This window comes from Flavicella sediminum (genome assembly GCF_006381105.1).
Lineage (GTDB): Bacteria > Bacteroidota > Bacteroidia > Flavobacteriales > Flavobacteriaceae > Flavicella > Flavicella sediminum.
In genome coordinates this window covers 1-115,343 of record NZ_VDET01000014.1, presented here as the reverse complement: position 1 = coordinate 115,343, position 115,343 = coordinate 1, and the positions used below count along the sequence as shown (strand labels likewise).

Here is a 115,343-nt window from a genome sequence, read left to right as displayed (position 1 = left end):
CAATAATTTTCATATAATATTCAATAAAGCGTTTAGAAACCCCCATTTCTGTTGTGGTAACTCTGTACAAGGCATTTATTTGATGTTTTTTCCTTAGCGATGATTTTTTCAAGTTTTTAATTGCTCTCAATGCATAATCATCGGCACTTATAATTTCTACCTCATCTAAAGAAGCCACATTTTCTTCTAAAATAATTTTCTTTTCATTTAGAGCTAGGAATTCCTTTACACTGATCGATTTCTTTTTAAACCCTATAGAGCTAATATCAATAATATCTGAAAAATCATTTTTTGTGATGGTTAGTAAAAATTCTCCATCTTCTGTACTATAGGCTCCTGTTTTTTTAGTACGTAAGTACACCGCAGCATACGGGACTTCGTAATTGTTTTCGTCATAAATTATTCCTTTAAGGTCTATTTCGGTTTGCGAATGCACCGTTATGGGCGCAAAAAAAAGCAGTAGCATTCCTACTACTAATACATGTTTTAAATTCATCTAGTTTTCAATATTGGTTTAGCCATGAAATTTAATAAAAACTCAAAAAGCCTCCTTTCTAAAATTTACCCATTTTAAGTCCATATTTATCTTATTAAAAAACCATTTAAGCATTCCAAAAGGACGCATTAGATGGTATTATTAAGTTAAGAAATTAGTTAGACTCCATTTTCTTTAAAAAGAAACTGATTCTTATTAAAAACACTTTAGACAAATTGTTACAGTGATTGTACCGCCCGCTTTACGAGTTATAAATAAAAAACTATTTAAAATCGTTTTCCAAAAAGAATCCCCAATCTAGGATATCCGTTTAAGGTATTCCCTCCAAAACCAAGTAAAAATTCCCAAACAAAATTTTTACTTGTTAAAGATTTGTAACCAATTCCCAATCCCGCTCCTCTATGAAAGGCATCTTTCCCTTTTGTTTTATCAAATGTTTCTCCAAACATATTTTGAGAGGTATGAGGAAAATAACTGAAAAACAAATTTCCTTCCACAAAAAATCCAGTAGCTGGTTTAGCTATCTTGCTAAAAGGATAGTATCTATAATAGGGCACTAAAACAATATCATGGAATACACCTATAAAGCCTAACTCTGTACCAACTTCTGAATTAAATTTAAAAGCTCCGCCAAACGAAACTCCCACTGCATGATTCAAATGCAATATTCTCTGGTAATCAATATTATAAAATTTATTAAAAGCTGATAAGGGAACGTAAGCTAAATTTAGTTTAATTTCATTTTTTGTTTTTTGGGCTTCAATATTATTTATGAATAAAATAAAAAGAAGAAAAACCATAGAGACTATTTTTATTTTCATGCTGTTTTTTTTATGTCCATTTAATCGGCTAAAGTACCTTCCCATTCAACAGAAGCAGAAGCTCTAAAGAAACCTAGTCCTCCATTATTAATATTTGATTTAGGAGAGCTAGGTGTCGGTTTATAAGCCCCTCCATCTTGTTCGAATTGAGCCAGGATTCCTTTATAGAAATCATAAGATTGATTTGATAAACTACTCATTTTTAAATAAAACTTATCATTCTTACTAAGCCAAATGAAAGAACTAAATGGTCTAATAGAAGCTCCGTCATCAATTTCCAAACCATCTACATAAGGTTCTAAATACTTATCTGACAAGATTGAGAATTCCCAAAATTCATAAGCACCACGTGTCCTGGCAACTTCTTCTTTGCTTAACTGAAATAAATAATAATTTAAAGCAGTTTCTTGCTGGTCATGAAAATAAATTAAAGGCACATAATATTTTGCACCATCTTTATCGGAAATTTCCTTTTGAAATTATTTTCTCTTCACTTTTATTTTGCAGAAATAACCTAAGTAAAACGGTTAAAACTCCTTATAATTAGGGAGATTTAAATCCCCTTGTATCTGAGTAGGTATTTATCTCATCTCAATTATTTCCACAAAAAAAAGCCTAACAAATCTAAAAGATTTGTTAGGCTTTTTACTTTATTAAAAGGAGCTAATTTTTACATTCCTTTTAATTCACTTACTAATTCTGTTAAGGCTGCTTTTGCATCACCAAACAACATCGATGTTTTTGAATTGTAAAACAACTCATTTTCAATACCTGCGTACCCTGCTTTCATACTACGTTTGTTTACAATAATATGTTTTGCATTTTCAACATCTAAAATAGGCATTCCGTAAATTGGACTTGAAGGATCGTTATGAGCCGCTGGATTTACAACATCGTTTGCTCCTACCACCAACACTACATCAGTATTGTTAAATTGAGGATTTATATCAGACATTTCTACCAACAAATCATAATCTACATTCGATTCTGCCAACAATACATTCATATGTCCTGGCATACGACCAGCAACTGGGTGAATGGCATACTTTACATTGACACCTTTAGAAACTAATAATTCTTCCAATTCATGAATTACATGCTGCGCTTGCGCTACTGCCAAACCGTACCCTGGAACAATAATTACATTGGTTGCATAATTCATCATAATAGCAGAATCACTAGCGTTTGTTTTTTTAATAGAACCCAAAGCTTTGTTTCCGCTTTCTCCCGCCGCAGCTGCTTCTCCAAAAGAACCAAAAATAACAGAACCTAAAGTTCTATTCATAGCCTTACACATGGCTACGGTTAAAATAATTCCGGCAGAACCTACCAAAATACCACCTACTAGCATAACCATATTGTCGTACAGAATACCTGTAATTGCTGCTGCAATTCCTGTTAACGAGTTCAATAAAGAAATTACCACGGGCATATCTGCACCACCAATTGGCAACACAAATAAAACTCCATAGGCCAAACCTGCTAGCAACAAAGCATACAACACAATTTGACTATTGGCTCCTGTATATACTATAAAAATAGAAAAGACAATGATTCCAACTATAAACAAATTATTGATAATGTTATACATTGGAATTTTTACCACACTTTTTAAAGATCCATTCAATTTTCCCCAAGCAATTAAACTTCCTGAAAAAGTAATAGCTCCAATGGCAACACCCGATAAAACAGTAGCAAAAATAGTTGTTTCTGTTGCACTTGTAATATTTCCAAATTCAACCAAACCAATTAAAGCAGCACTGGCACCACCAAATCCATTAAACAACGAAACCAATTCTGGCATTTTGGTCATTTCCACTTTAATGGCAATCAACCAACCTATAATTCCACCCACTAACAAAGCGGCACCAATTAAAACATAAATAATGGTAGGCACTTGTGTATCTGTTAAAAATATAGCACCAGCAATTGCCAATCCCATACCTACAGCAGCGGTCATATTTCCTTTCTTTGCCGTTTCAGGATGCCCCAACATTTTTAAACCTACCACAAAAGTTACTGTGGCAATTAGATAAATAATACTTAATATAATATTCATTTTTTTTAATTTTAAGTGAATAAGCCTGCAACCTTACTTTAAAAGTAGGATTACATTCCTATTGCTTTATTTTTTCTTTTTAAACATTTGTAACATTCTATCTGTCACTGCAAAACCACCAACAACATTGATAATTCCTAAGACAACCGCCACAAAACCTAAAGCCAATGCTACATAGTCTTCTGGACTCGATTTTAACATCACCAAGATTGCTCCAACAATAACCACCCCACTCAAAGCATTTGCACCAGACATTAACGGTGTGTGCAATACGGCCGGAATACTTTTAATAACTTCAATACCTACAAAAGTTGCTAAAATTAAAATGTACGTAATCTGAAGATTATTGCTAATAAATTCAATTAATTCATTCATAATGATTCTTTTTTATTTTTGAAGAATTTCTCCTTCTTTAACGATTAATGTACCTGCTGTAATTTCTTCTTCTAACTCCCATTTAAACTTGTTGTCTTCTGTTAAATGATTGATGAAGTTGAACATGTTTTTTGCATACAATTCACTTGCATTGGTTGAAACACTTTCAGGTGCAATGGTGGTTCCTATTACTTTTACACCATTTTTTACAACCGTTTTACTCATGACACTTACTTCACAGTTTCCTCCTTGAGCAGCCGCCAAATCAATAATTACAGCACCATTTTTCATTTGAGAAACTTGCTCTTCCGTAATTAATACAGGAGCTTTACGTCCTGGTATATTTGCCGTTGTAATGACTAAATCTGCTTGAAATAAGGATTTATTTACCGCTTCTTTTTGACGTTTTGCATAATCTTCTGAAGCTTCTTTTGCGTAACCTCCTTCAGATTCTTCTCCTTTATTATCTACCGAAATAAATTTGGCTCCTAAAGATTCTGCTTGTTCTTTTGTCTCTGTTCTAATATCTGTTGCTTCTACTACAGCTCCTAACCTTTTGGCGGTTGCAATGGCTTGTAATCCTGCAACTCCTACTCCATAAATCAACACTCTTGAAGGAGTAATTGTTCCTGCAGCAGTCATCATTAATGGAAAAATTTTAGTCATTTCATAAGCTCCTAAAATAACGGCTTTGTAACCCGCCAAGTTGCTTTGAGAACTCAATACATCCATATCTTGTGCTCTAGAAATTCTAGGCACAGCGTCCATAGAAAAAGCGGTTGCTCCTGTAGCTGCAATTGCTGCTATCAATTCAGGATTTGATTTATGGTACAACTGACTCATTAATATTTGTCCTTTGTCTACCAATTTTAAATCCTCTTCATCAAAAGGATTTATTTTTATAAGTATATCAGCTTCTTTAAAAACGACACCTCTTTTTTCAACAGATGCATTGACGTCTCTAAAGTCTGAATTTTTGTAAGATGAATTTTTTCCTGCGTTTTCTTCTACAAGAACTTCAAATCCTTTGGCTATTAATTGCTTTGCAATATTCGGTGACATAGCCACGCGATTTTCACCTTTTTGAGTTTCCTTCAATATGCCTATTTTCATATTTTCTGGTTTTTGTTAGTTAAATTTCGAGTAATCTTACTCCTTAGTAATACGTATAAAAAAAAGCAAAAACCTTGGCACTTGGTTTTTACTTAAAATTCAGATTTGCTAAAAAAACGATTTGTTTTTATAAAAAATAGCACGATTTCAAAAACAAAACTGAAATTTTTCAAGGGCTAATATAGGTAATGGCTTATATAAAACTATCCTGTGTTTTTACTTTTGAAGATAGTTTACTCATACTTAGATTTCATTGAAATTTTTTCAGTAAACCATTGTATTATGAAATTATTTATAATAATCTTAAAATTTTAAGCAAAAAATAACAGTATCCATAATGAAAATTCAAAAACGAACAGGATACTATATCGTTTTCGTAAAAACGAGAACGGCATATTTTACCATATACCAAATAAAAATTACCCTTTTTCAAGAACATATGATTAAAATAGTAGCACAGATATCTATTCTATGAAAAATAAATCTTCCCTAAAAAATGACCGAAATGAGCATTAATCGATGTAGATGATTTTTGTTTCAATCCCCGAATTCATCGTCAACTTTACAATATAAAAGCCAGAAACTAATTTGGATACATTATAAGAATGTACTTGTCCGCCTTCATTTTCTTTTTCAGAAAAAATCAAAGAGGAAGTCGTCGAATAAATATCCAATTTATAGGAGTTTGCTGCCGTTACAAACAATGCTCCTTTTATCGGATTTGGATATATTTTAATAAGTTCCTTTTCTGAAGTAATTCCAAGAACTAAAGACTCACAGGTATTTACATTTTCTTCAGGAATAATAGGTTCTTGGTATTCAAAGTCGGTTTGACTTACATTTTCGATGCTGACATTCACTTTTCCGTCTTCGGTACATAAATAATTTCCATCTTTTAAATTTCTATGTGCGACTTCCGTATAAAAATTGGATCTGCATCTACTTGGAAAATTGCCTAGGTTAATGGCGTACATACTAAAAGTATGAGTAAGAAATTTTTCATCTACGGTAAACTAATTTTGGTTAACACAAATAAAGTCGCTTTGCATCAAGCTGATGTTGGTGTGAATACGTTAATTGTATTTAGAAGTTCATTTATCTCCTTACTCGCAAATACAAAATTATACACCAAAAGCTATTAGGAGAGCAATTGATTTTTTTTGGAATTCATTTTCAACTTGGTCATACTGGCGTTCAACTCAAATCCTAAAAGTAGGATAATTGAATTCAGCCAAATAAACAACATCAATACCAACAAGGTTCCAATAGACCCATACAGCTCATTGTATTTTGCGAATTTTAATACATAAATACTAAAACCGTAAAAAGTAAGCACGGATAGGATGGTAGTTAAAATAGCCCCGGCAGAAAAGAAAGAAGAGAATTTCCCTTCTTTGGTTCCAAAATAATACAATAAAGAAACGGTGGTAAAAATCATAAAGACAAAGAAAATATACCGTGTATTTTCCAACCATAAAAATTCATCTGACAACCAACCTTTGCTCTTTAAAAAATCCAATCCAAATTGAAATAAAATGGTAACGGCTACCGTTAAAATTAAAAAGAAAGACATTAATAAAGAAGTTCCTAAAGAAATAATATAAGCTCTGATCACCCCTCTAACTTCTGTTACATGGTACGAATATTCGAAACCACCAAAAACGGCATTTACCCCATTGGTCATTAAAAATATAGACACCAAAAAACCAAAAGACAACAATCCACCATATTTATTATTAGCAATATCATTGATGATTGGATTTACGGCCTCAAAAGTTTTAGGCGGCAAAGCTTCAGAAATTAAAGACATAAACCCTTCTTGAAATCCTTCAATAGGGATGTAAGGTATTAAAGTCAGCATAAACAGCATAAACGGAAAAACCGCCATAAAAAAACTATAGGAAATACCTCCTGCTCTAGAGGTTAAGGCGCCACGAATAATTCCAACCATGTACATGTGAAGTAGATCATACAATGACATACCTTCTAATCCTGGGATTTTTATTTGTTTCCCTAATTTTACAATGCTCTTTAACATGATCTTTTTGTAATGAATTTACTGAATTTATGTTTAAACAGCTTTTAAGCTCAAATCCATATTGTATACAGAATGTGTCAATGCTCCTGCTGAAATAAAATCGACTCCACATTCGGCATAAGCACGCAAAGTTTCTTCATTAATTCCTCCTGAAGATTCTGTTTGACATTTTCCATTGATCATGGCTACCGCTTTACGTGTGTCTTCGTACGAAAAGTTGTCAATTAAAATTCTATGAATTCCATCAGAACGTAATATCTCTCGAATTTCTTCTAAATCTCTGGCTTCAATAATAATTTTTAAATCTTTACCGGTATTTACTAAATATTCTTGCGTTTTGGCAATGGCTTTGGTAATTCCTCCAGCAAAATCAATATGATTGTCTTTTAACATAATCATGTCATACAAAGCAAATCGATGATTGACACCGCCCCCTATTTTCACTGCCCATTTTTCAATAGCACGAATTCCAGGTGTTGTTTTACGCGTATCTAATATTTTTGTTTTTGTTCCTGCTAACAGGTCGGTGTAATATTTTGTTTTGGTTGCAATTGCACTCATACGTTGCATGGCATTTAGTACCAATCTTTCCGATTTAAGAATGGCATGTGAACTACCAGAAACCGTTAAAACCACATCTCCAAAAGCTACCTCAGCACCGTCTTCTAAAAAGCTTTCTATCACAAGGTTTTCATCTACATATTTAAAAATTCGCTTGGCAAAATCGACTCCTGCAATAATTCCTTTGTCTTTTACTAGAAGTTTTGCTTTTCCTTGTGTTTCAGCAGGTATACAGCTCAATGAGCTATGATCACCATCTCCTACATCTTCACGAATTGCATTTGCAATTATTAAATCTAACTCCGTTTCGAACTGCGTAACTGATATCATTATTTTCCTATTTAAAGCAATACAAAAATACTTTTTTATCTTTAATTGAAGCTAGGATTTTTGGGATTTGTTAGCGCTAAAATACAAACTCGTAAAAACCACAAAATATGTATATTTGCCGCATGAAAATAAAACTTCTTGCCATAGGAAAGACAGACGATAAGAATTTACTTTCTTTAATTCAAACCTATGAAAACAGGCTAAAACATTATATCAAATTTGAATTGGAAATTATTCCCGATATCAAAAATGTAAAAAATCTTTCCGAAGCGCAGCAAAAAGAAAAAGAAGGCGATTTGTTACTTTCTAAACTGCAAGCCACAGATCAATTGATTTTGTTAGACGAAAAAGGAAAAGATTTTCGTTCAGTAGATTTTGCCAATTTCTTACAAAAGAAAATGAATGCTGGTATCAAGCAATTGGTATTTGTAATTGGAGGTCCTTATGGTTTTTCTGAAAAAGTATATAAAAAAGCGCAAGGAAAAGTCTCTTTTTCAAAAATGACCTTCTCTCATCAAATGATCCGATTGTTTGTTGTTGAACAAATTTATAGAGGTTTTACTATTTTAAAAAACGAACCCTATCACCACGAATAGCATCTGTTTTTCAATTTTTTATAGTACATTTGAAAGAACTTTAAAAACTTAATAGTATGATTTTAGGAGTATGTGGATGGCTTGGAAACAAAACAGGTCTTGAAGAAAAACATGTCAGAATAATTTTTCTTTTATCAGCCTTATTAGCGGGTGTTGGTGTAGGACTTTACTTAATTCTTTGGATCGTAAAAATTGTCACCAAATAAACGGATTTACAAAGCTCCTTTGTTTAGGAATTGGACAAAGGACTTTTATTTTTTTCAGCAATCCATTTCGACATAAATTCGGTGCTTTTCATGGTATGATGCAAAAGCATGGCTCCAATAAAATTTAACTGTCGGTGCTTTTCCAAATTACTGGATACCTTTTCAATAAGCGCTAAAAATTCTTCTCCCAAACGCTCTTTTGGAAATACTTGATTTACAATAGCCATTCCATTTTTTTGCGATTGCAACCATAATTCTTTGTCGGTATACAATTGTATTGCCGCATCTACAATTTCAGGCACCGTATTTTTTATCAAACCATTCCAAGGCAAATTGGCATGCATAGACTCTGCTCCTATATCTGTAGTTACACTTGGCGTTCCGTTATACATCGCCTCAATTAATTTCCCTTTCATACCAGCGCCAAAACGCAATGGTGCCAAACAAACTCGGGCTTTACTTACCACTTCATTGGCATCATCTGCCCAACCTTTGATAAAAAAACGTTCTTTTGGATTGTGTAATTGCAACGCTTTTTGTTGTGGGTACGAACCATACACATGCATTTCTGCCTTTGGCAATTTTGTTTTTAAAATGGGCCAAATTTCTTGTTTTATATAACGAACACAATCTAGATTTGGGGCATGAATAAAATTACCTATCGTTACAAAATGTTGGCGTTCTTCAAAACTAGGCAAGGCTAAAATTTGTTCCTCAGAAATAGGATCCAACATAAAAGGCAAATAACATAAAATGTCTTTCGGAACTTTAAAATGGTCTTGCAATAGTTCCATTTCATAGGCGGAAATCAAAATCGAAATGTCGCATCTAAAAATACTTGCCACCTCTCTTTTCGCTAAATCAGAATTTAATTGACTGAGCTCAAAAACGGTGTTGTTTTTCAAACACAATTCTCTTGTTTTCCGTAAAGTATGTAAATCTACTGTTTCTAAAACTTTGAGTGCATTGGGTGCAAATTTAGAAACCCTCCAACCAAATTGTTCTTCCATCATAAAACGATCAAACAGCACCATGGTAGGTTGTAAGTCTTCTATAAAAGTATCAAAACTATCACAGTTCAATTTTATGGGACAGACTTGAACGCCTAATTCTTCAATAGGATACCGATGACCACTTTCTTGAGCCGGTGTAGAAAAAGTAACCGACCAATTTTGCGCCAAAAACAATTCTATCAATTGCAGCATTCTACTTCCTGCAGCAGAAGAATTTGGCTCGGGCCATACATAACCAATAATTAAAATTGTCTGCAAATTTCCCTTAGCCATTTTGTAATATTTTGGTCACCAATTCTTTGGTTAAGGTCTGACCTGAAGCTTTTTCACGAATCAAATCGAAAGGAAAACGAAAATCACAGCCTTCTTTATAAGCAGAACAGCCATAAGCTGTGCTTCCTTTCATTATTTTTCCTTTTTTACATTTCGGACAGGTCATCTCATCTGATGTACTTTTTGTCGTTGTCGGTTTTTCTGGGTTTAATTTCAATTGAAAATCTGCATCAAAAACCACAATGCCATTTAATTTTTCTTTTCCTTCTTTAAAACCTTTTAGAACAACCGTTGCTTTTTTAGTCAAAAGACGTTTGAACTGACTTACAGATATTTTTTTACCCATAAATTCAAAAGGCAATCTAAAATTACAACCTTCTTTATAAGAAGAACAGCCATAGGCCGAACTTCCTTTTAATAAATTTCCTTTGTTGCATTTAGGACAAGTAGCCGTTTCTAAGCCTGTAGGTTTCTTTTTAGCTGCTACTGGTTTTTCTACTTTTTCTTCATAGCCAAAACGTCGAATATTTTTTTCCATTCGTACCTCAACCACCAAATCATCCACCATTTTTTTCATGTTGCGAATAAACTGCGACGCACTATAATTGCCTTCTTCAATTTCTTTCAACTGTTTTTCCCATTGTCCTGTAAGGGTAGCCGATTTTAATAATTTATTCTGAATGGTATCAATCAATCGAATTCCCATATCGGTAGGCAAAATTAATTTTTTGCTTCGCTCTACATATTTTCTTCTAAAAAGTGTTTCTATAATATTTGCTCTGGTAGAAGGTCTTCCAATACCATTGGCTTTCATTAAATCCCGTAGCTCATCGTCATTAATTTGCTTACCGGCCGTTTCCATAGCTCTTAGCAAAGTCGCTTCCGTATAATTTTTTGGAGGTTTGGTTTCTTTTTCTAAAAACGAAGGTTCATGAGGTCCATTTTCACCTTTGACAAAAGTGGGCATTAACTTTTCTGCCGCAGTATCTTTTTTAGTCGATTTCGCCTTGGCAAAAACAGCGCGCCATCCTTCTTCTAAAATTTCTTTTCCTGTGGCTTTAAAACTTATTTCCGCTACTTCACCAATTACGGCCGTATTGGAAACAATACATTCTGGATAAAACACCGCAATAAAACGTCGGGTAATAATATCGTACACATTTTTATCATACTCGGCCATATACCCCTGTTCTCCTGTTGGAATTATGGCATGGTGATCTGTAACTTTTTTATTGTCGAAAACACGTTTTGTTTTCTTTAACTTCCCTCCTCTTAAGGCCTGAGTTAAATCGGCATAATCCGTTAATTTAGCCAATATTCCTGGTACCTTAGGAAATAGATCATCTGGTAAAAAAGTAGTATCTACCCTTGGATAGGTCACTAATTTTTGTTCGTATAATTTTTGAACTATTTTTAAAGTTTGATCCGCAGTATAACCAAATTTGGTGTTGCAATAGACCTGCAATCCTGTTAAATCAAAAAGCTTAGGCGCATATTCCTTTCCTTTTTTCTTGCTAACAGAAACAATTTCAAAAGGCTGTCCTTTTACTTTGTTCAGGGTACTTTCACCGTCCTCTTTTTTCAGAAAACGTCCTTGTTCATTATTAAAAACGGTATCTCTATAAACGGTCTGCAACTCCCAATAAGGTTGCGGTTTAAAATTGGCTATTTCTTTATGTCTATTTACCAACATTGCCAAAGTTGGCGTTTGCACTCTACCTACCGATAAAACTTGCTTTGCGGCACCATATCGTAAGGTATACAGTCGTGTTGCATTCATACCCAATAACCAGTCGCCTATGGCTCTAGAGCTACCAGCATAGTACAAGTTATCGTAATCTGCAGCATCTTTTAAATTGTTAAAACCTTCTTTTATAGCTTCAGACGTCAAGGAAGAAATCCATAAACGTTCTACTTTCCCTGTATAATTGGCTTGTTTAATAACCCAACGTTGTATCAATTCTCCTTCTTGCCCAGCATCCCCGCAATTGATCACTACATCAGCTTTGTCGAATAATTTTTTAATGGTATTGAATTGCTTTTGAACACCTGTATTCCCTACCAATTTGGTTTCAAATTTATCGGGTAACATGGGCAAGGTATTCAAATCCCAACGTTTCCAATGGGGTTTGTAATCATCGGGTGTGTTTAGCGTACACAAATGACCAAAGGTCCAAGTAATTTGGTAGCCATTGCCTTCAAAATAGCCATCATGTCTTTGATTTGCTCCTAAAATAGTAGCTATTTCTCTAGCAACACTCGGCTTTTCTGCAATACATACCTTCATTTAAATTCGATCCTTATTTAGAAAAACAAACTTACACAAGTTATTTAAGAATTCACATTTTTGTTATTAACAGTCCCTATTGTGTTAAATAATTTAAGCAAAGCTCTTTGTCAATTTATTTTCTTCCAAATAAATTTTTCTCCACTTAAACAAACCTATAAAAGAAGCAGCGGTGTATATAAAGGTAAGTCCCGCATACCAATCTAACGATTTTTGAGAATACAAATAAATAGTAACACCATTAATAACAATCCAGAACAACCAAGCGCTCAATATTTTTTGAGCTTCTAAATAACTGGCTAAAAAACTAAAAATAGTAGTTCCAGCATCTAAATAGGCATTTTCTGCATCGGTATAGTTTTCAAAACAAAACCCTAAAATGGCTCCTAAAAATATTGCTGTTAAAATGATATACGTATGGAAAGAAATACCTCGTGTGGTAATTTTCAATTTTTCATTGTCCTTTTCACTTTTATCCCACAAGCGATAACCATAAATTCCGATAAATACATAATAGCTATATAAAATAGCTTCTGAATACAAATGGATTCTGTAAAACAAAAAGATACTCAACAAAGATCCGGCGATACCGTAAAACCAACAGGCTTTTTTTTCTTGAATTAATAGCACCAAATAAATTAGTCCCAATAGGACACTTGCTATTTCTAAAAAAGTATTAATTTCGAACATTGAATAAAAAATTAGCGTCAAAAATAGTGTTTAAAAACGGATATGTAAAAAGTGATGTCAAATCATTTTCCAACAAAAAACTAAAAACAGCTTTTCAAGATTTCTTGAAGAAAGATAAGAGCTACAAGAAAAATTATTTGCAAAAAGAATTTTCTTATGGATTTGATGGCTATAGCTATTTAGGACAAGAAGATAGTTCCAATCAATATGCATCGGATTTACTGCATTCGTTTGTGCTTTCTGATTTTTGTGATCCAAATAATTTTCCAAAAGAGTTTTGCGATTTCTATGCAAAGCAATGGCAAGAACTACAAGCAGAAATTAGAAAACTAGAAACTCAAATTATTCAGCAATTAGCGCTTCCAGGTTTATCCGAATTCTATACCGAACATATAGGTCATATGATTTCATGTAATTTTTATCCCAAAACAAACGGTTTTTCTACAACAGCAAAAAACAAAACACGGTTGTCGGAACATACAGATGTTTCCCTATTTACGATTTTCCCTTTTGGTTTTGATCGTGACTTTTTTTATCAAAATTCAAAACAAGAATGGGTTCAAATTGATGCCACCGACCAAGTCGTTATTTTTCCAGGTTATTTATTGCAGTATTATACACAAGGAAAAATAAAAGCCCTCAACCATTGTGTTCGATTGCCAGAAAACAAAAATGAAGATCGATTTTCATTTGCTTATTTTTCATTGCCTTACCCAAAGCATCAATTTAAAATAGGAAAAGAGGTACTAAGCAGTGAGCGCTATTTTGAAAACTATCTATCCTTATTTTAGATCTCCATCACCTTTTTAAAATTCTAAAGAAAGACTTATAATTTTTATTTTTCTTAACAGGTCTTTACCGATGAATCCTTAATTTTGTTTTTTAATTTTTTATGAAACACATTTCATTTTTTAGCGTCGTTTTTTTTATTGCCTTTGGGAGTGCAAACTTGCATGCCCAATTTGACAATCCACAAACTTCTATAAAAAATTCAAATTTCTCCAAACTAAATGTGGCTCCTTCTGATACTGGAGGTTTAAAACAAATCGACTTTATCAATCCGGAACAGGAGGAAAAAAAATACAAAAAGAATTTAGAAAAAGCCATTAACGACCAACTAAAAGCTCAAGAGTTGGCCGACCTTAAAGAAAAAGGTGTTTTGACAGCCGCACAACTTTTTGAAAAACGTTTGAAACAAGAACAAGCAGGTAATAACCGCCAGTTAGCGGCAATTGATAAAAATTTAGGGGTCTTAGAAAGTGATACCGAATACGTTACCATTATTTGCAAGGACTTTGGAAATGAAGACGGAGATAAAATTCGTTTGAATGCCAATGATGTTCCCGCTGTAAATAATATTTACTTGACAAGACAGTATCAAACTTTTAAAATTCACTTAAAAGTTGGAGAAAACAATATTGAATTTTTGGCCTTAAATGAAGGTCTCTATTCTCCAAATACTGCAGGCTTTATGATTTTTGATGATGCGGGAAAAGTTTTGTTACAAAACGATTGGTTTTTAGCAACCAATGCAAAAGCCTATTTCAACATTATTAGAATTGCTAAATAATAGCACATCCCATTCTTTTTTTAAGTATTTTTATTCTTTATTTTTCACTCAATTTAAACTGAACAGGAATCTCTCCGAGAATTCGAGCACATTTATTTTTAATTGGCTGGTAGTTTTATCCTCAACTAATTTTTGTTGCTTCAATGTAAACTATGAAAACTGACTTAGAAGAATTGTTTTTAACCCGAAGATCTAAAGAATCTTTACTTGAATTTGCAAATGCAAACCCTCATACTTTTGACGAATTACTATTATATGGTTTAAAAGTTGATGCACCAAACGCTTGGAGGTCTGCTTGGCTCATTTGCCATTTAATGAAAAAAAACGACAAAAGAATTCGCCCCCATCTTTCTATACTTACGGAAACTCTACTCTTAAAAAAAGACGGGCACCAGCGGCAATTGCTCCTTATTTTATTGCAAATGGAATTGGATGAAGAAACAGAAGGACTGGTTTTTGACCTTTCCATGACTATTTGGGAGGATGTTCAAAAAATTCCTTCCACCAGAATAACAGCTTTTAAATTAGTTTACAAAATAGCTGAAAAATATCCAGAACTTGCCGCTGAAGTTGAATTATGGACCGATACTTATTATACCAAAACCTTATCTCCCGGTATCAAAAAATCATTGATAACAATGAAAACTTCACTTCTTAAATCCATCCCTACGCGATTATGAAAAAAATAAAATTTCCAACTGCGCCAACCGTTTTATTTATCATTGCGGGTTTGGTTACCTTATTAACATGGATTGTTCCTGCAGGGAAATACAACACCCTACGTTACGACAAAACCGAGAATGTATTTGTCCAAAAAAACAACAAAAAAAACATTCAACACAAAGCCAATCAGGAAACCTTAAATAAGTTGGGAATTAAAATTCCTTTAGAAAAATTTAGCTCGGGCGCTATTTGGAAACCCATTAATATTCCAAACACCTATGAAACTGTTGCAGCGAAACCGCAAAGCATCTTAGATTTTTTTAAATCGCCTATAAAAGGAATCATTCAGGCTGCCGACATTATTTTTTTAGTTTTAATTATTGGGGGGCTTATAGGTATTATGAATGCCTCAGGTGCTTTTGACGCGGGTATTGCATGGTTGGCAAAAAATTTAAACGGGCGAGAATATTTATTGATTGTTTTTGTAACTTTATTTATTGCCATTGGCGGTACTACTTTTGGTTTAGCAGAAGAAACCATCGCCTTTTACCCCATTCTAATTCCTGTTTTTCTAGCGGCAAAATACGATGCCATTGTTGCCTTAGCTTCCATTTATATTGGTTCATCTATTGGCACTATGTGCTCTACCGTAAATCCGTTTAGTACCATTATTGCTTCTGATGCGGCTGGCCTAAATTGGACTACCGGAATAACGAGTCGTTTGGTGGTTTTAACACTCGGTACGCTTATTTGTATACTCTATATTTTACGATATGCACAGCGAATAAAAAAAGATCCTTCCAAATCTATTATTTACGACCAAAAAGAAGCTATTGAAAAAATGTTTTTAGTTTCTACAGAAACACAGCACAGCTTAACGACAAGAATGAAAATTATACTCCTTTTATTTATTCTTTGTTTTGCTATTATGATTTATGGGGTAATTTCTTTAGAATGGTGGTTTTTAGAAATGACCACGGTATTTTTAGTCGGCGCTATAAGCATTGGTTTTATTGCTAAAATAAAAGAAACCGTTTTTGTAGATACCTTTGTAAAAGGTGCTAGCGATTTATTAGGTGTTGCTATTATTATTGGAATTGCGAGAGGTATTTCTGTTCTTATGGATGAAGGAATGATTAGTGACACCATGTTGTACTATGCCAGTCAGACTACAGAAAGTATGAACAAAGGTGTTTTTGCCAATGCACTAGTATTTGTTTATGGCGGACTTTCCTTTTTTATTCCATCCTCATCGGGTATGGCAGTTTTAACCATGCCTATTATTGCTCCTTTGGCAGATACCGTAAGTGTGGGAAGAGAAGTGGTTGTAAATTCCTATAATTATGGAATGGGCTTGTTTGCTTTTATAAATCCAACCGGATTGATCTTAGCTTCCTTAGCCATTGTAAAAGTAGGTTACAACAAATGGTTACAATTTGTCATGCCTTTGGTATATATATTACTTGCTATGGTTCTCGTAAGCACCACTATCTCTGTTTATTGTTAATGAAATCTGAAAATTATGGAAACTAATTTTAATCCCTTTGAAAACAAGCAAACAGCCGTAACAACCTATTTAAAATTAAGAAGGTTTATTGGTTATTTGGGATTTTTGCTCCCTATTGTTTGCATCGCTAGTTCTTATCTGATTCCTAATTGTGGAGAGGCCATCCATAAATCAATTAGTGATTATTATTTTACACCCATTCGAGATCTTTTTGTGGGAATTTTATGTGCCGTCGCATTTTTCTTATTTGCCTATAAAGGTTCCCTTCCCTACGATACTATTTTTGCCAGTATTGGAGGTTTATGTGCTTTGGGAATTGCGTTTTTTCCTACTAGCGTGCAATGTGAATTAGACTGTAATGCTAGCTATGATTTGTTATTTCCAAACGCTAGTATGGTTCATTTTATCAGTGCTTTGTTGTTTTTTGGCATTCTAGTCTATTTTTCATTGTGGTCATTTGTCAAAGATCCAGATGAAAAAGCAAATTCCAATTGGAAGCAGAAAAAAATACTCTATAAAATTTGTGGGTTCACCATGTTGTTTTGTGTATTAGCCATTGCTGCCTATTTTTTATTTTACTTAAATGATGTAGACTACACGGATAAAAACATTTGTAAGGAATCTCCTTTAAAATATAATCTTATTTTTTGGTTGGAAACACTTGCCTTATTTGCCTTTGGAATATCGTGGATTGCGAAAGGACAATTTAAGTTCAAAAACATAAATCCTTTGACATTTTTCAAATAACGAAACCTTTTTTTGTCTTTTTCAGAATAAAAGCAACGAAAATGAAAATATTACAGTGAAAACCTTAAATTCGCAAATAAAAAAAATCGTTTCGAAAGAAATAAAAATCAACCTATTTTCTTAGGATAAAATCAAAAATAAAATGAGTATTAAAGCCGAATTAGAAGCAAGAAGTGGTAATGCATGCGAATTATGTGCCGCTACAAAAGATTTAAACGTATACCAAGTAAAACCTGTTGATGTTGGTGGACTGGACGAAAGTCTTTTGGCTTGCGAAACGTGTAGTTCGCAAATTGACAACCCAGAAACTACAGATTCTAATCATTGGCGTTGTTTAAACGATAGTATGTGGTCAGAATTCGACTCCGTAAAAGTAATTGCTTGGCGTATGTTACACCGTTTGAAAAAAGAAGGTTGGCCTCAAGATTTACTAGACATGATGTATTTAGAAGAAGCTACTGAAAAATGGGCTGCTGCAACTGGAGAACATTTAAGCGAGGATGAAAAGATCATTCATAAAGATGCCAACGGAGCACTACTTTCTGCGGGAGATACAATTACCTTAACACAAGATTTAGATGTAAAAGGTGGTGGAAACTTTACGGCAAAAAGAGGAACTGCTGTTCGAAATATTTCTTTAAGTCACGACAATGCTGAGCATATTGAAGGTAGAATTAACGGTGTTCATATTGTTATTTTAACCAAATTCGTTAAAAAATCTTTTCCAAAGGAATAGTTTTGAAACATATTTAAAATACAGAAGGGCTATCAAATTAATGATAGCCCTTTTGTTTTTACAGTATACGAATACCCACTCCCAATGAAATATTCGGTACAACTGCTCTTGAATTAAGTATATGAAAGTGACTCATACACTACTAAAACAAGTTATACCTACTTTACCCTACCTTAGCGAGTGAAAAATTATAGTTTTTTATACATTACTGAATGAAGCCCAGCGTAGGGAATATCAAACAAGTCGCCCACAAGCCTAAATCCTTGTTTTTTATAAAACTCCAAAGCCACTTCACGGGCATTACACCATAGAATTTCAATATTTTTTTCTTTCAGAATAATTTCTGCTTTTTGAAGCATTTCTTTACCCAAACCTTTTCCTTGAAAACTTTCTTGAGTTGCCATTCCTCTCAACTGGTATTGTGTTCCTTCAAAATTTTTAAAAGAAGACTTCATATAACTAGAAACAGCGACTAAGTTCTCATCAACAAAAACACCTAAATGAAAACTATCTACATCTTCATCACCTTGAAAAACATGTGAAATAGGACTATTTTCACGAAGTAATTCTAATCGAATGGGATAGGTTTCTTTGGCTGCTATTTGTCGAACCTCTACCATTATTCTGCTTTTTGTAAATTCTTCCAAACAGAAATCAATACATACAATAAAATAACCAAAGGAATGGCTACAAATTTTAGAACTATCAGTAAAACTACAGATAGCAACAAGAAAATAAATTTGTAATTATTGTCGGCCCAACCAAAGTTTTTAAATTTTAAAGCGAACAAAGGAATTTCGGCATTTAACAAATACGTACATAAAATACTAATTCCAATAAGCACATACGGATTTTGAACCAAATCTACATAAAAACCAGCACTGCTAAAACTAATAATTAAAGGCAACGAAACAATTAACAAAGTGTTGGCCGGAGTCGGCAAACCTATAAATGAAGTACTTTGACGTGTATCTATATTAAAATTGGCCAATCGGTAGGCAGAACCTAAAGTGACTAGCAAGCCTATAAAAGGTAAAAACTCAAAAGTTTGCCATGTAAATACGCTTGCTAAACTGCTGTTGCTACTTCCTCTTAAAATTAATTGAAACAAAACAATTCCTGGTACCACTCCTGAAGTAACCATATCAGCCATAGAATCTAATTGTTTTCCAAGTTCTCCTTGCACTTTTAAAATTCTTGCTGCAAAACCATCAAAAAAATCAAGAACAATTCCAATGATCACAAACAAAGCGGCAAATTCCAATTGGCCTAAAACCGCATAAAACACAGCGATGGTACCTGCTAATAAATTTCCTAAGGTAATTAGATTGGGAATGTGTTTTTTCATGTGCTTCGATTTACTTTTTTGTAAAAGTAAGAAAAGTGACGAGAAGTTTCAGTACAAAAAAACGACCAAGTCGCCCCCATATAAATACCTACACTTTAAGTACCATTTTGCTTTTAATGAATTGAATACTATACGACGCTAAAAAACTGAATTTCAATAAAAAAAGCTTCGTAATTTCTTACGAAGCTTTGCACTCACTAATTCAAAATATATTTAATCTAAATAACTTTCAACAGCTGCTTTTCTAGAAGTCACATGCGATTTTAATGCATTAACGCCCGATTGGAAAGCAGAACTACTGCTTAAGAAAGTATAACCAGAAACTTCTGTCGTAGCATACGGTTCAATCAATGCCGCATAGCTTGTATACAAAGCTTGCATCGTAGTTTCATTAAAAGCACCATCTATTACTTCTTGTAAATATGCGCCATACTTTGCTTTGTACACGGCATCTTGGTACATATTTCCAATAATTGGCCATTGAGAAGCACTTAATCCTGAAAAATTTAAAGCGTATGAACCTCCTTGTTTCCCTGTTTGTAAAGCTTCGTTATTATCCCACGCTATCCATGTCAATTTACTCGTATCCGGATTGTTGTAAAGAAAATAATTATGGGTCATTCTTCCGTAGGTATCCCAGTTTTGGATTACGGTATTTACCGCTAAATATTTTAAGAAAATATCTGTATCAAAAACGGCCTCTAAACTAGCTCTCCAAGCAGCAGCATCTGTAGTTCTCGTTCCATCATTAATAATGGTCAACAAACTTTGCACGTCTGAAAAATCAGCTTCGTCTTCATTTGTTTTCTTTTCATACTCATCCTGATCAAAAGTTCCGCTTGCAAAAGAAGCCGCATCTCCGTCTGGCTTGTACAAGTTTCCATCATCACTAGAAAATTGTGCGTCAATTACCGTATCATCAACTTCTTCGACTAAAGTATACAATCCAAAATATTGAGGACCATTTCCATGATCTACATAAACGGTACAAAATGAAGTATGAGACATGGCCAAACCTGCATTTTTAAATACATCGGCAGCTACTTTTTCTCGCATTAATGAAGCGTCATCATAATTGTTTTTAAGACTTAATTTTTTAAATCCGTAAAAACGTTGATTTTTTATTTGTGGGTAGTCATCTTCGTATTCGTCAAAATCTAATTTAAAAGATAATTTTAAAATACCTGCTTTCCAACTTGATTGCAAACTAGAATTCCCTTTAAATCGAACCCCTACTCGGTACCATTCTTTGTCTTCATAAAAAACTTCCGCAGGTACAAAAATAGGATTTTCATCTACTTCTGTTAAGCCACCACCACCTTGACCACCTGGTCCTCCTTGGCCTCCAGGACCACCGCCCGTACTTGTACCTCCAAAGGCACCATAATTACTGGTCATGTCTGCTAACATACTTTCCCATCGCTCTTCAGTAATCACAATGTCAATTCTTTTGACTTCATCATCTGGAAAAATTTCATCAAAATTAGGAGCTCCATCTTTACTATGCGTATCAGTAGTCCAATCTGTAGCCACAAAATCGGCATCATCAACTACGGTTTCTTCTCCTTCCTCTTCTTCTTGTTCGTCTATAATTTCCTCATCTGTAATTGCAGTTACATCCTCACTAGCGCAAGAAAATAGCAACAGGAACATACATATTGAAAATAGTAGGGTTTTTAAATTTCTCATCTTACTTAATTTTAGTGGTATTCTAGCTGTTATTGTTTTCATTATTTTTTATTTTTAAACGTGTAGGTATAATTCAATCCTATAATATTTGTTGTTTTGGGTAGACTTTCATTCAATTCTTTTTCCATTCTGTAATACAGTCCAATTTCTCCTGCCGATTTCAGTTTGTAACTTGTTCCTAAAGTCAGTCTGTATTTATTAAAACCATTTTCTTCGCCTTCTTCAGAACGGTTAAATATTTCTGCAGAAAATTTTGGGTCTAGTTTCCAATTATTGAAATTGTAATTGACAGAAGATTTAAATCGCAGGTTCTTTTTTGCATAATCGCCTTCTGCTTCAGAAACACCGAGTTCGTTTTTATTCTGATATCTCAATCGATGTTTTAAGGTAAAATCATTGATTTTATGTTTGAAGCTTACATCAAAATGATAGCGAAAATGTTGCTCATATCCTTGAATATTTCCTTTGTTATCATTTGAGTTTATATACCGTAATCCGGCGCCTAAGCTTAGGTTTTTAGTTACTTTATAGCTACCATCCAATTGGGTAAAATATTGATCTGTCACAGAAATATTTTCTTTCAAACGAAATTGCTCTTGCAATTCTACCTCCCATTTTTTATTGATTTTATATTTCAAGGCTATGCTTGTCCAACTTTCTAAATCTTGTTGATCGTCGCTACTTTGCGCCGAAGAAATGCCAAAGCTAAAAACACACAGCAGCAAAATTATTTTTAATTTCTTCATGGTATACATTTTAGGAGTTTCCATTCTGATAAAAAATGGTAATAACTGCGGTGTCTTTTAAAAAATCGACATCGCCAATTTTAAGTTTTTCAATTTTCACCCCCACACGCTCTTCCAAATCTTCAATTAATAAATTTCGATTGCTCGGTTTGATGTTTTCAATAATCTCATACACCACTGTTTTACTCACCTGATGTTTTAGAGTCCAGAACCATTCGGTATAGTACAAAATAGCTACTACAATACTATTGGCGGTCAACAATTCGGCATAGCTCATTTTCTTATTCGCCAAGGAATTGATAACGGACACGCCAATAACGACAAACAAATAGGTCATTTCCTTTATTTCTACAGGATTGGTTCTGTAGCGAATAATTCCGAAAATGGCAAAAAGTCCAAGTGCCATTCCAATATCCAATTCAAACTTCTTTAAGGTGAAGCATAAGAAAAACACAATGACACTGATCATATAATAGGTGAAAAAATATTCCTTATTTCTTGAATTTTTATAATATAAAAAACGAATGATTATGGTTAGAAAAAATAGATTTAATGCAAAACGAAAAAGCATTTTAAAAAAATCATTGTCAAAAATTGGGACTCCAAATATTTCCATTGTTACGCTGTTAATTTGTTAATTTTAATTAATTTTTGTTTGAATCTGTTGTACTTTATTCCTTTGTACAAGCCTAACATACCAATACAATATTTGCTCATACTGTACGAATTGTAGTGTAACGATTTCAGTGCTTTTATAATTTCAGAAGTTCGGTCTACCCCTTCTTGTTTTACTTCTATAATGACTAAATTTTCAACTTTTTTTACTTTATCCCATTGCGAAAAGGTCAAATTTAAATCGATCGTAACCCGCTCATTGGATTGGGTATTTGCCAACGTAATTCTGTCAAAATTATTGGTTAGGGTTGGGTGTAAATCCAATTCATTACCCGTTACTTTTTTTATAAATGAATTAGACTCCTCAGAAAGTTTTTCTTCAAAGCCATCAATAGCAATTCTCGATTTATTGGTCCTTCCTTTACCGTCTTTTTCCTTTATTTCAAGAAAGCTAATGTTAGAATCTACATATTTACGAATGCGAACTTTTACTCGGTTGATTTTTCCATTATGGTGTTCTGTATAAAAATCTTTATTTGCTGTGTCATAATACATCGACGAATACTGCATAATTCTATTGTCATCAATTTGCAGCACTTTGTAATACTTCCCTATACTTTCTAAGACTTGCGCTAGCTTTTGCATAGGAATGACAAATTTTGTGTCGGTTCTTTTCATTAAAGAAACAGCAGCAATTTCTTTTAGAGAAATAGGCGTAAATTCCTTTATTTTATTTTTTATTGCTATCATCATTTTTGTCGCTTTATATAACTAAAACAAGTGCCTTCCTTTTAACCCTACCCTTAAAAAATAAAAACTTTACAATTTCGAAACAATCCCTTCATACTCAGTTACAAAATCATTCTCTTTTTTTTCACAATGTTTCTTGTAATTTTTCTTACTATTGCAGCATGCCACTACTAAAATCAGATTTTAAAGCTGCTCATGTGTTCAGAAACAAACATGTCAATACCGTGTTTCGAACTTTGTTTACCAAACCAACCGTTAGTTATACCAGAACTCGAATTACGACAAGCGATCAGGATTTTATAGATTTAGATTTTTCTACGGTTAATGCTAGCCGTTTGGCTATTTTAATTCATGGTTTGGAAGGAAGCTCAAATTCAAAATACGTGCTTTCTACCACAAAACATTTGAATGAACATCATTTTGATGTCGTTGTTTTTAACCTAAGAGGTTGCAGTGGTGAACTCAATAAAAAATTCAAAGCCTATCATAGTGGCGAAACTGGAGATTTAGATTTTGTCATAACTCACCTATCTAAAAACTACCACTATACCGAACTCAACCTGATCGGTTTTTCTTTAGGTGGAAATATGACCTTAAAATACCTTGGCGAAAAAGGCACACAGTACCCTAGTCTATTAAAAAAGGCCGTAGCTGTTTCAGCACCAATCGATTTAAAAGGTTCTTCTGTTGAATTGTCTAAAAAAAGCAATCGTATATATATGAAACGCTTTTTAAATACGTTAGTAGAAAAAGCCCTTCAAAAAGATGCGCTTTTTCCGAATACAATTGAAAATATGGATAAAATTAGGGCTGCTAAAAACTTTTACGATTTTGATCATCATTTTACGGCGCCATCATTTGGCTTTAAAAGCGCGGAAGATTATTGGGCAAAAGCAAGTGCCAACAAGGATTTAAAAAACATTGCCTTGCCTACCTATTTTATCACAGCCAAAGACGATCCTTTTTTATCAGCATCATGTTTTCCTATAGCCACTGCCAAAAGTCATAAACACTTGTTTTTAGAACTGACAAACACCGGCGGTCATATTGGATTTATAGAAAATTTCAGAAAAAGAGACTGGCTAGAAAAAAAAATCACAAACTTCGTAAGCAAATCTGCTTGTGAGCCACTAAAACCTTAAAATAAGATTATATTTGCAATCATATACCGCTAAAAAAAACAATTTGAAAAAAATCATTTTTATCTTATTTATCGCTTTTCAAATGGCACATGGTCAGACGGCACGTAAATACTCAAATGAATTTTTAAATATAGGAGTGGATGCTGCTGCTTTGGGAATGAGTAAATCCGTAACAGCAACTACAGACGATGTCAATTCAATTTATTGGAACCCTGCAGGTTTGGCAGCGGTAAAAGTAAATGAAGGTGCTTTAATGCACACCACACAATTTGCAGGAATAGGAAATTACGATTATGCGGCAGCCGCTTTTGTACCTGAAGGAGCTAAAGATTTAGTATTGGCCGTTGCCTTAATTCGTTTTGGGGTAGATGATATTTTAAATACCACTGCTTTAATAGATAGCGATGGAAGAATTGATTACAATAGAATTTCCCTCTTTTCTGCTGCCGATTATGCCTTGAATTTTGCGGTTGCAAAAAAAATAAAAACTATTAAAAATTTACAAGTCGGGATCAATGCCAAAATTGTGAGACGAACGATTGGTGATTTTGCTTCTTCTTGGGGATTTGGATTAGATATTGGTGCGCAATACAAATTAGGGGCCTGGAAATTGGGTTTGATGTTGAGAGATATTACCACAACTTTTAATTATTGGACCATTGATTCAGAAGGTTTGGAAGCCATTCAAAATGCCATTCCCGGACAAAACCAAGAAACACCTAGCACACAAGAAATAACCTTGCCTAAATTACATTTTGGAATTGCTCGAAATTTTGTGCTAAAAAACAAAAAATTTAATTTGTTGTCGGAACTCGACTTGCACGTGCGTTTTGCAGAAACCAATGATGTGTTTGCTTCGTCAAATATGAGTGCAACTCCTTCCTTAGGTTTTCAATTGGATTATTCAAAATTTGTTTTTTTAAGAGCAGGTGTGGGTAATTTTCAATATAAAAACCCTTTTAACGACAGTTCTAGTTCGTTAACCTTAGAGCCTAATTTAGGTTTAGGATTTGCTTACAAGGGCATACAAATTGATTATGCTTTGTCAAATATTGCCAGTTCTGGTAATGCCTTATACTCGAATACTTTTTCACTAAAATTTGATTTTAATTTTTTTAAGAAATGATGAAACCTTTCTTGTTGGCTGTTCTTAGCGGTCTGATTCTTTCTATTGCATGGCCTACTTATGGTTTTCCTTTGTTTCTATTTATTGGCTTTGTTCCCTTATTATTAGCCGAACATTTTATTCGAACTTCAGAATCCAAGCATAAAAAAAAGTTGGTGTTCTTTAGCGCCTATGCATGTTTTCTACTCTTTAACCTTTCTACCACTTGGTGGTTGTATTTTGCAACGCCTTTTGGAATGTTGTTTGCCAATTTTGCCAATGCCTTCTTAATGACTTTGGTCTTTTTTGCCTATCATTTAATAGCTTCAAAAATGGCCACCAAACTAAGTCTTATTTCACTGGTTTGTTTGTGGATTGGTTTTGAGAAATTTCATTTAAACTGGGAACTATCTTGGCCTTGGTTGAATTTAGGAAACGGTTTTGCCAACAATTACAAATGGGTACAATGGTATGAATATACGGGTGTTTTTGGAGGAACTTTATGGGTATGGCTTGTCAACTGCTTGCTTTATAAAAGTTTTTTAAATTTCTATACGAATAAAAATAGCAAACTTTTTATAAAAGGAATACTAGGAGCGGTAACCATTATTATTATTGGTGTTTTTTCATCTTTATACCTTTATGAAACAACTGAAACGCCAAAAGAAAAAGTGCGTGTTTTAGTTTTACAACCCAATGTAGACCCGTATACCGAAAAATACAATGTGTCAAATATAAGCATGGCGCAAAATTTAATTAACCTTGCTTCTGAAAAATTAGACAGCACAGTAGCCTTTATTATTGCACCAGAAACAACATTGCCAAAACCTAGGTTGCTAAAAACTTTTGAAAAAACACAAGAGTATTTATTGCTACACAATTTTATTCAAAAAAATCCTTCAGCCACATTTTTAAGCGGAATTACTTTTGTGAATAGTTTTACAGAAAAAGACACGCCCAATGCCACCGCTAATTTTTATAGAAACAGCAAAGAGTGGTACAATAGCTTTAACTCTTCCTTTTTTATTCAGAATAACAAAAAAACGGAAACCTATCACAAATCGAAATTAGTGGTTGGTGTAGAGCATATTCCTTATAGAGCGGTGTTAAATCCCTTATTAGGAAATTCTATGATTGACTTAGGAGGTTCAGTTTCCACCCTAACTACTCAAAAATACAGAAAGGTATTTAGCAACGGCAGCAACACCATGGCGCCTATTATTTGCTACGAATCTATTTATGGGGAATATGTTACGGACTACACACATAAAGGTGCTGATTTTTTCGCTATTATTACCAATGATGGTTGGTGGAACAACAGTCAGGGGCACAAGCAGCATTTAAGCATGGCTCGATTAAGAGCTATTGAAAACAGAAGAAGTATTGCCCGCTCGGCAAATACAGGAATTTCTGCTTTGATCAACACCAAAGGAGATATTATGGACTCTTTGGCTTACGAAGAAAAAGGAGTTTTAAAAGGAGCTATTTCCACCAATAAAGAAATTACTTTTTACGCACAACACGGCGATTATATTTTTAGAATTGCCATGCTCACCTTGGTTATTATTTTATTAGGATCATTTACTCGAAGAAGAGGATCAGCCAACTAATGCAATTTCAAGGCCTCATACAACACCTCTCTAGTTTTCAAAAACTAAATGAAACGGAAATCAATAGCTTATTAGCTTTTGTAAAAGAAAGAAAAATAAAGAGACGGCAGTTTTTATTAACCGAAGGAGAAATTTGCAAGCAGTATACATTTATTATAGAAGGCTGTTTTAAAATGTATAAAATTGACAACAAAGGTCAGGAGCACAATTTACAGTTTTCGATAGAAAATGAATGGATTTCAGATATTGGAAGTTTTCATGACAATACGCCCAGTGGACTGTATATAGAAGCCTTAGAAAAAGGAACTATTTTACAAATTGAAAAAAATGATCTCCTTTATTTATACACTCATTTCCCTAAGTTTGACCGTTATTTTAGAGTCCTTGTAGAAAATGCCTTTATAAATCTTCAAAAAAGAGTTTTACAGAATATTAGTGATACTGCAGAAGAACGATATCTAAAATTTACGGAAGAAAACCCTGCTTTATTGAATAGAATCTCCAATGTTCAAATAGCTTCTTATATTGGTATTACACCAGAATTTTTAAGTAAAATTCGAAAAAACATCCTTCACAAATAAGCCCAATTTTCTTCATTCTTAATCTATCTTAAGTTTTTTTCTTGTTCTAGTATATAGGCTAACGTTCTTGTTGCATCGCATCTTTGCATTGTACAAAAAACGCATTCATATGAAAATAAAAAAAACACTTGGACTTATTCTTTTGACCATAAGTTTATTCAGCTGTCAACAAGAAAAACAACAAAACAATTCTACCTTAAAAAATAAAGAAATTATGGAAAACCAAGCAAAACAAGAAATTGAAAATTTATTAAACACCTATAAAGAGACATTAAATGCTTCTGATGCAGTAAAGGCCACTTCCCTATACACTAAAGACGGTGCTTTTATGCCTAGCAACGCACCATCAGCCATTGGCAAAGAACAAATTCTAGATGCTTATGAATTTGTATTTTCTCAAATCCAATTATCGATCCAATTTTATATAGATGAAATTCACATAGAAAACGAAATGGCATTTGCAATGACTCGTTCTAAAGGAGGTACTTTAATACATGCCAATAAAACAACAATACCTGAAGAAAACAGAGAATTATTTGTATTTCAAAAGGAAGAAGGTCAGTGGAAAATAGCTCGATATATGTTTAACAAAACGAAATAAACAGTTCTTAAAAATCCTTTCACAAGTCAGCTGAAAGGATTTTTATTTTTTATCGAAGTAAAGATTTTTTTATATCAAAAACGGGGTCTTTCAATTTTCTTTTTTGCACAAAATACACAATAGAAATAAAAATAAAATTATGGACAAAAATCAATAAAAAGATGGCCAATAGTGGGACTCCTACAAATTGATACTCCCAATGATAAGTCCAAACCCCCATATAAATGGTAATCATTTCTCCTACGGTTGGAAATATGGCATAGATTAACATGACCACCAATAATTTAGCTTTCAGTGTTTTTAGTTTTAAGTTTCCAAAAACAACTTTTTCAAACCTGTAGAAATACACAAAAGTAAAAGCCCAAGCAAAGGGCAACCAGTACGGAAATTCTCTTCCATTGCTCAAGTCATGATAGGTCCAATATGCATTATGAATTCCCCAAATTTCAGCCAACACGCCAACAAGACAGCTAATACCAGTACCTAAAAGTAAAATACTTGTCTTCCCTACTCTTTTGTCTTCTTTAATTTCTTTGTTCAATTTATACGCTAACAACAAAGCCAGTATACCTGCCAAAAGTAAATCTTGTTCATGTAAATAGCCAATGAGCACACCACCAAAGCTAAGCGTTACAAAAGCACGGATAATTCTAAGAAAAATTATTTTATTCAAGGAGTCTATTTTTTCGGCAAAGATAGCAAAAGCCTTCTAAAATAGCTTTGATGAAAGCAATCCTTCTACAAACAAAAAAACTCCTTCTACATAATAGAAGGAGTTTGAGACTATAAAATTATTGAATTATCTCCAAACACTTCCGCTAGGAAAACTTGCTGTAACATTTGAATTCATGGTATGCAATGTCGGTGCCGTTTCTTGTCCTGCTTCTCCTACCAAAGGTTTTAAAGTAAAAGGCAACGGACTGTTATCTGGATAAGGCTCAATTGAAATGACAGCCGTTTTCCCTCTAACGTCTAAAGGAAAGCTAACACCACTAGGCGCATGGTTTAAAAAATCTTCTCCAGGAAAAAATCCATCTGCTCCATTTGGTGCTGCCAAAGCATCAGATCCGCTATACGGAGCTGCATCATCAGTTGCTGCCACATTGGTAAAGGTTCCGGTAGTAATAGGGGTTCCATTGGCCACAACCCATCCTTCATATTTCCAGCCTGCTGGTAAAGTTGGCAAAACTAGTGTTGGTATTGGGGCTGGACTTGTGGTTGGATTTAACCACCAAATTCCGTTTTCATTATTCGCGTCATTTGTCGAATTGTCGGTTGGTGTCGCCAAAATAAACTGTCCGGCTACCGCGCTAAAATCACCAATAATTCCTGTAGATACATTTGCTGAAGTTCCAGAAAAATCTCCTACCAAATATTTCGTTTCCGAAGGTTCAGGAGCATCGCCTACTTTAGGTTCTATTGTTAAAATAAATTTTGTGGCACTTGCCAAAACACTTTTGTCCATTGGAAAATCTGTTTCAGAAAGGGTTCCATTTTCATCCACACTAAAGGTTCCTGTAGTCACAGGGTTTCCATCGACAAGAATCCATCCTTCATACACATAATCTGCTCCTAAATCATTTAGGCCAGTAATGGCTAAGGTTAAATTTGAAGAAGTGTCATGATCATCATTATCATTGCAAGAAATAAATAAGGTACTAAAGGCTACGAAAGCCATGGCTAAACTTTTTTGAATCATTCTGTTTTGTTTTTATATGAATACAAAACAAAATTAGCCGACTGCTTCCTTTTTAAATGTTAGCTAGCTAACACTAAGTAGACTTTTATGAAAAAAATCTACTTAAATATTAATATTCAAAATCTTTCTTTAATTCTTTAATATCTGAAATTCCAAACCAAAACTGATTTCCATTATTATCAATTGTAAAAACACATTCCTCATTACCTTTTGTTAGGTTATGTAAAACATAGAGCCCATCTATTGTAAGTCCTTCATATCTTAAGACCGTATCCTGTGCAACTTCTTTTCTTATGCTTTTCCAAGACTTATCAAACACCATTAACTCATATTCTTCTCCTATATTGATATGATTATCATCATTTCTAGCTTGAATTTTAAAACCTGAAACTTTCGTTTTTTTCGGTACTTCAAAAATGATATTTAAATTTTTTAAACTGACTGAAGTCAGTGGATTAAAATCAATAATTCTTCCTTCCAAATTCTTTGATGTACGAAAGTTTCTCCTATTATTAACAATTACTTTTGTCGTATTTATTAATTTTTCGTTTTCATTAACAAGAGTCAATCCAGCCAAATGAATTAATTTATTTTTATCACCTAATAATTGATAATATCTATAGTATTTTAATTTATCAAAAATGAAAAGCAAATCGTGAGAGCTAGAGAAGTTTTTAATCTTGTAAATTTCCTTAAAGCTTTCTTGGTCTGTAGAATTACTTCCTAATACTTTACAAAAATTCAAAGATTTAAGTCGTTTTATTTTCTGATTCACAGCGGGATTAATCGGTGGATATTTTCTCAACAACTTAACCAAATCTACCTCCTTGCTTTTGTTATCAAAAAAAATAGTATTTCCTTTAAAATCGAGATAGAAGGGACTGTTGATTGGTTGATTAATATCTTCGGTCGTTACAATGTACAATACACCTCTTCCTACATTCCTAAAAGTAACTTGTTTGTTTATTTCTATGAAGTTTTCATCCACAATAGCCCAATTATTTTTTTTATCAAAAACACAAAGTTTAAATTCTCCACTGTAATCTAATTCATGTTTATTTTTAATACTTATTGTTGATGTTAATATATATTCACTTGTGACATCTTCATCAGGAATTATTTTTAAATTTTTATAATTTATTCTTTCAAAATTTGTCCTATATATTTTTGGTATACTGCTTAAATCAAACCTGTCGTCCACCTTAGTAAAATCCAATCCTTTATATTCTGCTTGTACAGGTAAAAATTCATTGTTGATTTTTATAAAAAACCAATCATGCCCCAACGAGTGATGGGTATTTCCCCAATGTAATAAATAATCAGATCCAGCAGCTATACCAAGTGACCTAAATAGGAAAACAAAATAATTGGTAACATCTCTGCATAATCCAGATTGTATTACTTCAAATTGACTAGGTGATAAATTTAAATTATATTTTTGCAATCTATCGAAGTCAACCTTTACTTTTAGGTCATTGTAAATTTTAGCAACAATGTCTTTTATTGGCATCGTATTTATGGAATCATATACCCAAGAATATTTAATAAATAACTCCTTTCTTTTTCCTGATTCAAAAGGTTCTTTACCATTCCTATAAGGCAATACGAATTTACAGAAATCGTTAAAATTTGATTTTAAGCTTTCAGGTAGTTTATTATGAGCCTTAAATGCGAAATCAATGTTTTCTATAAGGTCATTCGAACTAATGGTATCTACATCTTTAATAAATTTCCTATTGTACAATAAATAATTTTCAGAAAAATACTTTATGCCATTGACAAACGAATCTCTTACTTTTTCTATACAGTAATTTGAAGTGTTTTTAGGATCTTTATTCAATAGACTCTTATACGTTAATAATGAATCAAACAACTCGTTATATGCCGTAGGCATTTTTCTATAACTATATAAAGGAAGATTAGTAATAAGTGAGTAAGCCGCTTTTAATTTTAAAGTATCTTTTTTTTGACCGTAGTGTTCTAGTACTTTTGTAAACTCTACTCTTTGCTCAATATTCATATTCTTAAATGAATTTTGAATGCCCATGGGTAGTTCTTCATATTTTTTATTAAAAAAAACCAAAATTCCTACTCCTATAATAATACCAATTATTGATTTTTTAATGTTTTCTTTATAAAAATTCCCCATATCTAATCTACGCTTTTATTCACACGATTCCATTTCATTTTTGTATCAGTAACAGAAAAAAGAATTCTAGAAACCTTACCAGAGATACTAGATTCTGGAACAACCCCCCAATTCCTTGAGTCTTGAGAGTGAGACCTATTATCTCCCATCATAAAATAATAGTTGTTTGTAAATACAAATTCAGTAATTACAACATCATCTATAAAAAACCCTCTGCTATCTTTTTTTATTATAACTTTTTCGTGTTTTTTTATGATAGCATTGTACAATGCATAGTTTTCAGCATTCAACAGAATTTTCATGCCTTTATAAGGAATTTTATAAGGACCATAATTACTAATACTCCATTTTTTTCTTTTGGAATATGGAAAAATTTTGGGTTTGTACCTACTAGATCCTGAAGAAATATTGATTGAATCAATTTTAAGTTCATTAACTAATTTTTCTTTATTACTTATGGATAAAGTCGCATTAAACCAGTCCCGTTTATCATCTTTTCTAAGATTTATTTTATTAACAAAATCTCTTTTTAAATCTAAAATTTCAAGACTGTCTTTTGTCTTAAAAGAATAAAGATGTTTTATTTCGCCTTTTACGTGAACTTCTTTGTCATTAACAAACACATTGTTTTCCTTTATCTCTATTATACTTCCAGGTGCCCCCATACAACGTTTTACAATATCCATATTGTTTTTACCAAATTGCATATTGAATACAAAAATATCATGTTCTTTAATTTTAGACATTCCTGATAGTCGAGTATGTTTTCTGTTTTCATTACTAAACATTTTATTCAAACTCGGGCTTAAATAAGATATTAGGTTTAAAAAAGGAACTTCTAAAAGTGAATTCGGTAACTTTGGCCCGTACATTAATTTATTGACTAAAATAAAATCACCAATTTCTAACGTATTTTCCATTGAAGAACTAGGTACTCTGTAAACCTCAAAACAGAAGACTTTAGCTGTAATTGCAATAATAATTATATAAAAAAATAAAAAACCGCCTTTAAAAACTTGTTTTAATATTTTAAATTTTATTAGGGATAGCAAGTAATTAACTCCTACAAAAACCAATAGTACGACCAGTGCTGTACCTAGTACCCAAGCCAAATCTATAGCCCAAAATATCAATAATAGTATTATACTAGAAAAAAGATATTTTTTATAAAGAAAATTTTTCAAATAATTCCAATTTATTCTGTTTCTAATAGATCTAAATAATCTATCTCTCCTTTAATCCTAATTCTTTTAGGAGAATCTGCACCATTGTAAAAAACATATACTGATGAAGTAAATTTTCCTCTTCTAGTTGGTTTTACCATAATGTTTACAACAGCCTCATTACCTGTTGTAACTTCAGTCTTTGTCAATTTAGGTACTGTACAACCACAACTTGTTTTTACATTTTTAATTTTTAGAATATTTTCTCCTTTATTAGAAAATTTAATTTCAATTGGCACGTCTTGGCCAAAAGGAATAACACCAAAATCATAAACTTCTTTTTCAAAAGCGGCCACTGTAGGTTCTAATTCTTTTTTTCCTTGCACACAGGAAAAAAACAGACTCATTAGAAATAGTATCATTATTTTTTTTAGGAACATATATTTTATAATTTATAGACCAATGTGGCCATTACTATTCGTGGAAGTATAAATGTTTTACTATCTGAAGTGACGTATACATTGTAATTGTTTTGATTCTTGAATTTAGCATCAAACAAATTTTCTACCGATAAACGTGCCCCCCAATGTTTCTCTTTGTGATCATAAATTAACTGACTATTTGCCAAATTATAACTATTGGTCAAGTTTAAAGATTTGTTTTTGTAACGATAAAAAGAGTTACTAAAGGAAAAAATATAGTTTTTAAAAAAATCATACTCAATTTTAATAGATGGGTTGTCTATTCGGTAATCATAATCGCCACCTATAGAGCTATTGGTTCCAAAACTTTGCTTGATGTTTAACTTAATAACAGGGAATTTATCATAGAGCGTTTGTATTGACAAACCATAACCTCCTAATGTGTTTTTGTTTTCGATTAAATTGGAATTGATACTTCTTAAAGAAACTGTATTTGAATAGTTCGTTCTAAAATTTATTTTAAAATTCCTCAATGACTTCCGTAGCATTACATTTCCATTCCAACTGCTATACACATTATCTGCCATAACAGCCGTTAAATAATTGTCTTGTTCATCTGTAAGTACAGAATTTATAATTCCGTTTAATTTTTCCTCATAATTTACTATAACCATTAAAAACAAGCTTTTAAAAATATCCGATTTAGTATAACTAAACGTAAATGAATTTGACAAAACATTCTTTAAATTTTCATTTCCTTTATAAACAGAATTATAGGACCTTAAATAATATCTATTTGCCAACTTGGAAACATCTGCAAAAGAATTGGTCATTCTATAATTAAATCGAAATCTTCCAAAGGATCTATAGTTTGCTCTAATTTGAAAATCAGGTAAGAAAATCCATTTATTCTCGGCAACTAAATTCAATTGATTCACGCTCCATTTATAATTATGTGCAAATAAGCTTTGAGCAAATTCATACTTTCCTAAACGAAAATCTGAGTGCAAACCTGCATAAAAATCATTCAATTCAAAATCTATATGATTGTTAAATTCCGAACTTGAAAAATTATTTTCTGAATTGTCTTCTAGCAACTGCTTATCCTCAGTAATAAAAAGCTCTTTACTTAATTTATTACCTACGGTAAAATGAAGAAAATTATCATTACTTATGGTCCAATAATGCTTAAGTAACATTTTTAGGTTATTTTTTTTCTTAGTTCGTATCAAACTTAATTTATAGATATCCTCTTCTTCCAAAGGCAATAAATCATTTAAAAAAGCCTGATTGGTTTCCCATAATGCCTCAGAGTCATCTTTATTTACTGTAGCCATAGCGCTCAATGAAAAAGCATGTTTCTTTGCTATCTTTTTATGCCATTCTAAACTTCCGTTGGCATAATAATTTGCTGCATCTGCAGTATTGGCTATCAATCGATTGCTTTCATTTATTTTAGAGCGCAACGCTCTTTCATTGAATTGCTTACTTTTCTTACCCAATGCCTTTACAATAATCTCTTCTTTGTCGTTTGGTTTATAATCGATGTTTAATTTCCCTATTCCAAAACTCTTATTCGAATTCCCTGAATTTGTTAGATTTTCTGTATAGCTCCTATCGGGAACCAAATACTGATTGATGGTTTCTTTAAAATCTTCATTGTCTGAACTTGAAGCAATCAAATAACTTGAAATATCTAATTTCTTATTCAGAGACTTTGTCAAATTAAGCGCCCCAACTTTTTGTCTGCTTTTAATTACATCTGTTGCTTCCACAAATTCACTAATACTCGATTTTTCCTGACCAATATCTCTAGAATTAAATACAGAAGAAGCATTGCCTATAAAACTTTGGTAATCATTCATCGTCAATGTTTTTTTTCCTGAATTGTTGATGCCTCCAATAAAATTCACATTCAACTTAGGTTGGTAATAAAATAAGTTGGCATGTGATTGATAGTACTCTTTATTTCCTTTTCCAGCTTCCACATCTCCAAATACAAAATTCTTTTTGCCTTCTTTTAATTTTATATTCATTGCCATTTTATCCGACTTATGCATTCCTTTTAAAAAAGTCACTTCATTATAATCATCAATAACTTCTACTTTTGCAACCGCATCTGCGGGTATATTTTCAACAGCCAATTTGCTGTTTCCGCCAAAAAACTTTTTATTTTCAACCAACATATGAGTGATTTTTTTTCCGTTGCTTGTAACGTTTCCAGCATCGTCAACCTCTATACCTGGCAATTTTTCTAAAACATCTTTTAATTTCCGCTCTTCACCAGTTACAAATTTGTCTGTCTTATAAACAATGGTATCTTTTTTAACCACAATTGGTAAATCTATTACTACGGCCTCTAATTGATTTACTTTTTCATGGAGCTGTATGTCTTTTCTTACATCCTCTTCTGCATTATAAATAAAGCTAAAAGTTTCAAATCCCATACTTGTAAAAGAAACTTCATAGGACCCACTCTTTTCCAATTTCAAGATGTATTGTCCCAAGACATCTGTCATAGCAAATTTCATGGATTTTGTTTTATCAACTGGCTTTGCCATGACCGTTATATACGGCAATGCTTCCATTTTTTCATCAGAAACAATTCCCTTTATACTTCTTGTTTGCCCATAAGAACAGTAACAAAATAGAAAGCAAATAAATAGGCTGAAATTTAATTTTACGAAACTTATATTCATTTATTTTTTCCTTCTTTGAGAATTCATTTTTTGAATCATTTTTATATACGCATCTTCGGAAATAACTTTTCCTTTTGGTTTTTTGATTATTATTTCTTCTGAGGGATTCAACTCTATTTTAGTAGCTTTATAAAATAATTTACCTCGCTCAAAGCTGGTTGTTAACTCAAGTGTTAAACCAGGTAACCCGTTAAGATTTGCAATACCAAAAGGAACAGGAATTTCAGGAGCATACCAAGCAATTATAGGTTCAATAAATTCATATTCTTGTATTTCACTAGAAACTCCTATAGCTTTATAACATATATAATTTCCTATCTTTTTAGATTCTTGTGATAAAGTCCAGTTAACAGCACTCATTTTAAGATTCAATTGATTTGTCCAAAAGCTATTTCTATAAGCTTCTTTAGTTTCAAAATTATAATAATAGGTACAATCTCCCCTCGCTACAGTAGAAGTGAAGTTTTTTTTCATACCTAAGCGTCTTTTTGTAGATTTATCAAATTCCTCTTTATAAATAGCTTCTTTTCCAACAAAGGATAAAAAAAAATTAATTGAACTTGATTTTTTAGCGTCTCTAATTTTTACCTTTTTTACAAATGCATTCAATTTGATGTTTTTTTCTAAATTGTTCAAATACTGTTTAGAATCTAATGTTACCTCGTAAGTAATAATTCCCTTTGTCTTTTGAGCGAAAGCATTAGTTAATGAAAACGTTATGATTAATAGTATACAATTCTTCATGCTTTTAATAAATTGACTTATAGTTAATAACTTCGTTATTTATTCCTCCTTTGAGAATTCATTTTTTGAATCATTTTTATATAAGCATCTTCGGAAATTGTTTTTCCTTTCAGTTTTTTTATTTTTATTTCTTCTGAGGGATTCAACTCAATTTTAGTAGCTTTATAAAGCACTTCTCCCTTGCCCGTATTTATTGTTAATTCCAACGTTAAGCCCGGTAATCCTCTAAAATTACGGATCCCATAATGCACAGGTATTTCGGGCGTGTACCAAGCTACAATTGGTTTGATATAATTATCGCTATAATGTGCTTGCTCATTTTTTATTAATGCTATTGCCTTATAGCATATATACTCCCCAATCAACTTTGTTTCTTGTGTTAGCTGCCAACTTATGGGTTCATAAGCGATTACCACCCTATCTTTAAAAAAGCTTTGTCCCAAAACATGATTAGAGCCTATTTTGCTCAAGTATATGTATTGACTATGAGCCAGGAAACCTGTATAATTCATTACCAAGCCTAATCTCCTTCTAGTTGGCATATCGTATTCCGCTTTAAAAACAGAAATATTTCCATCAAAGATCAGGTGAAAGTTTTCAGCTACAGATTTAGAAATAAGATTCAATTGCATTTTTTTTTCACGCTCAGACATTAAACGATCTGTTTTAATGCATTCTCTGTTAATTGCACTATTAGAAGTTGCTTGGTAAGTTATTTTCCCTGTTAAACCCTGTGAATTTGCAATATTGAATGCAAAAAAAAGAATTATTATTACTATTTTTTTCATAGCTATATTTCTTTCGAACCTTTTTATTACTTCCTCCTTTGAGAATTCATTTTTTGAATCATTTTTATATACGCGTCTTCAGAAATCACTTTTCCTTTCAACTCTTCAATTTTATTTTTTTCTGTAATATTTAATTCTACTTTAGTGGCTTTAAAAACTACCTGCCCACGTTGAATATCTATGACTAATTCCATAGTTAAACCAGGCAGTCCCTTAAAATTTCGAATCCCAAAAAGAACTGGTATTTCTGGAGTGTACCAAGCCACAATGGGTTTGATATAATTTTCACTATAATGAGACTGTTCTTTCTCTATTTTGGCCGTTGCTTTGTAACATTTGTACTTGCCAATCATTTTTGTTTCTTGACTTAACTGCCAATTAATTGGTTCAAACTCGATCACTACCGCATCTGTAAAAAAGCTTTGACCTAAAACATGTTTAGAGGTCATTTTACTAAAATATCTTTTTTCACTATGAGCTAACATAGCAGTATAATTCATCCCCAAACCAAGTCTCCTTCTAGTCGGTATATCGTATTCGGCTTGAAACATAGCTACATTATTTTTAAATGTCAACTGAAAATTTTCTGGTACCGCTTTGGAAATAATTTTTAAGTAATATTTTCTTTCCCGTTCTGACATTTTTTTGTCTTTTTTTACGCGTTCTCTATTAATTGCACTATTAGAAGTTGCTTGGTAAGTTATTTTCCCCGTTAAACCTTGTGAATTTGCAATATTGAATGCAAAAAAAAGAATTATAAATACTATTTTATTCATAGTGATATTTCTTTGGAACCTTTTTTATTTTTTCCTTCTTTGAGAATTCATTTTTTGAATCATTTTTATATACGTATCTTCGGAAATTGTTTTTCCTTTTATTTTTTTTATTTTAAATTTTTCCTTCGTGTTTAATTCAATTTTCGTTGCTCTATAATGTAAGTTTCCTCTTTCTATATTTACAAAAAGTTCCATTATTAAACCTGGTAGTCCTTTAAAATTTTGAATTCCAAAAGGAACTGAAATTTCTGGAGTAAACCATGCAATTACCGGCCCCATTAAGTTATTTCCTGGTAATTGTTCTTGGCGGATATATGCGGTAGCCTTAAAACACCTGTAGCCTCCTATTGATTTTGTTTCTTGAGTTAAATTCCACTTAATTGGTTTGTAAAGAATATCAACCCCATTAACAAAGTAATTTTGTCCATGAACAATTTTCTCATTCAAATTTGAATAAAAAGTATAATTTCCACTTGCTAATAAACTTGTAAGATTCATCCCTAATTTTAATCTTAACCTTGTTGGAAAGTCATACTCAGCCCTATACACAGCCTCCTTTCCTTCAAATATCAAATGAAAGTTCATTGGTTTCGCCGTTCTAATAAGTTTTTTAAGATTCGTCTTACTTTTCTCGCTTATCTTCTTATTATTAGGCAACCCTTTCAAAAAAGACTGACTCTCAGAATTCACTGTATAGGTTACTTTTCCATTTAAAGCTTGAGAGCTAATGAATTGATGAAATAAAAAAAGAAGTAAAATTATTATTTTCCTCATAGAATAATTAATACTTATTTTTTTGTTCTTCTTTGAAAGTTCATTTTATTCATGAATTTTATATAAGCATCTTCTGTGATTTGCTTCCCTTTAAATTTCTCGATTTTAATTTCTTCAGAAGTATTCAATTCAATTTTGATGGCTTGGTATTTTAAATAGCCTTCTCCTGTATCAATGTGCAATTCCATTGTTAATCCGGGTAAACCTTTAAAGTTACGTATGCCGAAATGCACTGGTATATCAAGCGTGTACCATGCCACAATTGGTTTACTATAATTTTTCCGAACATGATCTTGCTCCTTTGTAATAATAGCCGTTGCTTTATAACACTTATAGCCTCCTATCATTTTTGTTTCTTGCGTAAATTTCCAATCAATTGCGTCATAAGCAATAATAATTTTATTGAAATGCTTACTTTGAGCTAAAACATTTTTCGAATCAAACCTGTCATAAAACAGCAAGTGAGCTTTTGACATCCCTCCTATATAATTCATCAACGTCCCCATACGTCTTCTAGCTATCCGATCGTACTTAGGCTTAAAAATAGCTTCTTGCTCGTTAAAAACTAAGTGAAAATTCATGGGAGTGGCATTTTTTGCTAGTTCTATGTAAACTTTCCTTGATCTTTCTGTTGCTATAGATGTATCATTTTTAATACGTTCTAAATTAATTGCATTATTCGTGGTTGCTTGGTATGTTATTTTTCCTTTTAATCCTTGAGAACTTATAGATTGATGGAACAACAGAAACCCTAAGGTAAAACTTAAAAATAATGAAAGTACGTGTCTTCTTTTTTTCAATGGAGTTGTTTTCTTTTTCTTAGCCTTGTAAACGTACTAAATTAACATGCCTAAAAAACACACCCCGTTGTAACATATGGTTATTTATATAAAACAAATGTATTTTATAAGAATAACTGTTTCTTAAAAAAAACTATATAGAGCTATAGCACCAACGCTACTCAATTTCTCTTACCTCCAATGATTAAAAGGCTAACCATTATTATTTCAATTGATAAAACGACAATATTTATGTAAAAAAACAAACCAAAAATTCGTCAACTTTCTCAGTTATTTTTATTATTAATTCGTCTACGAAATGGGTAAAACAAGTAATTATACCTGTATATTTTCTTCTGTTTTAGTCCCCTATTCTTTTTTTCTACTTCGCAAAAAACAAAATTCCTGCTTATTAACGGATCAACATAAGGATAAATAAAAATTCCGTTCCTAATTGAGCCTCGAGATTCTCAAAAACACAACAACCAAAACCACAAGCTATTCCTATTCCAAAATGCAGCAAAGTAAAAAAGCTTAACGTGATGTTGTTAACTAACACTTGCTAATTTTTCATGAAAAATCACTTCATTTCTAATGCAACTAACAAAGCCTTCTTCTTTTAATTGATTAACGATGACATTTAAAGTAGGTCGAGATACACCTATCAAACTGGCCATATCTTTTTGTGTATACGGATGCTTTACAATTACAGTATGCATTCGTTTATTCTCTACACCATACTCCAATTTTAAATCCTCCAAAAAAGCCAAAACTCTTTCTCTGGCATCTTTAAACAATAACAATTCCAATCTGCGCTCTAATTTCTTAAATCTAAAATTCAAGAATTTATAAATACTCAAGGCTAAATTTTGATTCTCTCGCATCAACTCATGTAAAACAGGAATTCCGATGGGGCAAATAGACGTCGTTTTGTCTATTGCTTGTGCAAACTCATTTCTTTTTTCTTGACTTAAAATAGCTTTTTCGCCAAACAACTCTCCTTTGCTTAAAATAGCTTTTACTACCTCTTCCCCTTCTTCTGTATAATAGCCTATTTTTACTTTTCCTGCTTCAATTAAATAAAGTTTGGTCGCAGTATCTTCAGAAAAATAGATATACTCGTTTTTTTTATAGGCATCAAAGTCGTGGCAACTTTTATATTCCTTAAATTTGTGTGGACAGAGTTTGTTAAAAAGGTTTACATTTTCTAAAAACCAAAGGTTGGACATCATTTTATATTTTCTTAAAATAGACTCAACTTTTTACAATTACTTACGCACATGCAAGTATTTTATTTTTTTACGCAACCCTTTTAGCAACTGCTCATCTACTAAATAAAACCTTTAATTACTATTGTTATGAAAAATTTAGTTCAAATGCTTTTTACTGTGCTTATTCTCTTTTCATGTAGTTCTACAGGAGATATCGGTTCGGAAGATTCAGATTATTCAAGAGAAGACGCTGTGAGTTCAAGTAGCAAAAGCGGAGATGGTGGTGGAACTGAGCCAAGTGGTAACGGAAATCAAAATTCTGAAGCTGGTATTGTTACTGCTGGGGAATGGAACGATTTAGAAAATTGGGATTTTTGGAACAATCTAAATGCTGGATTTGACCAAGAAAATCAAGAAAACAAAAATGACTACTGGACTATTTTCACCAACAATCGAATTTCTGTTTTGGTACAAAATAGTAGTGTTGCCGTAGCTAATGCAAAAGTAGAATTGTTAAAAAACGGACTTCCTATTTGGACCGCAAAAACTGATAATTTTGGAAAGGCAGAACTTTGGATCGATTTATTTCAAAAAAACACATCCGTAACTCTTTCAGATTATCAGCTAAAAGTTAACAACGAAGTGATAAATACTCCCCTAAAAACTTTTGATGAAGGAGTCAACACCATTGCTATAAATACAACTACAAGTAACTCTAACAAAGTAGAAATTTCATTTATTGTCGATGCAACAGGCTCTATGGGAGATGAAATTAATTTCTTAAAAGACGATTTATTAGATGTTCTAAATAAAGTAAAAAACAACAATAGTTCAAAAACACTGCTCACCTCTTCTGTTTTTTACAGAGATGAAGGTGACGACTATGTTACCCGGAAATCTGATTTTAGCAGCAATATTACTACGACTATTTCTTTTATCAAAAAACAAAATGCCGATGGAGGTGGCGATTATCCTGAAGCGGTTCATTCAGCATTAGACGTTGCCGTAAACGAATTGTCTTGGTCAGAAGATTCTAAAACCAAAATTGCTTTTTTATTACTAGATGCACCACCACATTACAATACACTAGTTATTGAAAACATACAAGCATCAATCACAAAAGCTGCCGCAAAAGGAATTAAAATCATTCCTATAACTGCTAGTGGCATTGACAAAGGTACCGAGTTTCTAATGCGTTTTTGTGCCATATTAACCAACGGAACATATACATTTATCACCAATCATAGTGGTGTAGGAAATGAACATATAGAAGCAACTGTTGGCGAATACGAAGTTGAAAAATTAAATGAGTTAATGGTTCGGTTGATCAATAAATATTCAGAATAAAGAACCAGCTTACTACTATGAAAAGGCCTTCTGAAAATTCAGAAGGCCTTTTTTATGATCTGCAAATTTCTAGTAGCACCTAAAAGGTACACTATGCTTACTTGTTTTTCAAAAGTGCATTTATTTGTTTCGACCACTTTTCAACAAGCTGCAGCTCTCCACTTAGTTGCATATTTTCCAAACCAAACAATTCAAATTTTGTCTCCTGGCTCAATGTACTCTTCGGCACAAAACGAAGCGCAACACGTTCTACAACCTGTTCTTCTCCATTTTTGCTCCTTCTGCTTTTTGTACTTTTTAAGGGCAAACATTCCTGAACACAAGAGAGATCTACAAATTGTGAAATTGAATCTTCATTTTTCTGTTTATAAAAGAAAACAAAGTTTGTGAGTTCGTCCATTCCAATAACAAAATCTCCACAAAATTCATGTTGACTGATTTGACTATTATATTCTTTTGCTTTATTTGCTAAAGAAAGAAACAATTGTTTTTCTCTTTTACTATTCCCTCGGCTCATTAACACAAAGGGTACTATGCAAATTACGATGATTATGGCTCCAATGAAGGCGCTTCCTAAATCCATTTTTTTAGTTTTTTTATATTGATATAGTGGGCTTTTGCAATACTCGAAAAGCCTTTAAAAATTAAATTCTGCCTATTTGGCAAAAACTGACTACTAAAAATGAATTACCAAAAATTATGGAAAGGAAAAAGAATCGTTTTCTTCCAATTGTGAATCAAAAAAAAGCTCCAACTGTTTACGTATTGAGTATACCGGTTCTCAATGAATTGTGAAGATTTTTTTTCGCCAAAAGTATAAAACCCGCTAAATGGATTTTTAAAATTGGGAACAGGAAGATTGTTGCTGCTGTTTACCGAACTATCTACTTCTGCCAGTTCACACAATATTTTGTTTGTTAAAACGGTAGCTACTTTTTCTTCTGAAGAAGAAGACTTTTTACTTGCACTAGAATCACTAATTTCAGTATTGACCATGCCAATCGCAAAGCAATAAACAATCGTCATAAAGACGATACTTAGTATTTTAATTCCATTTTTCACTCGGCAAATATAGCTAAGTATTCTCATGCGTTTTGTTGCTGAAAAATTATTTTACAACTAATTTAACAGTTGTTATTCCTTAAAAAAAATGATGAAGCCATAGAACAAAAAAACGCCTTCTGAAAAATCAGAAGGCGTTTTTTATAGCAACCTAGTTAAACCCTAAGCCGCATTTTCTTTTTTTATCAAATTCAGAGCAGAACCTTCATGGAACCAAGCTATCTGACTTGCATTGTAGGTATGATTCAATTGAATCGTATCTACAGATCCATCAGCATGTTTTACTATCAAAGTCAGTTGCTTGCCTGGAGCAAAATCTGCTAAATCAGAAAAAGTAAACAAATCGTCTTCTTGTATTAAATCATAATCGGCTTCATTGGCAAATGTCAAACCTAACATTCCCTGTTTTTTCAAATTTGTTTCATGAATACGTGCAAAAGATTTAACAATAACCGCAGCAACCCCTAAATGACGAGGCTCCATGGCCGCGTGCTCTCTAGAAGAACCTTCTCCATAATTATGATCACCAACAACTACAGAAGAAACACCCGCAGCTTTATAAGCTCTAGCCGTTGCTGGCACCGGTCCATATTCACCTGTCAGTTGATTTTTTACACTGTCTGTTTTTTCATTAAATGCATTCACCGCTCCAATCAAACAGTTGTTTGAAATATTATCTAAATGTCCACGGAAACGCAACCATGGTCCGGCCATAGAAATATGATCCGTTGTACATTTTCCAAAAGCTTTGATTAATAATTTGGCATCCTTAATTTCCGTTCCTAAAGGAGTAAAAGGAGTTAATAATTGCAATCTTTCCGAAGTTTCCGAAACAGACACTTCAATACCAGAGCCATCTTCAATTGGCGCTTGGTACCCTGCATCTTCTACTGCGAATCCATTTTTAGGCAATTCATCACCGGTAGGTTCATCAAACATAACCGCTACCCCATCTTTGTTCAATAAGGTATCTTTAGTAGGGTCAAAATCTAAACGACCCGATATAGCAATTGCAGCCACCATTTCAGGAGAAGTTACAAAAGCATGGGTATTTGGATTTCCATCGGCACGTTTGGCAAAATTTCTATTAAAAGAATGAATAATCGAATTTTTTGGTGCATTTTTAGGATCCGAATATCGCGCCCATTGTCCGATACAAGGTCCACAAGCGTTTGTAAATATTTTTGCACCTAAAGCCTCAAAAGTTCCTAACAAACCATCTCTATCAGCCGTAAAACGTACTTGTTCCGAACCAGGATTGATACCAAACTCCGCTTTTACTTCAATTCCTTTGTCCACTGCTTGCTGTGCTATAGAAGCAGCTCTTGATAAATCTTCGTACGAAGAGTTGGTACAAGAACCAATCAAGCCCCATTCTACATCCAAAGGCCATCCGTTCGCTTCAGCTTTTACTTTTACATCCACACCCGCTTCTGTTGCTAAATCTGGAGAAAAAGGTCCGTTGATATGTGGTTTTAATTCGTCTAAATTAATTTCAATTACTTGGTCAAAATACGCTTCCGGATTTGCATACACTTCATCATCACCCGTTAAATAAGAAGCTACTTTATTTGCCGCATCAGCAACATCTGCTCTATCAGTGGCACGTAAATAACGATCCATAGATTCGTCATAACCAAAAGTTGAAGTGGTTGCTCCAATTTCAGCCCCCATATTACAAATGGTTCCTTTTCCTGTAGCGGAAAGATTTTTAGCCCCTTCTCCAAAATATTCTACAATAGCACCTGTACCACCTTTTACCGTTAAAATACCTGCTACTTTTAAAATTACATCTTTAGAAGCCGTCCAACCCGATAATTTACCTGTCAACTTTACTCCTATCAATTTTGGAAATTTCAATTCCCAAGCCATTCCCGCCATCACATCTACCGCATCAGCACCACCTACTCCAATGGCCACCATTCCCAATCCACCCGCATTTACGGTATGTGAATCGGTACCAATCATCATTCCTCCAGGAAATGCATAATTTTCTAAAACCACCTGATGAATAATACCTGCTCCTGGTTTCCAAAATCCAATTCCATACTTATTAGATACAGAAGATAAAAAATCGAATACCTCAGCACTTGTTTTGTTTGCAAATTGTAAATCTTTCGCAGCTCCTTCTTTGGCTTGAATCAAGTGATCACAATGTACCGTTGTAGGTACTGCTACTTTATTTTTACCTGCTTGCATAAATTGCAACAAAGCCATTTGAGCAGTTGCATCTTGACAAGCAATCCGATCTGGTGCAAAATCCACATAGTCTACACCTCTTTTAAAAGCAGTTTTTGTAGTCCCATCCCAAAGATGGTTGTATAAAATTTTCTCAGCCAAAGTTAATGGTTTCCCGACAACCTCACGTGCAGCATCTACACGTTCAGACATACGAGAATACACTTCTTTGATCATATCAATGTCAAATGCCATAGTCTATCAGTATTTAATTGTTGAATTTATTCTAGCAATATACGAAAATGATTAGTCTCTAAGAAGCACAGCTCATATATTTCCTTAAATCCACTTACTCTATAAATTAACATACTTTCAAGCAAATAACTAACACAAAAAAAGCCCAAGTCTAAGACTTGGGCTTTCAATTTATATAGTATTAAAAATCTTCCGATTATTTAATCAACTGTTTTAAAGAAGGCGTAAATTTAGTTAATACAATACCTTCTACTGCAGCTTCGTATTCTGCCATAGTAGGAGTTCTTCCTAAAACTGTAGATAAGACAACTACCGGAGTAGATGATAATAACGATTCTCCTTTTTTCTCTCCTGAATCTTTTACAACTCTTCCTTGGAATAAACGCGTAGAAGTAGCCATTACCGTATCTCCTGGTTCTGCTTTTTCTTGGTTACCCATACATAAGTTACATCCTGGACGTTCTAAGTACAACATGTTTTCGTATTTCGTACGAGCTGCTGCTTTAGGGTCATTGTCATTAAACTCAAAACCAGAGTATTTTGTCAACACATCCCAATCGCCTTCTGCTTTTAACTCATCTACAATATTGTAAGTAGGAGGCGCAACAACTAAAGGTGCTTTAAATTCAACTTTTCCTGCCTGAGCCTCAATGTTTTTCAACATTTGAGCCAATATTTTCATATCTCCTTTGTGCACCATACAAGAACCAATAAACCCTAAGTCTACCGTTTTTGTTCCTCCATAGTAAGACAATGGTCTAATAGTATCATGTGTATAACGCTTAGAAACATCTTCGTTGTTAACATCTGGATCTGCAATCATTGGTTCTGCAACCTCATCTAAATCAATCACAACCTCAGCATGGTATTTCGCATTTGCATCCGGTCTTAAAGCTGGTTTTTCACCTGATTCAATTTCAGCAATTCTCTTATTCGCTTTTGCAACTAATCCTGCCAAAACATTTAAGTGATTGTCCATTCCTTTGTCAATCATGATCTGGATTCTACCTTTTGCAATCTCTAAAGATTCAATTAAAGTAGCATCCTCAGAAATACAGATAGACGCTTTTGCTTTCATCTCTGCAGTCCAATCTGTAAATGTAAACGCTTGATCGGCAGTTAATGTTCCTAAATGCACCTCAATGATTCTTCCTTGGAATACGTTTTCACCTCCAAACTGCTTTAACATTTGTTGTTGTGTAGCGTGTACTACATCACGGAAATCCATAAAAGATTTCATTTGTCCTTTAAAAGTAACTTTTACAGACTGAGGAATTGGCATCGTAGCCTCTCCTGTAGCCAATGCCAAAGCAACGGTTCCAGAATCTGCTCCAAAAGCAACACCTTTAGACATACGTGTATGAGAATCTCCACCAATAATAATATCCCAATCTCCTACAGTAATATCGTTTAATACCTTGTGAATAACATCAGTCATTGCATGGTAGTTTCCTTTAGGGTCACGTGCCGTAATTAATCCGAAGTCGTTCATAAACTTCATCAACCTTGGAATGTTCGCCTTAGACTTGTCATCCCAAACAGAAGCCGTATGACATCCTGATTGGTAAGCACCATCAACAATAGGAGAAATAACTTTTGCAGCCATGGCTTCTAATTCTTGAGAAGTCATTAAACCAGTAGTATCTTGCGAACCTACAATATTTACTTCTACACGAACATCAGAACCAGCATGTAAAGTTTTACCTGGAGTATTTCCTACTGCGTTTTTGTTGAATATTTTTTCTACTGCTGTTAATCCTTGTCCTTCTACAGAAATTTCTTTCGATGGAGCATATACTAGAGGTACATCAATACCTAAAGTTTTTGCAGCAAATGTTTGAATTTTTTTACCAAATACAATCGCGTATGAACCACCTGCTTTGATAAATTCAACTTTTTGTGGCGTTAAAGCTGCAGAAATATCCATAACAGCTTTACCGTCTTTGTATAAAGTTTTCTCTTTTGTATTGATTGTTAAAACAGTACCTGTTTCTACAGAATAAGCTTCTTCTAAAACTGGCTCACCATCTGCATCACGAACTGTGTTACCTTCTGCATCTGTTTTCTTTACCCAGTTTTTAAGATCAATTCCAATACCTCCTGTAACACCTACTGTTGTTAAGAAAATTGGAGAAATACCGTTAGTTCCAGCAATGACCGGAGCAATATTTATAAATGGAACATAAGGACTAGCTTGAATACCTGTCCATAATGCCACGTTGTTTACACCAGACATTCTAGAAGATCCAACTCCCATGGTTCCTTTTTCTGCTACTAACATTACACGCTTCTCAGGATGTTTTGCTTTCAATGCAGAAAGTTCTTTTTGCATGTCTTTGTTATGCTCAAAAATACATTGACCGTGTAATTCACGATCTGATCTTGAGTGTGCATCTGCTCCTGGAGATAATAAATCGGTAGAAATATCACCAACACCAGCAATATAAGTTACAATATCAATTTTTTCTTCAACATCTGGCAATTCTGTAAAGAATTCAGCCTTTGCATAACTTTCTAAAAGTTCTTTTGCTATTGCGTTTCCGCTTTTATAAGCATCCGCTAAACGGTTGGTATCAGCGTCGTATAAATACACTTGCGTTTTAAGTACTTTTGCCGCATCTTTTGCAATCGTAGCATCAGCACCAAGCGCTAAATCCAACAACACTTCAATAGAAGGTCCACCTTTCATATGTGACAACAACTCTAAAGCAAAAGCGGGCGTAATTTCTTCAACAACAGATTCCCCTAGAATAATCTCTTTTAAAAATTTAGCCTTTACACCAGCAGCGCTAGTGGTTCCAGGTATGACATTGTAGATAAAAAAATCAAGTGAGCTTTTTCTATGCTCATTTTCTAAATCTTTAATTTGCTCAATAATTTCGCTAAGCAATTCAGCTCCTTCAATTGGCAAAGGGTTCAATCCCTGACCTTTTCTTTCTTCAATCTCTTTAAGATAATTCTTATAAGTGTTCATAATACTTCTGGGAATTTAGAGGATAGGCTTTTGATCAGTTTCTAATCAACTACCGTAGTCTATGTTTGTTTACTTGTTATTACTTATTTCCAATTCGGAGGCAAATATACTAAATAGACCTAGTATTTGAAACTCTAAGACTTAGGAATACGTATATTAACCAAAGATAAACGAGATTGAAATTTTAAGAATACAGAAATTATATTATTTATTAATAATTCCGCTTATTACTGAGATATCCACAACAAAACAAATCTTAATTCGCTGTTATATACAACATGTTCAGTCAATTTTGCTAATTGTTGGATTTTTGTTTTGGGCGTTTCCTTGCAGGTCGTGCTTTTGCCACTCGCTTTTTTTTTACGCTATCTCCACAAGCTCCGACTAAAAAAAAGAGCTCAAACAAAGGCGCAATCACTAACGCAAATAAAAAAAAGTAGGCCTATAAGCCGAATTCTGTTTCCGTCAAAAACGGACTCTTATCATTTATCTAGTTCCAAAATTACTTATGGAATCCATCTGCCTACCCCTTGGAATCGAGCGAGTAGCCCTCAAGCTCCAATGTACATGGCATTGCATCGTATAGAGTTTACCTGGTTTCACTACAGCCGAACTGTACTTGCTTTCTGTTGCACTTGTCCTCAGCTCACGCTGGACGGATGTTATCCGCTATACTACTCTGCGATGTCCGGACTTTCCTTTTCTGAAACGAGTTCAGAACGATAAGACAGCCTACTTTTTTATGTGTTTTTTCTGTAAAAAAAACCCACTCTGTGACCAGAGTGGGAAAATTGCTATGAAAAAGATGTTGTTAAAAGATTAACAACGCCGCAAATTTACAAATAAATTATTTAAATAATACTATTTATTTAAGAAAACATGTCTTTTACTTTTTCAAAAAATGATTTATCCGTTCCACTAGGGCTCGGCGTAAAGTTTTCATCCCCTATCATCGATTCAAAAAACTTACGTTGTGATTTATCTAACTGCTGTGGTGTCCAAACATTTACATGCACCATCAAGTCACCAGAACCGTATCTTTCAATACTAGGTAAACCTTTTCCTTTTAATCTTAAAATTTTTCCAGATTGAGTACCTGCTTCAATTTTAATTTTCACTTTTCCTGTAACCGTTTCAATTTCTTTAGAAACACCTAAAGCTACTTCAGAAAAACTTACATACAAATCGTAATGTAAATTTACGCCTTCTCTTTTTAATTTGGCATGTGGAATTTCTTCAATAACCACTAACAAATCACCTGGAATAGAATTGTTTCCTGCTGCTTCGTTTCCTTTTCCAGCAACTTTTAACTGAATCCCCTCTGTTACTCCTTCAGGAATATTAATAGTCACTGTTTCCTCAGAAAAAATTAATCCTTGTGCATCCGCCTCATTTGGCTTGCTAGTAATAGATTGCCCTGCTCCATTACACGTTGGACATGTAGCTGCTGTTTGCATTCTTCCCAACATGGTATTGGTAACACGCATTACCTGTCCTTGACCGTTACAAGTTGTACAGGTCGTGTACTTCACTCCTTTTGCTTGTATCTTTCGTCGGACTTTTACTTTTTTATCAACTCCTAAAGCTATTTCTTCTAAAGTCAGTTTTACACGAATACGTAAATTTGTTCCTTTGGTTCTTACCGGACCTCTAGAACGACCTCTTCCACCGCCGCCAAAGCCACCGCCAAAAATATCTCCAAATTGGCTAAAAATATCGTCCATGTCCATTCCGCCACCACCGAAACCTCCAAAGCCGCCACCGCCACCGGCACCACCTTCAAAAGCTCTATGACCAAATTGATCGTAACGAGATTTTTTATCTGCATCACTTAAAATCTCATACGCTTCCGCTGCTTCTTTAAATTTTTCTTCCGCCGCTTTGTCGTCTGGATTTTTATCAGGATGGTATTTTACCGCCATCTTGCGATACGCCTTCTTTATTTCACCAGTAGTTGCAGATTTTGAAATCCCTAGTACTTCGTAATAATCTCTTTTTGCCATGTTTTTCAATTAGTCCTTAGCAATGGACAAGCAACAAAATAATGCTCATTGTCCATTGTTAATTGAATATTGTTAATGATTCTAATTTATGATTGACCGATAACAACTTTAGGATAACGAATTACTTTATCTCCTAATTTGTATCCTTTTTCAATCACATCAATAATTTTTCCTTTCATATCATCAGATGGTGCAGGAATTTGCGTAATTGCTTCGTGTAAATCTGCATCAAAAACATCACCTGCTTTTGCTTCAGCTACTTCCAAACCTTTTTGAGTTAATGTATTTGTCAATTTATCATTGATCAAAGTCATTCCTTTTAAAAGTTGTTTGTCTTTTACTTTTTTAATTTCTGCCAATCCTCTGTCAAAATCGTCTAAAACAGGTAATAATGACACCATGATGTCTTGTCCTGCCGTTCTGTACAACTCAATTCTTTCTTTTGTTGTACGTTTTTTATAGTTTTCAAATTCAGCAAAAAGACGTAAATATTTGTCTTTTTCTTTTTGTAAAATTTCTTCAGCAGTTGGCTCAACCGTTGATTCTTCCTTTACATTCTCTGTATTTTCTTCAGTAGTAGCGTTTGTGTCAATTGTTTGCTCTGCTTCGTCTTTAATTTTTTCTTCAGTACTCATTGTATGTAATTCTTTTAAAATACAAGTTCTCTAAGACAACAATATTGCCAATTTGAATTTTGTGTCAAAATGTCACAGAACATTTCGTATAAACAGAAACTATTGGCATTTATTGCACAAAAAAAATGCTTTAAAAAAAACTATTTCTAGCATTTTCTAAAGCAATCTCTTTAATTCTATAATTTTGTAATTAATCGTTTATACGCTCAATTTTTGCACCAATCGATTTTAATCTTCCTTCAATATCCTCGTAACCTCTATCAATCTGATCTATATTATGAATGGTACTTGTTCCTTTGGCTGATAAGGCGGCTATTAACAAAGAAATTCCTGCTCTAATATCTGGCGAGGTCATGGTGGTTGCTTTTAAAGACGACTCATGATTCATTCCTATAATGGTTGCTCTATGTGGATCACATAAAATAACTTTTGCGCCCATGTCAATTAATTTATCGACAAAGAACAAACGGCTCTCAAACATTTTCTGATGAATCAAAACACTTCCTTTTGCCTGTGTTGCGATTACCAAAACAATACTCAATAAATCTGGTGTAAATCCTGGCCAAGGAGCATCAGAAATCGTTAAGATAGACCCATCAATATAATTTTGTATTTCGTAAGATTCTTGTGCAGGAATATAAATATCGTCATTGACTTTTTCCAATTGAATTCCAAGTTTTCGGAACACACGTGGAATAACTCCCAAATCTTTCCAACTAACATTTTTAATCGTCAATTCCGATTTGGTCATGGCCGCCATTCCTATCCAGCTACCAATTTCAATCATATCGGGCAATACTCTGTGCGTACATCCCTTTAATTCTTTAACACCATCAATGGTTAATAAATTAGAGCCAATACCTGTAATATTAGCCCCCATGCTATTCAACATTTTCGACAATTGTTGAATATACGGTTCACATGCCGCATTGTAAATAGTAGTTCTTCCTGTTGCTAAGACTGCTGCCATTAAAATATTAGCCGTACCTGTTACCGAAGCCTCGTCTAACAACATATCGGCACCAAACAATTCTTTGGCTTCAACACCGTAAAAATGCTCTTCTTTGTTGTATCGAAAAGTAGCCCCCAAGTTGATAAAACCTTCAAAATGCGTATCCAAACGTCTACGACCTATTTTATCTCCTCCCGGTCTAGGAATGTATCCTTTTCCGAAACGAGCCAACAAGGGACCAACAATCATAATAGAACCTCTTAAAGAACTTCCATCTCTTTTAAATTCGGCAGACTCTAAATAGGCTAAGTTTACCTCATCTGCTTGAAATGTATAGGTGTTTACGTCATGTTTTTCTATTTTAACTCCTAGTTCACCAAGAATAAAAATAAGTTTGTTGACATCAATTATATTGGGAATATTTTCAATTCTAACTTTTTCAGGAGTCAAAAGCACAGCACATAGAATTTGCAATGCTTCATTTTTAGCTCCTTGAGGATTTATTGTACCATTTAACTTATGTCCTCCTTCTATTTTAAATGTAGCCATTTAGTATAATACGATTTTGTGTGGTTGGAAAATTTTTAAAAGTCGACCTAATTTTTTCTATGGTGTCCTTTTTGATTCCTATGGTTGTTATTTTTTTGATGATTTTTATTTCTGTTGTTGTTATTATGTGTCTTCGGAGTAGAACTTCTTGCATTTGCCGATTTTTTCAACAACAAAGTTGAGTCTGACAAGACTTCATCAGAATTTGTTAAGTCAAAGGCTCCATTAGACAAGTCTAATAAATGCTTAAAAATAACCGCATCATCTACAGTGTCTTTGTTCCAATTCAAATAACATTTTTTCATATGATTGGCTATATTGAAAATCAATGCCGTTTTCAATTCACCTTCATCCCAAGACAAGGCAACCTTGATCATGGTTTGAATATTGTTTCCGTAAAAACGATATTTTGACGCCAATTTAGGATACGCCAAAGGTTCTGGCTTCGCCTGTAATTCTACCTGACTAGGCGTACCATATGGAGACTCAACGTTCAGTTTAAAATCAGACATGATGAAAATTTGATCCCAAAGCTTGTGTTTAAAATCCGGAACATCACGTAAATGTGGTTGAAGATTTCCCATCACATCTACAATAGCGTTTGCCATTTTCTTTCTTTCCTCTTCACTTTCTAAGGCCACGCAATGATCCACCAATTTCTGAATATGTCGTCCATATTCAGGAATGATCATTTGGGATCTATCCGAATTGTATTCTAAATCAAATTCCATTATTTATATTTCAACTAAGTATTTTTTACAGAAAATTCTGTTTCTTTTTTTGTGTAGTAATTTCTAAAGTAAGATTCAAAAGTTAGCAGTATTGTGCTCATAAAATCAATTACTTTATTCTAGTGTGCAAAGTAACTAAATATTTTTGCTTACGCAATAAAGAAAATAAGAAGAGTTTTAAATTAATTTGCCAGCATGGCGGCTCCAATAATTCCTGCATTATTTTCAAACTGGGCGGCTACTACAGGTGCTGCTATTGTAATTTCATTTTCAAACTTATGAATTTTCTTACTTGCTCCTCCTCCTAATATCACTAAGCTTGGCGTAAAAGTTTGTTCTACAAATTTTAGGAACTTATTAAAACGCTCTCCCCATTCCTTATATTTCAGTGCTTCTTTTTTTCTGACTGAATCTGCGGCATAGTATTCAAAACGTTCATATTTTTTATAAGGAACACTTCCTAATTCTACATTGGGAACCAAAACACCATTTATAAAAACACTAGAGCCCAAGCCTGTACCTATGGTAATGACAAGCACCACCCCTTTTTTATTTTTACCAGCACCAAAACTCATTTCGGCCAAGCCCGCCACATCAGCATCATTGGCTACGAAAAATTGAAGACCTGTCTTTTGAGAGAATAGTTGTACAACATCTGTTTCCTTCCAGCTTTTATGGATATTACCTGTAGATTTAGCAACTCCTTGTGAAATAATCGTTGGAAAACCACAACCTACTTTACCTTTCCAATTAAAATGAGTGACCAATTCTGAAACTGCTGAAGCAACATCTTTGGGTTTGGCTCCTTTGGGTGTGGGTATTCGAAATCTTTCAGAAATCAATTCCCCTTTTACCGTATCTACAATTGCCCCTTTAATTCCTGTTCCTCCAATATCAATACCCAATACCTCCATTTACTTGTACTTTTATTATTTAGAACCTAAATATCGCGATACCTTTTTAAAGAGACTAGCATTTTCAAAAAGAATTTAGCTGTAAGCGTCTAAATTTCTAAAAAATATTATTTGAATTTTATACTATAACTAAGCCCCAAGGTATAAATTAAAAAATACGTTCCCGGAGCATTTATTTGTTCTTCATGAGAAATCCCTGCGGTAGTTCCCCAAATATTCTTTTTGTTTTTGGAAGTGAAATTATAAGTGAAATCGATTTTTTGTGATTTTAAATCGAACTTAGGAACATCTACTACATCATTTATAGGGAATGGATCAAACTCTGGAGAAAACCCAATTCCAACGGCAACTCCAAAATAGTTGGCTGCATCACTTCTGTATTTTCTATAGGTAAGCGTTCCTGACTTACTTAAACCTGCACCTCCAGGAGTCATATACGTTCTAAAAGCCCAATAACTATTACCAGTATACCAGCCTACGGACCCAGTATAAATAATTGTTGTTTCAGAAAATTTTAAAGCTCTAAATCCTAAAGAGGCTTCGAAACTTTTTGGCAGACTTTGGTGCAATTCTCCTCCATATCGGATTTCAGGAAACAAGCCCGTGTTAGAATAACCAAAACTAGTATAAGCATACAAACCTTTTCTAATTTTTGGGTACATATCAACTTCGTACTGCACTCCTGTAGTTTCAAACCTTCTGTTGATATTTACTTTTGCAATGATACTTCCGTATTTTGTTTGACGGCTATAATCTACCGTATAATACTCCATTATAGGTCTGTCGTTATCGTGAAAGATATCGACAGATGTGGTCACTCCAATAGAATTATTACTTAAACGATCTACCAAACTTTCCTTGTCAGAAAGTGCTTCTTTATGTTCTGGGTGTTTGGCTAAAATTTCTTCTAAAGTTTCTAAGGCTTTTTCAGGGTCTTTTGTTCTTTCTTCTGCACTTGCTTTTAAAAGCATTATAGCTGGTTCTTCCTTAAATACTTTTAAAGCACTATTCGACAAGTCTAAAGCATTGTACGGATATTCTCCCCAAAGTTCATTTTTTATAGAGGCAATCCAGTCTGATTTTCTTTCAGGATCTTTTTTTAAGATGGCGGCAAATTCCTTTCTTGCTAATTTATAGGATCCATCCCAAGAATAGGTCGTTGCTAAAAAAGAACGTATATCTAAATAATTTGGATATTTTGTTAAAATAAAACGTAAGGAATCTTGCGCCGCTTTACGCTGACTATTAAAGGCCAGGTTTCTTGCTTTTTCAAAGGCCACATCGGGATCTCCAGAAAATTCTTTTTGTTGCGAAAAAGCAACAGTAAAGTTCATTAGGACTAAGATTCCGAAAAATCTCAACTTTTTTCTTGATACAATCATTTCAATGTATTTTTTAATGTTTTATACGCCGTAGAATCTGGGTATATTTGTATGATACTATCTAATAAGGAAATTGACTTGTCTACTTTTTTCAATCGTTGGTATACTTTAGCCATTTTAACAACCAACTCAGGATTTTTTAATTTACGTTGAATTGCTGTTTGAAATAAAGGTATGGATTTTTCATCTTGATTGGACCACCAATACAAATCGACCAAAGCACCATAGGAATCTTCATAAAAAGGCGTTCTTTTGATTACTGTCAAAAAAGATTCTTCCGCTTCATCATATAAACCTTCCCAAGCATAGGTTCTTCCTTTTAAAGTACGAACATCTGCATAATTAGGAAATTCATTTAAAATATAGTCACAAAGCAATCTTGCTTTTTCATAACGTTTGGCAAAAGCACTATCTCTAGCTACAAAAAAGATAGCATCATAAGTCATATTACCTACTTCTTTTTTTATGATGGCTAATTTTTCTTTCGGAATTTCTTCTTTTAAAACCCTGTAAATATTTAAAGACTCAGGAAATATTCGATCTTCTTGTGTTACATATCTATTCAAAATTTTAAATTTCGTTAAAGCAGCTTTCGCCTCTTTTACTATAGAATCATTTTTTATTTTGTAGATCCCAAAATTCTCTTTTACCTGATACAAGGCTCCATCTGAAAGTAAATAATCTTTGTATAAAAAATCATTGATACTTCCTTTGTAACGCATCATCGGAATTTGGTGCGTATTTCTAAATGCTCGAACCGTATCTAATCCTGTACTCATCCACGGCACCGCTTCTATTTTATTTAAATTGTAATTATTCATTAAAAAAGATAGCAAGCTAGGTGTTACATCCCAATGCGAGGAAACGGACTTAAATTTGGCTGTTTTTTTTAACATCGGACTATAGATATACAACGGTACATGAAATCTACATAATTTATCTTTTTGATTGATTGGAATTAGACGATGATCACCGGTAATTAAAAATATCGTATTTTGAAAATCTGGACGTTTTTCATAAGCCTTCATAAAGTTTTTAAGAGAGGTATCGGTATACAGCAAAGTGGCATAAATATCCTTGTTTTCCAATACAGCTTCACTGGATATTTTCAGATTAGAATTGTTCGACAAAATACTATCCACCTTACTTAGGTAGTTTTCTTTATTAGGAAATGCAAATGGCTCATGATTGGAAAGTGTCATTAACACATCCAAACGCGGTTCTTTTTTAGCACCTAGGGTATTCAGCATTTTTCTATAAATCTCAGCATCTGGATATCCCCATGAAAAACCACCTTCGTTCGAAGCTGTTTTCTGATAATCTGCTCCATAAGAATCCTGATCTACTAAATAATCTACACCATTGTATTCTAAAAAATTAATTTTTTTATCAAAACTAGCAGCATCACCCGAATAATAGGAAGTGGTATACCCATTATTTTTTAAAACACTTAGCAAAGAAATATGTGATGCTGTTTTTTCTTCTTCTAAAAAACCTTTTTCCCCTAAAGGCAAAGAAGCTAATAAAGAAGGAGCTATACCAAAAGTACGTCCTGTATTACTTACAAAATTCTCCCAAAACAAAGATTTTGAAATCATGGAATCTAAATAAGGTGTAAAACCAGCATAGGAATGATCTCCTACAAATTCTGTTCCTAGACCTTCTACCATTAAAATAACAATATTGGGTTTTTTACTCGTATTAATATGAAAAAAAGGAGATAAAACATCCGCTATTTCTTCAGAAGGTTTTAACAACGGATAATCTTTTCTGTCTGAAAAGTTCAAAGCGCCTAGTTGCTTCTTCTCTATTTTTAATTTCACAATATCAGATACAAAGAAGTAGAGTTTATTTTGATTTTCTTGTTCTTTTGTTTGCTGAGAAACAAGCGAAATTGCACCAAAAACAACTACCAAAGCTACTGCTATATAACTATTTGTTTTACTAGCCAGGTATTTTTTCACCAACAAAAACGAGGCGATAAAAATAATAGGAAAAATTAAAAAAGGTAAAAAGTAAACAAAACTAATTCCTTCAGAAGCAGAGACGGTTAAAAAAATATCATCAAAAGAATAGCCTAAAATATCGGCACCTAAATTAATTAGGGTCGTCATAAAATATTTCACCAAAGCAAACTGACCTACCACAAACAAACTTAGCAACAGTAAAAGAACAACGGTTCTTATTTTTTCTGAAAACAAACACAACAACAAATATATTGGTGATAGTAGGCAAAGAATAACTGCAACCGTCCAAAAATCATTACTTAGTTTGTATAAAATAGAAATGATTCCAGAAGTATTGTTTGCATTTGAAAATAATACTTCAAAGCAGGTCAATATTCCAAAAGCAATAAATAGTGGAAGAATAAAATAAAGGTACTTTTTTAAATGCTCAACAATTTGTTTCATGAATCTTCTTTTTTTAATCCAGTCCTCACCATCACTCCCCATTTTTTATTTTTATTGAAATAGTAATCGAAATTTCCTCTTACAGCCGCATACAATATAACTGGATGCAGTAAAAAAGGTTCTAATAAAATGGTCAATATCATTTTAAAACCAACACCTTTTTTCTTATATTCATTGTAGGTCATTTCTTCTGTAAAAATAGCCAACAACGAAAACAAAACAGTAAATAAATAAGCCAAAAAGAAAAACGTTATTGCATATTCCCAATGAACACCTCCCATATAAATTAATACAATAAAATAAATAAGCCCAACTACTTCAATAAGGGGTGCCATTCTTTCGTAAATAAACCAATACGGCAAACTGATCATTCCCAATTTTCCGTATTTAGGATTGAGTCCCATTTTTCGATGTTTCTTCAAGGTTTCAATCGTACCTCTAGTCCATCTATTTCTTTGAGAGATCAATATTTTATAACTTTCAGGCGCTTCTGTCCAACACAGTGGATCTGGAATAAAAAACACTCTGTATTTAATTTTCTTTTCTTCCATTACCCTACGCATACGTACAATAATTTCCATATCCTCTCCCACAGTTTTTACATCGTAGCCACCAACATCCACCGCTATTTTTCTGTCAAACATACCAAAGGCACCAGATATAACCAGCAAACCATTCAATCTACTCCAAGCCATACGTCCTAACAAAAAAGCTCTTAAATATTCTAATATCTGTGTACGGACAATCATTTTTTTAGGGAAATTTATTTCTAACATTTTCCCATTTTTAATCACGCAAGAATTGGCTATTCGAATCACCCCTCCTGTTGCTATGACCTTGCTATCTGTTACTTCTAAAAATGGCTTCACTAATTTTTGTAACGCATCTTCCAACAGCAAACAATCCACATCAATACAGGCTACATATTTACTTGTACTTATATTTAAACCTACGTTTAGGGCATCCGACTTCCCTCCGTTTTCTTTATCAACTACAATTAATTTAGCAAAGGCCGGGTTTTTAGATTTGAAAACACCTTCTCTTAAAGGCTGTGTTGGAATTTGTTCATTTAACAAATAATCAATTTTTTCTAGGTCGTAAGCTGCAATTAGCTTTTCCAAACTATCATCTTTACTACCATCATTGACAATAATTACATCATAATTTACATAATGATTGGACAACAAGGAGCGTACATTTTCTACCACATTTAAACTTTCATTATAGGCTGGTGCTATAATAGAAATGGATGGAGAATCTTCTGATGACATGATGTTCTTATAGTTGACAAAACTATTTTTCTTAAAATAAGACACCGTTTCTTTGGTTGAAATAATACCTAAAATGATGTAAGAGGAAACCACTGAAAAGGTATACATGACAAATATAAAGAGGAAAATATCTAATATTTTAAGCAGTATTACTTCCATAACTTAAGCATTCATAAAGTTTAGTATTTTCATAAAATCTTTGTCCTCGCTATTACAATCCAAACTGTCATACAATTCTTTGTGATTTGATTTTAATAGATCTAAAGCAATACGCTTTATATCAAAATCAGTATGGTAAATATGTGTATGTATAAAATCGACTTCAGCAGGCTCATAGGCTATTTTCAAAAAATTTAAAAAAGCTATTTGTTCCTCTAAACTAATGTCTTCAAATTTGGAAATTATGACACTTTTTATACTCAATTGTTGTAAATGTGTAGCCGTAATAATCGTCTCTAATCGAACTTTTTGATCTTCATGACTTAATAAGTCAATCAAACTTTTTTCTTTTTCGTATAAATTATAGACCCTTACCAATTTAAGGGCAAATAAAACCACAAATTTATTTGTAGATTTTAACCAAGCCGTTACATCTGGAATATCCTGGTTATCAAATTTTTTCAAAATTTCAAGTAACTGAATTTGATTCCATTCAGAAAGTGGCGCTTCCAATTTATCTAAAAAAAACAATCCTTCAAATTGGAACAACTTTACCAAATACAACTGAACCTCTTTACGCACCAATCTATCTTCATGGTTTACATGTTCCAATATTTTTGCATGTACAGATTTTACGTGAAAAATATTTAGTTGACGAATTCCATTGATCATTCGGAAAGGATTTTTAGACTTTAATTTTGAAATAGCAAAAGTATCCAAGTTCAAATCGTCATACAATTTAAGAATGGCCACCTCTAACTCTCCTGAAATTTCATCTTTTAATTTGATCAACGTATTTACAATACTATTTCTTTTAAAGTTATTCCCCGAATCTCTATTTAAAAGCCGAACAATTTTTTGTTGTTCACTTACTTCTTCAGAATATAAATATTGAATTAATAAGGTCTCGTATTTTTCAGAATACTTCTTCTTTATGGCTTCTTTCTTTCGCAAACTACCCCTTAAGGAACTATGCAAAAAAACAAGCAATATAAAAATGAACAATAATACAAAACAGAAAGACCACAACACCTGAATAAACAAAGGACTGTTGTTGATATAATTTTCTAAAGCATGTATATAATTCATAGTCGATTTATCGGATCAGTCTTTTTATTCGAATTACCAATTCATTAGGACTGATAGGTTTTGCCATAAAATCTGTAGCCCCTAAATCAAAGGCAGACAATACATTTTCTTCTTGCCCAGCAGCAGAAAAAACGATAATTGGCGTTTCTAAATTTAATTTATTTCGGACATGACTAATCAATTCCAAACCACTCAAATAAGGCATCATTATATCTGTTAATATTAAATCTGGCTGATGCGATTCAATTAATTCTATGGCTTGTTTTCCGTCTTCAGCAATCTGCAAATCATATCCTGATTTTTCTAACTTAAACTTCAACAATAAGGCTAAAACAGAATTATCTTCTGCTAAAACAATTTTTTTTTTACTCATTATCAAATACTTTAAATTTGATTATTTTTTTGGTAATATAATGCATTACCTTTTATTCTCGATAAAATTAGCAACAACTCCTTTTAAAATTAATTTTAGCTGAAATTTTTGTTTAACTTTATCCCATTAATAGAACAAATTTATGCATAAAAGTCAAATACTACACAGTACAATTGTAGATTTAAATCTTTTAAATGAAGGTTTTCAAGGAGAAACCGATTTACAGATACAATTAATTGCTGTTTTTTTAGAACAAACTCCAGAAAAAATAGCCCTTATTAAAAGTGCAATTAGTGAAGCTAACCACCTACAGATTAAAGAAGCAACGCATTTTTTAAAATCTACTTTTTCAACTATGGGCGTTCGGCTTCATCAAGAATTTAGTGAAATTGAAACAATGGCTAGAACCCATGAAAAAATAGAAACTATTTCTGCTTTGTTCGAAAAATCGCTTCCCATATATGAAATGTCCTATAAAGAATATGAAAAATTATTAGCGCAACTAAAAAACACAAAATAAACTGTGTTTTAAGCTATAGAATACTTTTAAAATTCACTTCTTTTTAAAGGTCTCATAAATTCTCTAAAATTTACAATCTTTTGGTTTGTCAACTAAAATAGAGTTAGTATTTTTGCCAAAACCTAAGAACAATGAAAAACACCAAATACGTTTTTGTAACAGGAGGCGTAACTTCATCACTTGGGAAGGGTATTATTGCCGCTTCTCTAGCTAAATTACTTCAAGAACGAGGATACTCAGTAACTATTCAAAAGTTAGATCCGTATATCAATATTGACCCGGGGACATTAAATCCGTATGAGCACGGAGAATGTTATGTAACCGATGATGGAGCAGAAACAGATTTAGACTTAGGTCATTACGAGCGTTTTTTAAATATTCCTACTTCACAAGCTAACAATGTGACTACAGGTAGAATTTACCAATCTGTAATTGACAAAGAACGTAAAGGAGAGTTTTTAGGAAAAACAGTTCAGGTAATTCCTCATATTACCAATGAAATTAAAGAACGTATCCAAATTTTAGGTAAAACGGGTGATTACGATGTTGTAATTACCGAAATAGGTGGTACTGTTGGTGATATTGAATCTTTGCCATATGTGGAATCTGTTCGTCAATTATTATGGGAATTGGGTGATAACAATGCTATTGTAATACACTTAACCTTAATTCCTTTTTTAGCTGCTGCTGGAGAATTAAAAACAAAACCGACACAACACTCTGTAAAAATGTTAATGCAAAGTGGTGTAAGTCCGGATATATTAGTTTGTCGTTCAGAGCATAAAATATCTGATGATATCAAACGTAAACTAGCCTTGTTTTGCAATGTTAAAAAAGAAGATGTAATTTCTTCTTTGGATGCAGAAACAATTTACGACGTACCCAACTTAATGTTCTATGAAGGTTTGGACAAAGTAGTTTTGAAAAAATTAGATTTGTGCGACAATGATCAACCTAAATTAGTAGCTTGGAATAAGTTTTTAGACAAACATAAAAGTCCGAAAAACAAAGTAAAAATTGGTTTGATTGGTAAATATGTAGAATTACATGATGCCTACAAATCTATTTCAGAAGCTTTTATACATGCAGGTGCTGCCAATGAAGTGAAAGTAAAAATTCAATGGATCCATTCTGAAGACTTAACTTTAGAAAATATTCCAAGAAAACTACATGGCTTAGATGGTATTTTAGTTGCTCCAGGTTTTGGTACTAGAGGTACAGAAGGAAAAGTTGATGCGGTACGTTTTGCCAGAGAAAATAAAATTCCATTTTTCGGAATTTGCTTAGGGATGCAAATGGCCGTTATTGAATTTGCAAGAAACGTTGTCGGTATTAAAGATGCAGGTTCTTTGGAAATGGATGAAAACTGTCCAAATCCTGTGATCAATTTAATGGAAGACCAAAAAGACGTAACGGAAAAAGGGGGAACCATGCGTTTAGGTGCTTGGGACTGTCAACTTACAGAAAACTCAAAAGTAAAAGAAGCGTATCGTTCTGACTTAATTTCTGAAAGACACAGACATCGTTATGAATTTAACGACGTATATAGAAAACAATTAACAGATGCCGGATTAAAAGTTACAGGTGTTAACCCTAAAACAGGATTGGTAGAAATTGTGGAAGTTGAAGATCATCCTTGGTTCGTGGCAGTACAATACCACCCAGAATATAAGAGTACCGTACTAAACCCACATCCATTATTTTTAGATTTTGTAGATGCTAGTTTGAAGTATTCGTTAAAACAATCATAAATTCACTGAAACACAATTAAATAAAGAGATTTTAACTAGCTTTGAAAGCTTAATTTCAAAAGAAAAAAAAGAGAAATCTTGAAATAACTACAATGGAAGAAAAAAAATTTGACGCCAATTCCATAATTGGATTTTTACTACTAGGAGCAATCATGCTTTGGTTTATGTATACAAACCAACCAGAACCTGAAGAAACTCCTGCACAAACTACGGAAGCTGTAAAAGCATCCGAAGAAGCCCCTATTTCTAATACAATTAATTCAAATGCCATTGCTTCAGACTCTTTGGCTTTTGCACAAGCACAACAACGTTTAGGTAATTTTGCCTATTCTGCTTCTTTAGCTGTTGAAGAAAATGGAACTACGGTTTTAGAAAATGAAGTTTTAAAATTAACTTTTGCCAACAAGGGTGCTCAAATTACAGAGGCTTTGGTAAAAAACTTTGAAACACATAACAAATTGCCATTGTATTTAATTAAAGAAGCCAATGCTTCCTTTAATATCAGTTTTGGTACAACAAGTAATAGAATTTTTAATACCAAAGATTTAGTTTTTCAACCTTCTCTATCTAAAAATGGAGCCAACGATATTTTATCTTTGAAATTAAAAGTTTCTGAAAATGAGTTTTTAGAATACCGTTATGAATTGAAACCAAACGATCCTATGGTTGGTTTTACCGTTCGTTCTAGTGGATTAAGTTCTGTTATTAACAGTGCCAATCCTGTGACTTTAGATTTCAATCTAACAGCTTTCCGTCATGAAAAAAGTATCAAGTACGAAAACCAAAACACGGCTTTGTACTATGAAAAAGAAGATGGGAAGATGGACGACTTGTCTATTGCAGGTGAAGACTTAGAAGAAGAATCGAATGTAGATTGGTTTGCCTTTAAACAACATTTCTTTTCTGTAATATTATTATCAGACACGCCTTTTAAAACAGCTAAATTAAGTTCTGAAACCTTATTTCAAGACGAAGCTACGGATTCTTTACAAACAAAAGCCTTCACTGTACAAGCTCCTTTAGCTTTAAATGGTGGCGAGTTGAATTACAACTTTAACTTGTACTTAGGTCCTAATGATTATTCTGCTTTAGCAGCGTACGATAAAGGAATTGAAAATGTAATTGAATTGGGTTGGGGTATTTTTGGTTGGATCAATCAACATGCTTTTATTCCTTTGTTTAATTTCTTAGGAGGTTTTATGTCTAACTATGGTTTGATCATTATTTTAATGACTGTTGTAGTTCGTATATTTATGTCTCCATTGGTCTACAAATCTTATTTATCTAGTGCTAAAATGAAGGTGTTAAAACCGGAAATGCAAGAGATCAATGACAGACTTCCAGGAAAAGAAAACGCAATGAAGCGTCAACAAGAAACGATGGCCTTACAACGTAAAGCTGGGGTAAGTATGATGGCCGGATGTATTCCTGCATTGTTACAAATGCCCGTATTCTTTGCCTTGTTCCGTTTTTTCCCAAGTGCTATAGATTTACGTCAACAAGGATTTTTATGGGCAGACGATTTGTCTTCTTATGATTCTATTTACAAATTGCCTTTTAACATTCCAATGTATGGAGATCATATCAGTTTGTTTCCAATCTTGGCATCTGTAGCTATCTTCTTTTACATGCGTATGAGTCAAAGTCAACAAATGAACATGCAGCAACCAGCACAAGAAGGTATGCCTGACATGCAAAAGATGATGAAAATGATGATGTACTTATCTCCTATCATGATGTTGGTTTTCTTTAACTCTTATGGAGCAGGATTGAGTTTGTACTATTTTATCTCTAACTTATTGACAATTACTATTATGTTAGTGATTAAAAATTTCATTATTGATGAAGATAAAATTCATGCTCAAATTCAGGAAAACAAAAAACGCCCTGAAAAGAAAAAAAGTAAATTCAGAGCTCGTATGGACGAAGCAATGAAACAAGCTCAAGAGCAACAAAAAACACAAAAGAAAAAATAAATTTCTTTTCATATTTAAAAAAGCGAAATTCAACTTATTGAATTTCGCTTTTTTTATGCCCTCATTTTATCTAATAACCTAGGGGTAAAAACGGACTACAACACCTAGAACAGCAATATTTTAAGACTAAAATAAAAACATCTACTCTAATTGCACTCTACTAAAAACATATTATCTTAGTAAGACCAATTCTGAAATAAAAAAGCAGTATTGTAAAAATTGCCTAAAACAGTTAACTATCAATTTGTACCATTAGTCTACACTTAGCATTTATTTAGCGAATAATTAAAATAAAACACCTGCTTAGCCCCTACTTTTGTTACATAAAATATTTATTATGAAAAGATTCTTACAACTTTTAGTTTTATTTAGCTTGAGTGTTCAAGCACAAGACACTCCATTTAATTGCGACTACAACGCCTACTTATTCCAATACAACGATGTATACGCTATTGACCTAGCTTCAGGAAATGCCTACACCGTTGCTACGGATGTAACTCCAGGAAGTATAAACGCAACAGGATACAATCCTGCAGATGGATTTATTTGGGGTTATTTAAAATCTCCAGATAAAACCATTGTAAGAATTGGTAAAGATTTTAAAACCACCACTTATTATATTGAAGAGTTACCTACAGGAAGTCGTTATGTGGGTGATGTAAGTGCTGAAGGAATTTACTACCTAAAATCTGGTGGAGCTACTTATTACAAAATAAACCTAGATCCTGAGTCTGAAAACTATGCCAAATACATGTCTACAGAAACTTTGTCTACATCTATAAACGTTCATGATTGGGCTTTTAATGCGGTAGACGGTCAGTTGTATACTGTCGAAAAATCGACTAATATTTTATATCGTATTGATCCAAGTAATGGAAATGTACAATCTTTAGGAGTAGTTCCAATTTTAGCAGGACTAAAATATACCTATGGTGCTGTTTATTTTGATGCATCGGGTCGTTTTTATGTATCTGCTAACCAATCAGGGACTATTTATGTAATTCAAAATGTACAAGACTTAACTGGAGCTAATGAAATGGAATCAAATTTATTTGCTTTCGGTCCTTCAAGTTCAAGTAATGACGGAGCTCGCTGTCCAACCGCACCTGTACCACAAGAAGACTGTACCAATGGAATTGACGATGACGGTGATGGATTGATTGATTGTGAAGATCCTTCTTGTTCTGGCTATGCTGCTTGTCCTGTAATTGAAGCACCTACTTCTACTGCCAATTCTGGTGGATTAGAAAGTAACAATAGATTGTCTCAACTTATCAGTCAACGAAATTTTAAGCGCGCTAAAAACAATTATAAATTCGATAAAAAATCAGCAAAAAAATTCTTAAAATCTTCACGTTACGGAAAATCATCTTCCGCCAATGAAGAAATTCAATTGTCTGATTTTATACCTTTGGAAGTTATCAACGAAGATTCTGTAATTGAATCATCTCCTAGAGATTTATTAGACATTACCAATGCTACCGATTTATATTCGGTAGATTATATTCGAAATAACAAAGCCGTTGCTTCGGTATTATTACTAAAAACTGAAGATGGGGTGTACGAGCATACAAAATATATTTGCGATCGATTATTAGGCGCACAACTTATTTCAGTTTCTACTATAGAAATAAGAGAACAAAAATTCATAAAAACATTGATCCGTAATATAGATGGTTCTTTAGAATTTATTTTAAGCTTGTCTGCAAAGTCAATTAACGACAATGCTAATTTTGGAATTGAAAGTCACTGGAACTTGGACAAATACGAACAGAATATTCCATACTACAATTTTCAAATATGGTCTAATTCTTTAGATGATTTATTAAATTTAGGAGAAGAAGTTGTGAATTTGTTAGATGCGAAAAAGCCAGTAACAAGCTATACAAATTCTACACCACCAACTGTATTTGTAAGAAAAGGAAACTACCACAATGGTAAATTAGATTTGCAAATTGTAAATACGAATAGAAGCAATACCGTTGTTTTTGACGGAGGTGTGCGCGCTACAGAAACAGCTATTGTAGAAAATGTGAATACAAGTATTGATTTAGAAGGAAATTATATTTCTAATATTGAAGTAGATGCTGGTAGTTTATTTGATATTGGTTTTAGAATTGGTGATGGAATTGAAACACCAGATGATTTATTTATGTCAGATGGACCTTGGGGTTATGATGATGCCGCTGCAAGTACTACTGTCACTAAATATGAAGTAAATATTAGTGAAGAAGAATTTAAAGACGGAGAATACCCAGTGGAAAGAAACATTTCATTAACCGCTACAACAAGTGACTATATTGCTGCCTTTAGAGCCTTAACACCTAAATTTATTCCCTTAGATTTTTCTAGCTACAACAGCCTGCAATTAAAAGCAAAAGGAACAGGAAGTTTAATTATTAGATTGGTCAAAGAGAGCGTTAGCGATTGGGAATCTCAATATAAAACAACAATCGACTTAACAGAAAATTTGAAGGGCTATAGTATATTGTTATCCGATTTTGAATCGATTACAGGGGAAAGCATTGAAGTAAACGATGTAACTTCTATTGTATTTACCATGCTTTCAGAAGAAGGTGTTGAAGAAATTAAACAAATGGATTTACAGCAGTTGCGTTTTTCAACAAATACGGAGTTGTCTGTCGCAGCTATTAATGGTGAAAATGGAGTGAATCAACCAATTGCCGTTCCTAATCCAATGGCTCTAAGTACTCAAATTCAATTTACAGCTGCACAATCAGAAACTGTTCTATTAGAAGTTTACAATCAATTAGGAGCCCTTGTCAATCAACAAGAATTTAAGGCTACTTCTGGTAAAAATGAAATTCAATTTAACAAAGCATCTTTAGCTTCAGGATTGTATTTCTGTAAAATTAAAAGTTCTGTCACACCTTATAAGGCTATCAAATTACTTATTGAATAAAAAAGCTATAACCCAACTATTATCAAAGAGCAAAAGATGAATTCTTTTGCTCTTTTTTTTCTAATAAACTCCTAAAAAGCACAAAAAACCAGCTAAAATCAGACAAAAAAGCAAAGAAATCATTCCCTTTAAAAAGTAGTGAAATCTCATAAAATTAATCGTTCTTTGGCGGCCCTCTTTGTATACATAATACGTTTAGGATAAACACTAAACGATTTACATATGAATGCTGAGGAAATTCAAGAACAACTTCAATTTGAAGAACTTATTCAAGGACTTATTGCCAACGATTATGGTATTTGCAATAATTTTATATTACCAAGTACAATAAAAGGTTTAAGCCAAAATATTGATCGTTTAAACAGTGTTGGAAAAATGAAACCTTCAGGAATTGGTACGAGTATCACGTATAAAAAAAACAAAAAAATTAGAGGTGATAAAATTAATTGGATTGCAGAAAAAAGCACCAATCCTTTTGAAATCCTTTATTTAAAGAAATTAGAAAATTTCATTCTATACTTAAACAAAACTTGCTTTACAGCTATTCGCAATTTTGAAAGTCACTATGCCAATTATGAAAAAAATAGTTTTTACAAACGCCATATAGATCAATTTAAAAATGAAAAAGGCCGACAATTTTCTATTGTTTTATATTTAAACAATAACTGGGAAGAAAAAGATGGAGGAATTTTATCTCTATATCCTAAAAACAAGGACAGTATTAACATCCTTCCTTTAGGAGGAAAAATTGTTTTATTTAGAAGCGATCAAATGGAACATGAGGTTCACGCCTCCTTAACGAGAGAACGAAGAAGTATTGCAACTTGGTTGAAAAACTAAGTAAGTCAATCTCGTTTAAAAGTCAAAAAAAATACTTTAACAAGAATATTTCTAAGCTTTCCTTCAAAAAAGGTATCTTGCCTTTAGATTATTTTCTTTTATGCGATCCATCAAAACAAGTTGATTTTTTCATTTAAGACAAAGTGCATTTCTTTAAAAAAATAAAAATACTGCTAAAATTAGTTGACACTATTTATTTGGAAGCAAATGACATAAATAGCTACTAAAATTGTAGAATTAGTATCTTTGCGCTAAGAAATTTAATAACGGTACTACCCTATTCAAACAACGCAACTTTTAAGTTGACTAAAATCTGAATGAAAACATGAACAAAAAATTAAGCTCAATACTTTCTAGCCAAATGAAATTAAGTTCTATTTCATTATTTCTTTTGTTACTTGTGTTCAGTTGTAATGTTAAAAGAGAAGAAAGTTCTATCAATCCTGAAAACTGGTCAAAACGGATTGCACATATTAATGATAAAGATTCTCTAGAATATGGAAAATCTTACTTATCTATTTATTCACAAATATATAGTACTACGGAACACAAAACTCACAACTTAACTGCCATGATTAGCCTAAGAAACACGAGTGATGTTGATACTATTTATATTTTAAAAGCCGAGTATTTTGACACACATGGTACTTCAATAAGAAAATATTTTGAACAGCCTATCTTTTTAAAACCCATGGAAACAACAGAAATCATTATCAATGAAATTGATGTTTCTGGAGGAACAGGATCTAATTTTATTTTTGAATGGAAAATTCCGAAAAACTGTCCGCAACCTTTATTTGAAGGAATTATGAATTCTACCATGGGACAACAAGGACTTTCATTTACAACACAAGCAGTGCGCATCAAATAATATGGCTGAATTTATAACCACCCTTTTTTTTATTTTCGCAGTAATTGATCCCATAGGTTCTATTCCTGTTTATTTGGAAGCTACCAAAGAATTTGACAGTCTTCATAAAAAGAAAATTGCCATTCGTGCTTCCATTATTGCCTTTATGATCCTCTTATTTTTTATTGTTATCGGACAATTAATTTTAGAAGGAATGGCCGTTTCATTAGACGCTTTTCAAATTTCTGGTGGTGTAATTCTTTTTCTATTTGCTTTAACTATGATTTTTGGTGATGGAAAACCCGAACATGAAAAAAATAATATTTCTGATTATAAGCATGTTACTATTTTTCCAATTGCCATTCCTTCAATAGCTTCTCCTGGAGCAATTATGGCGGTGGTATTAATGACCGACAATCACCTTTACAGCATTCAGCAACAAACAATAACCACTATTTTGGTTTTGCTCATAATTGGTATCACTTGTCTTATTTTACTTGGCGCAAGCCATTTGCAAAAAAGAATAGGAAGTTATGGAATAACGGTAATTAGTAAAATAATGGGACTTATATTAGCTTCCTATGCGGTTCAAAGTATACTAACTGGATTGGTACATTTTTTTAAAAATACCTAAGCAAAGGTGATCTAATTGTATCACTTACATTTCTTAGAAATTCTTAGCACTAAAGAATTCACCGAGCTTCAAATTGCACTTTAAAATAAAATTGCTAACTTTAGTTTTTAATTAAAAAACTGTTGTTTTCATTAACCACGAAAACACCTGTCTATCTCCTTAATTATCAAAAACTAAAAACTGCTTAACAATTTGAAAAAAGTACACATCCTGCTGCTCATTCTTTTCCCTTTATACCTAACAGCACAAAACACCAATACAACAAAAAAACTTTCCTTTACTGGCGATTTCAGGTTTCGAGTAGAACAAGACTGGGATTCAAAAAAAACAGACGGAAGCTATCGAGAAGACAGAACTAGGCTGCGATACCGCGCGCGATTCGGGTTTACTTATACACATACAAATTGGGTTAATTTTGGAATGAGATTACGAACCGGAGCCGTTAACAAGCAACAAGATCCGCAATTAACACTCGGTGATGGATCTAAAGAATTTGGAACTTTGCCTATTTCTTTTGAAAAGGCCTTTGCAAATTTCAAGTATCATTGGTTCTCTGCTTGGGTAGGTAAAAATACATTTCCTTTTGAAAAACAAAATGAACTGTTTTGGAGTGATAATGTTTTTCCTGAAGGAGTTTCATTAAAAGGAAAATTTAATTTTGATTCGAAGTTCTTGCAATCTTTACAAATTAACACAGGGCATTTTATCGTAGCTAGTCAAGGTACATCCTTAGCTAAGGATCGCTATTTTGAAGCTTTTCAGCTTGTAAGTACACATTGGCAAAACAGACTCAAATTTTTCCCTTCCTTCTATTATTTTAAAAATATGCCAAACATTCCTGATGGAAGCGAAACCTTTGTAATGGATTATAAAATCCTGCACTTAGGAACCCAATTACTATTAAATCAATCTCCTAAAATAGTCGCTGGTTTTGATTTTTACCATAACTTAGAGGATCTAGACAGTAACAATGCCATTGAATCTGTCTATAAAAACCAAAAGAAAGGGTATGTTTCTAGTATTGGCTTGGGGCAATTAAAAAAGAAGGGAGATTGGAAACTACAATTTACACATAGTTATTTAGAACGCTTTGCAGCTGTTGATTTCTTTGCTCAAAATGACTGGGCTCGCTGGGATTACTCTTCAGATGCGTCACCAGATGGAAGATTGACCAATTTTAAAGGTTTAGAAATCATGACAGGTTATGCACTTAGTAAAAACACAAATATAAAAATGAGATGCTTCAATGTCTCACAAATAAAAACACTTGGAACCACACAAGAAACCGGGAATAGAATACGTGTTGATTTTAATATCGGATTTTAAAAGTAAAAACTAACCTATAAATTTAACCAAAATGGACATAAACGTAGATGAGTATTTAGAAAAAACCGACCAATGGCAAGAAGAATTAACGGCACTACGGAAAATCATTCTTAGCTGTGGTTTGACAGAACAAATCAAATGGCGAAATCCTTGTTACAGCCTAAACAACAAAAACATTGTATTGCTAGGCCGTTTAAAAAAGCACTGTACACTTACATTTTTTAAAGGCGCTTTTTTAAAAGATTCGGGGAAAATTCTTGAAAAAATTGGTTCTAACACCAAAATCCCTAGAAAAATTTCTTTCAGAAATATCCATCAAATCATAAAAAGGCAAGCGCTTATCAAAAAATACATTTTAGAAGCCATAGCCTTGGAGAAATCGGATGCTAAACTAATTATTGAAGCAAATGAGCCACTTGAATATCCTAAAGAATTACTCACAAAATTCTCTACAAACCAAAAATTTGAATCGGCGTTTGAAAAATTAACTCCCGGAAGAAGAAGAGGCTATATTTTACACTTTACAGGAGCAAAACAAGCTAAAACACGAACAGCAAGAATTGAAAAATACACGGAAAGAATTATGTCTGGAAAAGGTATAAACGACTGTACCTGCGGTCTCTCTAAAAAAATGCCAAATTGTGATGGATCTCACAATTACAAATAACACCAAGAATCCTATTTTTTTGAACTCATAAAATCGCTGCTTCCTTACTACAACATCAACTAATCAATCATTTTATAATCGTGTTAGCACTCACAAAATTTCATTTCTTTTTTATGATGATGTTAACATTTTAAAAACATTCAGGGTGGTATTTTTTTATAAGTTTGCTACATGCAACAAGAAGTAAAATCGGAACTCTCCAAACAACAAATTCTAGAGAGCGCTTTTAAACTATTTTACGAAAATGGTTTTAAAGCCACCAGCATCAATAATATCATGGAAACGACCAGTCTTACCAAAGGCGCTTTCTATTACCATTACAAAACAAAAAAAGAATTAGGCCTAGAAATTATCTCTCAAAAATTAAAAAAGAGAGTTACCGATGCGATGATTTTACCCTTATCTAATAAAGGAGATGCTCTTGAAATATTAGAAAATACTTTTTTAAATCGTATCAAATCTTTTCCTACCTACTCGAAACTTCATGGCTGTCCGTTAAATAATTTTATCAATGAAATTGGCGATTACGAGCCTTCCTATCAAACTGCATTAAAAGACATAATAGAAACTTGGAAATCAGCTTTGATAACTTTAATTGAAAGAGGTAAACTGGAAAATTCTATTCAAAAAAACATTTCAAGTAGCGCAGTCGCAATCTATTTAATAAGTGCTTTTGAGGGGATTAGAGGAATTCGAAAAGTGTACACTGACGATGGTATACTTGAGGATTATCTTTTAGGACTCAAGCTGTTCTTACAACAATTAAAAAAACAATAATTTATATAAAACACTTCATGAAGTTAGAAAACAAAGTCATTATTGTCACCGGTGCTTCCAAAGGAATAGGCAAAGAAATTGCCCAACTTTTGGCTAAAAATGGTGCAACTGTGGTCGTTAATTATTCCAATAGTGAAACGGAAGCACGAGAGGTTGTCGCAAGTATTCGTGAAAATGGAGGAAAAGCTTTAGCCATCAAAGCCGATGTTAGCAAGCGAGAAGAAGTAACCGCTTTATTTGACAAAACTATTGCTGCTTATGGCAAGGTACATGTATTGGTCAACAATGCTGGTATCATGATTTCAAAAAAATTAAAAGACAATACAGAAGAAGATTTTTCAAGTCAGTTTGACGTAAACGTAAAAGGGGTTTTTAACACTTTACAAGAAGCCGATGCTAAATTAGCAGACCATGGAAATATCATAAACATTTCATCTAGTACGGTCAAATTAATGTTTCCAACTTATGCTTTGTATTCTGCTACAAAAGCTGCCGTAGAGCAAATGACACGTGTATTTTCTAAAGAAATTGGAAGAGGAATTTCGGTCAACGCCTTGGCTCCTGGTGCCACAGAAACAGATTTGTTTTTAAAAGGAAAATCGGAAGAAACGATTAACAAATTAAGTGCTATGAATGCCTTTAACAGATTGGCCAAACCTATTGACATTGCCAATGTAGTGTTATTTTTAGCTAGCGAAGAATCAAAATGGATTTCCGGACAAGTAATTGGTGCCAATGGTGCCCTTATATAAATTAATAAAATATCCCTCATGAAATTAACTCAAATTGCAGCGCTTTCCTTAAGCATCTTATTTTTGTCTTGCGGCAACAAAAACCAATCAAATACAGCAAAAAAAACAGCCCCTGTTTTCACCAATAAAGGACACGAATTGGTGTATAAAATGGTAGAAAAAGCAGGGAATTATGCGGCACTATTAAAACACAAAGACGTGGTGTACACCTATACCTACACTACTCCCGATGGTAAAACAGATATTTCTACAGAAAAATATATTTTTGATGGGGAATTATCGTACGCTAAGTATCACCAACACCAAAGAACTTTACCTGAATTAGAAGGAGCTATTGAACAAAGTTACGATGGAAAAGAATTTTGGGTAAAAAACAACAACGAACTACAAACAGACCCTAAAAGTTTAAAAAGAGCTCAATTTAGCAGACCTACCAATTTTTATTGGTTTACGATGCTTCAAAAATTATTAGATCCAGGAGTGAATTATGAATTTTTAGGAGAAAAAACAATTGATGAGAAAGCTTACAATATTGTTAAAATAAGCTTTACATCAACTGATGACAAACCTACGGACATTTACCAATTGTACATCAATAAAGAAACACAGTTAATCGATCAATTTTTATTTACTGTTGCCGATTTTGGAGTTATAGAAACACCTTTTTTGATGCAACTAGAATATGAAAAAATTGAAAATCTTTTAATACCTACAAAACGTCAGTACAAAAAATCTACTTGGAGTGCAGAAGTCAGTGACAGTCCATGGATTTATGTAAATTGGACAAATATTAAATTCAACAATGGTTTAAAACGAGAAGATTTTAAAAAATAATATTATACCTCATACATCAGATTTCACTAATTATAGCCGACCCTTTTAAGGTCGGCTTTATTACTTTTTGGAATTTCTTTTTTATTAGTACATTCGTTGCTTCCATTATCAAACTAAAAGTTGCTCGCATAAAAAAATGAGATTCGTTATTGTATGAATAAAATACTAAGTCAGATCCAAGAAAAAGTTTACAATAATTGTGGACTCGTCTTGACCAATTTTACCACCGAAATTGAAAGTAAAGCATATGCTGCATGTCAATTTCAACTTAGCGGGCGCTCCGTTATTTGTAGAAATGCAAAAATTACTCCAACAAAAACGGGTCAGTTTGTTACTTTTTGGAAACGAGATAAAAGCGGAGTTATTGCTCCATATAATGAAACAGACTCTCTAGATTTTTATGTTGTAAATGTTCAAACAGCAACACAAGTAGGACAGTTTGTTTTTCCAAAGGCAATTCTCATAAAGCATGGAATTATTTCGACTTCCAAAAAAGAAGGAAAAAGAGCCTTTCGAGTTTATCCTGGTTGGAATATAACCAACAATAAACAAGCACAAAAAACACAAGCTTGGCAGTTGCATTACTTTTATGAAATAAACACTTCTTTAAACTTGTCTGCAATCAAAAAATTATACGCTCAATAAAAACGAAATAAATGAAAAATCAAGAGCCAACTACAAATGAAATCCTAAATTGGAATGATTTTATGAAAGTTGAATTAAGAGTAGGAACCATCATTTCAGCTGAAGAATTTTTAGAAGTCAAAAATCCTGCTTATAAAATGCTACTCGATTTTGGACCTTTAGGAAAACGCAAAACCTCAGCACAAATTACCAAACGCTATACCCCCGAAGATTTAATTGGTCAACAAGTACTGGCAGTGGTCAATTTTCCTCCAAAACAAATTGCGAATATGATGAGCGAATGTCTTGTTTTAGGTGCTGTAGAAGCGGAACAAGAAATCACCATCATTTCACCCGAAAGAAAAGTCGCCAACGGAACAAGAATTGCTTAATTAAGTCTTTGTTTTATTTCAACATAGTGTCTTTTCAAAGTTAGAACAAGCATAAATATTTCTATTTTTGTTTTATCTAAATACAATTCATGCTACAAAATAAAACTCATTCCACTTCTTCCCTAAAAAAAATTCTCATCATAGGCGGAGGTCCTGCAGGAATGATGGCTGCCATTGAGTTAAGCAAGACCCATGAAGTCCATGTATTTGAAAAAGGAAAAACCTTAGGAAGAAAATTTTTAGTGGCCGGAAAAGGAGGTTTCAATTTAAGCAATAGTGCCACAGAAAAAAGCTTATTCGAAAAATACAGTCCGCAAAATTTCTTAGAACCGATACTGAAAAAATTTGACAGCACTGCCACCGTAAAATGGTTGAAATATTTAGGCATCCCTACGTATGTTGGCTCTAGTGGAAGAATTTTCCCAGAGAAAGGAATCAAACCTATTGAGGTTTTAAATGCCTTAAAAAATAAAATGTTGGCACAAAAAGTCCAACTACATTTTGAACACGAATTTATCGATTTCAACAAAGAGCAAATTCATTTTATTCATCAGCAAAAAAAAATGAGTATTCCTTTTGAAACATGCATTTTTGCATTGGGCGGAGCTTCTTGGTCGGTAACAGGTTCTAAAGGAGATTGGTTGACTTCCTTTGAAAAGAATGCCATTCAAACAATTCCTTTTGAAGCTTCTAACTGTGGAATTATTTGTACTTCCTTACAAAAAGAGTTTTTAGAGCAGTTTGAAGGATTTCCTTTGAAAAACATTACGATAACATGCAATAACAAACTCGTAAAAGGAGAAGCCCTTATAAGCACCTATGGATTGGAAGGAAATGCGATATATCCTATTTCAGCAGAAGTTAGAAAAAATTTACATAAAAATTCTAGTACTTCTGTTTTTATCGATTTAAAACCTTTCAATAGTGCAGAAGAATTACAGCAAAAAATTACGGCAACCACCAAGCCTAAAAATTACAAGTATCTTTTCAATTTGAACAAAGTACAATTGGCCTTGATCAAAAATTTCAGTTCGAAGGAACATTATATGAATCCAACTAGTTTTGTAGAATTGTTAAAAAAGTTGGAAATTCCAATCAGTGGATTGCGACCTATGGAAGAAGCAATTTCTACAGTTGGCGGAATTGCCCTAGAAGAATTAAACTTGGATTTATCGCTAAAAAAAATCCCCAACATATATATTGCTGGGGAAATGTTTGATTGGGACACCCAAACGGGTGGTTATTTGTTACAAGCTTGTTTTGCTACCGGTTATCATGTGGCTCAAAATATTTTAGCGCGTTCCACAAAAAATTTCTAAACGCCTTAACCAAACTTATAAAAGTCTAGTTATTTCCTAAAATAATAGGCATTCCACCTTTACCAGAACCGATTACAATTACTTTAGAATTTGCCGATTTCGACAATTCTACAGTCGCTTGAATCCCTTTCTCTTTTAAAATATTTTCTGTCAAAGAAGCATTTAAGATTCTGTTGGCAGCTGCTTTTCCTTCTGCATCAATTCTTTGACGCTCTGCTTCTTTTTGTGCTTTTTGAATGGTAAATTCATACTCCAAAAACTCTTGTTCTTGTTTCAATTTCTTTTCAATAGCCGTTTTAATAGTGGGAGGCAAAGTTACATCTCTAACCAAAACTTCATTTAACTGAACAAATTGTTTGTCTAAGATACTTTTTGTCTCTACGTAAATTTCATCTTGAATAGCATCTCTTTTACTAGAATAAATTTGTTCTGGAGTATAACGTCCAACAACACTTCTGGCAGCAGATCTAATAGAAGGTTTTATTACTCTGTCTAAATAATTTTGTCCTTTTTTCTGGTGTAACAATCCAATTTGACTAGCATCAGGTTGGTACCATGCCGTTACTTCCAAAATAATATCCAAACCATTAGAAGACAAAACTTTCATTTTTTCTAATAATTCTTGTTGACGAACTTCATATACTATTACTTTATTCCAAGGTGCTACTAAATGAAAACCTTCCCCTAAGGCAGGTTCATCTGTTACAACTCCTCCATCAAAAGTTTTGTACAATACCCCTGCTTCACCAGAACCTATTGTTACTGTGGCTTTAGAGAAAAAAATAACACCCACAACGGCTATTATAATTAACATTGCGCCACCTTTTGGAAATTTAAAATCTATTTGTCCATTACTCATTGTATCTATTTTTTAAAATTACTCAAATGTACACATTAGTTAGCTTATTCACTGAGAACCTCAAAGGAAGTTTCGGATAATTTTATCTTTTTTTGAAGACGGGTATGATTATCTGCTCCAGGAATAAAACAGCAACCTGCTTTTTCACAGTCGTAAATTAATTCCACATTAAAAATGAAAAAACCAGCTTCCTCTTTCTGAGAATACACAATTAACTCTAAATTATCGAATTTAGGCCAACCTCCATCTGGACAAAAATCAGAAACCTTAAAGGCTTTGATATTTTCTAAAATACGTTGCTTTAGAACAGCCGTTTCCATTACTTAATAAAGTGGTATAAAAAGATAATATCTGCTTTCACTGCAGCTTTTCTTTGGCCTTCAATTTCAATGGTAATGTCTAATACTGCTTTAGAAGTTCCTCTTAAATCAACAATAGATTTTAAAGAAGCTTTCAATCGCAACTTACTATCTACCAATACAGGTGAAATAAATTTCAAGTTTTCAATCCCATAATTCACCATCATTTTGTTATTTCTTACCTCAACTATTTGTCCCCATAAATAAGGTAAAATAGACAAAGTTAAATAACCATGAGCAATGGTTGTTTTATACGGACTTTCTTTTTCTGCTTTTTCTTGATCTAAATGAATCCACTGATGATCTAAAGTAGCATCTGCAAATTTATTAATTTGTTCTTGGGTAATTTGCAAATACTCAGAAACACCTAATTCTTTTCCTTCATAGGTTTTGTATTCGTCAAAACTATTGATAATAACTGCCGCCATATATTTTTATTTAATAAGATGCCTCAAGAAGTTCAAATGTCCCTTCCGGAGAAATTGTTAATTTTTCTTCATTTGCTGCCAATAAAACTGTTTCTCCTCGTTTCAACGAAATTTCTTGAGAAGTCGTTTTTAAAGTTCCTTTTCCTGAAGTACAAATAAATATTTTAAACGATTTATTCAATTCGTAATCCAATTGCAACTCTTTATTAGCGCTGATATAATTTGTTTTGAAATAAGGAGTATCAATCATTAAATTCGATTGATTTTCTTCTTTCTTATAAGTAGTTTGATAATCTTCAACCAAAGAAAAATCGATAGCATCAATAGATTCTTCTACATGCAATTCTCTTTTTTCTCCTGTTTTACTATCCACTCTATCGTAATCATAAACTCGGTAAGTAACATCAGATGTTTGTTGAATCTCCGCCAATAAAACTCCTTGTCCAATAGCATGCACTCTTCCTGCAGGTAAATAATACAATTCTCCTTTGTTTACAGTAAATGTATTTAACACCGACATTAAATCGCCTTTGTCAACATGCGACATATAGGATTTTTTATCTAGCTGCTCCTTAAAACCAATCAATAAATCGGCTTCCTCATCAGCATCCATAATATACCACATTTCATTTTTTCCAAGACTGTTATGGCGTTCTTTTGCCAGTCCATCATCTGGATGTACCTGAACAGACAATGGCGTTTTGGCATCGATAAATTTGATCAAAATTGGAAATTCATTTCCATATTCCTCAAAACAAGTACTTCCCACCAATTCTTTTCCAAAACGACTGATAAGGGTTGGCAAAGTTTCACCTTGAAGACTTCCTTCAGAGACCACTGTTTCATTTCCTTTTACTCCAGAAATTTCCCAGCTTTCACCAATACTATTTTCAGTATACGATTTCTCTAATACAGTTTTCAATTTTTCGCCACCCCAAATTCTATACTGAAATATGGGATTGAATTTTAAAATACCTATGTTGTTTTTCATCACTATTTAATCTTTAAGAAATACGAAACTTGGTTCATTCAAAAAAAGTAACACTATTAAGCCGTAATCATTCCTCCATCAACGTTTAACGTTTGTCCGGTAATATAAGCAGACATATCAGAAGCTAAAAACACACAAGCATTTGCAATATCTTCTGGCTGTCCTCCTCTTTTTAAAGGAATAGCTTGTCTCCATCCATCCACTACTTTTTCGTCTAATTTGGCTGTCATTTCAGTTTCAATAAACCCAGGAGCAATTGCATTGCAACGAATATTTCTTGATCCTAATTCCAAGGCTACTGATTTTGTAAATCCTAACATACCTGCTTTAGAAGCGGCATAGTTTGTTTGACCTGCATTTCCTTGAACACCAACAACAGAACTCATATTGATAATAGAACCTGAACGTTGTTTCATCATTGGACGAATTACAGCTTTGGTTAAATTAAAAACAGATTTTAAATTTACTTCAATAACACTATCAAAATCTTGTTCGCTAATTCTCATTAACAAATTATCCTTTGTAATTCCTGCATTGTTAATCAACACATCAATAGATCCAAATTCTTTTAAAACAGCAGCAGCTAAATCTTGAGCAGCATCAAAATTTGCGGCATTTGATTGGTACCCTTTTGCTTTTACTCCAAAAGCAGCCAATTCTTTTTCTAAAGCCTCAGCAGCTTCTACAGATGAACTGTAGGTAAATGCCACATTTGCACCTTGTTTTGCAAAAACTTCCGCAATTCCTTTTCCAATTCCTCTTGTTGCTCCAGTAATTAATGCTGTTTTATTGTCTAAAAGTCCCATTCTATAATTTTTTAATTTTTAAAATTCTAATTTATGTTTTTTTTTACACAAAAAGCTTCCTTAATAGAATTAAGGAAGCTTTTTATAAAAATACTTATTTTTTATTTCAATACGCTGGCAACCATTTCTCCAATTTTAGCAGGAGAGTCAACAACGTGAATACCATTTTCTCTTAAAATTGCCATTTTAGCTTGTGCAGTATCATCTGCTCCACCAACAATAGCACCAGCATGTCCCATAGTTCTACCAGCAGGCGCAGTTTGCCCTGCAATAAAACCAATAACTGGCTTTCTGTTTCCATCAGCTTTGATCCATTTTGCAGCATCCGCTTCTAACTGACCTCCAATTTCACCAATCATCACAATTGCTTCAGTTTCAGGATCATTCATTAATAATTCAACAGCCTCTTTTGTTGAAGTTCCAATAATAGGATCTCCTCCAATACCAATAGCAGTAGTAATACCAAATCCTTGTTTTACAACTTGATCAGCTGCTTCATAGGTTAACGTACCTGATTTAGAAACAATACCTACTTTTCCTTTTTTGAAGATAAACCCTGGCATAATACCAACTTTAGCTTCACCTGGAGTAATAACTCCTGGACAATTAGGTCCAATCAAACGAGATTCTTTTCCTTCTAAATACGCTTTTACTTTTACCATATCCGCAGTAGGAATTCCTTCTGTGATACAAATAATTACTTTGATTCCAGCTTCAGCAGCTTCCATAATGGCATCTGCACCAAACGCAGGTGGTACAAAAATTAATGTCGTGTCAGCTCCTGCTTTTGCAACGGCATCGGCTACTGTATTAAATACAGGTTTTCCTAAATGCTCTTGTCCTCCTTTTCCTGGAGTAACACCACCAACAACATTGGTTCCATAATCAATCATTTGACCTGCATGGAAAGTACCTTCCTTACCAGTAAAACCTTGTACAATAATCTTTGAATCTTTGTTTACTAAAACGCTCATCTTATCAATGTAATTAACTTGTTATTATTTTTTTGGAAAAAACAAAAGTATACATATTATTCTAGAAAAATATACTCCGGTTTAACTTTTTGTCTATTGTTAAAAAAACAGCTTCTTTTAAGTGTTTTTACCACAATTGACCTGTCCTAATTATTATTTACGAAAAACTTTGGTTAATCATGGTGCTCAATCTACGTTTATAATCTTCTTCTAACCATTGAATATAATTTTTCGTACTCTTAATTATACAATAAGAGTATTTTTTTATTCTATCAGAAATATCGTCCTGCAACAATCTAGATAAAATTCTTGCATCGAATACATCTTCACTATTTTCAACACATAACTGACAGTGTTGTTCTATAGATTTGTCCAATACAATTTTAGACTTGATATTTTGTTTAATTGCTTTGTCATATTCAGCCTTCACGTCAAATGAAAAATTTGTTGAATTTGGAAATTCTGCACGAACTTCTGGAGGCAATTGATAAGAAAACTGACGTTCTATATCTTCATCAGTTATCAAATTGTCCAAATAATACATTGGCGAATTAAAAATCTTTTGCCAATTCAATGGTGTTCCCCACAAACCAAAACGAGCGGCATTGTTTCCTAAATCTAAAACCGTAAAATTTTTCTTATTTTTAAACACACGTGATCCCCTACCAATCATTTGATAATACAAGGTAATTGATTTTGTGGCTCTGTTTAAAATAATCGTTTCTACAGACGGCTCATCAAATCCTGTGGTAAGAATACCTACAGAAGATAAAATGGCATCTGGCGTATTTTTGAACCATCGTAAAATTTCCGCTCTTTCTGTTTTAGAATTGGTATTATCCAAATGTCTTACATCATATCCTTCTGCTCTAAAGGTTTCGTATACTTGTAAAGACGTATTAATACCATTATTAAAAATCAGCGTTTTCTTTCCTTTTGATTTTTCTTCATAGGCGTACAATAACTTTTCTTGCATCAAATTGTTAGAATACAATTCTTCAGAAGATTTTACCGTATAATCACCATTGATACCAATTTTTAAAGTACCCAAGGCTACATCATATGTATAAGTAGTGGCTTTTGCTAAAAAGCCTCGATCTACTAACGAGGTAATTGGTTCTCCAACCAATAATTCGTCATAAATTTCATTCATCGGCAACTTCATATTAGAACTCAACGGTGTTGCCGTTACTCCTAAAATGAAACAATTATCGAAATACTTAAATAATTTTCTAAATGAATTGTAATGGGCTTCATCAATAATAACCATTCCAATTTGATCCAACTCTAATTTATCATCATTCAAACGATTTTTTAAAGTCTCCACCATCGCAACGAAACACATGTACTCATCTTGATCGTACAATTCTTTTACGTTACTGTTGATGATTTTATTCTTTACATCAAATTCAGACAACATTCTTGATGTCTGGTTACACAACTCAATTCTGTGCGTTAGAATCAATACTTTTTTATTTGTTGAAGCGATGTATCTTCTTGCTAGCTCTGAAAAAATAACGGTCTTACCCCCTCCTGTTGGAAGTTGATAAACCAAGTTAAATTTGTCAGGCTTATTTTCTAGCCTTTCAAATACTTGACGTAAGGCTTCTTTTTGATAATCGTATAATTCTTTGGTACTAGATTTTTGCTCGGAAATCATGTTCGTATGTGTCAAACTTTATTTTTTAGAAACCCTGCAAAAATAAGCACTTTATTAGGTTTAACGAAACCCTTTGGCAACTATTATTTATATTTTTTATGTTCCTCTGTTTTTTATCAGTAAAAAAACAATCAAAAACTTGTAAAAAAACTTTGCCTAGCCCTCTCGTATAACAAGTTCAAAACCTTCAATAGCATCAGGTATTTTGGCTTGTAAATCTATCTGATAATAAACATAAACATGAGAGAAATTGAATATAAATAAAACAGCTTATAAATTAACAAATGTTTATATGGAATACAATGAATTATCAATAAATTTGTTTGAAGTTTTTTTTGCAATAAATTGATTGATTAAAAATCAACTATTTATGTGAAAACCTAGCAAAAACAAGCTACCCCTAGAGCTTATGTAACCATATAAATAATTATGACTATTTGTTAGTCATAACGTAGCTCTTATGAAAAAAATTAAAGACTTAATAAAACCTTCGATAGTTCTCGGAGTTTTCCTTATCCAATTCAATCTTTCTTCTCAAACAATACCTAGTACTGGTTCTGGTTTTGCTACATGTGGTGACTGTACTCCTACTGGTTGGACAGACAACGGTGGAACACCCGATATTTCAAATCAAAATATTTCAGGAGGAAACGGTTCTGTTGGTGGTGGCTCTCCTTGGGTAAATGCTCCTCTTCCTCTTCCTCCTATCGGAAATAATACATGGATTACCATGAGGGATGTTGGTGATTACAACTCTCAAGCAGAAGAATCTGTAAAAACAACCATGTCTGGCATTGTTGCTGGTAAAATTTACCGATTGACCATTTATTCTATGACTGCTATTACAGACAACAGTGTTGATGGAAGTTATTTTGCAGGAGCTTATGCGGATAGTTTTGATTATGAAATACAAGGCACTCGACAAACAATCGGTTCTTTAAGTCAGAATAAATGGGCTAAAAATGAAATATTTTTTATCGGTGCCCCTGACGGTAGTGGTCATATGGATGTTGCTTTTTATCCCCTTGACAACGCAGTTACTAACGGTAGTACTCAAAAAATTGAGGCGATTAATATTGCTGTTGAATTAAATGCTCTAGAATTACTTGATACCGACGGAGATGGTATTGATGACAATATAGATATAGATGATGACAATGATGGTATATTAGATGTAGACGAAAGCGGAGGTAACGATCCGAATGGAGATAGTGATGGTGATAAATTGCCCAATTATTTAGATCCAGATTCTAGTTACAATTATGACACCGATAATGACGGAATTTCAAATCATATTGATTTAGATTCAGATGGTGATGGTATTCCCGATAATATTGAAGCTCAGCCAACATTAAGTTATATTGCTCCTAGTGGAGCGGGTTCTGGTATAACAGACAATAATAACAACGGATTGGATGATAATTATGAAACCTCACAAGGTGGTACAAATTTAACTCCTCCAAATACAGATAGCCCAGCTGATGCTATTCCTGATTATTTAGATACTGATTCTGATAACGATGGAGCACTTGATAGCATTGAAGCAAACCTCTCTATTGGTGGTTCAGTGGGAGCAAATGGTTTGTACAATACATTAGATAACGGAGATAACTATAATGATGTCAATGGTATATTTGACAATACTCAAGCCGATAATTTTATAGATGCAGACAACGATGTAAACTCTGGTGGTGATGTAGATTATAGAGATAGCGATCAAACGGGTAATGGCTTAGATACGGATTTAGATGGAATAAGTAATGTAGACGATTTAGATGATGACAATGATGGTATAACGGATGCTCAAGAATTGTGTAATGCTGATTTTACAACGGGGGCAACCATTAATGTATACGTGGATTTAGGCGACTATGAATCTGAAAATTCATGGACCTTAACAGGACCTGGTGGTTTTTCTCAAAGTGGAGGGCCTTATAGTAGTACTGATGATGTGATCAATTTAAACTTTAATGCTACAGCAACTGGTGCCTATGTTTTCACTTTAAGTGACACCTATGGTGATGGTTTAGACGGCTCTGGTGGAAGTAATTCCAATGGTACTTCTTCTTATAGAATCTCCGTAAACAATGCCGTGCAATTTCAAAGTGGTAATTTGCCTACTTTTGGAAATGGTGCCTCAGCGGCAGTCGTTAATTTCACCATTTCTAGCTTTGGTTCTTCTTTTCCTTGCTTTAGCACCGACCCTGGAGCTGATGATGATGCTGATGGAATTATAAATTACAGTGATGCTGATTATGATACAGGTGTCAATGGTGATTCTCTAAACTCTAATGGAGTTTGGTCTAGCTTGGATTTTGACAATGACGGTGTTCCCAATCATTTAGATTTAGATTCAGATAATGATGGTATTCCTGACAATATCGAAGCTCAAGCCACAAGCAATTCTACTTTTATTTCTCCAAGTGGTTCTGGATCTGGAATTACAGATAATAATAACAATGGATTAGATGACAATTATGAAACGGGGCAAGGAGGAACAACATTGAGTCCTGTAAATACGGATAGTGCCTCAGATTCTCAACCGGATTATAAAGACAAAGATTCTGATAACGATGGGGTTTCTGATAGAATTGAAGCTAATTTATCACTTTCAGGCTCTTATGGTGTTAATGGATTGGATGCTAATTATGAAAGTGCCGACAATTATGCTGATACGAATGGTACCTTCGACAACACCCAAGAAGACAACTTCCCTAATTCTACAGGAAGCGGAGACGTAGATTATCGAGACGTTTCTTCTTCTTTTAGTGATAATGACGGGGATGGTATTCCTGATAATGTGGATGTGGATGATGATAATGACGGAATTTTAGATACCGTTGAAGATGCAGGCGGCTCTGTTGGAACTTGTAATTTAACCTATCGATTAGTAGGAACAATAGACGGGGCTAGAGATCGTGGCGCACCTGATAACTTAAATAAAGATTTTATCTTTGGAGACAATTACAGCTTCCGAATTAGCTTTGATACAGCGACAACTATTTCCATAGAAACGACCATCGGAGATAATAACATCAGTAGATCTGGAACAGTAACCGTTGATGGTACGTCCAAATCTATTAGCACAAGTGCAGGTAATTTTCAAACAGTAACACATACTCCTAGCGCAGCTACCTCATACGATATTACCATGCTTGGTACCGATATGTCCGTAACAAAAATTATTATCAAAGATTATCAAAATACAATCATTGCCCGATTTGATTTTGGAACGACTACCAGCACACTTGAATCAGGTTATACAAGAATTTCTAATAGTACATCACAAACCACAACAACGTATTCTTGTTCGCAAGAAGCCGATGCGGATGGAGATGGAATTGTAAATTCATTAGATTTAGATTCTGACAATGATGGAATTCCTGACAATATTGAAGCACAAACCACTACTGGCTACAATGCTCCTTCTGGAGATGCCAACACTACAGCCAATGGTTTAGACACGGCGTATGGTACTGGATTAATACCAGAGGATACTGATGGTGATGGCATCTATGATTATTTAGATTTAGATGCAGATAATGATGGTATTTTAGATCAAACAGAAGCGGGCTTAACACTATCTGGAAATGTTGGAAACAATGGATTAGACAACAATTATGACAATGGAGATAATTACTCAGATGTCAACGGTAGCTTTGACAACTCTCAAATTAATAATTTCCCTGATGCTGACAGCGACGTAAGTTCTGGTGGAGATGTAGATTATAGAGATGATACATTTACCTATGACAATGATAACGACAATGTGAACGATGAAATTGACTTAGATGATGACAATGATGGAATTTTAGACAGCGTTGAATACGGAACATGCACTCCTAATAGTGCCGTACTTAATTGGGACAATAGTTATGTAGAGGGAGGCACATCTAGAACTAATGGAGAAGATCCTATTACAACAAACTCTTCTTTAACGGTCAATAATGTTGGTATTTCTTTAGGTCGAACTTCAAACGTAAATAGTGATAGTAATTATAGGATTAATGATCTAGTAACCACAAGTAGTTCGTATACATTTTCTCAAAAAGCAAGAACAAATGCAGAGTCGGGACATATATTCAATTTTGATACACCAATATATGGCTTAAAATTCATTCTCTATGATGTTGATATGGATTCTAGCACAGCTACAGACCAAGTTGAAATTATATTGACAAAACAAAATGGTACAAATTACACCTTAACGGCTTCCGATTATGCAATATCGGCTGGTTCTAATTTCCTTAGCGCTGTAAATACTTTTAAAGGAAATACCCAAAGTGGTAATGGAAATGTTACTATTAATGCCATTCCACAATGGATCATTAGAATGAGAATTACTTATAAGAATACAGGTTCAGGATCACTTGATGGCAATCAACAAATTGCGATTGGAAATCTTTCTTTCTGCACGCCTATCGACTCTGATTCTGATGGTATTTTTGATTTTAGAGATTTAGATTCTGATGGTGATGGTATTCCTGATAATATTGAATCACAAACAACAAAAAATTATATTGCTCCTACTGGAAATTATACAATAACAGGTATAGATTTGGCTTTTGGTACTGGATTTACACCGGTAGATACAGATGGAGATAATGAACCCGATTATTTAGATTTAAACTCTGATAATGAAGGAGGAACTGATTTCGCTGAGTCTGGATTGGCAGCTCCTTCAGGAACAGTTGGTAATAATGGACTAGATAGTAATTATGAAGCTTCAGATGCTTATGACACTGCTGATATCAATGGAGCTGGAGACAATACAATAACCGATAATTTTACAGACTCCGATGGTGATGTTAATTCTCCTGGTGGTGATTTAGATTATCGAGATAGCGTTACCGGTATCGACACGGATAATGATGGAATAGATGATAGTACAGATTTAGATGATGACAATGATGGAATTCCTGATTCCATAGAAGGAACTGTATTAGATACTGATGGAGATGGTATTTTAAATTATCTAGACATCGATTCTGACAATGATGGTATTCCTGATAATGTGGAAGCTCAATCAACTTTAACAGCGAATTATATTTCACCAAGTGGTATAGGAAACGGAATTACTGACAATAACAATAACGGTTTAGATGATAATTATGAAACTGCTCAAGGAGGAACAGACATTACACTTGCGAACCTTGTTAATACAGACAGTGGCAATGATACAATTCCTGATTATTTAGATTCCGATTCAGACAACGATGGCACTCCTGATATTGAAGAAAACGGAGATTCCGATAATGTAATAAGTGGTACAGATACTGATGGCGATGGTTTAGATGATAATTTTGAAGGAAACAATGTCTCAGACGGGTATGATGTTAATGATGAAATTGATACTCCTCAAACAGATTTACCTGATGTAGATTCAGATGTTGCAACTCAAGATGTTGATTACAGAGATGCTATTGTCAATGAAATAGAACCGAGTCCAATAGGACAAACATTATGGTTACGTGCTGACAAAGGAATTACTGGTGGGTCGGATGTTTCACTTTGGGAAGACCAAACGCAAGCACAACCAGCTTCCACTATCGACTTTATTGGTTCAGGCACACAAAAACCAAGTAGTACTTCAACTACATTAAACTTTAATCCGGTAGTAACATTTACACCTGGAAATAATGATGTACTCACCTACACAGGAAACTTAAATCCTAGATCATTATATATTGTATACAATGATCTATCAACGGCAAACTGGACAACACCATTCACCAACAACGACTCAAACGGTATTGGACATGGTGATGACCCTACCAACGTATATGACGCAACCTATACTCCAGCTGTAGTTCGTGGTGGCCAACAATTTGTAAATGGACTAACCACTACTTTAACGTCACATGCTAGACCTGATAACTTTGAATTGATAAGTAATCTTTTTTCAGGAGAAATTTCAAATGCTAGTCATACCTATTATGTAGGAAGAGATCGAACACAAACTGGTCGTACCATAAATGGTAGTGTTGCCGAAGTGATGTTGTTTAGCGAAGCACATAGTCTTGCTAAAAAACAACAAATAGAATCTTACTTAGCTATTAAATACGGCTTTACCTTAAGCAGTACAAATTCTAGTGGAAGTATCATTGAAGGAGATTATATTTTATCAGATTTAACGACAAAAGTATGGAATTACACCAATAATAGTAGTTTTCATAATGATGTTGCTGGTATAGGTAGAGATGATGGAATGGCGTTTATTCAAAAACAATCGAAATCACAAAATCAAGATTCTGAAGTGCATCTTACCATTGGCTTAGGAAGTATTGCTTCATCAAATGCTGCTAACGGAAACTCTTTCAACAGTAATAAAAACTTCTTAATGTGGGGTAATAACAATGGTAGTCTTTCTACTACAACAACCAATACTATTATCTGTGCACCTGAAAAAACAATGAACAGAACATGGAAAATTGTTGAACGTGGAAGTGTTGGATCTGTACAAATTGCTTTTGATGCAGCAACAATAAACGCGGCATTAAACACCTCAGCTTCATTAAAAGTTTTAAAAGTTGCCGATGATGTTAATTTTACAACCAATGTAAAATATTCACCTATTACAAGTACTACAGTAAATGGTAGCACACAATATGTAACGAATTATGATTTTAATGGAACCAAATATTTTACCTATGCTGAAGTTAATGGAATCTTTTGGAATGGTGATGCTAATTCTGGTGCAGGTGCTTGGACTGGTGGTTCAGCTGGGGATAACTCAGCAAGCACAAACGGAAATGATTTGAATAAAGTTATGGTGATTGACTCTGAAACTTCTTTAAACCATGCTGTTCTAAATCAAGATGCTAGGGTTGAGTGTGTATGGATTAAAAATAATTCTGTATTATCAGTTGCCGATAATCATTATCTTGAATTTGATGAAGACTTTATTCTTGATGGAAATTTAAAATTAATCGGTAATGCGCAACTTGTTCAAACACATGTAGGACAAACCAACGTTCAAGGAACAGGTAAAGTCTATTTAGATCAAAAAGCAACAGTTCCAAATCAATATCGTTACCATTACTGGACTTCACCTGTGGTTGAAGTTGGAAAATCTACGTTTACTGTTGGCGGTGTTATGAAAGACGGAACCACTCCTACTTCTTTAACTTCAACAGCTCAAACTCCTAAGGATATTAATTTTGTAGAATCCAATGTTAGTTTCGATGGCGATTACACAACTTCTCCAATTACCATAGCAAATACATGGATATATTCTTACCGTAATGGTACTACTCGTGAAGATTGGGTTCAGAAAAAAAATTCGGGGAATCTAAATCGTGGTGAAGGTTACACTATGAAAAGTACAGGAAATTCAAATGGACAAAATTTCACCTTTGTTGGAACACCAAATGATGGTTTAATTACAATTCCAGTTACAGCCAACACTAATAGTTTGATTGGAAACCCTTATCCGAGTGCCGTGGATGCAGTTGACTTTATTTACGAAAATTTGGGCGTTTTTAATGGAACTATCTATTTTTGGCAACACAAAGGAGAAGCCAGCACAAGCTCTCTTCTAGAAGGACACTTCACTGCGGGATATCAAGGTGGATACGCCACTCGTAATTTAATCACCTCAGTTGCTGCACAAGCTGTAAGTGGAGAAATAACTGGGGGACTTGGTATAGGTAACCTATACGACGCTCCAGGTAGATATATTGCTGTTGGACAAAGTTTCTTTGTAGGAGCCATATCAACCGGAAATATTGTCTTTAAAAATAGTCAAAGAAACTACAAAAAAATAGATGGTTCAAATTCTATTTTCTTAAAATCAGGAAAAAACAAAACATCCAAAAAAGTAAGTACTGAAAAAGAAGAAAACTTAGATGTACCAACACTTAAAATAGGTTTTGAATATTTAAATGATAATAATGTTGAAATTCATAGACAAATTGCCGTTAGTTTTAAAAATGGTTTAACCGAAGCGTATGAAGAAGGTTATGATAGTTTTATTTACGACTTACAGCCAAATGACAGCTATTGGAAGTTCAATGGTTCAGATAATAAATACGTAATAGCAGGAATTGGAATGCCAACCGGTAATACTGAAATTCCTATAAGTTTACAAGTTGACTCAGAAAAAGAAGTCAAACTGATGATTGACAATTTGAACTTTGTGAATAATGATATTTATTTAAAAGACAATGTAACTGGAATTTCAAGAAAATTGTCCAACTCAGAAACAGTAGACCTAACTTTACCAATTGGAACTTATGAAGATCGTTTTTACATTACTTTCAAAGAAGACGCAACTTTAGAAGTTGTTGAAGAAGAAAGCAATGAGCATCCATTAGCAATAAATGTATACTTCGACAAACTAAGCAATGAGATAAAAATAATTAAAGAAGATACTGAGATTGTGTCAAGTTTAAAATTGATCAATATGGCTGGTCAGGTATTAAAAGAAGTTGAATTTAAAACACCGACCAACGGGATTTCCGTTGAAGGTATTTCAGACGGAATATACATCGTAAAATTAAAAACCTCTAATGGAATCGTTAGTAAAAAAATAGCAATCTATTAATGAAAACACTAAAAACAAACTATCCAATGCTTGTACTAGTACTGGTATTCATAGGAATGAACACAACATTTGCTCAAGGCCCACCACCTCCTCCACCTCCACCAGGTTTACCTATTGATGGAGGTATCATCGGATTGCTTCTTTTAGCAATTGGTTATGCCAGTAAAAAAATCTATTCAAAATAAAAGTACAAGCAGTGAACATTTTATGTTCATTCAAAAACAAAAAAAGTCCTTTGCAACTATAGCAAAGGATTTTTTTTAGCACGCTATTCTTTTCTAAAAACTTAAATCGGCCTAAACACCAATTTTATCACGGCCAATTATACCATTAAGCATCCAAACTAAAATAGTTTACAAAAAAACACTCTATTATAGAAACCACAAACCTATTGCCCTCCTAGGTTTTCACACTTCTTATCAATATTCTACAAATCTCCCTAATATAATTATCAACCTTTGTTAATAAAAATTCACTTTATTTAGTCTAAATTTGCAAGCATTCCTATACATCCCTAATTATAGGTAGATTAAAAAGTAACCATAATTGTAATTTTTCATTATTAATGCGACTTATACTTTGCTATAAGAAGTGTTTTAGATGAAATTAATTAAAAAGGGATGATTTTCACAAAACACAGTATTTTTAATAAAATAATAAAAGCTTCTATCTTTTTGGCAGCCTATATTATTCAATATTCAGCCATTTCACAAACTACAATAGCTTCAGAAGATTGGTCTACAGCCAACTACAGTAGTGGTAGTGGATGGACAGGTGATTGGATAGAAACGGATGATGACAATAATTCAGGTACTGGTTTAATTAGTATCAATGCTGGAAGTTTATTAATGACTGGGGATGCAAGTTCTTCAAATGATAGTGCTAACCTAAGAAGAAAAGTTAATTTAACGGGCTATTCTACTCCAACATTAAACTTTACGTTTAGCTGTTCTGGAGCCATGGAAACAAATGATTTTGTTTGGGTTGAATATTCCACAGATAATGGGAGCTCTTGGACAACTTTGGATACTTTCCAAGGAGAATCAGCTTCTGGAGGAAATTTGTTAATGTGCCCTTCAGGTGGAAATTCTGGAAGTTATGAAGAAGTTCTTCCCTCTTCTGGAGGAGCCAATACTTTTATTCGTTTTAGAAGTACAATTAGTTATGACGATGAATTATTTCGAATTGACAATATAGAAATTATTGATGCTTTTGTAAGTACTGGCGATAATGACGGTGATGGAATTGATGACGCAATTGACTTAGATGATGATAATGACGGAATTCTTGATAGCGTTGAACAAAATTACACAACAAATACAATTTTATCATGTGATGGTGTTGATCAGTTAGTTTTTGAAAACAGCATTGAAGAAACCGGCGATGGTGATAGTAATTTTGAATTGAATGAAGTCTATCGTTTTCCTAATGTTTTATCTGGTGTAGATGTATTGGTCACAATTTCTGCTTTAAATAATATTACTTTATTAAATATCGATGATGATGGGAGTTATGCTTCCTCTATTATTGCAAGAACCAACCCTAGCATTTCAGGAGTGGGAACTCAAGCTTATGTGGAATATACCTTTAATTTTGTAACTTCAGGTACAACAACTCCATACCAAGTTTCCGATTTTAATGCCAGTTTTAATGACATTGATGGAAATAATAATTTTAGCGAACAATCTTGGTCTCTAAGTCCTTCTGTATATACCTATAATGGTGATACCGAATTGACTTTTTCTAGAGATGGAAATTGGTTTATAGGAACTTCTGGAAATACAGAATACGGAGGCGTTAGTAATGAAAACCCGCAAGTAAACTTTACCACCATACACGCTAGTAATACAGAATACAAAGTCCGTTTTGGTTTTATTTCAAATATCTCTGGTACCGTAAATACCGGAAATAGAGAAACTGCCTTAGACTTTACGTGTAATTCTTTTTATACAGATGCCTATATTGGTCATATTGATACAGATGGTGACGGAATTCCAAATTACCAAGATTTAGATTCTGATAATGATGGTATTCCAGACAATATTGAAGCACAATCTACCGCAGGCTATATTGCTCCAAACAATGTCTATGATGGCTCTGGTGTAGATACAGCGTACTCTGGAGGATTAACTCCTGTGAATTCAGATGGTGCTGCCGATGAAGTCGATTATTTAGATTTGGATTCTGACAATGATGGCTTATCAGACACCCTCGAAGCAGGATTGACACTTTCTGGTACCCAAGGAACCAACGGATTGGATAATTCTTATGATAATGGAGACACCTACACAGATGTAAACGGAAGTTTTGACAATACACAAACGGATAATTTTCCGGATGAAGATGAAGATGTTTTAACTCAAGGAGATGTAGATTATAGAGATGATACCATCAATAACGATAATGATGATGACAATGTAAATGATGAAACAGATTTAGATGATGACAATGATGGAATTACAGATTTGGAAGAATTAGGAACTTGTTCTACATATGACTCGAGTATTGATTGGACTACCTTATACACTAACGGAACAACAAGCGTTTCTTCTGGAGATGACCCCGTACTTAGCAGTGAAATAGTAACAATAAACAATATACAAGTAACTTTGTCTAGGTTTACCCCTATCACAACAAGTACGAATTACAATATAAATGATAATCTGACCAGCGATAGTTCTTATAATTTATCACAAGCTGCTGCTCAAAATGGATCTTCTACACATACTTTTTCTTTCGATACTCCAATTCACAATCTATCATTTACGCTACATGATATCGATTTAAATACAAATTCAAAAGACAATGTAGAACTGGTTTTTATAGACTTCAAAGGTGACTTGTATACTATGTCCGGAGCAGATTACACTGTAGGTACAGATAATGTAAAAGTAGTAACACCTAGTACCAATGTTTTTGAAGGAACTGACGCAGCAATTGCAGGTGCAACAAGTGGAAATATTACAATAAACGGACTTCCAATTTGGATTTCTAAGTTCAAAATTATTTTTACAAATACCGATACAACTGACCCCTCCGGAACACATGATATGGCTATTGGAGATATTTCTTTTTGTTTACCAGCAGATACAGATGGTGATGGCGTTTTCAATTTCCGGGATTTAGACTCTGACAATGATGGGATTTTAGACAATATTGAAGCGCAAACAACAAGTGGGTATATAGCTCCAAACAATGAATATAGTGCCACAGGTATTGATACTGCTTACGGTACTGGATTAAGTCCTAACGATTTTGACAATGATGGAATTGATAATTACTTAGATTTAGATGCCGATAACGATGGAATTCCTGATAATATAGAATCCCAAACTACCCAAGGATATATCGCTCCGTCTGGAAGTTTTGATATTTTTGGGATCGACCTTGCTTATAGTGGAGGAAATACCCCTGTCAATACAGATGAAACCGATAACACCGATTATTTAGATTTAGATTCTGACAACGACGGAATTTATGACATTGTAGAATCTGGAAGTGGACTAACAGACACCTCTGGTGGTGCAGATGGTAAAACTGACGGAAATGTTGGTACAAATGGATTGGATAACACGCTTGACAATGGAGACACTTTTGCAGATATAAATGGAATATTTGACGAAAATTTCACAAGTGTTCTTAACGATTCCGATGGCGATGTAAACGCTTCGGGTGGAGATTTAGACTATCGTGATGCTGTTGTTGGAAACGATACTGATAATGATGGTATTCCTAACGATGTAGATATTGATGATGACAATGACGGAATTCTTGATACGGATGAAAATAACAACTGTTTATCTAACAGCGTTGGTGGCTATGATGCTTATTGGACTTATGAAAATTCTACGGATGATATTTCAGGAAATTCAAATGACCTGCAAAATTCACCTGCAGGATTAGCCTACTCTACCAATAGTATTTCCGGAGCTAATTCTGTTCTTTTTGATGGAACTTATTTTTTACACTACAGTCAGTCATCTACTTTCTTAGAACAAACCATTGCTAATTTCACTTATTCATTTTGGATCAACCCAAGTTCAGTAACTGGTATACAATTTTTAGTGGATGAGGGTGGTTCTACAAATGGTATCTCCATAAGACTAAATGGAGATGTATTGGAAGCACAGGTTAAAGAAGGAAATGGTACAGAAGTTAGTTTAAACACAGCTTCATTGGATTTAATTGAAATAGGAAATTGGTATCATATTGCTTTTGTTTACAGCAATGGAAATGCAACCTTGTACTTAAACGGAACGGCAACTCCAGAATTGGCTACCGGCTTTGGTTCGCTAAATACGCACGTGAATAATAGTGGATTTGGTGGTTCTAACTCCTCAAATGCCTATGGAACTTCTGGTGCAGATTATTTTACCGGATTAATGGATGAATTCTTGCATTATCCAACAGCCTTAAATTCAACAGATATTGGAGAATTATACAGTACGCCCAATTGTGATACCGATGGAGATGGAATTCCTAATCATTTAGATATTGATTCTGATAATGATGGAATTCCTGATAATGTAGAAGGTCAATCAACTACTGCATTTGTTATACCTACCGGTTCTGTTGGTGCCAATGGCTTGTACAATGTTTATGAGAATAACGATACTTCAAGTGCGACAAGTTTTTCTATTGAAAACACAGATGGTGTGGATAATCCTGATTATTTAGACCTAGATTCAGACAATGATACAACTCCGGATATTCAAGAAAATGGAGATGCAGACAATGTGGCTAGCGGTATTGATACAGATGGAGATGGCTTAGATGACAATTTTGAAGGAAGCAATACCAATGATGGTTTTATTTCCAATGATGAGATTAATGATCCTGCTACAGATTTACCAGATGTAGATTCAGATGTTACCACAACAGGTGATGTAGATTATAGAGATGCTGTTATTGATGACGTAGAACCCAATGTTGTTGGAAATACATTGTGGCTACGTGCTGATAAAGGAGTTACCGGTGGATCTGCTGTTACTTTATGGGAAGATCAAACAGAGGAACAACCTGCTTCTACGGTCGATTTTATAGGATCGGGTGGCAATGAACCGAGCAGCACAGCAAATACTTTAAATTTCAACCCTGTTATTACTTTTACACCTGCTAACAATGATGTATTAACGTATACAGGAAACTTAAACCCTGTTTCCATGTACATTGTATACAACGATGTTTCTACGGCAAATAGAACCAGTGCATTCACAAACAATGATGGAAATGGAATTGGTTATGGGGATAATTCAACAAATGTGTATGACCTAACAAATACACCTGCTATAGTAACTGGTGGAAATCAATTTGTCAACGGTTTGTCTACAACTTTAACGGCACATCCTAGACCTGATAATTTTGAATTAATTACCAACATTTTTACAGGAGAAATTTCAAATGCTAGTCATACCTATTATGTAGGAAAAGATAGAACGCAAGCTTCAAGTACGATTGAGGGTAGTGTTGCCGAAGTGATGTTATTTAGTACCCAGCATAGTTTCGCGAAAAAACAACAAGTTGAATCTTATTTAGCTATTAAATATGGTTTTACTTTAGACAAAACTGACAACGAAGGATCTATAATTGAAGGAGATTATATATTATCTGATTTAACTACAAAAGTATGGAATTACACAAACAATAGTGCTTACCATTACGATGTAGCTGGAATTGGTAGAGATGATGGTATGGTATTGCTTCAAAAACAATCCAAGTCACAAAACCAAGATGCTGAAGTACATGTGACTATCGGGTTAGGAAACATCGTGGATACAAATAACAACAATTCAGGAACCTTTGCAAATAACAAAGATTTCTTAGTTTGGGGGAATAATAATAGTAGTTTAACTACAACAACTTCATCTGTTTTAGTTTGTGCTCCTGAAAAAACATTGACTAGAGTTTGGAAGGTGAAAGAAACAGGAACAGTAGGTTCAGTACAAGTTGCTTTTGATGCAGCCACCATAAACGGTTTGTTAAACACCCCTTTTACAACCAAATTATTGAAAGTTGCAGATGATGCCATATTTTCAAGCAATGTACAATACATACCTATTACAAGCACAACTGTTAATGGAAGTACACAATATGTAGCAAATTACAATTTTGATGGTACCAAATATTTCACCTACACCGAAGTAAACGGAATTTTTTGGAACGGTGACTCAAATTCATGGACGGGTGGTGCAGGAACTGCAAACTCTGCAAGTACGCAAGCGGATGATGTTGATAAAGTTGTGGTCGTTGATTCACAAGGAACTTCTAACCATGCCACTTTAGACGAAAATGCTGTTGTAGAATGTGTATGGGTCAAAGAAAACTCAAAATTAACTATAACCGACAACCATTATTTAGAATTTGACGAAGATTTTATTTTAGATGGTGAAATTCGTATGATTGGTGATGCACAATTAATTCAAACACATTTGTTAGCTACAAATGTTGAAGGAACTGGTAAAATATATATTGACCAACAAGCTAGTGTTCCAAATGTATATAGATACCATTACTGGTCGTCTCCTGTTGTTGAAGTAGGAAAATCTACTTTCTCTGTAGGTGCTGTCATGAAAGACGGGACTGTTCCAACATCTGAAAATTCTCAACCGTTAGACATTAATTTCACAACAGGTTTTGATGGCGACTTTTCAACCTCACCTATTACCCTTTCCAACTATTGGATATGGACCTATACAAATGGTGTTAGTCGTGATGATTGGGTTCAAAAAAGAGACAACGTGAGCATACAAAGAGCTGCCGGATACACCATGAAAAGTACTGGAATCGCCAATCAAAATTATACTTTTGTTGGAAAACCAAACGATGGAACCATTACTATTCCTGTTGATGTAGACACGAATAATTTAATAGGAAATCCTTATCCTTGTGCACTAGATGCCATCGATTTTTTAAATGAAAATTCTGAAGTCTTAGAAGGAACTTTATATTTTTGGCAACACAAAGGTGAAGCTAGTACAAGTAATGTAATTGCTGGTCACCATAAAGAAGGCTATCAAGGTGGTTACGCTACAACAAACTTAATGATGTCAGTTGCCGCACAAAGTATTGTTGCAGGAACAGATGGTTTAGGCTCAGGAAACACCTACGATGTTCCTGGTAGATACATTGCCGTTGGACAAAGTTTCTTTGCTGGTGCAAAAGCCAATGGAACGATTACTTTTGAAAATGCCCATAGAAATTATCAAGCACAGGATAATAGCAATTCCGTATTTTTTAAAGGGAAGAAAAATAAAATTAAACCAACTTCAGAAAGTAGTACAAATGCACAAGCATCCATGAAATTAGGGTTTGAATACACCAATGAAAACAATGTTGCCATACACAGACAATTAGGTATTGGGTTTGACAAAGATTTCACTTTTGCATATGATGAAGGTTATGACAGTGCCATGTATGATTTACAAGAAACAGATGCCTACATTCATTTTACAGATGATACAAATAAATACTCCATTGCAGCGGTTCCACAAATAAACGACGCTATGGAAATTCCTTTGGGCATTAGCACAAATTCTGACCAAAATGTAAAATTAATTCTAGACGAAGCAAACAATTTAGAAAGAACGGTTTATTTAAAAGACAATATTCTTGGTACTTATCAAGCAATTACAGGAACGGCTTATGAATTTTTCTTAGAAGAAGGCACCTATGAAAATCGTTTTTCAATTGTTTTTCAAGAAGGACAAACTTTGGAAACGATTAACCCGACAGTAGAAACTCGCGAAGGAATAAAAGTACATTATGACAAAAAACTACAGGTATTAAAAATAATAAATCCTGAAAACTTACAAATCAGTGCTTCTACACTTATAAATATGTCAGGAATTCGTTTTAATACTGCTCCAATAAATTCGGAAAACAATCGTATTTCAGTCAAACATATGGCTTATGGTATTTATGTACTAAAGTTGCAAACGAACAAAGGAACCGTTTCTCAAAAAATAATTATTTACTAAGCAAATAGTAAAAAAGTCATTCCCTAAAAAGTGGTCAGTGTGCTTGATCGTTACTGGCTACTTTTTTTATTTAAAATAGTATTTTTTAAGAATCCTTTTTTAAGAAAGGTACTTTAAATTTGTTTTTGAGCGTTCACTGATTTCAAAAATAAATTTGATGAATTTATACCTTAAAGTTTTAAATCGTCTATAGCTTGCTGATAGTCATATTGCAAATCTTCATGTAGCAGTGCTACTTTTTTTTCTATGGATACCAACTCTCTTTTAAATAAATTTTTTAGCAACATGTTGTATTTTATAGAAGGTCTTAATTCTTTTAAACATTCACAAAAATACAAGAGCAACTCCACCTCTGTTTCTTTATTTTTAGAATAGCGAATATTTGTTTTTATCACTCTTAAAACCTTTCTAATGGTCTTTTTCATGTAAAAATAACTCTGTGTATTGATGTGGATAAATAATTCATCTACTTCAGCTTTTACAGTCTCTACAAAACCTTCTTCGTTATTCGCTTCAAAAAGCAAATAAGTCATTAGTTCTTTGTTTTCTTTTTTAAATTTAGACAAGTGCAAACACAAGGCTAATAATTCTTCTTTTGTACTATGTGATAACTCTGATTTAATTTCTCTTAAGGAAGCTGCTTTCATACATTGAATTTAAGTGGAACGAAAAAAAATAATGGACACAAAAAAAAGGATTGCCCAATGTGCAATCCTTTTTATATATAAGTTTCAAGACGAACTTACTTTTTAGCTTTCGCTTCTTTCTTTAATTGTAAATTTTCTAATAAAGTTCCACCTATCCAGTAAGGAACAACAAAAGTTAATAAAAATATCAACAACCAAAATCCAGCTGTGAATATAAAAAGAAATAATAAAAATCCTAAATATTGAGAAACGTCCATAATTAAATTGCGTGTTATAATAAATACTTGGCAAAAATAATGTTTTTTTCAAATTAACACTATTTTTTCAAACTTAATTTCGAGTAATTATTCTTTTATTATTTTCTTTCTAAAAACCTGATGGTTATGTGTAGTAACTTCTAATAAATAGATTCCCGGAGTACAGTTTTCAAAATGTATTGTTTGTGTATTATAAACGCCAATCTCATTCCCTGCTAAATTGTAAATTTTTGCTTGCTTAAAAGATTCAACATCCACAAAAACAGCATCTTTGATTGGGTTTGGATAAATATGTAAACCCATAGTATTAAAAGTATCTACCGCTAAATTCGGACAGTCAAGATTCCATAAATCATAAAACGAAGGATTAACTGCATTTCCCCAAACCTCACGAGCACCTGGTAAACCTTGCAGCACAGTAACTGGCTTTATTCCACAAAAGTTTTCTAACTTTATATTACTAGCAATTCGATAGTAATTACCTATTTCTTTTAAATTTTCCAATCCGTCCAAAGAAATCAAAGAATTGTTCCCTTTGTAAAGTCCACCAACATCCAAACCGTATGAAATAGTTTCCAAATTGTCCAAACCTTTTAAAGTTGTTAAAGCTTCGTTTGTTATAATAAACAACTGACTAACAGAAGAAACTCCTTCTAAGCCTGTTAAAGCATCTAAATTGCTAGTATTCTCTATAACAAGTTTCCCTTCTATACTCGATAAGGATTGTAATTTCTCGAGGTTTACAATTGCGCCAGCTTCCTCTTCGCGAATAATTAAATTTCCTGTAATTTTAGAAAAGTCGAAATTCTCAATTTCAGCTTGATTTGTTAAGATCATAGTTCCATTAAACTGTCCGTTTCCTTGATTTCCTGAACTTATAGAACATAGATCATTTTGTTGAATTTCCTCATAAGTAGGATTGTATCCATTGCTATAAAGTTCAAATTCTGATTTTGAAATACGATTCTCTCTCAACAGACTTCCAATTTCGCAAAAACTAGTCAAATTATTATTCCCTATAATGGATAAACTTCCTTCCAAATATTCTATTGCCCCAAAACCGGCTAAAGACTGCAAACCATTTTCAATTAGGGTCACATTGCCAGCTACCTTTGTAAGGCAATCTAAGCCTTCTAAAGTCAGTAACTCTTGATTATTAGTTATTAATAAAACTCCTGGTATAAACGTTAGTTTGTCAAATCCTTTCAGCGAACTTAATTTGTTTCCAAAAATAAATATATTTTCACCAATAAAATTTAAATTATTCAACCCTTCTAATGAGGCTAAGCTCTTTGTTTTATCTACATATAAAGAACCACCAATAGTCGTTAACTTATTTAAGGCAGCTAAATTAACTATAGGATCTTCGCTATTATTCTTTATAAATAAATCACCAGAAATTTCACTGTATGCAAATGCATCAACAGCACTTTGAGTTGTTAAAGTGATGCTACCTATATAATTATTAGGATTACATTGATTGGAAAGAAAATTATTAATTTGCGGATTGTATTTGTTATTTGTTGTTGTAAACGTTCCCGATATGGCCTCGTATAAAATCAAATAACTCAATCCGCAATAGTTTTCTAAAGAAGCATTGTTTTTAATCAACACAGATCCATTTACCGTATTTAAACTTGCAAGTCCTTCTAAATCAATAATAGAATTTGTTAGCTCCTCTTCTATTATTAAATTTCCATTAATTTGAGAATATTCAAAATTATCTATTTCGTCTTGAGTTGTTAAAACCAAATCTCCTTCGTGAATAATGGCTCCACATATATTGTTGTATTTTAAATTTTCAAATGTGGGGTTTATGCCATTAAATTTCACAGAATAATATATATCAGATGTACTATTGTAATTAGCCAATTTTGTAAGAGAACAAAAATTTTCCAATACAGAGTTCGAAGATATTTCTAGTCTATCAACTTTGGTCAAACTTCCAAGTCCACTTAAAGAGGTTAAGCCCTTATTATTAGATATACGTAATAAACCACCAACACTCGTTAATTTATTCAAACCATCTAAGGTTTTAAGTGAATTATTATTCCAAATGTAACAATCTTTACCTATCGTTTTTAAATTTTGTAATCCTTTCAAAGAAGCCAGCACAGGGTTTCCGTTTAAATAATTTCCGATATTTAAATAGGCATGAATAATGACTAAATTCTCCAATCCATCTAAAGAAATTAACTTCTCATTCTTCGATATGGTTAATGAATAAATTGAAGAAACTTTTTCGAGTCCATCAAAATTAATTAAGTTAGAATTCCCGCTGACTAACATCCCTTTCGTAATCGTTTTCAAATTACTTAGGCCACTAAAAGAAATTAAATTTAGATTATCCATTATTTGTAACAGCCCTATTTCGGTTAGTCTTTCCAATCCTTCAAAACTTTTTAAAGAAGCGTTTCCTTGAATCGATAAATGATCCAGTGAACTTATATTTAAAAAGCCTGAAAAACCAACTAAAATACTATTATTTATAACACTAACACCTTTTACTTTAGTTACTTGTTCTAAGCCATTTAAAGAAGTTAAACTTGAATTATTTTCTATAGTTAAATTACTGATTATTGTGGTCAAGTTTCTTAATCCTGTAATAGAATTTAGACTTTTATTATTTTTTAAAAGTAAAGCTCCACCAATTTCCGTTAACGACGAAAGTCCGTCTAGGTTCACAATCTCATTCTCTACAGCTTCAGAAATGCTAAGGTTTCCCGTAACTTTTTTATACGGAAAAGCATCTACTTGATTTTGTGTAGATAATAGAAGACTACCATTAAAAACATCAGCATTTGCGCCTGGAACAATAGAACAAGTTAAATCATCTCTCAAATCTTCAAATTCAGGATTGAAACCATTTGAGATTACCGTGTATTCATTTTTTTCAACTTCTTTATTTTGAATACTATTTTTGATACCACATAAATCATTTAATTGTTCATTTTCTGCAATCAATACATAATCGCCAATAGTTAGGACATTGTTCAATCCGTCTAAATTAGACAGACTCTCGTTTTTTAAGACAGTCAAATATCCACTAATATTTGTCACATTTTCTAAACCATTTAAAGAAGTTAATTTCGGGTTTTCTGTAATAGTAAGATCCCCAGGAATAGTTGAAAGTTTATTTAATTGTGCAATGGATGTCAAGCTTGAGTTATTTTTAATAGATAAAAACCCATTAACTGATGCTAATTTTTCCAATCCTTCAAAAGATTCTAAAGCAGGGTTATTCTCGAAATTTATATTCCCTCCAACTTCCGTTAAACTCGTTAACCCAACTATAGAGCTCAGTAAATTATTGTTTTTAATCGATATATTTCCTCCTATACTATTTAAATTTTCAAGACCGTCTAAAGATGTTAGATTTGTTACTTTATCGACTGAAAAATTTCCAATAGAAAAACTTCCTTCAATCCTTTCTAAACTATTAAGACCTTCTAATGAACTAATTTTATCACATTCGGTTAGCACCAAATTTCCTTTTAGAGAAGTTATATTTTCCAAACCTTTCAACGAGGTTAATTCAGGGTTTCCACCAGCACTTGCATATCCAATCATAATAGAATTTCCAACCGCTTTTAGTTTACTTAACCCTTCCACAGAAATTAGCTTTGGATTTCCTGAAATTAACAGATTTCCACCTATAGAAACTAAGCTAGACAATTCATCAAGGTTCAGCAACTCATCATTTACAGCAATATTTAAATCACCTCCAACTTCTGTTAAATTATGCAACCCCGCTAAGGTTTGCATGCTATTGAAATTTGCATATTGACCAATCAATAAATTTCCTTCAACAAATGTTAAACTACTCAAACCAGATAAATTAAAAATTCTATCTCCTGTAAGGCCTGTTCCTATATGTAGATTACCATTTATACGTGTATAAGAAAAGGTATCAATATCTTTTTGTTCCGTTATTATTAAATTACCATTATAAATAGGATTTGCACAATTAATAAACAACTCCTCTACTGTCGGGTTGTAATTATTTCCCTCAATAGAAATAGCACCTAACACATTTTCATCCGCTAACAAGGTTTTTATTCCACAAAAATTATCCAATTTTTTATTATCCTTAATACTTAAGTTTCCCGATACGGACTGTAAAACGGACAAAGAATCTAAATTGACAATTGCATTTTCTTGTGTTTCTTTAACTTCTAAATCACCAACAATATGTACATATTTAAATGCATCTATTTCCGCTTGTGACCTAAAACTCAAATTCCCATAATAAGTATTACAAGGATCATTTTCTATAATTCCTTCTGTTGGATTACTAGAATTTTCTGAAATTAAAAGTTCCCCTGTGATTCCGTTTGTAAGTACTAATTCCTTAATGCCACAAAAACTGACCAAATTAGAATTATTTACAATTTGAACATCAACAGTAACAGTAGCTAATTGCTCTAAAGCATTTAAATTTGTTAGCAATTCATTATCAGTGATATAAAAATTCCCTCCTATTTTTTCTAATGCTTCAAGTCCTGTAAAAGAAATAAATTGACTATTATTAGAAATTTCAAAATCTTGTTTAATTTCTAAAAGTTTCTCCAAACCAACTAAATCTTCTAAGGCCGAATTACCTATAATTTTAAAACTTTTATAAACTCTTGCTAACTTATTTAGTCCGTTTAAATTTGTAATGGAACCAGGCGTACTTTCCCTCACTTCCAAACTCCCAAATATTGAAGTGTAATTAAACGCATCAACCTCACTTTGATTTGTAATTAATACATCACCTATATATAGTTGCGCTTCAACTCTGTTAGAAATAAGTGTTACAAATAAACAAATAATTAATCCTATTTTATTTTTCATAGTTTTTTTTAAAAAACCCAGTAAATTATACTTTCTAAATCGTTAACTAAAATAGCTACATAATTGTTTTAGCTTCATATGTAAGGTTAACCGACAAGAAATTAACTGTCTGTGGTTTACAATTTTTATTTGCAAATTAAATCATTTTTATTGTAATAATTACATTTAATAAAAAAGACCTTAAAGTCTTAAAAAAAACGTTCATTACATCTAACAAAACAGACTGATTCCTTATATTTGTTGTACAAGTTTTTAAGATTAGAATCACCTTTTCTAACGACTAAACTTACTAAAATAAGAAAACAAATTTTACATAAATTATGGATTACAGAATTGAAAAAGACACCATGGGAGAGGTTAAAGTTCCTGCCAATAAATATTGGGGTGCTCAAACAGAAAGATCTAGAAACAACTTTAAAATTGGACCAAGCGCATCAATGCCTTTGGAAATTGTTTACGGTTTTGCTTACTTAAAAAAAGCAGCTGCACATGCCAATTGTGATTTAGGTGTATTAAGTGCAGAAAAAAGAGATTTAATCTCTGGTGCTTGTGACGAAATATTAGCAGGAAAGCACGATGACCAATTTCCTTTGGTTATTTGGCAAACAGGTTCTGGTACGCAAAGTAATATGAATTGTAATGAAGTCATTGCCAATCGTGCTCAAGAATTAGCAGGGCGAGTTATCGGTGAAGGTGAAAAAGCTATTCAACCCAATGATGATGTAAACAAATCTCAATCATCAAATGATACCTTTCCTACAGGAATGCACATTGCTTGTTACAAAATGATTGTTGAAACAACAATTCCTGGTATTGAGCAATTACGTGATACTTTACAAGCGAAAGCGTTAGAATTTAAAGATGTTGTAAAAATTGGTCGTACACACTTAATGGATGCGACTCCTCTTACGATCGGACAAGAATTTTCTGGTTATGTTTCTCAATTAAACCACGGATTAAAAGCGATTAAAAACACTTTGGCACATTTGGCTGAATTGGCACTTGGTGGTACCGCTGTTGGTACCGGATTAAATACGCCTGCTGGATATGATGTGTTGGTCGCTAAAAAAATAGCAGAATTTACTGGATTGCCATTTATTACTGCCGAAAATAAATTTGAAGCTTTGGCGGCACACGATGCCATTGTAGAATCTCACGGAGCTTTAAAACAAGTTGCGGTCTCTTTAAATAAAATAGCAAACGATATCCGTATGATGGCTTCTGGGCCACGTTCAGGTATTGGCGAATTGATTATTCCTGCAAACGAGCCAGGATCTTCTATTATGCCTGGTAAAGTTAACCCAACGCAATGTGAAGCTATTACTATGGTAGCCGCACAAGTAATGGGGAATGATGTTGCTATTGGTGTTGGTGGAATGCAAGGGCATTACGAATTGAATGTATTCAAACCTGTAATGGCAGCAAACCTATTACAATCTGCACGCTTAATTGGTGATGCTTGTGTTTCTTTTGATGTAAATTGTGCGGTTGGAATTGAACCAAACTATCCTGTTATTAAAGAATTATTAAACAATTCATTAATGCTAGTAACTGCATTAAATACTAAAATTGGATATTACAAAGCGGCTGAAATTGCCAATACAGCACATGCAAACGGAACTACCTTAAAAGTAGAAGCTGTTCGTTTGGGCTATGTTACAGAAGCTGAATATGACGAATGGGTAAAACCTGAAGAAATGATTGGGAGTTTAAAATAAACGTCTCTTTTTTATAAAACAAAAGGTGTCTGATTTCTCAGACACCTTTTTTGTTTGTTAAGACCAAAAATTAACTAATTCAAATTGGACAATAGCAAACACAATTTTATTCTAAAAGCACATCACTGTATTTAGCAGAAATATGAATATTCTTTTTACTGCTACTAGTTCCTTTATAGCCTTTGATAATTTTTGTGCTTCCATTACTTATTTCAGAAACATCCTCCATTTTTGGGTATTTTAATTTTGATTTATTTCCATTATAGTACAAATTATAACTTCCCTTAGGTAATTTCACTCTAGCATCTGTATTTTCCAATACAATATCTAAATTCTCGAAATTACTGTCAATTTGTTCTATAGACAAATCACCAAATGATCCATTAATAATAGCATCCCCAGACAATTTTTGAATGGAAACATCTGAACCACTTGAAACCAAATTTAAGGTTTTGGCATTGTCAATATAATTGTTTTTAGCATATTTCAACTCCAAACTTCCGGCTACCCAATTTCTAACATTTATTGAAGAATATGCTGCTGTAATTCTCGTTGAGCTATTCGCTATACTTCCTGCTTTTAAGGAGCCGTATTTTAAGGAAATATTTGCTTTGTTTTCTAAATTTTCTGCTTTCAAATTCCCATACAACAACGCAATATTTAGGACTGCATTTTCAGGGACTTTTATATACAGGGTTCTAGGTGTTTTTTTTAAGGAAGCATTTTCGAATTTTTCGACATGAACATATTTTTTCTGATTTTTTTCATTTTCCTCGAAGTCTTCAGCAAAATTATCTGCCCAGCGTTCTAGCTTTGCTCCCCATTCTTCCATTTTTCTTTCAAAATTCTCTCCCCAATCTTCCATAGATTCTTCCAATTTTTCTCCCCACTGCTCCATTTTTTCTTCAAAATCCTTTTCCCATAAGGCAATTTCCTCTAACCATAAATCTACCTCTTTGGTCGTTACTCTACTTTTATGCTTCTTATTCAATTTTGATACATAGGCACTTTTATTCTCTTTGTATTCTTTATCATCAAAATTAAGGTCGTCCAAATCTACAGGAAAGGGACTGTTTGGAAAACCAAATAGCAAGCTCCTTTTGGCCTTCTCGTTTTCATTTGTCACTTTTACTTTTTGTTTTATCACATGCTTTCCTTCTTTTTTCTCATAGGCCTTTTCTACTTCCATTTCCCATTCTTTCATATAGCCTTTTGGATCCTTTTTATACGCTTCATAATCAAAATTTAAATGACTCATATTAGACGTGAAATCGTCAGATAAAGGCGAATTGGCTAGGTTTTTAATCATTGGACCTACAATGCTTTCTACCAAAGGCTCAATAAAAGATAATTCTTGATTCTCTCCTACTTCTGCCCCATTCGAATTTGAATTTGCAACAATTTCTATAGCGCTTGAATTCCCTATTGCTTCAATATCCCAGTCTTTATACAAACGCTCAATTTCATTAGTTGACAAACCAGAACCTTCAATAATTCCTTCTACAGATACTTTATTTTTAGTCCATGTTTCCAATACTATATTGGTATAAGCCGCATCTACTTTTAAATGCACATCCCTTTTTACTAAAAAAGACTCTTCGTACTTACCCTGCCCAAACATATGCATGCAAAAAAAGACCATAAATAGACCTACTTGGTATTTATATCGTTCCATTTGTATTATTTTTTAATTCGTTTAACTTGTTTTTTAGTTCGAATAGCAACTCCAAACGCAATTTTAAATTTTCGATCAAGGCTGCAATTGTATGCTCATTGGGTCCTTCATTATTAAGTTCCAAAGTCAATGTTTTATAAGCAATCGCCAATTCATCTAAACGAAGCATATAGCCATCCAATAAATCTTTGTTTTCTTCTGAAAACTTTAAAGTTGTAAGCTGTAAATTGATATTTGCGATATAATACGTTTCAATTTTATTTAGAGCTGGCGACAAACTTCCAATCGTAAAGTCCTTCTTTTTAGCTGAAATATGACTTGCTTCTTTTGCGATATTCGCTGCAGAATCACTTAAAATACTAAACGTTAAATAGCCCATTCCAATACCAATCGTCAACATAGCAGCAACCTTCCAAAGCATATGAAGTTTACCTGTTTTTTTTGGGGTTGGAAACTCTTGGTTTAGTTTGTCTAAAAAACGAAACTGATGTCCCTCTCTTAATGAAGAACCTTCAACATCTTCCCTAATATTGCATATTTTTCTAAGGTCTTGTCCCATAATTCAAATGTTTTAATTGTTCTTTTATCATTTTTTTTCCTCTATGCAATAACGATCTTGAAGTACTTTCGGCCACTTCCATAATATTTGAAATCTCTGTATGATCAAAACCATCCATTAAATAAAGTTGCAATACGCTGCTATATTTTAAAGGTAAATTTTCAATAGCAACTTTAATTTCTTCTACTGAAACTGCATCTGAAACTTCCCATGATTCTTCAATTACATTTTCTAATAAAGCATCATCCATACTTTCTGTTTGTAATTCTCTTTTTTTCAAAACATCAAAACATTGATTGATCACAATTCTTTTTAACCAAGCTCCAAAGGAAACTTCTGCTTTAAATTGATGCAAATTTTTAAAAGCTTTTACAAATCCATCTTGCATCGCCTCTTCGGCTTCATCCATATCCTTTAAATATCGCTTTGCCACCAAAAACATACCTTCACAATAAGTATTGTACAGTTTTAACTGCGACTTACGATCGTTGTTTTTGCAGTTTATTATGAGTTCTGTTTGTGTCAATACGCCCTATTTATTATTGCTATTCACTTTAAAGACGACCTAAATTATGGAACGTTGCAAAAAAGTATATTTTTTTATAAAACGAATTTAAAAAACAAAAGCGAGACTTTTATAAGTCTCGCTTTTGTTTCCAATTGTCATGTATTTATTATTTCGTAATTCTTTCTAAATCTAAAAGAAAAACATAATCTCTTGCCGTTTCCTTCAAGGCATCAAACCTACCAGAAGCACCTCCATGTCCTGTTTCCATATCAGTGTGCATCAATAATTTTTGCGATCCTGTATGGTGAACTCTTAATTTTGCAATCCATTTTGCAGGTTCCCAATATTGCACTTGCGAATCATGCAAGCCTGTAGTAATTAATAAATTGGGATATGCCTGTGCTTTTACATTATCATAAGGCGAATATTCTTTTATATACTGGTAGTATTCTTTGTCTTTTGGATTTCCCCATTCATCAAACTCACCTGTGGTTAACGGAATTGTTTCGTCCAACATGGTAGAAACTACATCTACAAATGGCACTGCAGCCACAACCCCATTGTACAATTCTGGATTCATATTTATAATAGCTCCCATCAACAGTCCACCTGCAGATCCGCCCATGGCATACAAATGTTTTTCAGAAGTATAATTCATCGCTATTAATTGCTTACTACAATCAATAAAATCAGTAAATGTATTTTTCTTTTTCAATAGTTTTCCATCTTCATACCAAGGTCTTCCTAAATATTCACTTCCTCTAATATGTGCAATTGCATACACAAATCCTCTATCTAATAAAGTCAATCTAGTCGTACTAAAACTGGCGTCAATAGTATGGCCGTAAGACCCGTATGCATACAATAAAAGTGGCGTTTCCTCATTTAATTGAGTATCCTTTCTATACACCAATGAAACAGCTACTTTTTGACCATCTCTTGCATTCACCCAAATTCTTTCCGATTTGTAATTTTGTTTATCAAATTTCCCTCCTAAAACTTCTTGTTCTTTTTGAATTTCTTTCGACTGATCGTTCATATTAAAATCGATCACCGAACTAGGCGTGGTCATAGAATTATAGCCATACCTAATAATTTCAGTATCAAATTCAGGGTTTGCAAATACACCCGCCGAATACGTTTCTTCTTGAAAAGGCAAATAATAGTCTTTAGTACCATCCCAACGTTTGATTCGAATTAAATTCAAACCATTTGTTCGCTCTTCTAAAACTAAATAATTTTTAAAAATTGATAAATCTTCTAATAAAACATCCTCTCTATGAGCAATAACTTCCTCCCAATTTTCTTTAGCCGTTTTTTCAATCGAAGTTTTCATCAATTTAAAATTGGTCGCGCCATCCTTATTGGTCAAAATATAAAAGTGGTCTTCAAAATGGGCAATGCTATATTCCAAATCACGCTCGCGTACTTGAAATACACGAAAATCACCATTCGGACTATCAGCTTCTAAAATTCTATATTCAGTTGAAAGTGTACTATATGAACCAATCACTAAATACTTACTAGATTTAGATTTACTCACATAAACACTAAAAGTTTCATCTTTTTCTTCAAAAACAACCACGTCTTCTGTTACTGAAGTTCCTAAAACATGCTTGTAAATTTTATTACTTCTTAATGTAACAGGATCTTTTTTCGTATAAAAAAACGTTTTATTATCATTTGCCCAAACACCGCCACCGGTAGTATTTTCAATAGCTTCTTCATAAATTGTATTCTTCTCCAAATCCTTTACATACAAGGTATACTGTCTTCTACTAACCGTATCTACTCCAAAAATTGCTTTCGAATTATCCTTACTCACTGAAAGACCACCTAAAGAATAATAATCATGACCTTCTGCCATTTCATTCACATCAAATAAAATTTCTTCATCCGCCTCTAAATCCCCTTTTTTTCGAGTGTAAATAGGGTACTGACTTCCAATTTCATATTTAGTTATATAATAATAGCCATTCTTTTTATAAGGAACAGAAGAATCATCTTCTTTAATTCGTCCTTTCATCTCCTCAAAAACATCTTTTTGAAAATCTTCAGTATGTTTTAAATAAGCCTCTAAATAACTATTTTCTTCCTTCAAATAATTCAATACTTTAGAAGTCTGCTCATCTGGATGCTCTGCATTTTTCTGCTCATCCGTCAATCGCATCCAATGATAATCATCAATACGCACATCATTATGAATTTCAAAAGTAGTTGGAATTTTATCTGCAATCGGTGCAGAAATCTTAGTGTCAATCATTTTATTTGGTTTACAAGAAGCTACAAAAATAAGAGTAATAATCGCGAATTCTAGATTTTTTTTAAACATTTATAAAATCGTTTAAGTGAACCTACAATTTACTAAATTTGTAAACAAAAACGATAATATTATGTTTGGAAACATGTCAGATATGATGGGCAAATTACAAGAAGCTCAAAAAAAAATTGAAGAAACAAAACAACGACTTAACACTGTTTTTGTTGATGGCGAATCTGGTGACGGACTTGTAGTAGCAACCGTTACAGCAAATAGAGAAATTAAAAATATTGCTATTGATAATTCTATACTATCCGATAAAGAAGAATTAGAAGATCATTTAATTATTGCACTTAACAATGCTATCGCAAAAGCATCGGCTTTAAATGATCGAGAAATGGCTGCTGCCGCAAAAGATGGAATGCCAAATATACCTGGCTTGAATTTATAATTCAATAGCTTTTATAGCCAAGTCATAAATCAATTGAAATTGTTCTTCTTTGGTTAAATTTGAATTGTCTACTTCAATGGCATCTTCTGCCTTTACCAAAGGAGAATCTTCTCTTGTAGTATCTTCATGATCTCGATTGACTACATTTTCCAAAATAGCTTCAAAACTAACCTGCTCTCCTTTCGCTATCAATTCATCAAACCTTCTTTGCGCACGTGTATTAGCAGATGCAGTCATAAATAATTTTAGTTCAGCGTCAGGAAAAACAACAGTTCCAATATCTCGACCATCCATCACAACTCCTTTATCTTGGCCAATTTTTTTTTGAATTTTAACCAGTTTTTGTCGAACCTCAGAAACGGCAGCTACTTTACTAACGTAATTAGAAACATCTAAAGTTCTTATCTCTCGTTCCACATTTTCCTCGTTCAAATAAGCTTCCGCAAAACCAACTTCAGCATTAAATACAAAACCTAAATCAATAGTTTCCAAGTGTGAAATCAATTGTTTTTCATCAAATTGATCAGATGTAATAAATCCATTCTGCATAGCAAACAGAGAAACCATACGGTACATAGCCCCTGTATCAACATATACATAACCTAATTTATTCGCCAATTCTTTGGCTATGGTACTTTTTCCTGTAGAGGAATATCCATCTATGGCAATTGTTATTTTCTTCATTTTAATTCAAATCTAAAATCAGACTAAATGTATTGGAATTAGCACTTGGATGAAATTTACTCAAAGCATAATTAAGCTGTCCATGCGGAATTTTCAATCCAAAACCGTATGACAATCCACTGGAAGTTCTTTTGTCTATGATACTTAATTCCTTTGCTTTTCTATGATTGTACCCTAAACGAAAAGTCAATTTACTATCCGGAAATAATTCAACACCAAATACAAAATGACGCATAGCATTGTTTCCAAATGAAATTTCTTCTTCCTCAAAACTATCACTCTCAATATCATAAGTAGCATTTGAAGGATTCGCTGTAGAAATATCCCACTGTTGCAAATTATCAATTGAGACAAACCACTTAATAGGAACATGTTCTAATTGAGAAGAAGCACCTAACGAAATTTGCAATGGAATTTTCTCATTGGTACCGTTAAATGTTTTTAATTGCGTACCAATATTTCTAAATACCAATGAAATTTTAAACGGACTATAAATATCTTTATACATAAAAGCCAAATCCATAGCCATACCCACCGACGAAAAAGTATCTATCAAACTATTTATAATTTTCACATTGGCACCAACATCTAAATTCAACGATTTTATATGATGTGCATACCCTAATGAAACGGCCAGGTCATAAGCTTTAAATGAACCCGTAATATTACCAGACTCGTCAGCCCTTGTCAAAGTTCCATAATCTAAATACTTAACTGAAGAATGAAAAACACCTAATTTTTTATGGAATCTAGTCGCGTACATAAACGACCCTAATTTAATTCCTGCTAAAAAATTTGTATAATTCAAAGCCGCCAAATTATTCAAATCAGAATCAATCGTTGCAGGATTCCACATAGGCTGATTGATATCTCCACTAATAGTTAATGCCGATCCACCCAATGCAATTTGTCTTGCAGAAGTTGGTAAATTCAAAAAACTATAAACAGCCTCTCCTCCTGTTTGCGATCTAGCAATTAAGACCGAAAATAATAAGGGAATAAGAAAGAAGTTCTTCATTAAAGCACTGGTTTGTTTGATAGCATTAAGAACGTAAAAATACTATAATATTTTATAAAACCCCTTGAATATTTTTCTAGATATTTCCAATTTTTAAGATATTCTATTTTTTTGGGCGTTCCTCACTGGGTCGGGCTTTCCGTTGTATCTTTATATAGCTTATTATGCACAGATTTCGTCCCCTCAGCTC

General features: G+C 33.2%; 94 protein-coding genes and 1 other RNA gene (1 of these 95 running past the window's edge). 35 read left to right on the top strand and 60 right to left on the bottom strand.

Annotated features, from left to right (window positions below; all coding sequences use genetic code 11):
• From FGM02_RS12900 to FGM02_RS12870, 7 genes are all read right to left on the bottom strand, one after another.
• Positions 1 to 496, bottom strand: partial view of a carboxypeptidase-like regulatory domain-containing protein gene (locus FGM02_RS12900; protein ID WP_139958795.1) — the 5' portion only. The gene continues 692 nt to the left of window position 1, outside the view; 496 of the gene's 1,188 nt are visible here — the first part of the coding sequence; the start codon lies at positions 494 to 496; its stop codon lies beyond the left edge, outside the window.
• A gap of 266 nt (positions 497 to 762) precedes the next feature.
• A complete protein-coding gene (locus FGM02_RS12895; RefSeq protein ID WP_139958794.1) occupies positions 763 to 1,317 on the bottom strand; it encodes a DUF3575 domain-containing protein in 555 nt (184 codons plus the stop codon).
• A 20-nt stretch (positions 1,318 to 1,337) separates the two neighbouring features.
• Positions 1,338 to 1,754, bottom strand: coding sequence for a DUF4249 family protein (locus tag FGM02_RS12890; RefSeq protein WP_166461180.1), 417 nt, complete (start codon positions 1,752 to 1,754; stop codon positions 1,338 to 1,340).
• 233 nt (positions 1,755 to 1,987) lie between these two features.
• Complete coding sequence (locus FGM02_RS12885) at positions 1,988 to 3,376, bottom strand: NAD(P)(+) transhydrogenase (Re/Si-specific) subunit beta (RefSeq protein WP_139958792.1); 1,389 nt, start codon at positions 3,374 to 3,376, stop codon at positions 1,988 to 1,990.
• 66 nt (positions 3,377 to 3,442) lie between these two features.
• A complete protein-coding gene (locus FGM02_RS12880; protein WP_139958791.1) occupies positions 3,443 to 3,751 on the bottom strand; it encodes an NAD(P) transhydrogenase subunit alpha in 309 nt (102 codons plus the stop codon).
• A gap of 12 nt (positions 3,752 to 3,763) precedes the next feature.
• Positions 3,764 to 4,864 (bottom strand): Re/Si-specific NAD(P)(+) transhydrogenase subunit alpha, encoded by a 1,101-nt coding sequence (locus tag FGM02_RS12875; protein ID WP_139958790.1) that lies wholly within the window; start codon positions 4,862 to 4,864, stop codon positions 3,764 to 3,766.
• A 512-nt stretch (positions 4,865 to 5,376) separates the two neighbouring features.
• Entirely contained in the window at positions 5,377 to 5,838 is a 462-nt protein-coding gene (locus FGM02_RS12870) for a T9SS type A sorting domain-containing protein (protein ID WP_139958789.1), read from the bottom strand.
• Between the two features lie 9 nt (positions 5,839 to 5,847).
• On the opposite strand from FGM02_RS12870, the gene FGM02_RS18065 reads away from it, so the two are divergent.
• Entirely contained in the window at positions 5,848 to 6,006 is a 159-nt protein-coding gene (locus FGM02_RS18065; RefSeq protein ID WP_166461179.1) for a hypothetical protein, read from the top strand.
• Here FGM02_RS18065 and FGM02_RS12865 read toward each other — a convergent pair.
• A complete protein-coding gene (locus FGM02_RS12865; RefSeq protein WP_139958788.1) occupies positions 6,003 to 6,902 on the bottom strand; it encodes a YihY/virulence factor BrkB family protein in 900 nt (299 codons plus the stop codon). The genes FGM02_RS18065 and FGM02_RS12865 overlap by 4 nt on opposite strands.
• A gap of 33 nt (positions 6,903 to 6,935) precedes the next feature.
• A complete protein-coding gene (nadC, locus tag FGM02_RS12860; protein WP_139958787.1) occupies positions 6,936 to 7,793 on the bottom strand; it encodes a carboxylating nicotinate-nucleotide diphosphorylase in 858 nt (285 codons plus the stop codon).
• 122 nt (positions 7,794 to 7,915) lie between these two features.
• On the opposite strand from nadC, the gene rlmH reads away from it, so the two are divergent.
• On the top strand, positions 7,916 to 8,389 hold the full coding sequence (gene rlmH, locus FGM02_RS12855) for a 23S rRNA (pseudouridine(1915)-N(3))-methyltransferase RlmH (protein ID WP_139958786.1): 474 nt from the start codon (positions 7,916 to 7,918) through the stop codon (positions 8,387 to 8,389).
• 56 nt (positions 8,390 to 8,445) lie between these two features.
• Positions 8,446 to 8,595 (top strand): PspC domain-containing protein, encoded by a 150-nt coding sequence (locus FGM02_RS12850; protein ID WP_139958785.1) that lies wholly within the window; start codon positions 8,446 to 8,448, stop codon positions 8,593 to 8,595.
• Between the two features lie 23 nt (positions 8,596 to 8,618).
• Here FGM02_RS12850 and FGM02_RS12845 read toward each other — a convergent pair whose 3' ends face one another.
• From FGM02_RS12845 to pnuC, 3 genes are all read right to left on the bottom strand, one after another.
• The gene (locus FGM02_RS12845) at positions 8,619 to 9,881 is read right to left on the bottom strand and encodes a glycosyltransferase family 4 protein (RefSeq protein WP_208021514.1); all 1,263 of its coding nucleotides are present in this window, start codon (positions 9,879 to 9,881) and stop codon (positions 8,619 to 8,621) included.
• Complete coding sequence (locus FGM02_RS12840; RefSeq protein WP_139958784.1) at positions 9,874 to 12,168, bottom strand: type IA DNA topoisomerase; 2,295 nt, start codon at positions 12,166 to 12,168, stop codon at positions 9,874 to 9,876. Before FGM02_RS12840 ends, FGM02_RS12845 begins: the two co-directional genes overlap by 8 nt.
• Positions 12,169 to 12,261: 93 nt before the next feature.
• Complete coding sequence (pnuC, locus tag FGM02_RS12835) at positions 12,262 to 12,858, bottom strand: nicotinamide riboside transporter PnuC (RefSeq protein ID WP_139958783.1); 597 nt, start codon at positions 12,856 to 12,858, stop codon at positions 12,262 to 12,264.
• Here pnuC and FGM02_RS12830 point away from each other — a divergent pair.
• The 6 genes from FGM02_RS12830 (at position 12,858) to FGM02_RS12805 (ending at position 18,081) form a co-directional block, all read left to right on the top strand.
• On the top strand, positions 12,858 to 13,649 hold the full coding sequence (locus FGM02_RS12830) for a 2OG-Fe(II) oxygenase family protein (RefSeq protein WP_139958782.1): 792 nt from the start codon (positions 12,858 to 12,860) through the stop codon (positions 13,647 to 13,649). The genes pnuC and FGM02_RS12830 overlap by 1 nt on opposite strands.
• A gap of 101 nt (positions 13,650 to 13,750) precedes the next feature.
• Positions 13,751 to 14,428 (top strand): hypothetical protein, encoded by a 678-nt coding sequence (locus FGM02_RS12825; RefSeq protein WP_139958781.1) that lies wholly within the window; start codon positions 13,751 to 13,753, stop codon positions 14,426 to 14,428.
• Between the two features lie 152 nt (positions 14,429 to 14,580).
• The gene (locus tag FGM02_RS12820) at positions 14,581 to 15,108 is read left to right on the top strand and encodes a hypothetical protein (protein ID WP_139958780.1); all 528 of its coding nucleotides are present in this window, start codon (positions 14,581 to 14,583) and stop codon (positions 15,106 to 15,108) included.
• A complete protein-coding gene (locus tag FGM02_RS12815; protein ID WP_139958779.1) occupies positions 15,105 to 16,598 on the top strand; it encodes a YfcC family protein in 1,494 nt (497 codons plus the stop codon). Before FGM02_RS12820 ends, FGM02_RS12815 begins: the two co-directional genes overlap by 4 nt.
• Positions 16,599 to 16,613: 15 nt before the next feature.
• Positions 16,614 to 17,345: a hypothetical protein gene (locus FGM02_RS12810; RefSeq protein ID WP_139958778.1), complete on the top strand. Its 732-nt coding sequence runs from the start codon at positions 16,614 to 16,616 to the stop codon at positions 17,343 to 17,345.
• Between the two features lie 142 nt (positions 17,346 to 17,487).
• Complete coding sequence (locus FGM02_RS12805; RefSeq protein ID WP_139958777.1) at positions 17,488 to 18,081, top strand: PhnA domain-containing protein; 594 nt, start codon at positions 17,488 to 17,490, stop codon at positions 18,079 to 18,081.
• A 188-nt stretch (positions 18,082 to 18,269) separates the two neighbouring features.
• On the opposite strand, the gene FGM02_RS12800 is transcribed toward FGM02_RS12805, so the two are convergent.
• The 6 genes from FGM02_RS12800 to FGM02_RS12775 all read right to left on the bottom strand — a co-directional run bounded on the left by FGM02_RS12800 (position 18,270) and on the right by FGM02_RS12775 (position 23,232).
• On the bottom strand, positions 18,270 to 18,701 hold the full coding sequence (locus FGM02_RS12800; protein WP_139958776.1) for a GNAT family N-acetyltransferase: 432 nt from the start codon (positions 18,699 to 18,701) through the stop codon (positions 18,270 to 18,272).
• Positions 18,701 to 19,429 carry a CDP-alcohol phosphatidyltransferase family protein gene (locus tag FGM02_RS12795; RefSeq protein WP_139958775.1) on the bottom strand — a complete coding sequence of 243 codons (729 nt, stop codon included), beginning with the start codon at positions 19,427 to 19,429 and terminating at the stop codon, positions 18,701 to 18,703. Before FGM02_RS12795 ends, FGM02_RS12800 begins: the two co-directional genes overlap by 1 nt.
• Before the next feature lie 213 nt (positions 19,430 to 19,642).
• Complete coding sequence (locus tag FGM02_RS12790) at positions 19,643 to 21,118, bottom strand: CotH kinase family protein (protein ID WP_243739402.1); 1,476 nt, start codon at positions 21,116 to 21,118, stop codon at positions 19,643 to 19,645.
• Between the two features lie 41 nt (positions 21,119 to 21,159).
• A complete protein-coding gene (locus FGM02_RS12785; RefSeq protein WP_166461178.1) occupies positions 21,160 to 21,864 on the bottom strand; it encodes a DUF2490 domain-containing protein in 705 nt (234 codons plus the stop codon).
• Between the two features lie 10 nt (positions 21,865 to 21,874).
• Positions 21,875 to 22,480: a DUF4956 domain-containing protein gene (locus tag FGM02_RS12780; RefSeq protein WP_139958772.1), complete on the bottom strand. Its 606-nt coding sequence runs from the start codon at positions 22,478 to 22,480 to the stop codon at positions 21,875 to 21,877.
• 2 nt (positions 22,481 to 22,482) lie between these two features.
• Complete coding sequence (locus FGM02_RS12775; RefSeq protein ID WP_139958771.1) at positions 22,483 to 23,232, bottom strand: polyphosphate polymerase domain-containing protein; 750 nt, start codon at positions 23,230 to 23,232, stop codon at positions 22,483 to 22,485.
• Positions 23,233 to 23,390: 158 nt separating this feature from the next.
• On the opposite strand from FGM02_RS12775, the gene FGM02_RS12770 reads away from it, so the two are divergent.
• The 5 genes from FGM02_RS12770 (at position 23,391) to FGM02_RS12750 (ending at position 28,268) form a co-directional block, all read left to right on the top strand.
• A complete protein-coding gene (locus FGM02_RS12770; RefSeq protein ID WP_139958770.1) occupies positions 23,391 to 24,371 on the top strand; it encodes a YheT family hydrolase in 981 nt (326 codons plus the stop codon).
• 43 nt (positions 24,372 to 24,414) lie between these two features.
• Complete coding sequence (locus FGM02_RS12765; RefSeq protein ID WP_243739401.1) at positions 24,415 to 25,497, top strand: putative type IX sorting system protein PorV2; 1,083 nt, start codon at positions 24,415 to 24,417, stop codon at positions 25,495 to 25,497.
• On the top strand, positions 25,494 to 27,086 hold the full coding sequence (lnt, locus tag FGM02_RS12760; RefSeq protein WP_139958769.1) for an apolipoprotein N-acyltransferase: 1,593 nt from the start codon (positions 25,494 to 25,496) through the stop codon (positions 27,084 to 27,086). The genes FGM02_RS12765 and lnt overlap by 4 nt, the downstream gene beginning before the upstream one ends.
• Positions 27,086 to 27,667: a Crp/Fnr family transcriptional regulator gene (locus tag FGM02_RS12755; RefSeq protein ID WP_139958768.1), complete on the top strand. Its 582-nt coding sequence runs from the start codon at positions 27,086 to 27,088 to the stop codon at positions 27,665 to 27,667. The genes lnt and FGM02_RS12755 overlap by 1 nt, the downstream gene beginning before the upstream one ends.
• 109 nt (positions 27,668 to 27,776) lie before the next feature.
• The gene (locus FGM02_RS12750) at positions 27,777 to 28,268 is read left to right on the top strand and encodes a YybH family protein (protein WP_139958767.1); all 492 of its coding nucleotides are present in this window, start codon (positions 27,777 to 27,779) and stop codon (positions 28,266 to 28,268) included.
• Between the two features lie 49 nt (positions 28,269 to 28,317).
• Here the strand turns inward: FGM02_RS12750 and FGM02_RS12745 are convergent, their stop codons facing one another.
• From FGM02_RS12745 to FGM02_RS12690, 12 genes are all read right to left on the bottom strand, one after another.
• Entirely contained in the window at positions 28,318 to 28,941 is a 624-nt protein-coding gene (locus FGM02_RS12745; protein WP_139958766.1) for a hypothetical protein, read from the bottom strand.
• Positions 28,942 to 29,067: 126 nt separating this feature from the next.
• Positions 29,068 to 29,967: an anti-sigma factor gene (locus FGM02_RS12740; protein WP_139958765.1), complete on the bottom strand. Its 900-nt coding sequence runs from the start codon at positions 29,965 to 29,967 to the stop codon at positions 29,068 to 29,070.
• Positions 29,968 to 30,076: 109 nt separating this feature from the next.
• The gene (locus tag FGM02_RS12735) at positions 30,077 to 32,116 is read right to left on the bottom strand and encodes a transglutaminase-like domain-containing protein (protein ID WP_139958764.1); all 2,040 of its coding nucleotides are present in this window, start codon (positions 32,114 to 32,116) and stop codon (positions 30,077 to 30,079) included.
• A 2-nt stretch (positions 32,117 to 32,118) separates the two neighbouring features.
• Entirely contained in the window at positions 32,119 to 33,300 is a 1,182-nt protein-coding gene (lepB, locus tag FGM02_RS12730) for a signal peptidase I (protein ID WP_166461177.1), read from the bottom strand.
• Positions 33,301 to 33,311: 11 nt separating this feature from the next.
• Positions 33,312 to 33,701, bottom strand: coding sequence for a DUF1573 domain-containing protein (locus FGM02_RS12725; RefSeq protein ID WP_139958762.1), 390 nt, complete (start codon positions 33,699 to 33,701; stop codon positions 33,312 to 33,314).
• A 23-nt stretch (positions 33,702 to 33,724) separates the two neighbouring features.
• Entirely contained in the window at positions 33,725 to 36,400 is a 2,676-nt protein-coding gene (locus tag FGM02_RS12720; RefSeq protein WP_139958761.1) for a carboxypeptidase-like regulatory domain-containing protein, read from the bottom strand.
• On the bottom strand, positions 36,401 to 37,144 hold the full coding sequence (locus tag FGM02_RS12715) for a GLPGLI family protein (RefSeq protein ID WP_139958760.1): 744 nt from the start codon (positions 37,142 to 37,144) through the stop codon (positions 36,401 to 36,403). It abuts the gene before it with no gap.
• Positions 37,145 to 37,179: 35 nt separating this feature from the next.
• A complete protein-coding gene (locus FGM02_RS12710) occupies positions 37,180 to 37,932 on the bottom strand; it encodes a GLPGLI family protein (protein WP_139958759.1) in 753 nt (250 codons plus the stop codon).
• Between the two features lie 26 nt (positions 37,933 to 37,958).
• Complete coding sequence (locus FGM02_RS12705) at positions 37,959 to 38,708, bottom strand: GLPGLI family protein (protein ID WP_139958758.1); 750 nt, start codon at positions 38,706 to 38,708, stop codon at positions 37,959 to 37,961.
• 24 nt (positions 38,709 to 38,732) lie between these two features.
• Entirely contained in the window at positions 38,733 to 39,482 is a 750-nt protein-coding gene (locus tag FGM02_RS12700; protein ID WP_139958757.1) for a GLPGLI family protein, read from the bottom strand.
• A gap of 14 nt (positions 39,483 to 39,496) precedes the next feature.
• Positions 39,497 to 40,282 (bottom strand): GLPGLI family protein, encoded by a 786-nt coding sequence (locus FGM02_RS12695; protein WP_139958756.1) that lies wholly within the window; start codon positions 40,280 to 40,282, stop codon positions 39,497 to 39,499.
• A gap of 527 nt (positions 40,283 to 40,809) precedes the next feature.
• Positions 40,810 to 41,493 (bottom strand): Crp/Fnr family transcriptional regulator, encoded by a 684-nt coding sequence (locus FGM02_RS12690; RefSeq protein WP_317133624.1) that lies wholly within the window; start codon positions 41,491 to 41,493, stop codon positions 40,810 to 40,812.
• Between the two features lie 126 nt (positions 41,494 to 41,619).
• On the opposite strand from FGM02_RS12690, the gene FGM02_RS12685 reads away from it, so the two are divergent.
• Entirely contained in the window at positions 41,620 to 42,819 is a 1,200-nt protein-coding gene (locus FGM02_RS12685; RefSeq protein ID WP_139958755.1) for a vWA domain-containing protein, read from the top strand.
• 97 nt (positions 42,820 to 42,916) lie between these two features.
• Here the strand turns inward: FGM02_RS12685 and FGM02_RS12680 are convergent, their stop codons facing one another.
• From FGM02_RS12680 to FGM02_RS12610, 15 genes are all read right to left on the bottom strand, one after another.
• The gene (locus tag FGM02_RS12680) at positions 42,917 to 43,402 is read right to left on the bottom strand and encodes a hypothetical protein (RefSeq protein WP_139958754.1); all 486 of its coding nucleotides are present in this window, start codon (positions 43,400 to 43,402) and stop codon (positions 42,917 to 42,919) included.
• 104 nt (positions 43,403 to 43,506) lie between these two features.
• Positions 43,507 to 43,908, bottom strand: a complete 402-nt coding sequence (locus FGM02_RS12675; protein ID WP_139958753.1) for a hypothetical protein — start codon at positions 43,906 to 43,908, stop codon at positions 43,507 to 43,509.
• Positions 43,909 to 44,043: 135 nt separating this feature from the next.
• Positions 44,044 to 46,314 (bottom strand): aconitate hydratase, encoded by a 2,271-nt coding sequence (locus FGM02_RS12670; RefSeq protein WP_139958752.1) that lies wholly within the window; start codon positions 46,312 to 46,314, stop codon positions 44,044 to 44,046.
• Between the two features lie 196 nt (positions 46,315 to 46,510).
• Positions 46,511 to 49,288 carry a bifunctional aconitate hydratase 2/2-methylisocitrate dehydratase gene (locus tag FGM02_RS12665; protein WP_139958751.1) on the bottom strand — a complete coding sequence of 926 codons (2,778 nt, stop codon included), beginning with the start codon at positions 49,286 to 49,288 and terminating at the stop codon, positions 46,511 to 46,513.
• A 429-nt stretch (positions 49,289 to 49,717) separates the two neighbouring features.
• An RNA gene (rnpB, locus tag FGM02_RS12660) (RNase P RNA component class A) lies at positions 49,718 to 50,027 on the bottom strand.
• Positions 50,028 to 50,157: 130 nt separating this feature from the next.
• On the bottom strand, positions 50,158 to 51,291 hold the full coding sequence (gene dnaJ / locus FGM02_RS12655; protein ID WP_139958750.1) for a molecular chaperone DnaJ: 1,134 nt from the start codon (positions 51,289 to 51,291) through the stop codon (positions 50,158 to 50,160).
• Positions 51,292 to 51,377: 86 nt separating this feature from the next.
• Positions 51,378 to 51,926, bottom strand: a complete 549-nt coding sequence (locus FGM02_RS12650; protein WP_139958749.1) for a nucleotide exchange factor GrpE — start codon at positions 51,924 to 51,926, stop codon at positions 51,378 to 51,380.
• A 190-nt stretch (positions 51,927 to 52,116) separates the two neighbouring features.
• Positions 52,117 to 53,427, bottom strand: a complete 1,311-nt coding sequence (gene murA, locus FGM02_RS12645) for a UDP-N-acetylglucosamine 1-carboxyvinyltransferase (protein ID WP_139958748.1) — start codon at positions 53,425 to 53,427, stop codon at positions 52,117 to 52,119.
• 47 nt (positions 53,428 to 53,474) lie between these two features.
• Positions 53,475 to 54,158: a DUF4290 domain-containing protein gene (locus tag FGM02_RS12640; RefSeq protein ID WP_139958747.1), complete on the bottom strand. Its 684-nt coding sequence runs from the start codon at positions 54,156 to 54,158 to the stop codon at positions 53,475 to 53,477.
• Between the two features lie 182 nt (positions 54,159 to 54,340).
• On the bottom strand, positions 54,341 to 55,072 hold the full coding sequence (gene ppgK, locus FGM02_RS12635; RefSeq protein WP_139958746.1) for a polyphosphate--glucose phosphotransferase: 732 nt from the start codon (positions 55,070 to 55,072) through the stop codon (positions 54,341 to 54,343).
• Positions 55,073 to 55,179: 107 nt separating this feature from the next.
• A complete protein-coding gene (locus FGM02_RS12630) occupies positions 55,180 to 56,454 on the bottom strand; it encodes a YaiO family outer membrane beta-barrel protein (RefSeq protein ID WP_139958745.1) in 1,275 nt (424 codons plus the stop codon).
• Positions 56,451 to 58,865, bottom strand: a complete 2,415-nt coding sequence (locus FGM02_RS12625; RefSeq protein ID WP_139958744.1) for a sulfatase-like hydrolase/transferase — start codon at positions 58,863 to 58,865, stop codon at positions 56,451 to 56,453. The genes FGM02_RS12630 and FGM02_RS12625 overlap by 4 nt, the downstream gene beginning before the upstream one ends.
• Positions 58,862 to 60,295 carry a glycosyltransferase family 2 protein gene (locus FGM02_RS12620; RefSeq protein ID WP_139958743.1) on the bottom strand — a complete coding sequence of 478 codons (1,434 nt, stop codon included), beginning with the start codon at positions 60,293 to 60,295 and terminating at the stop codon, positions 58,862 to 58,864. The genes FGM02_RS12625 and FGM02_RS12620 overlap by 4 nt, the downstream gene beginning before the upstream one ends.
• A gap of 3 nt (positions 60,296 to 60,298) precedes the next feature.
• Positions 60,299 to 61,384 carry a hypothetical protein gene (locus tag FGM02_RS12615; protein ID WP_139958742.1) on the bottom strand — a complete coding sequence of 362 codons (1,086 nt, stop codon included), beginning with the start codon at positions 61,382 to 61,384 and terminating at the stop codon, positions 60,299 to 60,301.
• Positions 61,385 to 61,391: 7 nt separating this feature from the next.
• Positions 61,392 to 61,757 carry a response regulator transcription factor gene (locus FGM02_RS12610; RefSeq protein WP_139958741.1) on the bottom strand — a complete coding sequence of 122 codons (366 nt, stop codon included), beginning with the start codon at positions 61,755 to 61,757 and terminating at the stop codon, positions 61,392 to 61,394.
• A gap of 142 nt (positions 61,758 to 61,899) precedes the next feature.
• Between FGM02_RS12610 and FGM02_RS12605 the strand changes: the two genes are divergently transcribed.
• From FGM02_RS12605 to FGM02_RS12535, 15 genes are all read left to right on the top strand, one after another.
• On the top strand, positions 61,900 to 62,277 hold the full coding sequence (locus FGM02_RS12605) for an Hpt domain-containing protein (protein WP_139958740.1): 378 nt from the start codon (positions 61,900 to 61,902) through the stop codon (positions 62,275 to 62,277).
• 131 nt (positions 62,278 to 62,408) lie between these two features.
• Entirely contained in the window at positions 62,409 to 64,028 is a 1,620-nt protein-coding gene (locus FGM02_RS12600; RefSeq protein WP_139958739.1) for a CTP synthase, read from the top strand.
• 92 nt (positions 64,029 to 64,120) lie between these two features.
• A complete protein-coding gene (gene yidC / locus FGM02_RS12595; RefSeq protein WP_139958738.1) occupies positions 64,121 to 66,004 on the top strand; it encodes a membrane protein insertase YidC in 1,884 nt (627 codons plus the stop codon).
• A 337-nt stretch (positions 66,005 to 66,341) separates the two neighbouring features.
• A complete protein-coding gene (locus FGM02_RS12590; RefSeq protein WP_139958737.1) occupies positions 66,342 to 68,927 on the top strand; it encodes a DUF6923 family protein in 2,586 nt (861 codons plus the stop codon).
• 222 nt (positions 68,928 to 69,149) lie between these two features.
• Positions 69,150 to 69,767 carry a 2OG-Fe(II) oxygenase gene (locus FGM02_RS12585; protein ID WP_139958736.1) on the top strand — a complete coding sequence of 206 codons (618 nt, stop codon included), beginning with the start codon at positions 69,150 to 69,152 and terminating at the stop codon, positions 69,765 to 69,767.
• 325 nt (positions 69,768 to 70,092) lie between these two features.
• Positions 70,093 to 70,638 carry a DUF3124 domain-containing protein gene (locus FGM02_RS12580; protein ID WP_394344442.1) on the top strand — a complete coding sequence of 182 codons (546 nt, stop codon included), beginning with the start codon at positions 70,093 to 70,095 and terminating at the stop codon, positions 70,636 to 70,638.
• A 1-nt stretch (position 70,639) separates the two neighbouring features.
• Positions 70,640 to 71,251, top strand: a complete 612-nt coding sequence (locus FGM02_RS12575) for a MarC family protein (RefSeq protein WP_139958735.1) — start codon at positions 70,640 to 70,642, stop codon at positions 71,249 to 71,251.
• A 192-nt stretch (positions 71,252 to 71,443) separates the two neighbouring features.
• On the top strand, positions 71,444 to 72,577 hold the full coding sequence (locus tag FGM02_RS12570; protein ID WP_166461176.1) for a putative porin: 1,134 nt from the start codon (positions 71,444 to 71,446) through the stop codon (positions 72,575 to 72,577).
• Between the two features lie 31 nt (positions 72,578 to 72,608).
• Entirely contained in the window at positions 72,609 to 73,244 is a 636-nt protein-coding gene (locus tag FGM02_RS12565; protein WP_139958733.1) for a DUF1801 domain-containing protein, read from the top strand.
• A gap of 171 nt (positions 73,245 to 73,415) precedes the next feature.
• Complete coding sequence (locus tag FGM02_RS12560; RefSeq protein WP_139958732.1) at positions 73,416 to 74,021, top strand: TetR/AcrR family transcriptional regulator; 606 nt, start codon at positions 73,416 to 73,418, stop codon at positions 74,019 to 74,021.
• Between the two features lie 17 nt (positions 74,022 to 74,038).
• Entirely contained in the window at positions 74,039 to 74,773 is a 735-nt protein-coding gene (locus FGM02_RS12555) for an SDR family oxidoreductase (protein WP_139958731.1), read from the top strand.
• Between the two features lie 18 nt (positions 74,774 to 74,791).
• On the top strand, positions 74,792 to 75,607 hold the full coding sequence (locus FGM02_RS12550) for a DUF6503 family protein (protein WP_139958730.1): 816 nt from the start codon (positions 74,792 to 74,794) through the stop codon (positions 75,605 to 75,607).
• A gap of 153 nt (positions 75,608 to 75,760) precedes the next feature.
• On the top strand, positions 75,761 to 76,252 hold the full coding sequence (locus FGM02_RS12545) for a MepB family protein (RefSeq protein WP_139958729.1): 492 nt from the start codon (positions 75,761 to 75,763) through the stop codon (positions 76,250 to 76,252).
• Between the two features lie 11 nt (positions 76,253 to 76,263).
• Entirely contained in the window at positions 76,264 to 76,623 is a 360-nt protein-coding gene (locus FGM02_RS12540; protein ID WP_139958728.1) for a tRNA-binding protein, read from the top strand.
• Between the two features lie 89 nt (positions 76,624 to 76,712).
• The gene (locus FGM02_RS12535; RefSeq protein WP_139958727.1) at positions 76,713 to 77,942 is read left to right on the top strand and encodes a BaiN/RdsA family NAD(P)/FAD-dependent oxidoreductase; all 1,230 of its coding nucleotides are present in this window, start codon (positions 76,713 to 76,715) and stop codon (positions 77,940 to 77,942) included.
• 25 nt (positions 77,943 to 77,967) lie between these two features.
• Here FGM02_RS12535 and FGM02_RS12530 read toward each other — a convergent pair whose 3' ends face one another.
• The 7 genes from FGM02_RS12530 to FGM02_RS12500 all read right to left on the bottom strand — a co-directional run bounded on the left by FGM02_RS12530 (position 77,968) and on the right by FGM02_RS12500 (position 84,019).
• The gene (locus FGM02_RS12530) at positions 77,968 to 78,801 is read right to left on the bottom strand and encodes a prohibitin family protein (protein WP_139958726.1); all 834 of its coding nucleotides are present in this window, start codon (positions 78,799 to 78,801) and stop codon (positions 77,968 to 77,970) included.
• A 44-nt stretch (positions 78,802 to 78,845) separates the two neighbouring features.
• Positions 78,846 to 79,121, bottom strand: a complete 276-nt coding sequence (locus tag FGM02_RS12525) for a hypothetical protein (RefSeq protein ID WP_139958725.1) — start codon at positions 79,119 to 79,121, stop codon at positions 78,846 to 78,848.
• Positions 79,121 to 79,588 carry a MaoC family dehydratase gene (locus tag FGM02_RS12520; protein ID WP_139958724.1) on the bottom strand — a complete coding sequence of 156 codons (468 nt, stop codon included), beginning with the start codon at positions 79,586 to 79,588 and terminating at the stop codon, positions 79,121 to 79,123. Before FGM02_RS12520 ends, FGM02_RS12525 begins: the two co-directional genes overlap by 1 nt.
• A gap of 10 nt (positions 79,589 to 79,598) precedes the next feature.
• On the bottom strand, positions 79,599 to 80,579 hold the full coding sequence (locus tag FGM02_RS12515) for a type I phosphomannose isomerase catalytic subunit (protein ID WP_139958723.1): 981 nt from the start codon (positions 80,577 to 80,579) through the stop codon (positions 79,599 to 79,601).
• A gap of 56 nt (positions 80,580 to 80,635) precedes the next feature.
• Positions 80,636 to 81,385: a 3-oxoacyl-[acyl-carrier-protein] reductase gene (gene fabG / locus FGM02_RS12510; RefSeq protein ID WP_139958722.1), complete on the bottom strand. Its 750-nt coding sequence runs from the start codon at positions 81,383 to 81,385 to the stop codon at positions 80,636 to 80,638.
• Positions 81,386 to 81,486: 101 nt separating this feature from the next.
• Positions 81,487 to 82,359: a succinate--CoA ligase subunit alpha gene (gene sucD, locus FGM02_RS12505; protein ID WP_139958721.1), complete on the bottom strand. Its 873-nt coding sequence runs from the start codon at positions 82,357 to 82,359 to the stop codon at positions 81,487 to 81,489.
• 157 nt (positions 82,360 to 82,516) lie between these two features.
• Positions 82,517 to 84,019: a DEAD/DEAH box helicase gene (locus FGM02_RS12500; RefSeq protein WP_139958853.1), complete on the bottom strand. Its 1,503-nt coding sequence runs from the start codon at positions 84,017 to 84,019 to the stop codon at positions 82,517 to 82,519.
• 460 nt (positions 84,020 to 84,479) lie between these two features.
• On the opposite strand from FGM02_RS12500, the gene FGM02_RS12495 reads away from it, so the two are divergent.
• The 3 genes from FGM02_RS12495 (at position 84,480) to FGM02_RS12485 (ending at position 100,540) form a co-directional block, all read left to right on the top strand.
• The gene (locus tag FGM02_RS12495; RefSeq protein WP_139958720.1) at positions 84,480 to 92,564 is read left to right on the top strand and encodes a T9SS type A sorting domain-containing protein; all 8,085 of its coding nucleotides are present in this window, start codon (positions 84,480 to 84,482) and stop codon (positions 92,562 to 92,564) included.
• The gene (locus FGM02_RS12490; RefSeq protein WP_139958719.1) at positions 92,564 to 92,749 is read left to right on the top strand and encodes a PID-CTERM protein-sorting domain-containing protein; all 186 of its coding nucleotides are present in this window, start codon (positions 92,564 to 92,566) and stop codon (positions 92,747 to 92,749) included. Before FGM02_RS12495 ends, FGM02_RS12490 begins: the two co-directional genes overlap by 1 nt.
• 435 nt (positions 92,750 to 93,184) lie before the next feature.
• On the top strand, positions 93,185 to 100,540 hold the full coding sequence (locus tag FGM02_RS12485; protein ID WP_139958718.1) for a LamG-like jellyroll fold domain-containing protein: 7,356 nt from the start codon (positions 93,185 to 93,187) through the stop codon (positions 100,538 to 100,540).
• Positions 100,541 to 100,710: 170 nt separating this feature from the next.
• Here FGM02_RS12485 and FGM02_RS12480 read toward each other — a convergent pair whose 3' ends face one another.
• Together FGM02_RS12480 and FGM02_RS12475 are read right to left on the bottom strand one after the other, a co-directional pair.
• On the bottom strand, positions 100,711 to 101,187 hold the full coding sequence (locus FGM02_RS12480) for a hypothetical protein (protein WP_139958717.1): 477 nt from the start codon (positions 101,185 to 101,187) through the stop codon (positions 100,711 to 100,713).
• 344 nt (positions 101,188 to 101,531) lie between these two features.
• Positions 101,532 to 106,280: a T9SS type A sorting domain-containing protein gene (locus FGM02_RS12475; RefSeq protein ID WP_139958716.1), complete on the bottom strand. Its 4,749-nt coding sequence runs from the start codon at positions 106,278 to 106,280 to the stop codon at positions 101,532 to 101,534.
• A gap of 320 nt (positions 106,281 to 106,600) precedes the next feature.
• Here FGM02_RS12475 and fumC point away from each other — a divergent pair, with 320 nt between their 5' ends.
• Positions 106,601 to 107,998 carry a class II fumarate hydratase gene (fumC, locus tag FGM02_RS12470; RefSeq protein WP_139958715.1) on the top strand — a complete coding sequence of 466 codons (1,398 nt, stop codon included), beginning with the start codon at positions 106,601 to 106,603 and terminating at the stop codon, positions 107,996 to 107,998.
• Positions 107,999 to 108,104: 106 nt separating this feature from the next.
• On the opposite strand, the gene FGM02_RS12465 is transcribed toward fumC, so the two are convergent.
• The 4 genes from FGM02_RS12465 to FGM02_RS12450 form a co-directional block, all read right to left on the bottom strand.
• Positions 108,105 to 109,673: a DUF4097 family beta strand repeat-containing protein gene (locus FGM02_RS12465; RefSeq protein WP_139958714.1), complete on the bottom strand. Its 1,569-nt coding sequence runs from the start codon at positions 109,671 to 109,673 to the stop codon at positions 108,105 to 108,107.
• Positions 109,660 to 110,232, bottom strand: a complete 573-nt coding sequence (locus tag FGM02_RS12460; RefSeq protein ID WP_139958713.1) for a hypothetical protein — start codon at positions 110,230 to 110,232, stop codon at positions 109,660 to 109,662. The genes FGM02_RS12465 and FGM02_RS12460 overlap by 14 nt, the downstream gene beginning before the upstream one ends.
• Complete coding sequence (locus tag FGM02_RS12455) at positions 110,216 to 110,758, bottom strand: RNA polymerase sigma factor (protein ID WP_139958712.1); 543 nt, start codon at positions 110,756 to 110,758, stop codon at positions 110,216 to 110,218. Before FGM02_RS12455 ends, FGM02_RS12460 begins: the two co-directional genes overlap by 17 nt.
• 148 nt (positions 110,759 to 110,906) lie before the next feature.
• Entirely contained in the window at positions 110,907 to 113,003 is a 2,097-nt protein-coding gene (locus FGM02_RS12450) for a S9 family peptidase (protein ID WP_139958711.1), read from the bottom strand.
• Positions 113,004 to 113,133: 130 nt separating this feature from the next.
• Between FGM02_RS12450 and FGM02_RS12445 the strand changes: the two genes are divergently transcribed.
• Positions 113,134 to 113,451, top strand: a complete 318-nt coding sequence (locus FGM02_RS12445; protein ID WP_139958710.1) for a YbaB/EbfC family nucleoid-associated protein — start codon at positions 113,134 to 113,136, stop codon at positions 113,449 to 113,451.
• On the opposite strand, the gene cmk is transcribed toward FGM02_RS12445, so the two are convergent.
• Entirely contained in the window at positions 113,446 to 114,135 is a 690-nt protein-coding gene (gene cmk, locus FGM02_RS12440; RefSeq protein ID WP_139958709.1) for a (d)CMP kinase, read from the bottom strand. The genes FGM02_RS12445 and cmk overlap by 6 nt on opposite strands.
• Before the next feature lies 1 nt (position 114,136).
• A complete protein-coding gene (gene porQ / locus FGM02_RS12435) occupies positions 114,137 to 115,153 on the bottom strand; it encodes a type IX secretion system protein PorQ (protein WP_139958708.1) in 1,017 nt (338 codons plus the stop codon).
• Between the last annotated feature and the right edge of the window lie 190 nt (positions 115,154 to 115,343).

What these genes read in the sequence shown, in the direction of transcription:
- FGM02_RS12530 (WP_139958726.1), bottom strand. Translation starts at nt 78,801, where the DNA reads ATGAGTAATGGACAAATAGATTTTAAATTTCCAAAAGGTGGCGCAATG.
- FGM02_RS12550 (WP_139958730.1), top strand. Translation starts at nt 74,792, where the DNA reads ATGAAATTAACTCAAATTGCAGCGCTTTCCTTAAGCATCTTATTTTTG.
- FGM02_RS12880 (WP_139958791.1), bottom strand. Translation starts at nt 3,751, where the DNA reads ATGAATGAATTAATTGAATTTATTAGCAATAATCTTCAGATTACGTAC.
- FGM02_RS12820 (WP_139958780.1), top strand. Translation starts at nt 14,581, where the DNA reads ATGAAAACTGACTTAGAAGAATTGTTTTTAACCCGAAGATCTAAAGAA.
- FGM02_RS12495 (WP_139958720.1), top strand. Translation starts at nt 84,480, where the DNA reads ATGAAAAAAATTAAAGACTTAATAAAACCTTCGATAGTTCTCGGAGTT.
- FGM02_RS12885 (WP_139958792.1), bottom strand. Translation starts at nt 3,376, where the DNA reads ATGAATATTATATTAAGTATTATTTATCTAATTGCCACAGTAACTTTT.
- FGM02_RS12680 (WP_139958754.1), bottom strand. Translation starts at nt 43,402, where the DNA reads ATGGATTTAGGAAGCGCCTTCATTGGAGCCATAATCATCGTAATTTGC.
- FGM02_RS12825 (WP_139958781.1), top strand. Translation starts at nt 13,751, where the DNA reads ATGAAACACATTTCATTTTTTAGCGTCGTTTTTTTTATTGCCTTTGGG.
- FGM02_RS12620 (WP_139958743.1), bottom strand. Translation starts at nt 60,295, where the DNA reads ATGGAAGTAATACTGCTTAAAATATTAGATATTTTCCTCTTTATATTT.
- FGM02_RS12625 (WP_139958744.1), bottom strand. Translation starts at nt 58,865, where the DNA reads ATGAAACAAATTGTTGAGCATTTAAAAAAGTACCTTTATTTTATTCTT.
- FGM02_RS12450 (WP_139958711.1), bottom strand. Translation starts at nt 113,003, where the DNA reads ATGATTGACACTAAGATTTCTGCACCGATTGCAGATAAAATTCCAACT.
- ppgK (WP_139958746.1), bottom strand. Translation starts at nt 55,072, where the DNA reads ATGGAGGTATTGGGTATTGATATTGGAGGAACAGGAATTAAAGGGGCA.
- cmk (WP_139958709.1), bottom strand. Translation starts at nt 114,135, where the DNA reads ATGAAGAAAATAACAATTGCCATAGATGGATATTCCTCTACAGGAAAA.
- FGM02_RS12670 (WP_139958752.1), bottom strand. Translation starts at nt 46,314, where the DNA reads ATGGCATTTGACATTGATATGATCAAAGAAGTGTATTCTCGTATGTCT.
- FGM02_RS12590 (WP_139958737.1), top strand. Translation starts at nt 66,342, where the DNA reads ATGAAAAGATTCTTACAACTTTTAGTTTTATTTAGCTTGAGTGTTCAA.
- FGM02_RS12575 (WP_139958735.1), top strand. Translation starts at nt 70,640, where the DNA reads ATGGCTGAATTTATAACCACCCTTTTTTTTATTTTCGCAGTAATTGAT.
- FGM02_RS12640 (WP_139958747.1), bottom strand. Translation starts at nt 54,158, where the DNA reads ATGGAATTTGATTTAGAATACAATTCGGATAGATCCCAAATGATCATT.
- FGM02_RS12475 (WP_139958716.1), bottom strand. Translation starts at nt 106,280, where the DNA reads ATGAAAAATAAAATAGGATTAATTATTTGTTTATTTGTAACACTTATT.
- FGM02_RS12490 (WP_139958719.1), top strand. Translation starts at nt 92,564, where the DNA reads ATGAAAACACTAAAAACAAACTATCCAATGCTTGTACTAGTACTGGTA.
- FGM02_RS12710 (WP_139958759.1), bottom strand. Translation starts at nt 37,932, where the DNA reads ATGAAAAAAATAGTAATAATAATTCTTTTTTTTGCATTCAATATTGCA.
- FGM02_RS12750 (WP_139958767.1), top strand. Translation starts at nt 27,777, where the DNA reads ATGAAAATAAAAAAAACACTTGGACTTATTCTTTTGACCATAAGTTTA.
- FGM02_RS12675 (WP_139958753.1), bottom strand. Translation starts at nt 43,908, where the DNA reads ATGAGAATACTTAGCTATATTTGCCGAGTGAAAAATGGAATTAAAATA.
- FGM02_RS12585 (WP_139958736.1), top strand. Translation starts at nt 69,150, where the DNA reads ATGAATGCTGAGGAAATTCAAGAACAACTTCAATTTGAAGAACTTATT.
- FGM02_RS12720 (WP_139958761.1), bottom strand. Translation starts at nt 36,400, where the DNA reads ATGAATATAAGTTTCGTAAAATTAAATTTCAGCCTATTTATTTGCTTT.
- FGM02_RS12845 (WP_208021514.1), bottom strand. Translation starts at nt 9,881, where the DNA reads ATGGCTAAGGGAAATTTGCAGACAATTTTAATTATTGGTTATGTATGG.
- FGM02_RS12895 (WP_139958794.1), bottom strand. Translation starts at nt 1,317, where the DNA reads ATGAAAATAAAAATAGTCTCTATGGTTTTTCTTCTTTTTATTTTATTC.
- lnt (WP_139958769.1), top strand. Translation starts at nt 25,494, where the DNA reads ATGATGAAACCTTTCTTGTTGGCTGTTCTTAGCGGTCTGATTCTTTCT.
- rlmH (WP_139958786.1), top strand. Translation starts at nt 7,916, where the DNA reads ATGAAAATAAAACTTCTTGCCATAGGAAAGACAGACGATAAGAATTTA.
- FGM02_RS12610 (WP_139958741.1), bottom strand. Translation starts at nt 61,757, where the DNA reads ATGAGTAAAAAAAAAATTGTTTTAGCAGAAGATAATTCTGTTTTAGCC.
- FGM02_RS12685 (WP_139958755.1), top strand. Translation starts at nt 41,620, where the DNA reads ATGAAAAATTTAGTTCAAATGCTTTTTACTGTGCTTATTCTCTTTTCA.
- FGM02_RS12725 (WP_139958762.1), bottom strand. Translation starts at nt 33,701, where the DNA reads ATGATACTATTTCTAATGAGTCTGTTTTTTTCCTGTGTGCAAGGAAAA.
- dnaJ (WP_139958750.1), bottom strand. Translation starts at nt 51,291, where the DNA reads ATGGCAAAAAGAGATTATTACGAAGTACTAGGGATTTCAAAATCTGCA.
- FGM02_RS12870 (WP_139958789.1), bottom strand. Translation starts at nt 5,838, where the DNA reads ATGTACGCCATTAACCTAGGCAATTTTCCAAGTAGATGCAGATCCAAT.
- FGM02_RS12650 (WP_139958749.1), bottom strand. Translation starts at nt 51,926, where the DNA reads ATGAGTACTGAAGAAAAAATTAAAGACGAAGCAGAGCAAACAATTGAC.
- FGM02_RS12840 (WP_139958784.1), bottom strand. Translation starts at nt 12,168, where the DNA reads ATGAAGGTATGTATTGCAGAAAAGCCGAGTGTTGCTAGAGAAATAGCT.
- FGM02_RS12690 (WP_317133624.1), bottom strand. Translation starts at nt 41,493, where the DNA reads ATGATGTCCAACCTTTGGTTTTTAGAAAATGTAAACCTTTTTAACAAA.
- FGM02_RS12795 (WP_139958775.1), bottom strand. Translation starts at nt 19,429, where the DNA reads ATGAAAAAACACATTCCCAATCTAATTACCTTAGGAAATTTATTAGCA.
- FGM02_RS12525 (WP_139958725.1), bottom strand. Translation starts at nt 79,121, where the DNA reads ATGGAAACGGCTGTTCTAAAGCAACGTATTTTAGAAAATATCAAAGCC.
- yidC (WP_139958738.1), top strand. Translation starts at nt 64,121, where the DNA reads ATGGAAGAAAAAAAATTTGACGCCAATTCCATAATTGGATTTTTACTA.
- FGM02_RS12800 (WP_139958776.1), bottom strand. Translation starts at nt 18,701, where the DNA reads ATGGTAGAGGTTCGACAAATAGCAGCCAAAGAAACCTATCCCATTCGA.
- FGM02_RS12515 (WP_139958723.1), bottom strand. Translation starts at nt 80,579, where the DNA reads ATGAAAAACAACATAGGTATTTTAAAATTCAATCCCATATTTCAGTAT.
- FGM02_RS18065 (WP_166461179.1), top strand. Translation starts at nt 5,848, where the DNA reads ATGAGTAAGAAATTTTTCATCTACGGTAAACTAATTTTGGTTAACACA.
- FGM02_RS12600 (WP_139958739.1), top strand. Translation starts at nt 62,409, where the DNA reads ATGAAAAACACCAAATACGTTTTTGTAACAGGAGGCGTAACTTCATCA.
- FGM02_RS12875 (WP_139958790.1), bottom strand. Translation starts at nt 4,864, where the DNA reads ATGAAAATAGGCATATTGAAGGAAACTCAAAAAGGTGAAAATCGCGTG.
- FGM02_RS12810 (WP_139958778.1), top strand. Translation starts at nt 16,614, where the DNA reads ATGGAAACTAATTTTAATCCCTTTGAAAACAAGCAAACAGCCGTAACA.
- FGM02_RS12785 (WP_166461178.1), bottom strand. Translation starts at nt 21,864, where the DNA reads ATGAAGAAATTAAAAATAATTTTGCTGCTGTGTGTTTTTAGCTTTGGC.
- pnuC (WP_139958783.1), bottom strand. Translation starts at nt 12,858, where the DNA reads ATGTTCGAAATTAATACTTTTTTAGAAATAGCAAGTGTCCTATTGGGA.
- sucD (WP_139958721.1), bottom strand. Translation starts at nt 82,359, where the DNA reads ATGAGCGTTTTAGTAAACAAAGATTCAAAGATTATTGTACAAGGTTTT.
- FGM02_RS12545 (WP_139958729.1), top strand. Translation starts at nt 75,761, where the DNA reads ATGAATAAAATACTAAGTCAGATCCAAGAAAAAGTTTACAATAATTGT.
- FGM02_RS12540 (WP_139958728.1), top strand. Translation starts at nt 76,264, where the DNA reads ATGAAAAATCAAGAGCCAACTACAAATGAAATCCTAAATTGGAATGAT.
- FGM02_RS12770 (WP_139958770.1), top strand. Translation starts at nt 23,391, where the DNA reads ATGCCACTACTAAAATCAGATTTTAAAGCTGCTCATGTGTTCAGAAAC.
- FGM02_RS12445 (WP_139958710.1), top strand. Translation starts at nt 113,134, where the DNA reads ATGTTTGGAAACATGTCAGATATGATGGGCAAATTACAAGAAGCTCAA.
- FGM02_RS12630 (WP_139958745.1), bottom strand. Translation starts at nt 56,454, where the DNA reads ATGATTGTATCAAGAAAAAAGTTGAGATTTTTCGGAATCTTAGTCCTA.
- fabG (WP_139958722.1), bottom strand. Translation starts at nt 81,385, where the DNA reads ATGGGACTTTTAGACAATAAAACAGCATTAATTACTGGAGCAACAAGA.
- FGM02_RS12480 (WP_139958717.1), bottom strand. Translation starts at nt 101,187, where the DNA reads ATGAAAGCAGCTTCCTTAAGAGAAATTAAATCAGAGTTATCACATAGT.
- FGM02_RS12460 (WP_139958713.1), bottom strand. Translation starts at nt 110,232, where the DNA reads ATGGGACAAGACCTTAGAAAAATATGCAATATTAGGGAAGATGTTGAA.
- FGM02_RS12755 (WP_139958768.1), top strand. Translation starts at nt 27,086, where the DNA reads ATGCAATTTCAAGGCCTCATACAACACCTCTCTAGTTTTCAAAAACTA.
- FGM02_RS12715 (WP_139958760.1), bottom strand. Translation starts at nt 37,144, where the DNA reads ATGAAGAATTGTATACTATTAATCATAACGTTTTCATTAACTAATGCT.
- FGM02_RS12700 (WP_139958757.1), bottom strand. Translation starts at nt 39,482, where the DNA reads ATGAGGAAAATAATAATTTTACTTCTTTTTTTATTTCATCAATTCATT.
- FGM02_RS12580 (WP_394344442.1), top strand. Translation starts at nt 70,093, where the DNA reads ATGAACAAAAAATTAAGCTCAATACTTTCTAGCCAAATGAAATTAAGT.
- FGM02_RS12790 (WP_243739402.1), bottom strand. Translation starts at nt 21,118, where the DNA reads ATGAGAAATTTAAAAACCCTACTATTTTCAATATGTATGTTCCTGTTG.
- FGM02_RS12605 (WP_139958740.1), top strand. Translation starts at nt 61,900, where the DNA reads ATGCATAAAAGTCAAATACTACACAGTACAATTGTAGATTTAAATCTT.
- FGM02_RS12615 (WP_139958742.1), bottom strand. Translation starts at nt 61,384, where the DNA reads ATGAATTATATACATGCTTTAGAAAATTATATCAACAACAGTCCTTTG.
- FGM02_RS12805 (WP_139958777.1), top strand. Translation starts at nt 17,488, where the DNA reads ATGAGTATTAAAGCCGAATTAGAAGCAAGAAGTGGTAATGCATGCGAA.
- nadC (WP_139958787.1), bottom strand. Translation starts at nt 7,793, where the DNA reads ATGATATCAGTTACGCAGTTCGAAACGGAGTTAGATTTAATAATTGCA.
- FGM02_RS12485 (WP_139958718.1), top strand. Translation starts at nt 93,185, where the DNA reads ATGATTTTCACAAAACACAGTATTTTTAATAAAATAATAAAAGCTTCT.
- FGM02_RS12465 (WP_139958714.1), bottom strand. Translation starts at nt 109,673, where the DNA reads ATGGAACGATATAAATACCAAGTAGGTCTATTTATGGTCTTTTTTTGC.
- FGM02_RS12850 (WP_139958785.1), top strand. Translation starts at nt 8,446, where the DNA reads ATGATTTTAGGAGTATGTGGATGGCTTGGAAACAAAACAGGTCTTGAA.
- FGM02_RS12735 (WP_139958764.1), bottom strand. Translation starts at nt 32,116, where the DNA reads ATGGGGAATTTTTATAAAGAAAACATTAAAAAATCAATAATTGGTATT.
- FGM02_RS12520 (WP_139958724.1), bottom strand. Translation starts at nt 79,588, where the DNA reads ATGGCGGCAGTTATTATCAATAGTTTTGACGAATACAAAACCTATGAA.
- FGM02_RS12780 (WP_139958772.1), bottom strand. Translation starts at nt 22,480, where the DNA reads ATGGAAATATTTGGAGTCCCAATTTTTGACAATGATTTTTTTAAAATG.
- fumC (WP_139958715.1), top strand. Translation starts at nt 106,601, where the DNA reads ATGGATTACAGAATTGAAAAAGACACCATGGGAGAGGTTAAAGTTCCT.
- FGM02_RS12555 (WP_139958731.1), top strand. Translation starts at nt 74,039, where the DNA reads ATGAAGTTAGAAAACAAAGTCATTATTGTCACCGGTGCTTCCAAAGGA.
- FGM02_RS12565 (WP_139958733.1), top strand. Translation starts at nt 72,609, where the DNA reads ATGGACATAAACGTAGATGAGTATTTAGAAAAAACCGACCAATGGCAA.
- FGM02_RS12705 (WP_139958758.1), bottom strand. Translation starts at nt 38,708, where the DNA reads ATGAATAAAATAGTATTTATAATTCTTTTTTTTGCATTCAATATTGCA.
- FGM02_RS12665 (WP_139958751.1), bottom strand. Translation starts at nt 49,288, where the DNA reads ATGAACACTTATAAGAATTATCTTAAAGAGATTGAAGAAAGAAAAGGT.
- FGM02_RS12815 (WP_139958779.1), top strand. Translation starts at nt 15,105, where the DNA reads ATGAAAAAAATAAAATTTCCAACTGCGCCAACCGTTTTATTTATCATT.
- FGM02_RS12560 (WP_139958732.1), top strand. Translation starts at nt 73,416, where the DNA reads ATGCAACAAGAAGTAAAATCGGAACTCTCCAAACAACAAATTCTAGAG.
- FGM02_RS12740 (WP_139958765.1), bottom strand. Translation starts at nt 29,967, where the DNA reads ATGATTCAAAAAAGTTTAGCCATGGCTTTCGTAGCCTTTAGTACCTTA.
- FGM02_RS12775 (WP_139958771.1), bottom strand. Translation starts at nt 23,232, where the DNA reads ATGATGATAGCAATAAAAAATAAAATAAAGGAATTTACGCCTATTTCT.
- murA (WP_139958748.1), bottom strand. Translation starts at nt 53,427, where the DNA reads ATGGCTACATTTAAAATAGAAGGAGGACATAAGTTAAATGGTACAATA.
- FGM02_RS12535 (WP_139958727.1), top strand. Translation starts at nt 76,713, where the DNA reads ATGCTACAAAATAAAACTCATTCCACTTCTTCCCTAAAAAAAATTCTC.
- FGM02_RS12865 (WP_139958788.1), bottom strand. Translation starts at nt 6,902, where the DNA reads ATGTTAAAGAGCATTGTAAAATTAGGGAAACAAATAAAAATCCCAGGA.
- FGM02_RS12500 (WP_139958853.1), bottom strand. Translation starts at nt 84,019, where the DNA reads ATGATTTCCGAGCAAAAATCTAGTACCAAAGAATTATACGATTATCAA.
- porQ (WP_139958708.1), bottom strand. Translation starts at nt 115,153, where the DNA reads ATGAAGAACTTCTTTCTTATTCCCTTATTATTTTCGGTCTTAATTGCT.